Below are 113,690 nucleotides of genomic sequence, written 5' to 3'. Positions count from 1 at the left end.
CGCGATCTCGGGCGAGCAGGGGGCGGACTACCTGCTGGTCAACCCGCTGCACGCCGCCGAGCCCGCACCGCCGGTGGAGCCCTCGCCGTACCTGCCGACCAGCCGCCGCTTCTTCAACCCCCTCTACCTGCGCATCGCCGAGGTCCCCGAGTACGCCTACCTGCGCCCGGGCGACCTCGAGGTGGTCAACACGCTGGCCGCCATCCAGCGCAAGGACAACCTCGACACCAGCACCATCGACCGGGACCGGGCGTACGCGGCCAAGCTGAAGAGCCTCGAGCTGCTGTTCACCGTCCGCCGCTCCCCGCACCGCCAGCAGCAGCTGCGCCGCTTCGTGGCCGAGGGCGGGCAGGGCCTGCAGGACTTCGGCCTGTGGTGCGCGCTGCGGGAGGAGCTCGGCGAGGACGCCCCCGAGTGGGACGACGCCGCGGCGCGCCCCGACGCCCCGTACGCGGTGGAGGCGCGGACCCGGCTGTCCGACCGGATCGACTTCCACGTGTGGATGCAGTGGCTGCTGGACGAGCAGCTCGAGGCCGCCCAGCGCGCGGCGCACCTGGCCGGGATGGACATCGGTGTGATCCACGACCTCGCCGTGGGCGTGCACAAGCAGGGCGCCGACGCGTGGACGCTCCAGGACGTGCTGGCCCTGGGCGTCAGCGTGGGCGCGCCCGCGGACATGTACAACCAGAAGGGCCAGAACTGGTCCCAGCCCCCGTGGCACCCGGAGCGCCTGGCCGAGGCCGGCTACCTGCCCTGGCGGGACATGCTGCGCACGATCTTCCGGCACGCCGGCGGCATCCGGGTGGACCACGTCCTGGGCCTGTTCCGGCTGTGGTGGATCCCGGACGGCCAGGAGGCCTCGGAGGGCGCCTACGTCTACTACGACCACGAGGCGATGGTCGGCATCCTCGCGCTCGAGGCGGAGCTCGCCGGGGCGGTGGTGGTCGGGGAGGACCTGGGCACCCTCGAGCCGTGGGTGCGGGAGTACCTCGCGGAGCGCGGCGTGCTGGGCACCTCGATCCTGTGGTTCGAGGTGGACGGCGACGAGCCGCTCCCCCCGGCGCAGTACCGGGAGCTGAGCATGGCCTCGGTCAGCACCCACGACTTCCCGCCCACGGCGGGCTTCCTGGAGGGCGTGCAGGTGGACGTGCGCCAGGAGCTGGGCCTGCTGGCCCGGCCCGTGGAGGAGGAGCGGGCCGAGGCCCGCCGGCAGCTCGACACGTTCTTCGCGGCCGTCGCCGCGGACGGGCTGCTCCCCGACGGGGACGCCACGGACGAGCAGGGCCTGGTCGAGGCGCTGCACCGCTACCTCGCCCAGTCCCCGGCGCTGCTGTTCAACGTCTCCCTCGTGGACGCCGTCGGCGAGCGCCGGATGCAGAACCAGCCGGGCACGGGGGACGAGTACCCGAACTGGCGCGTGCCCCTGGCCGACTCCGCGGGCAACCCGGTGCTGATCGAGCAGCTGCCGGACAACGCGCGGGCGAACTCCCTGGTGCGCGCCGTCAACGAGGCGCTCGGCAACCGCTCCCGCCTCCGGTCCGTGGGGGAGCCGGGGCAGCCCGAGCACACCGACCGCACGGCGCCCTGACCGCGCCCCCGCGGCCCCGCCCGCAGCACCCCCCTGCCCCGAACGGAGGAAACACCGCATGACGGAGCCGACGACGCCCCGCCCGGCCGCCGTGCCGCTAGCACCGCCCATCCGCTACGTGGCCCTCGGCGACTCCATGACCGAGGGCGTGGGCGACCCCGACCCCGCCCGCCCCAACGGGGTGCGCGGCTGGGCCGACCTCGTGGCCGAGCAGCTGACCGCGGCCCACCCGGACACCCGCTACGCGAACCTCGCGGTCCGGGGGCGGCTGCTCCGCGGGATCGTCGAGGAGCAGCTCGAGGCGTGCCTGGCCCTGGAGCCGACCCTGGTGAGCCTCTACGCCGGGGGCAACGACCTGTTGCGCCCCCGCGCGGACGTGGACGCCCTCATGGGGGTCTACGAGCAGGCGGTCGCCCGGCTGCGGGGCTCCGGCGCCCAGGTGGTGCTGTTCACGGCCTTCGACCCCGGCCGGGACGCCCCCACGTCCTGGACCCGCCCCCGGCAGGCGCTCTACAACGAGCACGTCCGGGAGATCGCCGACCGGCACGGGTGCCTGGTCCTCGACTACTGGCGGATGCGCACCCTGCAGGACTGGCGCTACTGGGCGGTGGACCGGCTGCACATGTCGACCGCGGGGCACACCCGCGTGGCCGCCCGGGTGCTCGAGCTGCTGGGCGTGGAGCACGCCCTGGAGCTGCCGCCCACCGACCGGCTGCCGGTCACGGCGAGCCCGGGGGTGCTGAAGGAGGACCTCCTCTGGGCCCGCGAGTACCTGCTGCCCTGGGTCGGGCGGCGGCTGCGCGGGACCTCCTCCGGGGACGCGGTCGCCGCCCGCCACCCCGGGTACACGACGCTGCTCCCGCGCCCGGTGCTCCCCGCCGGTCCCGCGGCCCCCGCGGAGCCGTCGGCCCCCGGCCGGTGCGGCTGAGCAGGGAGTCCCCCGGTTTGCGGGGGTCCGGGGAGCCGGTAGACTGACCCGAAGCTGGTCACACCTGACGTCAGGTTGCGGGGAAGTCCGTCCGGGCCTAGACTTCAAGGCTGTCGTGTGGTGGAGTCCACCTTCCGGCACCTTGATCTTCACCGTCTTCATCGTGGCGAGGCCTTCGCCGGTTCCGGCCGCGGGCCTTACGAGAGGGCCCGGTTGGCGAACGGTGGCAATTCTGAAGGTGGCGGGACGCCCGTTGCCGCAGCTGAGTGATCAACTGCGGCACCCACTGCGTGCCGTCATTTCGTCAACATTGGAGGAGAACACTATGGCAGCGCACTGCCAGGTGACCGGAGCTCAGCCGGGCTTTGGGCACAGCATTTCGCACTCGCACCGCCGTACCAAGCGCCGGTTCGACCCGAACATCCAGAAGAAGCGGTACTGGGTGCCGTCGCTGCGCCGCAGCGTGACGCTCAACGTCAGCGCCAAGGGCATCAAGGTCATCGACGCCCGTGGCATCGATTCCGTCGTGACCGACATTCTCGCACGTGGGGAGAAGATCTAGCATGGCCAAGGACAAGGACGTTCGTCCCATCATCAAGCTGAAGTCCACCGCCGGCACCGGTTTCACCTACGTGACCCGCAAGAACCGCCGCAACGACCCGGACCGCATGGTGCTCAAGAAGTACGACCCGGTCGTCCGCAAGCACGTCGATTTCCGCGAGGAGCGCTGAATCCATGGCCAAGAAGTCCAAGATCGCCAAGAACGAGCAGCGCAAGGTCGTCGTCGAGCGCTACGCCGCGAAGCGTGCCGAGCTCAAGAAGACCCTCGTCGACGAGAACGCCACCGACGAGGCCCGCGAGGAGGCCCGCCTGGGCCTGCAGAAGCTGCCCCGGGACGCCTCCCCGGTCCGGCTGCGCAACCGGGACCAGATCGACGGCCGCCCCCGCGGCACCCTCCAGAAGTTCGGCATCTCCCGCGTCCGGTTCCGCGACATGGCTCACCGCGGCGAACTGCCCGGCATCACCAAGTCCAGCTGGTAATTTCTGACGCAGGAGCGCGATCGGTCCCCCGTGCCGCGCTTCCCCACGACCCCAAGTCCAGGAGGACATGAACATGGCTAAGAACCGCAGTGAACTCGTCGCAGAGGTCGCCGAGAAGGCCGGCACCACCAACGCCGCCGTGAACGGCGTCCTGGACGCGATGTTCCAGGTCTTCGAGGAGTCCGTCTCCGCCGGTGAGAAGATCACCATCCCGGGCTGGCTGGCCGTCGAGCGCACCGACCGTGCCGCCCGCACCGGTCGCAACCCGCAGACCGGCGAGACCATCGAGATCCCGGCCGGCCACGGCGTCAAGCTGACCGCTGGTTCCAAGCTCAAGGCGGCCGTGTCCAAGAAGTAAGGACACCCGCGGGTCCGTTCCGGACCCCGTCCCATGGCTTCGTCCGAAGGGGCGGCCCCGCACCGGGGCCGCCCCTTCGGCGTGCCCGGGCCCCGCGCCGCGGACACGACCGGCAGCGCGGCCCCCGGCACCGCAATTGGTCCGGCGCCGGGGGCGGCGCGCATAATGGGACCACCGGGCCGAGCGGCCGGCGACCAGACGGGAGGTGCGGCGTGAGCCCACGTGCACGGCGCCTCGCCCGCGGCTGGGCCGGAGCGGCCATCGCCACCTCCGCCGCCGCCCTCTCCCACGCGGCCGCCGGCGGGCAGGCCCCGCCCGTCGTGCTCGTGCTCCTCTCGCTGGCCCTGTCCGGGCCGCTGTGCATGGCCCTGGCCGGCCGGGTGCTCTCGCGGTCGTCCCTGCTGCTGGGCGTGCTGCTCAGCCAGTCCGTCCTGCACGCCCTGTTCGCGGCCTCCGGCGGCGCCGGCACGGTCGCCCACGCCGCCCACCCCTCCCTGCACCACGCCGCCCAGCACGGCGCCGCCGGTGGTGCTCCCGGCCCCGTCCTCGTGCTGGACGTCCAGTCCCACGCCGAGCACGGCGGGACCGCCATGCTCGTCTCCCACGTGCTCGCCGCACTGGCCTCCTACGTGCTCATGCGCCACGGCGAGGTCGCGGCCGTGGTCCTCCTGGAGGCGCTGCGGCTGCGCGTGCGCCGCCGGCGGCAGGTCCTGCCGGCCCCCGTGGTCGTCGGCCGCCCGCGTGCCGTGCGGGCCGGGCGCCCGCACGTGCTGACCGACCAGACGCTCCTGCGTCCCGTGCGCTCCCACCGCGGGCCGCCGCGCGCCCGCCGTCGACCCCTGCTGCCGGTCCTCCTCCCGGGACCCGCCACGCTGCCCGCCGGCTGAGCCGGACGGCCGCGGGGCGCCGCCCGGGCCACCGACCTCGGCAGGACGTCCGACGGCCCGTGCCCGCCGCCGGCCCTCCCGGCCCGGCGGCCCCGCCCACCGCCGCCCGGCCCTCCGAGGAGACCCCATGCCCACGTCCACCACCCGCCGCACCGCCGCCCTGCTGGCAGCGGGAGCCCTCACCCTCCTGCCCCTGCTGCCCGCAGCCGCGCACGACGAGCTGACCGCCGTCACGCCGGAGCCCGACTCCGTCCTGACCACCGCGCCGGAGGAGCTCGAGCTCACCTTCTCCGGCGAGATCATGGACATCGGCCACCAGATCCTGGTCACCGACTCCGAGGGACGCTCCGTGACGGAGGGCTCGCTCGAGCCGGAGGGGAACACGGTCGTCCAGCCCCTGGCCGCGGCCGGCGCGGAGGACGAGACCTACCGCGTGGTCTGGCGCGTGGTCTCCGGCGACGGGCACCCCATCGAGGGGACGTTCAGCTACGACGTCGGCTCCGGCGGCGAGCCCTCGGCGGACCCGAGCGCCGCGGTCGAGGACGCCGCCGCGAGCGCCCAGGACGCCGCGGACCGCGCCTCGTCCGGGGACGTCCCGCTCTGGCTCGTCGCGGTCGCGGGCGGGGCCGTGGCCCTCGCCGTGCTCGGCGTGGTGAGCCTCGTCTCGAGCCGGCGCCGCAAGGGCTGAGCTCCCGGGGTCCGCCCCGCTTCCGCACCGTCCGCACCTCCCGGCCGCAGCCCGCCGGGCGCCGCCGCGCCCCCGGGGGCTGCCGCCGCGCCCCGGGGGCTGCCGCCGTGCACCCTCCCGCGCGTGCCCGCCCCGCGCACCCTCGTCATCGACTCCCAGGAGCACCCATGCCCACCTCCCTGCCCACCTCACTGCCCGCCGCGCTGCTGCGCACCGGCACCGTCCTCGCCCTCGGCGCCCTCGCGCTCACGGGCTGCGCGTCCTCCGCCCAGGAGCCGGCACCGTCCGCCGCGTCCACCTCCGCCTCCGGCGTTCCCTCCCCGCACGACGCCGGGGGCGCCGCCGCGCACGAACCGCTCACCGTGGAGCAGCCCTGGGCGAAGGCGGGCCCCGCCGGAGGCATGACCGGGGTCTTCGGCACCCTCGTCAACGAGGGCGACGCCCCGGTCGTGCTCACCGGCGCGTCCGCCGAGGGCGTCGCCGGGGCGGTCGAGCTGCACGAGACCGTGCTCGACCCCGAGACCGGCAGCACGGTCATGCAGCGGATGCAGGACCCGGTCGGCATCGCGCCGGGGGAGTCCTACGCCCTCGAGCCCGGGGCGGACCACCTCATGCTCCTGGACCTGCGCTGCGGGCTCCGTGCCGGGGACGACCTCGAGCTCGTCCTGCGCTTCGAGGGCGGGACCCAGCAGACGGTCACGGCGGCCGTCCGCGACTACGCGGGCGCCCAGGAGGAGTACGCCCCGGGCCACGGCGAGGACGAGGACGCAGGCGAGGACGCCGGCGAGGACGACCACGCGGGCGACGGCGGGGGGCACGCCGGCGGGGGCCACGCGAGCGGGACGGGGTCGCCCGCCGGGGCCGCGCCGGCGGCGGACCTGCCGGGCTGCCGTGGGTGAGGCCCGCGGCCTGGACCGGCGGCGCCTGCTCGTGGCGGGCGGCGCCGCCGGCGTCGGCGCCGCCTCCGCCCTGGGCCTGGAGTCGGCCCGCCGCGCCGGGGCCCCCGCCGCGGCCCCGCAGGACACCGCCCGGGCGGCACCGCAGGGGCACGGGCAGGCCGTCGAGCCCTTCCACGGCCCCCGGCAGGCCGGGGTGGCGACCGCGCCGCAGGCGTTCGCCGCCTTCGTGGCGCTGGACCTGAACCGGGACACCACCCGGGACGCGGTGCGGCGCCTGCTGCGGGTGCTCTCCGAGGACGCCGCCGCCCTGACCCAGGGCCGGGCGCCGGTCGCCGACCAGGAGCCGTGGCTCGCCGAGCACCCCGCGCGGCTCACGGTCACCCTCGGCTTCGGGCGGCGGCTGCTCGGACTGGTCGCCCCGGACCGGGTGCCGGCCTGGCTGCGGCCCCTGCCCCCGTTCTCGATCGACCGGCTCGAGGAGCGGTGGAGCGACGGCGACCTGCTGCTGCAGATCTGCGCCGACGACCGCCTCGCGGTCTCGCACGCCCAGCGGGTGCTGCTCAAGGCCGCCCGCTCCTTCGCCGCCGTGCGCTGGGTGCAGGACGGCTTCCGGCACACCGTGGGCTCCGTCCCGGACGGGCAGAGCATGCGCAACCTCTTCGGTCAGGTGGACGGCACCGTCAACCCCCGGGGCGGCAGCGAGGAGTACGAGCGGGTGGTCCACGGCCGGGACGGCTTCGCGCCGTGGGTCCCGGACGGCACGGCCCTGGTCGTCCGCCGGATCGCCATGAACCTGGACACCTGGGACGAGGCGGACACGCCGGCGCGGGAGGACGCCGTCGGGCGGCGCCTGCGCGACGGCGCCCCGCTGACGGGCGGTGCCGAGCACGACGAGCCGGACCTCGCCGCGCGGGGGCCGCTGGGCTTCCCCGTCATCGCGGACTACGCCCACGTGCGCCGCTCCCGCTCGGAGGACCCCCTCGAGCGGATCCACCGGCGGGTCTACAACTACGACCTGCCCGTGGCGGGTGCCTCGGGCACCCGGGGCCGGGGCGCGACCACCGGAGGGGTCAGCGACGCGGGGATGGTCTTCGCGGCGTACTGCGCGGACGTCGACCGCCAGTTCGTCCCGATCCAGCGCCGGCTCGACGAGCTCGACATGCTCAACGCCTGGACCACCCCGGTCGGGTCCGCGGTCTTCGCCGTGCCCCCGGGCTGCGCGGAGGGAGGGTTCGTGGGGGACGTGCTCTTCGAGGACTGAGGACCGCCCGTGTGGGATCCGGCACACGCGCACGGGCCGGTGCGCTCGGGGAGGGACAATGGAGACGGGCCGCCCCGTCGTCGTGGGGCGGATGAAGGAGACTGACCATGAGTTCGAGGACGGCCGAGCGCGCCGACCACGGCACCGCCGCCCGGCCGGGCGACCGGGGGATCGACCCCTGGTGGCTCGCGGCCGTGCCCCTCGTGGCCCTCGCGGCGCTCATCGCGGCGATGCTGTGGACCGGCTCCGGCGCGGCCCGGCTCGCCGCCGACCCCGGGGCGCTGGTCCGCTGGGGGCTGCCCGCCGCGGAGCTCGTGCACAACGGCGCGCTGGTGGTGGTCATGGGGGCCCTGCTGTTCGCGGTGGGCGTCGTGCCGACCACCGTCGACGGGCGCCGCCGGGGCACCCGGGACCGCGCCGCGGCCCCCGAGCACCCGCTGTTCCGCCGCACCCTGCGCCTCGCCGAGGCCGCGGCCGTGGTCTGGACCGTGGCCGCCGTGGCCGTGCTCGTCCTGTCCTACTCCGACGTCGCGGGCGTGCCCGTGGGCGGGGACGGGACCTACACCCAGCAGCTGCTGCACTACACCACGGACATCCCCACCGGACAGGCCCAGGCGGCGATCGTCGTGGTGGCCGCCGTCGTGACCACCCTGGTCTTCGGCATCCGGGCGCTGCTCGGGCTGCTGCTCACCCTGGCCCTGTCCTGCGCGGCCCTCGTCGCCATGGCCCTCAACGGGCACTCCGCCGGCGGCAACGACCACATGGGCGCCGTCAACTCCCTGGGCCTGCACCTGCTGGGCGCGGGGCTGTGGACGGGAGGGCTCGTGGTGCTCGCCTGGCTCTCCCCGCAGCTGAGCGCCCCGGACGCCGGCACCGGCACGCTCCCCGAGGGCGCCGCCCGGGGCCGTCCGTCCGCCGGCCCGCGGCGGCGGGTGCCGATCGCGGCCGTGGTCCTGCGCCGCTTCTCCGCGGTCGCCCTCGGCGCCTTCCTCCTCGTCCTGCTCTCCGGGACGGTCAACGCGGCCGTGCGCATCGGCTCCTGGGAGCAGCTCCTCAGCGGCTACGGGTGGCTCGTGCTGGTCAAGTTCGTCCTCACGCTGGGCCTGGGCCTGGCGGGCCTCGCGCACCGCCGGTGGCTGGTGCCCGCGCTCGAGGCCGGCCGGCTCACGGCCCGCCGCGCCGTGTGGCAGCTCGTGCTCGGGGAGCTGCTGGTGATGGGCGCCGTCATGGGCGTCGCCGTGGCCCTGTCCCGGACCGCCCCGCCGGTGCCCGAGGAGATCGCCCCGGACGCCTCCCCGGCGCTGATCCTCACCTGGTACGAGCTGCCGCCCGAGCCCACCGCGGCCTCGTGGTTCACCACGTGGCGCGTCGACTGGCTGTGGCTCGCGGTCTGCGTGTTCCTCGCGGCCGTCTACCTGTGGGCGTTCGTGCGCGTGCGCCGGCGCCGGGACTCCTGGTCCGTGCTGCGCACCCTCTCGTGGCTCACCGGGGTCGGGGTGCTGTTCTTCATCACCTCGGGCGGGTTCGCCGTCTACGGCCGGGTCCTGTTCTCGGCGCACATGGTCGAGCACATGGCACTGACCATGGTCGTGCCGATCTTCCTGGTCCTGGGCGCGCCGGTCACCCTGCTGCTCAAGGCCCTGGAGTCCCGCCCGGACGGCACCCGCGGGCCCCGCGAGTGGATCCTGCGGCTCGTGCACTCCGGGTTCGGCAGGGTCGTGACGCACCCGATCTTCGCGGCCGTGAACTTCGCCGGCTCCATCGTGGTCTTCTACTTCACCCCGCTGTTCCACTTCACCCTGCACTACCACGTGGGCCACGTGTTCATGGTCGTGCACTTCCTGATCACCGGGTACCTGTTCATGCTGGTGCTGATCGGCACGGACCCCGTCCCGTACCGCCCCGGCCACATGATGCGCCTGGTCCTGCTGCTGGCCACGATGGTCTACCACGCCTTCGTGGGGGTCGCCCTCATGGGCTCCGACACCCTGCTGCAGGCCTCCTGGTTCGGCAACACCGGCCGGGACTGGGGCCGCACCGCGATCGAGGACCAGCAGCTCGGCGGGGCCCTCATGTGGGGGATCGGCGAGTTCCCCACCGTCGTCGTCGCCGTCGTCGTCGCGATCATGTGGGCGATCGAGGGCACCAAGGAGAACCGCCGTGCGGACCGCAAGGCCGATCGCACGGACGACGCCGAGCTCAAGGCCTACAACGAGATGATGGCCGGGCTCGCCGAGCGCGACGACCGCGCCGCCCGGCCCTGAGCACCGTCCCGCCCGTCCCGCCGCCCGTCCCGCCCTGGTCCACCCCGTCCTGCTCCGCCCCGAAAGGATCCCCCTCCATGCGCCTCACCTCCCGCGTCCGCGCCTCCGAGCTGCAGGGCCGTGCCTGGCTCAACACCGGCGGCAGGGACCTCGACCTCGCCGCGCTGCGCGGCAAGGTCGTGGTCCTGGACTTCTGGTCCTTCTGCTGCATCAACTGCCTGCACGTGCTCGACGAGCTGCGCCCCCTCGAGGAGCGCTTCTCCGACGTCCTCGTCACGGTGGGCGTGCACTCCCCGAAGTTCGAGCACGAGGCCGACCCGGACGCGCTCGCGGCCGCCGTGGACCGCTACGAGGTCCACCACCCCGTGCTCGACGACCCCGAGCTGACCACCTGGGACGCCTACACGGCCCGCGCGTGGCCCACGCTCGTGGTGGTGGACCCGGAGGGCTACATCGTGGCGCACCTCTCGGGGGAGGGCCACGTGCAGGGCCTCGTCACCCTCGTGGAGGAGCTCGTGGCCGAGCACGAGGCCCGGGGCACCCTGCACCGCGGCGACGGGCCGTACGTGCCCCGGCCGGCGCCCGAGGGGGACCTCCGCTTCCCGGGCAAGGTGCTGCCGCTGCCGGACGGCTCGTTCCTGGTCTCCGACACGGGCCACCACCGCCTGGTCCAGCTCGACAACGACCTCGAGACCGTCCGGCGGGTGATCGGCGCGGGCAAGGGTCACGCGGACGGCGACCCGGGGACCGCGCGCTTCACCGAGCCCCAGGGGCTCACGCTGCTGCCCGAGGAGGTGCGCGCGGCCGCCGGCTACGACGTGGTCGTGGCGGACTCCGTCAACCACCGGCTCCGGGGCGTGGACCTCGCCACGGGGCAGGTGCGCACGGTGGCCGGCAGCGGGGTGCAGCGGCTGCTCGACGAGGAGCGCGCGCGGGGGGCGGAGCCGAACCACATCGACCCCGAGGCCGACCCGCTGGAGGTCGCGCTGTCCTCCCCGTGGGACGTCGTGTGGTCCGCGCGGGCCGACCGGCTCGTGGTGGCCATGGCGGGCACCCACCAGCTGTTCTCGTTCGACCCCCGGACCGGCCGGCTCGCCGTGCTCGCGGGCACGGGGGACGAGGGGCTCAAGGACGGGTCCGGCGCCGAGGCGTGGTTCGCGCAGTCCTCGGGGCTCGCGGAGGACCACGAGGGCAACGTGTGGATCGCCGACTCGGAGACCTCCGCCCTGCGCGTGCTCCGGTTCGACGACGACGGGGCCGTCGCGGTCGAGACCGCCGTGGGCGAGGGGCTGTTCGACTTCGGCTTCCGCGACGGCGACGCCGGCGGGGTTTTCGAAGCGCTTTTCGCCGCGGACATNCGCCTCACCACCAAAACGGCTTCGAAAAACTGCCTCGGCGTGGCCCAGCTGCCCGACGGCTCGGTGGCCGTGGCGGACACCTACAACGGCGCCGTGCGCCACTACGACCCCCGGACCCGGCAGGTGGCCACGCTGGCCCGCGGCCTGGCCGAGCCCTCCGACGTGCTGCTGGACGTCTCGGGGGAGGAGCCGCTGCTCGTCGTCGTCGAGGCCAACGCCCACCGCCTGGTGCGCGTGCCGATCCCCGCCGCCGCCCAGCGCGTCGACGAGGGGGCGTCGCGGACCCAGCGGGCCCGCACCAGGCTCGCCGCGGGCGCGCTCGCGGTCGAGGTGCGCTTCGCGGCGCCGACCGGGCAGAAGCTCGACGACCGGTGGGGGGACCCGACGCAGCTGAGGATCTCGTCCTCCCCCGAGGAGGCGCTGGCCGAGGGCGCCGGCACGGCCCAGGGCCTGCGCCGGCAGCTCGTGCTGGCGGACGGCGTCACCGAGGGCGTGCTGCACATCACCGCGCGCGCCGCGGCGTGCGACGGCGAGCCGGGAGGGGAGATCCCCGACCACGCGGCCTGCCACCTCTACCAGCAGGACTGGGGCATCCCCTTCGTGCTGGACGCCGACGGGGAGAGCGAGCTGGTCCTGGACCTGCGCGGCGTCAACTGAGCGGGCTCAGCCGCGCGGGTCGACCCGCACCGTCGAGCCGTCGATGTCGAGGTCGGCGGCGACCTCGAACGGCACGGTGCGCTCGAGCCGTTCGACGTCCCCGGTGAACAGGTCGAGGGAGTCGAAGGCGATCCGCGCGGTGCCCTGCGCGGGCTCCAGGGCCCAGCCCCGGCCGCCCTCGGCCCCCACGACGATCTCCGGGTCCGGATAGGACTCGATCGTCCACTCCACGTCCCCCGAGACCCGGCCGTCGAACTCGAAGGAGAACGGGCAGCCGGACGGGAAGAGGCTGCCCTGCCCGGCGCAGCCGTCCAGGTGCTCCTTCAGCTGCCGGTCCACCTCCTGCTCGAGGGCCTCGGTCGGCCGGGCCTCCAGGACGATCTCCGCCTGCTGGCCCGGGTCGGTCAGCACGGTGCGCACCGGGTCGGCCGCCACGAGCTCGGACGTGTAGGAGGCCGTGTAGACGCCCGGGAAGAAGGCGGAGAACTCCGCGGAGGACTCCGGCAGGGCCACGGACATGCCGTTCATGTCGACCGAGGTGGCCCCCGGCAGACTGACCGTCACCGTGGGCAGGGGGGTCTCGTCGAACGCCCACACCGTGAAGAAGCCCCACTGGGTGTCCACGGGGTGGAGGGCGAACTCGGAGCTGTGCGGCTGGCCGTCGAGGGTGTAGTCCGCGCGGACCACGGCCCGCTCGCCGTCCTCCGAGACGGTGGAGACCTCCAGGTCCTCGAGGTCCTCGGCCGCGGCCTCGAGCGGGTCGCCGTCCAGCATCGCCGCGTTGGCCTCAGGGACGCGGGCGTTGAGCAGCCCCAGGGCCTCGCCGCCGTCCCCGTCCCGCAGGTCCTCGAGGTAGGCCCGCACGTCCGTCTCCGGACCGTACATGTACTTGTTCACCAGGGCGATGGTGACGGCGGCGGCCGCCACCCCGAGCAGCACGAGGAACAGCCAGGCCCCGAGGGCTTTCAGCACGCGGACGTTGGACTCCATCCGATCACGCTAGCCGATCGCCCCCCGGCCTGCGCGTGCACCGGGCCGGGCGGGGCCCGTCCGGGGCGCGGTCCGCCCCAGGACGGGTACGCTACGTGCCGCACCCCTTCCCCCGCCCGATCGTCCCCCGTCTGGAGCTGACTCCCCATGGCCGACTCCGTCCGCCAGGTCCCCGAGAAGTACGGACCCGTCCGCGCCGTGCTGCGTCCCCGGCTGGGCTCCTACGGCCGCCGCCTGCTCTCCTGCCTGGGCCCGCTGCTGGTGGTCGTGGTGCTCGTGCTGTTCCTCTGGGCGCGGCGGCCGGCCCCCGGCGTGGCGGTGGTGGTGCTCGTGCTCGTGCTCGCCGCCGCCGCCGCGTGCTGGCTCCGGCTGCGTCCCGTGCTGGTCGTCCGCACGGACAGCCACGTCCTGCGCTCCCGCACCGTGGGCTTCGCCGCGACGCCGCTCACGGAGGTGGAGCACGTCGTCACGATCGGGGCCCTGCACCGGGCGGCCGGCGCCCAGCGCTCGGCCGCCCGTCCCCACCTGTGGGCGGCGGGCCGCTCGGGCCGCCGGGTCCTGGGCCTCGACGGCGCGGTGTGGGACGCCCGCGCCCTCGAGGACGTCGCCGTGGCGCTGGGGGCGCCCCGCACCCATCTCGAGCGCGCGACGGCACGGGAGGCCGCGGCCCGCTGGCCCCGGCTCGTGCCCTGGGGGCTCCGGCACCCGCGGCTGCGCTCGGCCGCGTCCTCCGCGGGTCTGCTCGCCGTCCTCGCCCTCGTGGGGTGGTTCTCGCTCGGCCTGCCGGGCACCGGCTGAGTTCCCGGGCTCGCCGGCACCTGCCGCGCCCCTGGGCTCCCGTGCACCTGGCGCGCCCCGGACGCGCGGGAGCCCGCCGCCCCGGCAGCGGGCGGCGGGCTCCTCGGGCACCGGGCGGAGCGCCCTGTGCTCAGCCGGCGGCGGCCAGCTCCTGGCGGGCCCGCTCGATCTCGGCCTTGCGCTCCTCGACGGCCTCGCGGGTCAGCTCGGCGCCGGCCTCCTCGTCCCGGGTCAGGTTCGCCCCGGTCTCGGGGTCGAAGACGTGCATCCGGCGGGTGTCGACCCAGATCCTGCCCTTCGTCCCCCCGCGGATGCGGGAGGTGGCGTCGAGGGAGACGACGATCTGCGGGTGCATCTCGTCCCCGTCCAGCTCCTGCGCCAGCTCGTCGAGCTTCGCCTTGACCGAGTCGTCCTGGCGGTAGTTGATGTAGCCGTACTGCTCGTTGCCCATCCACTCGGTGTGGGTGAACTCGGTGTCGAAGACGGTGCCCCGGGAGGCGATCGCCTCGTCCACGAACTTGGCGTCGTTGAAGTGCTCGGGGCGCAGGCCGAGCAGCACGATCGACCCGTCCGCGGGCAGCTTCCCGGCGGCCTTCTCGGGGACCGGGATCTCGCCCAGCGGGGTGTCGAACACGCTGCCCTTCACGTGCGCCGGGAGGAAGTTCATCGACGGGGAGCCGATGAACCCCGCCACGAACAGGTTCGCCGGCTGCTCGTAGAGCTCACGGGGCGAGGCGATCTGCTGCAGGATGCCCTTCTTGAGCACCGCCACGCGGTCGCCGAGGGTCATGGCCTCCGTCTGGTCGTGGGTCACGTAGACCGAGGTGATGCCCATCCGGCGCTGGAGCTGGGCGATCTCGGTGCGCATCTGGCCGCGCAGCTTCGCGTCCAGGTTGGACAGGGGCTCGTCGAACAGGAACGCGTCGGCGTCCCGCACGATCGCCCGGCCCATCGCCACGCGCTGGCGCTGGCCGCCGGAGAGGTTGGCCGGCTTGCGCTCGAGGTGGTCGTCGAGGTCCAGGGTCGAGGACGCCGTGCGCACCTTGCGGTCGATCTCCTCGTCGGAGAACTTGCCCTTGGACAGCCGCAGCGGGAACGCGATGTTCTCGTACACGGTCAGGTGCGGGTAGAGCGCGTAGTTCTGGAACACCATGGACAGGTTGCGCTCGCGGGGCTCCTTCTCGTTGACCCGCTGGCCGTTGATCAGGAGGTCCCCGGAGGTGATGTCCTCGAGGCCCACGATCATCCGCAGCAGCGTGGACTTGCCGCAGCCGGAGGGCCCCACGAGGATGAGGAACTCGCCGTCGGCGATGTCGATCGACACGTCGTTGACGGCCGGGAAGCCGTCGCCGTACTTCTTGACGAGGTGGTTGAGGGTGATGGATGCCATCTGGGACTCAGTCCTTCGTTCGGTTCGGAAGATGCGGGAGGCGGCGCGGGCTCAGCCCTTGACCGCGCCCTGGGTGAGGCCGGAGACGATCTGGCGCTGGAACAGCAGCACCAGCAGCACCACCGGGATGGTGACGACGATGGCCGCCGCGGAGATCGCGCCCGCCGGGTCCTCGAACTGCGAGGCGCCGGTGAAGAACGCGAGCGCCGCCGGGACGGGCCGGGCCGCCTCGGTGGAGGTGAGGCCGATGCCGTAGACGAAGTCGTTCCACGCGATGAAGAACGCGATGATCGCCGTGGTGAAGACGCCGGGCAGGGCCAGCGGCACGATGACCTTGCGGAACGCCTGCCACGTGGTGGCGCCGTCCACCTGGGCCGCCCGCTCGAGGTCCCACGGGATCTGCTGGAAGAACGCGGTCAGCGTCCAGATGGAGATCGGCAGGGTGAGCGAGAGGTAGGGGATGATCAGGCCGGGCCAGGTGTCGTACAGCCCGATCTGGCGCCACAGGTTGAACAGCGGGGTCACGATCGAGACCACGGGGAACATGGACACCGCCAGGGCGACCGTCAGGATCATCTTCTTGCCCGGGAAGTCCAGCCGGGCGATGGCGTAGGCGCAGAGCGTGGCGAGCACCACGGCCACGGCCGTGGCGATCAGACAGATGCCGATCGAGTTGATCAGGGAGGGCACGAACAGTTCGCGGGCCTGCCCCACGAAGATCGAGGAGTAGTTCTCCCCGACCCACTGCGTGGGCAGGAACTTCCCGGAGGTCAGGTCCGCGGGCGTCTTGAAGGACGTCATGAGGATCGAGGCGACGGGGAACAGGGCGTAAATGAGGACCAGGACCGTGACGACGCCCCATCCGACCTTCTGCTTGGTGGTCATGGGTTACCTTCCCTTCCCGGCGCCGGCGAGGTCGACCTTGAACACCTTGATGGCGACGAAGGCGATCAGCAGCACGCAGACGAACAGGATCACGGAGATCGCGGAGCCGAGCCCGATCTCCAGTCGGCCGATGGAGGTGCGGTAGGCGAGCAGGGACAGGGTCTCCGTGCCGTACTGCCCCTGGGTCATGATGAAGATGTTGTCGAAGATGCGGAACGCGTCCAGGGCGCGGAACACCACGGCCACCATGATCGCGGCCTTCATGTTGGGCAGGACCACCCGGGACATCCGCTGCCACCACGTGGCGCCGTCGACCCGCGCCGCCTCGGTGTACTCGCTCGGCACCTGGGCCAGGCCGGCGAGCAGCAGGAGCGAGATGAACGGCGTGGTCTTCCAGATCTCGGAGGCCATGATCACGAACAGGGCCGGCCACTGGGACGCGAACCAGTTGAAGTCCGGGCCGATGCCCGGGACCCAGGAGAACCAGTTGTTGATGTAGCCGGTCGTGATGTCGAACGCGTAGAACCAGGCGAACGCGGAGACCACGGTGATGATGCCGTAGGGGACCAGGATCGCGGTGCGCAGCAGCCCCTTGGTGTTGCGGATCGCGTTGTTCATCACGAGCGCCAGGGCGAAGCCGAGGACGAGCTCCACGACCACGGTGACGATCGTGATGAGCACCGTGATCCACAGGTCCCGCCAGAACACCCCGTCGGTGAGGACCGTGGCGTAGTTGCCGAGGAAGACGAACTCCTTCTCCCCGGGGGCGGTGAGCCGGAACGAGAAGAAGGAGTCCCACAGCGCCTGCAGGATCGGGTACATCGTGACCAGCAGCATCACGATGAACGCCGGACCGGCGAGCATCCAGCCGAGCTTGCGCTCCGACCGGGCCCGGTCGGACATCAGCGGCTTCGCGCTGCGGCGGCCGGTCACGGGGGCCGGGGAGACCTCCCGGGGCCCGGTGCCGGGGGCGTTGGGGTTGACGACGGTGCTCATAGCAGCCGCTCTCCTCTCAGGACGGACTCGATGAACTCGGCGGTGAGCCGGGGCGTGTCCTCGGTGACGGACGCCGGCGGGGTCCACTCCTGCTGGATGGCGGTGGAGACCTCGTTGTAGAACGGCGTCTGCGGGCGCGGGGCCGCGTTGTCCAGGGACTCGCGGATCGTGGCGTACATCGGGTAGGCCTCCCGGACCTCCGGGTCCTCGTAGGCGGCCTCGGACGCCGCCGGGTTGCCGTTGCTCACGAAGTAGTAGGCCTGGTTCTCGGGCTGGACGATGCACTCGACCGCCTCCCACGCCAGCTCCTGGTGCTCGGACGTGGCGCCCACGCCGATGTTGATCCCGCCCAGCGGAGGAGCGGAGGGCTCGTCCGGGTCCACCCGCGGCCACAGGGCCCAGCCGATGTCCTCGTACACGGACCGGTCGACCGTCCCGCCCTCCACGGCGGCGGCGGTCGCCGCGTAGATGAAGGGCCAGTTGACCATGAAGGAGCCGTCGTCGGACTGGAACTGGATCATCGAGGCGTTCTCGTCGGCGGTCGGCAGGCCGGGGCCGCCGAGCCCGTCCTGGCCGATGGTCCCGACGATCTCGGCCGCCTTCCGGCCGGCGTCGGAGTCCAGGCCGATCGAGATCTCGTCGGAGGGGGCCTCCGGGTTCTCCACGATCGAGCCTCCCGCGGACGCCACGAGGGCGTTCACCCACACGGTCATCGACTCGGCCGACGTGCCCTGCACCCCGAGGTACTTGTCCTGCTCCCGCGCGGCGTCCATGATCTGGTCCCAGGTCACCGGCTCGTCCATGTTCAGACCGGCGGCCTCCGCCACGGACTCCCGGTACCACAGCAGCTGGGTGTTGGCCCAGAACGGCACCGAGACCAGCTCGTCCTTCCACTTCGCGCCCTCGAGGGGCCCCGCCAGGACGTCCTGGGTCGTGGCCTCCTCCACGTCCCCCGGCACGGGGGACAGGAAGCCCGGCTCGGCCAGTTCGGGGATGAAGGGCGGGTCCAGGCTCATGATGTCCATCGAGCTGTCCCCGGCGGCCAGGCGCCGGGCGAGCTGCTCGCGCTGCGACGCGGCGTCGCGCGGGAGCAGCGAGGTCTCGATGTTGTACCGGCCTCCGGACTCCTCGGAGCACTGCTGCGCGAGCTCCGCCTGACCGCCGGCGTCGGGGTTGATGTACCAGGTCAGGGTGGGGGTGGCGCCGGCGTCGGCGTCACCGCACCCCGTCATGAGCAGGGCACCCACGGCACCGAGGGCCGCGGCGGCGCTGAGCCGCCGCCTGCCCGGTGCTCTGTGGGGGTGTGAGGTGGTGGTCAACGGTCGTTCCTCCCCTTCGGCGATGTGGCGGTCCGCGAGGGGCGTCGAGGGGATCCTGTGGGACCCGGTCGGCGGGACGGTCGGCGGCGGGTGCTGCCGGTCGACCACCCCTGCACGGAGCCTTCAGTCTATGAGTGCGCTACCTCACAGGCCAGTAACCTGACGGTTTGCATCGGTGTGCCGCCGTGGGTCCGGGCGTGTCCCGGTGCGCCCGGCTGTTCCCGCCCGGAACGGCGCCGGGTGCGGCTCCGCGCCGGGAGGTTCGGGGGCGCGGCGGGGCGGCTCAGGAGAGCAGCAGGGCCACGACCGCCATGGTCAGCATGGCGACCACCGTGGTGACGAGCACGGTGTCCCGGCACAGCTGCTCCGCCCGGCCGTAGCGCACGGCCGCCACGTAGATGTTCTGGGCGGTCGGCAGCGCCGCCATCACCACCACGGCGTAGAGGAGGTGGCCGTCCAGGCCCAGCACGAACCGGGCGAACAGGAACGCCAGCGCCGGGTGGAGCAGCAGCTTGAGCGTGCTGGCCAGCACCACGTCCCGGCGCGGCCCGGCACCCCGCCGCAGCGGGGAGGCGCCCACCAGGGAGATGCCGAAGGCCATCAGCATCGCCGGGATGGAGGCCCCCGCCACCAGCTCCACGGGCTCGTGCACCACCTCCGGCAGCCGCCACCCGGTGACGGCGAAGAGGATGCCCAGCCCGGAGCCCACGATCATCGGGTTGGTGACCACGTTGCCCAGGACGCTGCCGAGGCTGGGGCGGCGGCCGTCGGTGAGGGTGTCCATGACGGTCAGGTAGACAGGGGTGTTGAGCGCCAGCTGGAACAGGATGACGGGGACCACCTGGGACGCGTCCCCGAGCACGAAGACGGCGATCGGGATGCCGAGGTTGGCCGAGTTCACCTGGGAGGCGGCCTGGGCTCCCATCACGGTGGTGGCCGCGTCCCGGCGCAGCACCCACCGGGCGATCCCGGCGTAGACGAGGGTCGTGGCCACGGCGGACACGGCGGCCACCAGCAGCGGCGCGGAGAGGATCTGGGCGATGTCCGCCTCGGAGATGGTGAGGAACAGCAGCGGCGGGCTGGCCACGTAGAAGGCGAACTTGCTCAGCACGAGCTGCCCCTGGGGGCCCAGCACGCCCCGCCGGCCCACGGCGTAGCCGGTCAGGATGACGGCCCAGACGATGAAGAACCCCGAGAACACTCCGGTCACGGGACCCTCCCTCGCGCTGCTGCGGGTCCGCGTCCGCGGGCCCCTACAGTTCTATCCCATCACCGGCCCGTCCGCGGTCGGGCCGGGGCGGGTCACGCGGCGGGCAGGTCGGCGCGGGCGGCGCTCAGCGTCCGGGAGTGGGGCGGGCGGGCGACGCCGTCGAGCAGGGCCTCGGCGGGATCCGACCCGAGGTCGACGATCCGGTTGTCCGCGTCCACGTGGACCACGGACGGCACGTGGGCGCGCGCCTCGGCGTCGTCCATCTGTGCGTAGCTGATGAGGATGACGAGGTCCCCGGGGTGCACGAGGTGGGCGGCGGCCCCGTTGATCCCGACGACGCCGGAGCCGCGCTCGCCGGCGATCGTGTAGGTCTCCAGCCGCGCGCCGTTGGTGACGTCCACGATGGAGACGAGCTCGCCGGGGAGGATGTCGGCGGCGTCGAGGAGGTCCTGGTCGACGGTGACCGAGCCGACGTAGTGGAGGTCGGCCTGGGTCACGACGGCACGGTGGATCTTGGCCTTGAACATGGTGCGCAACATGACGGGAGATGTGCTCCTCGTGAGCGGGGTGCGGGTGACGGGCGCAGGACCCGGGCGGTCGCCCCGGTGCGGATGCGGGGAACGGGGCGCGGGGACATCCTACCGCGCGGTCCCGGGAGACGACGAACGCCCCGGCCGGGTGGGCTCGGGGCGTTCGGTGCGAGAGCGGCTGACGGGAATCGAACCCGCGTATCAGGCTTGGGAAGCGTGCGCTCTACCATTGAGCTACAGCCGCGCATCCGTGGTCCGTCCGGCGCGAGCACCGGACGAGGACAGCACACACTCTACACCACCCGCCGGGACGGGGGTGGGCGCGGGGCGGCGGCGCAGCGCGGTCCGGCGCCCGGCCGTGCGATACCTTGGAGACCGTGCTGATCTCTGACCGCGACATCCGCCGGGAGCTCGACGGCGGCCGGGTCGTCCTCGAGCCCTACGATCCCGCCCTGATCCAGCCCGCCAGCATCGACGTGCGGCTGGACCGCTGGTTCCGGCTCTTCGACAACCACAAGTACGCGCACATCGACCCGTCCGTGGAGCAGCCGGAGCTCACCCGGCTCGTGGAGGTCGACCCCGAGGAGGCCTTCGTGCTGCACCCGGGGGAGTTCGTGCTCGGCTCCACCTACGAGAAGGTGACCCTCCCGGACGACATCGCCGCCCGTCTCGAGGGGAAGTCCTCGCTGGGGCGCCTGGGCCTGCTGACCCACTCCACGGCGGGGTTCATCGACCCGGGCTTCTCGGGGCACGTCACGCTCGAGCTGTCCAACATGGCCACGCTGCCGATCAAGCTGTGGCCGGGCTCCAAGGTGGGCCAGCTGTGCTTCTTCCGGCTGTCCTCGCCCACGGAGCACCCGTACGGCTCCGGCGCCTACGGCAACCGGTACCAGGGGCAGCGCGGACCCACGGCCTCGCGCAGCCACCTCGGGTTCTCCCGCACCCGCATCTGACCCCGCACGGCCCGGCCGCGCCCGGCGGTGTGCCGGCGCCCCGCGGCCCGTGAACCGGCGGGCCCACGAACCGGTCGGCTCACGAAGCGGCGACGCCGTGGTGGGGGGACGCCGCGGTCTTCGGGTCGCGCGCGCGCAGCAGCAGGAGCAGGCCGGCGCCGACCACCAGGAGGATCCCGAGGATCCCCCAGCGCTGCGCGCCGAGCACGGAGACGAACACCGCGAACAGGGTGGGCGCCAGGAAGCTCACGGCCCGGCCCGTGGTGGCGTAGAGGCCGAACAGGGCGCCCTCCTCTCCGGTCCGCGTGAGCCGGCCGAGGAACGTGCGGGAGGCGGACTGCGCGGGGCCCACGAACAGGCACAGCAGCAGCCCGCAGACCCAGAACGCCGCCGTGCCCTCGAGGAACAGCAGCGGGGTCCCGGCCAGCAGGATGCCGACGAGCGACGCCACGATGACGCGCTTGGGCCCCACCCGGTCGTCGAGCCGCCCGCCCACGAGGGCGCCCGCCCCGGCCGCCACGTTGCCGACGATCGCGAAGACGATGACCTCGCTCAGGGTGAAGCCGAACGTGCCGGCCGCGATGACGCCGCCGAAGGTGAACACCGCGTTGAGCCCGTCCCGGAACACGGCGGAGGAGAGCAGGAACCACAGCGTCTGCGGGGCGTCACGGTACAGCTCCCGCAGGGTCTGCCACAGCTGGCGGTAGGAGCGGGCCACGGACGGGCGCGGTCCCCGGCGGGTGGGGCGGATCTCGGGCACCACCAGCAGGACGGGGATCGAGAACAGCGCGATCCACAGCCCCGAGAACAGGGCCACGGCCCGCACGTTGAGGGCGTCCTCCTCGGGGATGCCGAGCAGGCCCGGGGTGATGAACCCGAACAGCACGATCGTCAGGGCCACGATCCCGCCGAAGTAGCCCATGGCCCAGCCCTGGCCGCTCACCCGCCCGATGTGCTCGCGGCCCGCGATCCCCGGCAGCATCGCGTTGTAGTTGACCACCGCGAACTCGTCGAAGACGTTGGCCAGCGCCAGCAGGCCCACCCCGAGGTAGAGGTACGGCTGGTCGGGGAGGACCAGGAAGCACAGGGCCGTGAGCAGCGCCGTGAGCATCGTGTTGATCCCGAGCCACAGCTTGCGCCGCCCCGCGCCGTCGCTGCGCTGGCCCACCACGGGGGCCAGCAGGGCCACCACCACGCCGGCGGCCCCGATCCCGTAGCCCAGCACCTCCGAGGCGCGGTCCTCCCCGCCGAAGGGGTCGCTCGTGAGATAGACGGTGAACACGAACGTGGTCATCACGGCGTTGAAGGCGGCGGATCCGGCGTCCCACAGGCTCCAGGCCCACACGTGCGAGCGGCGCGGCACGAACGCCGTCGCCGGGAGGGAGGGGACGGGGGCGGGAGGGCCGGGGGGCGTGGCGTCCATGGCAGTCATGCTAGGCCCGCGGTGCCCGTCGCGGAGGGCGGCCTCGCCGGAGGACCGCCCGGCAATCCGGGTTCCGCCCAGGAAACCGTCCGGGAACGTACAGGTGCTGTCAGGACATGCGAGCGGGAGCGGCAACACCCCTTTGATAGGGTGGAACACCCGGGTGCGCCCCGGCCACCCCGTGCTCGCACAGGTCGTCCGTGCCCGCGTCCGGGCCCCTCGACGCCCGCCCGCCGATCTCTTCCCCGACCCCCGGAGGCGCCTGATGACCGCTGTGCTCCTGCTCCACGCAGTGGTGGCCGCGGTCGCGCCCCTGCTGTTCGCACGGATGGGACGCAGCGCCTTCTACCTCCTGGCGGCGGTCCCGTTCGCCGGCTTCCTGTGGCTGCTGGGCTCCGGCCCGCGGGTCTACGGCCCGGAGGGCGGCTGGACCGAGGGCGGCGAGTGGATCCCGTCCCTGCGCCTGGACCTGGTGCTGCGCATGGACGCCCTCTCGTGGACGATGTCCCTGCTCGTGCTCGGCGTGGGCTCCCTGGTGCTGTTCTACTGCGCCCGCTACTTCAAGTCCGGCGCGAGCGGCATCGGCGGCTTCGGCGCGCAGCTGCTCGCCTTCGCGGGCGCCATGTTCGGCCTGGTGACCGCCGACGACATGCTGGTGCTGTTCGTCTTCTGGGAGATCACCACCGTCCTGTCGTTCCTGCTCATCAGCTACAGCCGGACCCGCCTGTCCGCCCGGCGCGCGGCGCTGCAGGCCCTCGTGCTCACCACCGCCGGCGGCCTGGCCATGCTGGTCGGCATCGTGATGCTGGGCCAGGCCGCGGGCACCTACCGGATCTCCGAGGTGCTCGCGGCGGCCCCCGAGCTGGCGCAGCGCGGGACCGTGGTGGACGTGGCGATCCTCCTGCTCCTCGTCGGCGCCGTGACGAAGTCCGCGCTGATCCCGCTGCACTTCTGGCTGCCGGCCGCGATGGCCGCGCCCACCCCGGTGTCCGCGTACCTGCACGCCGCCGCGATGGTCAAGGCCGGCATCTACCTGGTGGCCCGCTTCGCCCCGGGCTTCGCCGAGACGGCTCTGTGGCAGCCGACCATCGCGGTGCTGGGGCTGGGCACCATGCTCTTCGGCGGCTGGGCGGCCCTGAAGCAGTACGACCTGAAGCTGATCCTCGCCTACGGCACCGTCAGCCAGCTCGGCTTCCTCATGGTCATCGTGGGCCGCGGCTCCGCGGACACGGCGCAGGCGGGCATGGCCATGCTCCTCGCGCACGGGCTGTTCAAGGCCACGCTGTTCCTCGTGGTCGGGATCATCGACCACCGGGCGGGCACCCGGGACATCCGCCGCCTATCGGGGCTCGCCGGCCGCGTGCCCGTCCTGTTCGCCGTCTCGCTCGTGGCCGCGGCGTCCATGGCCGGGCTGCCCCCGCTGGCCGGCTTCGTGGCCAAGGAGGCCGTGCTGACCGCCTTCGCCCACGACGTCGAGGGCACGGCGGGGACCGTGGTGCTCGCCGGGCTCGTGGTCGGCTCCGTGCTGACCTTCGCCTACAGCGCCCGGTTCGTGTGGGGCGGGTTCGCCCACAAGTCCGCCGAGTTCTCCGAGCTCGACGCCGGGGTCGGCGGCAGGGCCGTGGTCAGCGACATGCATCGGGTCGAGCCCGCGTTCCTCGCCGCGCCGCTCGTGCTCTCCGTCCTCACGGTGGTCCTCGGCCTCTGGCCCCAGCCGGTCGACGCGATGCTGCAGCCCTACGTCGACCAGTTCCCGGCCGTGGAGCACGACTTCTACCTGGCCCTGTGGCACGGGTTCACCCCGGCCCTCGGGCTCTCCGCCCTCATCGTCGCGGGCGGGATCCTGCTCCACCGCTTCCGGAGCCAGGTCGCGGACCTCCAGCGGGCCCTGCCGTCCCTGCCCCCGGGGGAGCTCCTCTACCGGCGGGTCGTCAACGTGCTGGACTTGGCCGCCGTGTGGATCACCGGCCGCACCCAGCGCGGTTCGCTCATGTTCTACCTCTCGGTCATCCTGATCACGGCGATCGTCGTGCCGCTGGTGGCGCTGATCGCGGAGGAGACCCCGCCCCTGGGGGCGCTGCGGGTCTCCGACGGCCCCGGGCAGCTGATCGCCGGCGTGGCCATGGTCGTCGCGGCCCTGCTGGTGCCCCTGGCCCGCAAGCGCTTCCTCGCGGTGCTGCTCGTGTCGGTCACGGGCTACGGGCTGGCCCTCATCTTCGCCCTGCAGGGCGCACCGGACCTCGCCCTGACGCAGACGCTCGTCGAGACCGTCCTGCTCGTGGCGTTCGTGCTCGCCCTGCGCTCGCTGCCCGCCCCCCTGTGGCACCGCAACCCGGCCGGGCGCCGGCTGCTGCGCGGCACCATCGCGGTCACCTTCGGGCTGTTCATGATGGCGCTCGCGGCCTTCAGCATCTCCTCCCGCACGGCCGACCCGATCTCCCTGGAGCTGCCCCGCATGGCCTACGAGCTCGGCGACGGCCAGAACGTCGTCAACGTGATCCTCGTGGACATCCGCGCGTGGGACACGTTCGGGGAGATCTCCGTGCTCGTGCTCGCCGCCACCGGGGTGGCCTCCCTGATCTTCGTCACGGGTCGCGGGGACCGCATCGTCCGCTCCGGGGACGATCCCACCACCGACCAGCTGCGGGTGATCCGGCGGCGCAACGCCGCGGCCGTCTCGCCCGGCGGCGAGCCCCTGGAGGTGGGGCTGGCTCGCCGCGACGACGACCTCGAGGACCCCTACCTGCTCGCCGGGCGGACGATGGCCCCCGAGCGGCGCTCGATCGTCTTCGAGGTCGTCACCCGGCTGCTGTTCCACACGTTCATGATGGTCTCCCTCTACCTGCTGATCGCCGGGCACAACGACCCCGGCGGAGGGTTCGCGGGCGGTCTCATGGCCGGCCTCGCCCTGACCGTGCGCTACCTCGCGGGCGGGCGCTACGAGCTGGAGCTGGCCACGCCGATCAACGCGGGCACGATGCTCGGGACGGGCCTGGCGCTCGCCGCGCTCTACGCCGTCACCCCGGTGTTCTTCGGCGGGTCGGTGATGCAGAGCTACACCTTCGAGGCCGAGCTGCCACTCTTCGGGGCGGAGAAGTTCGTGACCGCCCTGATCTTCGACATCGCGGTCTATCTCATCGTGGTGGGGCTCATCCTGGACATCCTGCGCTCGCTCGGCGGCCGGATCGACCAGCGGATCGAGGAGGACGCGGTCCGCCGGCGGCGGCGCACCCCTGGACGCGGCACGCGCATCCGCGTCACGCGGCAGCGGAAGGTGTCCGCCGGCGCCCCCGCGGGAGCGACCGCGGCGGCCTCCGCGACATCGCCGACCGCGATCGCCCGGATCCGCACCGACGGAGGGAACGAGCACCGATGACCGTGAACCTGACCCTGCTGGTCGTGATGGGCGTGCTCTACGCCGTGGGCGTGTACCTGCTGCTCGAGCGCTCGCTCACCCGCGTGCTGCTCGGGCTGATGCTGCTGACCAACGGCACGAACCTGCTGATCCTGCACGCCGGCGGGGCCGCCGGGTCCGCGCCCCTGTACGAGGGGTCGATCGCCGCGGAGGACTACAGCGACCCGCTGCCCCAGGCCCTCATCCTCACCGCCATCGTGATCTCCCTCGCCGTCACCGCGTTCCTGCTGGGCATGATCTACCGGTCCTGGGTCCTCGGGCGCCGGGACGAGATCCAGGACGACGTCGAGGACCGGCGCGTGGCGCGGCAGTCCTCCTACGACATGGAGGACGACGCCGACGTCCCCGCCGACACCACGGAGTTCGACGACGCCCCGCGGCCCCAGGACCCCGGTGAGTCCCTGGAGACCCCGGGTGTGCGCGGCGTCGACGAGTGGGGAGGGAGGCGGTGACCGTCGACTTCGCCCAGCTGGCCCCCCTGGCCGTCATCATCCCGTTCCTCGGGGCGGCCCTGAGCCTCCTGCTCCTGCGGCGCAACGCCCTCCAGCGGACCGTGGCCATCGGCTCGCTCGTGCTCACCCTCGCGGTCGAGGCGCTCATCCTCGGGACCACGTGGAACCTCGGCCCGCAGGCCGTCCACCTCGGCGGCTGGGAGGCGCCCTGGGGCATCGTCATGGTCGTGGACCAGCTCTCGTCCCTGATGCTCGTGGTCTCCACGGTCGTCTCCCTCGCCGTGCTCGTCTACGCGAGCGGGCAGGGCGTGGCCGACGGCGACGAGGAGGGGCCGATCTCGATCTTCCACCCCTCCTTCCTGATCCTCGTGGCGGGGGTCTCCAACGCCTTCCTCGCCGGGGACCTGTTCAACCTCTACGTGGGGTTCGAGATCCTGCTGACCGCGTCCTACGTGCTCATGACGATGGGCGGGACCGTGCAGCGGATCCGCACCGGCGTGACCTACGTGGTGGTCTCGGTGATCTCCTCCGTGCTGTTCCTGATCACCATCGCGATGATCTACGCGGCCACGGGCACCATCAACATGGCCGATCTCTCGGTCAAGCTCGAGGGCCTGCCGGTGGGGACGCAGATGCAGCTGCACCTGATGCTGCTCATCGCGTTCGGCATCAAGGCCGCGGTCTTCCCGCTGTCCTTCTGGCTCCCGGACTCCTACCCGACCGCCTCCGCGCCCGTGACCGCCGTGTTCGCCGGCCTGCTGACCAAGGTGGGCGTGTACTCAATCATCCGCACCGAGACCGTGCTCTTCCCCGGGGAGCGGCTCGACGACCTCCTGATGTGGGTCGCGCTGCTCACCATGGTGGTCGGCATCCTGGGCGCGCTCGCGCAGATCGACATCAAGCGCATGCTGTCCTTCACCCTGATCAGCCACATCGGGTACATGATCTTCGGGGTGGCCGTGGGCACCCAGGAGGCGCTCTCCGCCACGGTCTACTACGTGGCCCACCACATCGTGATCCAGACGAGCCTGTTCCTCGTGGCCGGGCTGATCGAGCGCCGCGGGGGGTCCACCAACGTGGACCGGCTGGCCGGGATGGCCAAGATCTCGCCGCTGCTCGCGCTGCTCTACCTCGTGCCCGCGCTCAATCTCGGCGGGATTTTTCGAANCTGCATGGGGAGCAAAAGGCATGGGCAGCTCAATTGCCCTTCGGTGGAGTCACCGGCAGTAGGTCTGACCTCGCTTGGGCCCTGGCGGCAAAACAAGTTCGAAAATGGGCAAGACCGGTCTGCTGCAGGCCGGCGTGGACCAGGGCGACGGGCTGGCCTACGCCCTCGTCGCCGGCTCCGTGGCGGTGTCCCTCCTGACCCTGCTCGCCCTGATCCGGGTGTGGAACCGCGTGTTCCTGCGCGCCCCGGAGGACGCGGAGTACCCGGACCCCATCCTGCTGGCCCCGGTGCCCGCCGGCTCCCGGTTCCTGCTGACCTCGGGTGCCGTCGACGACCAGGCGGGCCGCTTCGCGGGCAAGGGCGACGTGCGCCTGATGTCCCCCTCGATGCTGGGCGGGGCCTCGGCCCTCGTCGCCGCGGGGGTGGCCCTGACCGTGTTCGCCGGGCCGCTGTTCCAGCTCGCGGACAACGCCGCGGAGAACCTCGTCCGCCCCGAGCGCTACGTCGAGGCCGTGCTGGACCCCGCGTCCGCGCCGCGGCCCGTCGTGGAGGAGGCCCCGTGACCCGCCCCAAGAATTCCCTGCTCGTCGAGCTGCCGCTGCTGGTGTGGCTCGTGGTGGTGTGGGGCGCCCTCTGGGGCGACTTCGGCCCCGGCAACCTGCTGGTCGGACTGGTCCTGGCCCTGCTCGTCACCTGGGTGCTCTACCTGCCGCCCGTCCATCTGTCCGGCCGGTTCAACCCGTTCCAGTTCGCCCTCTTCGCCGTGACGTTCGTGTGGCAGGTCGCCAAGGCGAGCTTCGAGGTGATGCTCATTGCGATCCTCGTGGGCCCGCGCGCGCGCAACGCCGTGGTCGGCGTCCAGCTGCGCACGCGCTCCGACCTGCTCCTGACGGCCACCGGCCACACCATGACCCTGATCCCGGGCTCGCTCGTGGTGGAGGTGGACCGGGCCTCCGGCACGCTGTACTTCCACGCGCTCAACGTCCGCAGCGCTCAGGAGGCCGAGGACTTCCGCCGGTCCGCCCTCCGGGTGGAGGCGGCCTGGATCCGGATCATGGGCACCCCGGAGGAGCTCGCCGCCCTGCGGGCCGAGCGGGGCGGCGGACGGGCCTCCGGCACGGACCGGCCGGACAGCGCCGCGCTCAGCTCGCCGATCACCGCGAGCCTGCAGATCGTGGGCCGCCGCCGGGACGAGGTGCCCACCGGGTCCCCGGCGGACGCCCCGGGATCCACCCCCACCGACACCCACGAGGAGGACCACCCGTGATGCAGATCGCCGTGGCCGTCGCGGCCGTGCTGCTCAGCGCGGCCGCCGCGGGCACCCTCTACCGCCTCGCCAAGGGCCCCTCCCTGCTGGACCGCGTGGTGGCCACGGACGTGCTGCTGGCCATCGTCGCGGCCGCCCTCGCCGTGGACATGGCCTACCACGGCCACCTCAACAACCTGATCCTCATGGTGATCGTCTCGCTGGTCGGGTTCATCGGCTCCGTGACGGTGGCGCGCTTCGCCACCCAGACCGCCGAGCACGGGCGGTGAGCGCCGTGCTGGACACTGTCCTGGACGCCGCCGCGGCCGTGTGCCTCGTGGTCGGCGCGCTCATGTCCCTCGCCGCAGGGATCGGCCTGGTCCGCTTCCCGGACCTCCTGACGCGCATGCACGCCGGCACCAAGCCCCAGGTCTTCGGGCTGCTCCTCATGCTCACGGCAGTCGCCCTCGAGAACCGCGAACCCGTCATGATCCCGCTCATCGCCCTCGGCTGGATCTTCCAGCTGCTCACCGTGCCCGTCTCGGCGCACATGGTGGGACGCTCGACGTACCGCACCAAGCACCTGAACCGGACCACGCTGACCCAGGACGACCTGCAGAAGGTCCTCAACCGCGCCGCGGAGGGCGGGGCGGAGGGCTCCGCGGAGGGCGTCGCCGCGGGACCGCCGGTGCCGAGCCCGGACGGCCGGCGGGCGGACGGACAGCAGACTGACGGATCGCCGGGGACGCGTTAGGCTGGGCAGGATCGACAGGGCGCACCCGCGTCCCCCTCGGACGACAAGGAGCAGCACTCCATGAACACCAAGGTCCTCGAACTCGTGGGCACCGGCCTCTCGCTCGGCGGCGTGGCGCTCTCGCACAAGGTGCTCGGCGCGGCGTGGACGCGCATCACCGGCGACCCGCCCCCCGCCAAGAACCCGGACCCGGACGAGGCCTGGACGGGCATCATCATCTGGTCGCTCGTCACCGGTCTCGTGGGCACCGTCATCAAGGTCGGCATCTCCCGCCAGATCGCGAAGATGGAGAACAGGCCGCGGACGAACCCCAAGGCCTCGAGCCAGGCCGAGGTCTGAGGCCCGGCGAGCACCTCGCTCAGGGGCCCGTCCGGCCGGACACCGCACCGGTGTCCGGCCGGACGGGCCCCTGCGTCGTTCACCGGCCGTGCGCCGGCAGTGCACGGGGCGGGCGGGGGAGAGGTAGACTCGGTGCCACTGAACGACAGGGGAGCGCCCCGCCGGTGAGACCGGCGCGGCGCTGAGAGTGCGGATCGCCGCAGACCCTCGAACCTGCTCCGGTTAGCACCGGCGAAGGGAGTCGAGCATCTCAGGGGTGCTTCCCCGGGAACGCGCCACCGGCGCGGCCCGCGGAACCCCGTCCCCTCCTGGCACCGACGGCTCGCTGAGCCCAGGAGGAATCCACCGTGAACACCACCACCCACCGCCCCGCCCGCCGCCCCGGCACGTCCCGCGCGTCGTCCTGGCGCGTCGTCGACATCGTCGTGGCCGCCGTCCTCGCCGCCGTGTGCGCGGTCGTCTTCTGGGCGTGGTCGAACCTGCTCTACCCCGTGGTCGGCACGGCCGCGGTCGCCTACCCGCCCGCCGTAGGGCTGATCGCCGGCGGCTGGCTCGTGGCCGGCGTGCTCGGCGGGCTGATCATCCGCAAGCCCGGCGCCGCGCTGTTCTGCGAGCTGCTCGCCGCCGTGATCGAGAGCTTCCTGGGCACCCACTTCGGTCTGCTGGTCGTGCTCTCCGGTCTCGTCCAGGGCATCGGTGCGGAACTGGCCTTCGCCGCCTTCCGGTACCGCCGGTTCGACGCCCTCGTGGCGGCCGTGGCGGGCGCCGTGAGCGGGATCTTCCTCGGCGTCCACGAGAACATCGTCTACAACTACGAGTGGGCGCTGAGCCACCAGGTGGTCTACGTGGTCCTGACGGCCGTCTCCGGGGCGGTGCTCGCGGGCCTGCTGATGCAGGCCGTGGTGCGGGCCCTCGCGGCCACCGGCGTGCTGCAGGGCCTCGCGTCGGGGCGGGCCGTGCGGCGATGACGGCTCCCACGACCCCGGACCCCGTGGTGCCCGCCGGCCGCGGGGCCCGGGTCGAGGCCCGCGGCTTCGGCTGGCACCACCCCGGGCGGGACGCGGCGGCGCTGCGCGGCCTGGACCTCGTGGTCGAGCCGGGGGAGCGCGTGCTCCTGCTGGGACCCAGCGGGGCGGGCAAGTCCACCCTCCTGCACGCCCTGGCGGGAGTCCTCCACGACGACGACGGGCAGTCCGCCTCCGGCGAGCTGCTGCTCGACGGCATGCCGCCGGAGCAGGCGCGCGGCCGGGCCGGGCTCGTGCAGCAGGACCCCGAGTCCCAGGTGGTGCTGTCCCGGATCGGGGACGACACCGCCTTCGGCCTCGAGAACCTCGCGGTGCCCCGGGAGCAGATCTGGCCGCGGGTGCGCGCGGGGCTCGACGACGTGGGGCTGGACCTCCCCCTCGACCACTCCACCGCGGCCCTGTCCGGCGGGCAGAAGCAGCGCCTGGCGCTCGCGGGCGCCGTGGCCATGAGCCCGGGGGTGCTGCTGCTCGACGAGCCGACCGCCAACCTGGACCCCGCCGGCGTGCGGCAGGTCCGCGACGCCGTGGTGTCCTGCCTCGACCGCAGCGGCGCCACGCTCGTGGTCGTGGAGCACCGTGTCGCCGTGTGGGCCGAGGTCGTGGACCGCGTCGTCGTGCTCGGCCGGGACGGGAGCATCACCCACGACGGCGCGCCGGGCCGGGTGCTCGGCGCCGCGGCCGACGAGCTCAGCGGCGCGGGGGTGTGGGTGCCCGGCCGGGTGCCGGCCACGCGTGCGCCCGCTCGCCCCGCCGCGGATCCCCGTGCAGGCTCCTCCGGTGCACATCCCGCCGGGGGTCCCGCCGGAACCCGGGCCGCCGGCTCCGGGGCGGACGGCGCACCGCTGCTGAGCGCCACCGGTCTGGGCGTCTCGCGCAGCCAGCCGTCGGCGCGGCAGCTGCGCGCCCGGCGGCGGGCGCGGCGTCGCGGCCGCCCGGTGGACGACGCCGCCGCGGGCCGGGACCTCCCCACGGCGGTGGCCGGCGTGGAGCTGACCCTGCGCCGCGGCCGCGCGCTCGCGCTGACCGGGCCCAACGGCGCCGGCAAGTCCACGCTCGCGCTGACGCTGGCGGGTCTGCTCGCCCCCGTGCGCGGCACCGTGCGGGCCCACCCGGTCCTCGACCGCGGCGCGGGCCCCGACCCGCTCGAGTGGAGCGGCCGGGAGCTCGTGGCCCGCGTGGGGACGGTCTTCCAGGAGCCCGAGCACCAGTTCCTGCGGGCCACCGTGCGGGCCGAGCTCGAGCTCGGCCCCCGGCTGGCCGGCACGCCGGTGGCCGAGCGGGAGCGCCGCACGGACGAACTGCTCCGCCGGCTGCGGCTCTCGCACCTGGCCGACGCCAACCCGTTCACCCTCTCCGGGGGCGAGAAGCGGCGGCTGTCCGTGGCCACGGTGCTCGCCACGGACCCGGACGTGCTGGTGCTCGACGAGCCGACGTTCGGTCAGGACGCCCTGACGTGGGCGGAGCTCGTGGACCTGCTCGTGGAGCTCGTCGACGCCGGCACGTCGGTCCTCGCCGTGACCCACGACGAGGACTTCGTGCGGGCGCTCGGCGCCGAGGTGCTGGCGCTGGGCACCCCGAGCGAGCGGGGCCGCGCCGCTCGCACGGCACCGGCGGCGGGAGGGGCGCCGGCCGTTCCTGTCGTGCGGTCCGCGTCCGCGGCGGGGAAGACCGCGGCTGCTCCTGCCGTGCGGTCCGGGGCCGCGGCAGGGAGTGCCCCGGCCGCTCCGGCGGCGCCGGGGGCCGGCGCGGTGCGGGTCGTCCCCGTCCGGCGGGAGCCCGTCCGGTGAGCGCCGCCGCGATCGCGCCGTCGGCCCGGACCTCGCTGCTGGGGCGCACGAACGCGGTGGTCAAGCTGGCCGGGGCGCTGCTGCTGACCGTGGTGCTGCTGCTCAGCGCGGACCCCGTGACGTCGGGGACCGTGCTGCTGGGCGAGGTGCTGCTGCTGGCGCTGGCCGGTCAGCGCCCGCTCGCGCTGCTGCGCCGGGCGTGGCCGGTGGTCGTGGCGGCACTCGTGAGCGGGTGGGGCACGGCCCTGCTCGCCGAGGACTCCGGGCCGGTGCTGCTCGACCTGGGGGTCACCGGGATCTCGTCCGGCTCGGTGGCCGCAGGGGCGGCGATCGCCCTGCGCGGGCTGGCGCTGGCGCTGCCCGGGCTGATGCTGGTACTCACCACGGATCCCACGGACCTCGCCGACGGCCTCGCCCAGACGCTGCGCCTGCCGGCCCGCTTCGTGCTCGCGTCCCTGGCCGCGCTGCGGCTGGTGGGGGTGATGGTCTCCGAGTGGGCCACCCTGGCGATGGCGCGGCGGGCGCGCGGGGCGGGGTCCGGGCACGGTCCGGTGGGCGCGCTGCGGGAGTTCGGCGGCCAGGCCTTCACGCTGCTGGTGCAGTCCCTGCGACGGGCCACCCGGCTGTCGGTCACCATGGAGGCCCGCGGCTTCGGTGCGGGTCCGCGCACGTGGGCCCGCGTCCCGGGGTACTCCTGGCGGGACGCGGCGGTCCTCACGGGCTGCGCTGCGGCCGCCGCGGCGGGCCCGGCGGTGTCCGTCCTGCTCGGGACGCACCGGTTCATCTGGGCCTGAGCGAAGGATCAGGCCTGCTGGACCCAGCTCGTGACGAGCTTCGTCAGGTCCGGGTCCACCGGCAGCGGCTGGTGGTCGAGCCGGCGCACCGGCACCGCGAGCCGGACGCTGGAGACCAGCCACACGGCGTCGGCCTCCATGAGGTCCGCCGGGTACAGGGGCCCGTAGCCGAGCTCCCAGCCGTCCCGGCGGGCGGCGGCGAAGATCTTGGCCTGCGTGGTGCCCGGCAGGATCCCGTGCGAGGGCTCCGGCGTCAGCAGGGTGCGGCGGCCGACGCGCACCCGGGCGCAGACCACGGAGGACGTCGCGCCCTCCAGGACCCTGCGCCCCTCCGTGGTGAAGACCGCCTCGTCCGCGCCGAGGGAGCGGGCGTGGCGCAGGGCGGCCATGTTGATCGCGTAGGAGAGCGTCTTGGCCCCCGGGAGCAGCCACGGGTACCCGGCGTCCTGGGCGGGGTCGTGGCCGCGCGGCAGCAGCACCGCGGTCACGCCGTCCCGGCGCTGCCGGAACGTCGTCTCCGGCACGGGGCTCACCACGATCCAGGACCACGGGCCGTCCGCCGGGGTGCCGCGGCTGATCACCACCTTGACGGCGTGCTCGGCCCCCAGACCGCCGTCCCCGCCGGGGGCGGCGTGAGCGAGCGCCAGCTCCACCGCCCCGCGCACGTCCCGCGCCGACGGCACGGGCAGCTGCGCCAGCCGCGCGGAGGCCGACAGCCGCTGGTGGTGGGCCTCGAACTTCTGCACGAGCCCGTCGACGGCGCGCATGGTCTCGAAGACGCCGTCCCCCCGGGTGAGCCCCTGGTCGTCGATCCGCACGAGCGGAACGGACGGATCGGCGAGGACGCCCTCCGGGTGGGCGGCGTCGAGGACGACGACGGTGCTGGTCACGGATCCTCCTGTCGGTGCGGCCGCGGGGCTCAGCAGACCGGGCCGGGGTGCAGGATGTCCACCTGTTCCCAGACGTGGTCCTCCGCCAGGTAGGCGTCCTCCTGGGCGGCCCAGCGGTCCCAGTGCTCGGCGTAGTAGGAGCCGTCACGGCTCAGCGCGCGGTCGTAGCGCAGGGCGGTGGGCAGCTCGACCCACACGGAGACGTCCAGCAGCTCCCGGGCCTCGGCGCTGCACGCGCCGACGCCCTCCAGGATCACGACCTCCGCCACACGGGTCAGCCGCGGGGTCCCCGGGGAGCCGGTGACCCAGTCCCAGGCGCTCCACTCGGCGTCCCGGCCCTGGTCGAGGGGCGTGAGGACCTCGTCCACGTAGGTGCGGCGGCCGGGGCCGAGCCCGTCCCAGCCCGGGTAGAGGTCCTCGAGGTGGAAGAGCGTCACGTCCCGCACCGGGCGCAGCACCGCGGCGAGCTGCTCGGCGAGGCTGGTCTTGCCGGCCCCCGAACGCCCGTCGATGCCGATGAGGTAGGGGCGGCGGGTGGGGGAGGGGAGCAGCCGCGCCAGGTTGGTGCCGGCGGGGTGGGCCGCCGCGAGCGCCGGATCCAGCTCGAGCTCGATGTCGATCACGCGCGCCCAGCGTCCTGAGCGGATCCCCGGTCGGCGCCGAGCTCCCGGGCGACGGCGCGGACCACGCCCGGCACGGCGGCGTCGATCATGCCCCAGGTGGACTCGAAGTCCTCGGGCCCCCCGTACCAGGGGTCGTAGATCCCCAGGTCGCCGTGCTCGAGATCTTCGACGGCGGGGTCGAACTCCCGCAGCAGCCGCACCTTGGCGGCGGCGGAGCGGTCCGGTGCGAGCGCCCGCAGGCGCTGCCAGTGCACCACGTCCAGCGCGAGTACGAGGTCCCGGTCGCCGAAGCGGACGGGGTCGAAGACCTGCGCCGCGTGCGCGGAGGCGTCGAGCCCCTCGCGGCGCAGGAGGTCGCCGGCGCGGGGGTCCACGGGGTTGCCGAGCTCCTCGTCGCTGACGCCGGCCGAGTCGATCCGCACGCGCCCGGCCAGTCCTGCGGCCTCGAAGGCGCGGCGCAGGGCGAACTCCGCCATGGGCGAGCGGCAGATGTTGCCGGTGCACACGGCCACGATCGAATACATAGCGCGCAGTCTAAGCCGTCCGGTCCCGGCACGAGAAGTGCGGCCGCCGCCCCGAGGGGCGACGGCCGCACGGCGCGGGTCCGGTCAGGGCCGGCGGACGGTCGGGTCGAGCGGTCGCTGCTCGTCCGGGTCCAGTCGTTCCTGACCGGCGTCCGGGCGCTCCGGCTCCTGGTCGGCCTGCTGGCCGGAGCTCGAACCGGTCTCCGCGGCGAGGTCGATCTCCTCGCCGTTCTCGTCGACCCGTCGGTACCAGTCCGTGACGGCCGGGTCGTGCGAGTCGAACGTCTCGCCGGCGGCACGGGCCCCGGGGGCGTGCTCCACCTGCAGGGCGAAGTCGTCGCCGTGCTCCTCGATGCCGTGGATCACGGCCTTGCGCACCGCCGTGAGGGCGAACGCGTGGCGGATCGTGGCGGGGTCGCTGCGCAGGTCCTTGTAGAAGGCGACCATGAGGAAGGCGACGATCACCGCGAACGGCAGGGCCGAGACGGTCACGAGGTTCTGCATCCCGGTCAGGGCGTCGTCGCCGCCCACGAGCATCATGACCGTTGCGATGCCGCCGAGGCACAAGCCCCAGAACACGACGATCGGCCGGTTCGGCTCCGGCTGGCCCCGCTGGGACAGCGTGCCCATGACGATGGACGCGGAGTCCGCGCTGGTCACGAAGAAGATGCCGATGACGACCATGGCGAGCACCGACGTGATCGCGCCGAAGGGTAGGGCGTCGAGCATGCCGAACAGCGCGGCCTCCTGGCCGCCCGCGGCGGCCAGGTCGGTCCCGGTGCGCTGCAGGTACATGGACGTGCCGCCGATGACCACGAACCAGAGCACGCACATGGAGGAGGGGACCACGAGCACCACGGTCACGAACTGGCGCAGCGTGCGGCCGCGGGAGATCTTGGCGATGAACATCCCGACGAACGGGGACCAGGACAGCCACCAGGCCCAGTAGAAGACGGTCCAGCCGCCGGCGAAGGTGGTGGCGTCCTCGCCCCAGCCGCCGGTCTGCCCGGTCATCCAGAGGTACTCCTGCAGGTAGGTGCTGAACACGGCGGGGACCAGGTCCAGGATCAGGACAGTGGGCCCGGCCACGAACACGAACAGGGCGAGCAGGAACGCCAGCAGCAGGTTCGTGTTGGAGAGGTAGCGGATGCCGCGGGCCACGCCGGAGACCGCGGAGACCACGAAGGCGGCGGTGAGGACGGCGATGATCGCGATGAGCCCGCCGTTGCCGAGCGGTCCCCAGCCGGCGACGATCTCGAGGCCCCGGGAGATCTGCAGCGCGCCGATCCCGAGCGAGGCGGCGGTGCCGAAGAGGGTCGCGAAGATGGCGAACACGTCGATGAGCCGGCCCAGGCCGCCCTCGGCGCGCCGCTGGCCGATCAGCGGCACGAAGATCCGGCTGATGAGCGGGGAGCGTCCGCGCCGGTAGGCGCCGTACGCGACGGCCGCGCCGACCACGGCGTACATGGCCCAGGGGTTGAGACCCCAGTGGAAGGCGGTCTGGACGAGGGCGTAGACGGTCATCTCCTCGGAGCCGGGTTCCGCCCCGAAGCCGGGGACGCCCGCGCCGAAGTGGCTCAGCGGCTCGGAGGCGCCGTAGAACATCAGGCCGATGCCCATGCCGGCGGCGAAGAGCATGGCGAGCCACGAGAAGAAGGAGTACTCGGGCTTCTCGTCGTCCATGCCCAGGGGGATCCGCCCGGTCCGGGTGAAGCCGACCACGAGCATGAACAGCACGGCGGCCGTGGACAGGGCGGTGAAGAACCACCCGGTGTTGCCGGTCACCCAGCCCAGGGCCGCGGTGGAGGCGGCCGTCAGGGACTCGGTGGAGAGCACGCCCCAGGCGATGAACCCCACGATCAGCGCGGCGGTGACGGTGAAGACCACCTTGTCCGTGCCGTAGTTCAGCTTCTGGTCCTCGACGGCGATGCCGGGGACGAGGGCGGGGTGGATGCCGTGCGGGTAGTTGATCTCGCGCAGCACCTCCCGCGGCTTCGGCCGGCGGGAGCCGTCGGCCTCACTGGACGGATGCGGCGAATGGGGTGGCGTAGTGCTCACGGTGGCTCCTGAGGTGTCGGGGTGCGTGCGGTGTCGTGTCGGTGCGTGCGGTGACGTGCGGGGCGGACCCGGGGGTGTGGCGGTGGCCCGCGGGAACGGGCACAAACACTCCACGGTATCCGACGTCCCGACCCAGCGGGAGGGAGTGCGCGGCGTCTCACATCCCCGGCACCCCGGGTTGAGTCGATGTGGCTCAACTTAAGTTGACATCAGCGGCTCACGTGGCAGACTTGAGCCAGGAAAACTCAAGAACTGAGACCTCCGGGACCCCAACGGGGCCGGTACGGCCCGCCCGGTTCAGCTCGACCCGAAGGAGAACACGTCCATGTCTCGTGCAGTAGGAATCGACCTCGGCACCACCAACTCCGTGGTGTCCGTGCTGGAGGGCGGCGAGCCCACCGTCATCGCCAACGCCGAGGGCAACCGGACCACGCCGTCCGTCGTCGCCTTCTCCAAGGACGGCGAGACCCTGGTGGGCGACATCGCCAAGCGCCAGGCCGTCACCAACGTGGACCGCACGATCGCCTCGGTGAAGCGCCACATGGGCACCGGGTGGTCCACCGACATCGACGGCAAGAAGTACACGCCGCAGGAGATCTCGGCGCGCATCCTGATGAAGCTCAAGACCGACGCCGAGTCCTACCTCGGCGACAAGGTCACCGACGCCGTGATCACCGTCCCGGCGTACTTCAACGACGCCGAGCGCCAGGCCACCAAGGAGGCCGGTGAGATCGCCGGCATGAACGTGCTGCGCATCGTCAACGAGCCCACCGCCGCGGCGCTCGCCTACGGCCTGGAGAAGGGCAAGGAGGACGAGCTCATCCTGGTCTTCGACCTCGGCGGCGGCACCTTCGACGTCTCCCTGCTGGAGGTCGGCAAGGACGAGGACGACTTCTCCACCATCCAGGTCCGCTCGACCGCCGGCGACAACCGCCTCGGCGGCGACGACTGGGACCAGCGCGTGGTCGACTGGCTGCTGGCGCAGGTGAAGTCGAAGACCGGCGCGGACCTGTCCAAGGACAAGATCGCCCTGCAGCGCCTGAAGGAGACCGCGGAGCAGGCCAAGAAGGAGCTGTCCTCCGCGACCAGCACCAGCATCTCCCTGCAGTACCTGTCCGTGACCCCCGAGGGCCCGGTGCACCTGGACGAGCGCCTCACCCGCGCCAAGTTCGAGGAGCTCACCCGGGACCTGCTCGAGCGCACCGAGAAGCCGTTCAAGGACGTCATCGCCGAGGCCGGCATCTCCGTGTCCGACATCGACCACGTGGTGCTGGTGGGCGGCTCGACCCGCATGCCCGCCGTCGCGGAGACCGTCCAGCGCCTGGCCGGCAAGGAGCCCAACAAGGGCGTGAACCCGGACGAGGTCGTCGCCGTCGGCGCCGCGATCCAGGCGGGCGTGCTCAAGGGCGACCGCAAGGACGTGCTGCTGATCGACGTGACCCCGCTGTCGCTGGGCATCGAGACCAAGGGCGGCGTGATGACCAAGCTCATCGAGCGCAACACGGCGATCCCCACCAAGCGGTCCGAGACCTTCACCACCGCCGAGGACAACCAGCCGTCCGTGTCCATCCAGGTCTTCCAGGGCGAGCGCCAGTTCACCCGGGACAACAAGAACCTGGGCACCTTCGAGCTGACCGGCATCGCCCCCGCCCCGCGCGGGATGCCGCAGATCGAGGTCACCTTCGACATCGACGCCAACGGCATCGTGCACGTCTCCGCGAAGGACAAGGGCACCGGCACCGAGCAGTCGATGACCATCACGGGCGGGTCCTCCCTCTCCAAGGAGGACATCGACCGGATGGTCAAGGACGCCGAGGCCAACGCCGAGGCGGACCGGGTGCGCCGCGAGGCGGCCGACCTGCGCAACAACGCGGAGCAGCAGGCGTACTCCGTCGACAAGCTCCTGAAGGACAACGACGAGAAGCTGCCCGCGGACGTCAAGTCCGAGGTGCAGGCGGACGTCGACGCCCTGAAGAAGGCGCTCGAGGGCGAGGACGAGGACGCCGTGAAGTCGGCCTACGACAAGCTGCAGCAGTCCCAGACCAAGCTCGGCGAGGCCCTCTACGCGCAGTCGCAGACCGAGGGCGCCGAGGGCGCCCCGGGTGCGGGCGCCACCGGTGCCACCGGTGACGAGGACATCGTCGACGCCGAGGTCGTCGACGACGAGGACGAGAAGAAGTGAGCATGCCCGACCCCACGCCAGGACCCGACGAGAACGCGGACGACCACGGCGCCGGGAGCGTTCCCGGCGACCACGCCGCGCACCCCGGCGAGCAGTCCGCGCAGGACTCCGGCGCCGGCGCCCGCGAGGAGGCCGGGCCGGAGGGCCTGACGGTGGACGACATCCTCTCGACGCCACAGTCGACGGAGGCGGAGTCCGGGGACGCCGCACCGGCGCCGGCCGCCGCGGAGGACTCCCCGGCGGCGGCCCTCGCCGAGGAGCGGCTCGAGGAGCTGCGCCGGCTGCAGGCCGAGTTCGTGAACTTCAAGCACCGCACGGCGCGCGAGAAGGAGCAGCTGCGGACCTTCGTGACGGGCGACCTCCTGCAGACGCTGCTGCCGGTGTTCGACGACATCGACGCGGCCCGGCAGGCGGGCGACCTCACCGACGGCCCGTTCGCGGCGATCGCGAACAAGCTCGAGGAGACCCTCGTGCGGCACGGGTTGGTGCGCCTCGGGGAGGTCGGGGAGAAGTTCGACCCCAACGTCCACGAGGCGGTGCTGCAGCAGCCCACGAGCGAGGTCGAGCCGGACCAGGTCTCGATGGTGCTGCGCTCCGGCTTCCGGATCGGCGAGCGCGTGGTGCGGCCGGCCCAGGTCGCCGTCGCGGTCGCCGAGTGAGGCCGGACCCGGCCTGATCCCGGCGACGTCAGGGGAGGCCCGTCCCTCGGGCCTCCCCTGACCCGTCCACCCGTCCCCGGCGCCGCGGCGCCGGGGACGACCCCCGGACCACCACCGGGTCCTGCTCCGCAGGACCCCGACCGGCCCCACAGAAAGGAGGCGTCATGGCCAGCCAGGACTGGATCGACAAGGACTTCTACAGCATTCTCGGCGTCTCCAAGGACGCGTCCGCCGCCGACGTCAAGAAGGCCTACCGCAAGCTCGCCCGCCAGTACCACCCGGACCAGAACCCGGGGGACACGGAGGCCGAGCAGCGGTTCAAGGACATCACCGAGGCGAACTCCGTGCTCTCCGACCCCGAGGAGCGCAAGCAGTACGACGCGATCCGCGCGATGGGCTCCGGGGCGCGCTTCACCGCCGGCGGCCCCGGCGGCGCCGGGGGCTCGGCCAACTTCGAGGACCTCTTCGGCGACATCTTCGGCGGAGGCGGCGGAGGACGCCGCCGCCGCACGACCTACTCCACCGGCGGCGCGGGCGGCCCCGGCGGCCCGGGCGGGTTCGAGGACCTGTTCGCCCAGTTCGGCGGTCAGACCGGGTACGGGGCGCCGGGCGGCTACGGCGGATATCAGGCCCCGCCGACGCGCGGGGAGGACATCCGGACGGAGACGACCATCCCGTTCCGCTCCTCGGTGCACGGCACCACGGTCAAGCTGCGCCGGGGCAATGGCCAGGAGACCACGGTGCGGATCCCGCGCGGCGTGCGCGACGGGCAGAAGCTCAAGCTCGCCGGCAAGGGCCACTCGGGTGCAGGCGGCGCCGGCGACCTCTACGTCACCGTCCACGTGACCCCGCACCCCTTCTTCCGGCGCGTCGAGGGCACGGACGACGTCGAGGTCACCGTGCCGATCACGTTCCCCGAGGCGGCCCTGGGCGCCACCATCGAGGTGCCCGTGCTGGACGGCGGCACCGTGCGCGTGAAGGTCCCGGCGGGCACATCCTCGGGCCGGCGCTTCCGCGTCAAGGGGCGCGGGTTCGGCACGGCCAAGGGCACGGGCAACCTGATCGTGACGGTCGAGGTGCACGTGCCGGCCGAGCTGGACGAGCAGGCGCAGGCCGCCGCCCGGGCGTTCGCCGAGGCGACCGCGGACGAGGACCCCCGGGCCCGCCTGGCCGAGAAGGCACGGGTGTGAGATGGCACTGGACGCCGACCAGCCGCTGTTCGTGATCTCCGTGGCCGCGGAGATCGCGGAGATGCACCCGCAGACGCTGCGCCAGTACGACCGGCTCGGCCTCGTCAGGCCGTCCCGGGCCCCCGGCCGCGCCCGCCGCTACTCGCAGCGCGACATCGAGAAGCTGCAGCAGATCCAGGTGCTGTCCCAGCAGGGCGTGTCCCTCGAGGGCATCCGGCGCATCCTCCAGCTGGAGAACCAGGTCGCGGCCCTGCGGTCGCGGGTGGCGGAGCTGTCCCGGGAGCTCGAGGACGCCCGGGACCGGGCCGAGGAGTCCTCGCGGATCTTCGCCGCCGGCGTCGGCGGGGACGTGGTGCGCATGGCCCGCGGCGCCCGCCCCCGGGCCCGCAAGATCTCGCAGGCCGTGGTGCTGTACCGGCCCCCGCGCCAGCAGGAGCGCTGAGCCGCACCGGCGCCCGGGCCGGGCGGTCAGCGCAGGTGCTTCTCGAAGCCCACGTCGTACACGCCGCCCGGATAGACCCGGGCGGTCCCGGGCAGCAGGACGTACCCGCTGCTGCGGTACAGGGCGGCCGCCTCCGGCTGGCGGCTGCCCGTGGTGAGGTGGATGCGCCGGTAGCCCGCCGCGGCGGCGAGCCGCTCGAGCTCGGCCAGGACCCGCCGCGAGATCCCCCGCCGGCGGTGCGCCGGGGCGGTCCACACCCGTTTGAGCTCCGCCGTGGCGTCGTCGTGCCGGCGGAACGCGCCGCCGCCCACCGTCGTGCCGCCCTCGAGGAGGAGCAGGAGCGCTCCGGCGGGGGCGGTGAAGTCGTCGACGGGGTGCTCGGCCATCTCCTCCGCCCCGATCTCGGGACCGTAGCGCTCCACGTACTCGTGGTGCAGGCCCTCGAGCAGCGGCTGCGTGCGGGGATCGCCCGGGGGCACGACGACGAAGCCGTTCCGCTCCGGGCCGGGCAGTGCGGGCACGCCGTTTCGCTCCGCGCCGGGGACGGCGCTCACGCCGTCCGGCGGTAGACGAGGTCGCGGGGGACGCGGCCCGCCTCCTGCGCCTTGCGCTCGAAGCTCGTGAGGACCCGTCCCTCCCAGCGCGGGGCCCATCCGGTGTCCGGGTGCTCGTCGTCGGCGAGCGGGCCCGGGTGGACGTTCTCGAACTGCGGGGACGCGTCGAGGACCTCGCGCATCACCAGGGCGTACTCCTGCCAGTCCGTGGCGAGCCGCCACAGCCCGCCCGGGACGAGCACCCGGGCGGCGAGCTCGGCGAACGCGGGGGAGACCAGGCGCCGCTTGTGGTGGCGGGTCTTGTGCCAGGGGTCCGGGAAGAACACCCACAGCTCGTCGACCGAGGCCGGGGCGAGCATGTGCTCCAGGACCTCGGGCGCGTTGGCCTGCGCCACGCGGACGTTGTCCACCCCGGCCTGGGCCGCCTTGAGCAGCAGATCCGCGATCCCGGGCTTGTACACCTCGACGGCGAGGTAGTTCCGCGCCGGGTCCTGGGCGGCGGCGTGCACGACCGCCTCGCCGAGCCCGGAGCCGACCTCCACGACCAGCGGCGCCTCGCGCCCGAAGGCCGCGGCCGCGTCGAACTCGTGGTCGGGGTGGACGGAGGTGTCCGTGCGCACGCGCGGGACGTCGAGCACCCGGGTGGGCGCCCAGTCGTCCCAGGCCTTCTGGCGGCGGGCGGTGAGGCGGTCGCCGCGGCGCACGAAGGAGTACGGCCGGCGGTGGTACGCCTCGGGGACGGGGCCCTGTGCGGGGCCCTCGGCGGGGGAAGGGGTGTGCTCGCTCATCGCCCTACATCCTAGGGGCTGGGCGGACGGCGGGCGCGTCGGCGCCGGGAACGGGCGGCTCGGACCAGCGCCGGCGGGGCGCCTCCCACGCCGCGAACCGGGCGAGCAGCTCGTCGGCGTCCTGGGCGACCACGGCGGCGTCCCGGTACTCGGGGCGCACGAGACCGGCCGCGGACATCGAGGCCACTGCGTCCAACAGGGGCCTCCAGTAGCCGGCCACGTCGAGGAAGCCGACCGGCTTGGCGTGCACCCCCACCTGCAGCCAGGTCCACGCCTCGAAGATCTCCTCGAGGGTGCCCAGGCCGCCCGGCAGGGCCACGAACCCGTCGGCGAGGGCGGCCATCTCCGCCTTGCGCTCGTGCATCGTCCGGACGATGCGCAGCTCGGTCAGCCCCGTGTGGGCCGTCTCGTCGTCGACGAGCGACTGCGGCATGACCCCGACCACCTCGCCCCCGGCGGCCAGGGCGGCGTCGGCGACGACGCCCATCAGCCCCACATGGCCGCCGCCGTAGACGACGCCCACGCCGCGGTGGGCGAGGGTGGTGGCGAAGGCCCGGGCGGCCTCGGGGAACAGGGGGTCGGAGCCGAGGGATGCCCCGGTGTACACGGCGAGTCTCATGAGGACATTGTCGCTGTCGCAGTCGCAGTCCCTCGTCCCCGCCCCTCGTCCTCGTCCCGCATGTCTGTCCCTCGTCCTTCGCCACGTCGCGGCGTCGATAGCATGAGGCGCGCCCCGCGCCCGCCCTGCCGACCCGTGCCGAAGGACCTCCCGTGAGCTCATCGCCGCCCGACGACCCCGTGCGCTCCCGCCTGCGCCTCTCCGGCGGCAAGGACCGGGTGGTGCTGGTGGCGGCGCTGGGGATCCTCAGCGCGGTGAGCCCGATGGCCACGGACATGTACCTGGCCTCGATGCCTGCCATGGCCGGGCACTTCGGGGCGTCGGCCTCCGCGGTGCAGCTGACGCTGACCACGTACATGGTCGGCATGGCCGTGGGGCAGTTCCTGCTCGGGCCCGTGTCCGACGTGCTGGGCCGGCACCGGCTCATGGTGGCCGGCAACGCGCTGTTCCTGCTCAGCTCCGTCGCCGTGGTCCTGGCCCCGACCATCGGGACGGTGCTGATCCTGCGCGCGGTGCAGGGACTCGCCGGGGCGGCCGGCGTCGTGATCGCCCGCGCGGTGGTCTCGGACATCGCCTCCGGCCGCGGGGCCGCGAAGCTGTTCTCGGTCCTCGCGACCATCACCTCCCTCGCCCCGGTGGTGGCCCCGCTCCTGGGCGGGGTGATCGCCACGGTGGCCCCGTGGCAGACCGTGTTCTGGGTGCTCGCGGCGTTCGGGCTGCTGATGCTGGCGTGCTCCGTGCTCGTGGTCCCCGAGACCCTGCCCCCGCACCGGCGCCACCGCGGCGGGGTCGGCGCCGTCGTCACCGGGTCCTGGCGGGTGCTGCGCACCCCGTCCTTCATGGCCTACGCCCTCGCCTTCGGACTCGCGTTCGGCGCCCTGTTCTCCTACATCTCCGCCTCCTCCTTCGTGCTGCAGAACGTGCTCGGCTACTCGGCGCTCGGCTACTCCGTGGTGTTCGCCGTCAACGCGGGCGGCTCCATCCTGGGCGCGGTCGTCAACACCCGCCTCGTCGACCGGGTCGAGCCCGGCACGATCCTCCGCACCGCGATCGTGGTCATGGCCGCCGTCAACGTGGTGGGCCTGGGCCTGGTGCTGGCCGGGATCACCGGGTGGACCACCCTGGCGCACCTCTTCGTGAGCCAGACCTGCATCGGCTTCGTCATGGGCAACGCCGTGGCCCTCGCCCAGGGCCGGGTCCCGGGCCGGGCCGGGGCCGGGTCGGCGGTGCTCGGACTGGTCCAGTTCCTCCTGGGCGGGCTCGTGAGCCCGCTGACCGGCCTGGCCGGTCAGCACACCGCCGTCCCGATGGCCGTGTCCATGGCGGTGTGCTCGCTGCTCGCCGCGGGAGCCGTGCTGCTCGCGCGCCGCCTCTCGCGGCGGGCGCCGGAGGGCCCCGCCGCCCCGTCCGGCCCGTAACCGGGCGGAAACGGGCAGGAGCCACACTGTGGCCGATCCATCGGTCCCTGACCGGGGGAGCAGCGGACCTGTGATTAGATGCCTTCTGCCGAGACCGAGGTCACAGTCCCGTTCCGGCCCGATTCCTGATCCACCCGACACCCACGGGAGAACACATGCTCCAAACCATCGAGACTGCCCTCGGCGAGCTGGGCGGCATCATCTGGGGGCCCTACGTCCTCATCCCCCTGCTGCTGCTCACCGGTCTGTACCTGACCGTCCGGCTGGGCGGGCTGCAGTTCCACAAGCTGGGCTCCGCGCTGCGACTGGCCCTGTTCGACCGCAAGGACGCGGACGCCCGCGGCGGCGACGTCTCCCAGTTCCAGGCGCTGACCACGGCGCTCGCGGCCACCGTGGGCACCGGCAACATCGTGGGCGTGGCCACCGCGATCTCGATCGGCGGGCCCGGCGCCCTGTTCTGGATGTGGGTCACCGGCCTGCTCGGCATGGCCTCCAAGTACTCCGAGGCGTTCCTGGCCGTGCGGTTCCGCACCACGGATGCCAAGGGTGAGATCTCCGGCGGCCCGCAGTACTACCTGGAGCGCGGCATCCGCAACGGGTTCGGCAAGTTCCTGGCGATCTTCTTCGCCGTCGCCGCCGCGCTGGCCGCGTTCGGCATCGGCAACATGACCCAGGGCAACTCCATCGCCTCCAACCTGGAGAGCTCGTTCAGCGTCCCCACCTGGATCACCGGTGTGGTGCTCGCCGTGCTGACGCTCGCCGTGCTCGTGGGCGGGATCAAGTCCATCGGGAAGGTCACGGCGGGCTTCGTCCCCGTCATGATCCTCTTCTACGTCCTGGGCGCCCTGTTCATCCTCGTCGTCAACGTCGCGGCCATCCCGCAGGCGGTCGTCCTGATCTTCACCGACGCCTTCTCCGGCACGGCGGCCGTCGGCGGGTTCGCCGGATCGGCGATCATGCTGGCCGTGCAGATGGGCGTGGCCCGCGGCATCTTCTCCAACGAGTCCGGCATGGGATCGGCCGCGATCGCAGCGGCCGCGGCCCAGACCACCCACCCGGTCCGCCAGGGGCTGGTCTCCATGACCCAGACCTTCATCGACACCATCATCGTGGTGACCTGCACGGGACTCGTGCTCATCACCACCGGGGTCTGGGAGCAGGGGGCGGACTTCGCCGCGACCATGACCGGCGACGCCTTCAGCCAGGGCCTGCCCGGGCAGTGGGGCCACTACGTGGTCACCATCGGGCTCGTGATGTTCGCCTACTCGACGATCCTCGGGTGGGCCTACTACGGCGAGCGGTGCATGGAGCGGCTCTTCGGCCGGCCGGCCGTGATGCCCTACCGGGTCGTGTTCTCCCTGGTCGTGTTCGTGGGCTGCACCGTGCCGCTGGCGGTGGTGTGGAACTTCGCCGACGTGATGAACGGCCTCATGGCCCTGCCCAACCTCCTCGGGCTGCTGCTCCTCTCCGGGCTGGTCGTCCGCGAGACCAGGCACTACCTGGACCACGACCCCAAGCTGCGGGCGGACCGCCGCCAGGTCGACGCGTTCATGGAGGGCCATCCCGGAGCGATCGACTCGTACGAGCGCACCGGCGTCTGACGGCTGTCGGCGCACGAGGGCCCGGCCTCCTGACGGGGACCGGGCCCTCGGTCTAGCCTGAGGGGCATGAGCGAACTCCCCGAGCCCCGCCTGTTCTCCTGCGCGGACGCCACCGGCGCCGTCCACGACCAGGGCGCGCACGTGATCGACTGGATCCCCACGGGCCACGCCCCGGTGCTGTGGCTGTCCCCGAGCGCCGCGCTCGAGACGGGCAAGCCCGTGCGCGGGGGTGTCCCGATCTGCTTCCCCTGGTTCGCGGACGGGGCGGAGGGCGGGCGCGAGCCCAAGCACGGCTTCGCCCGCACGCTCCCGTGGCACGTCGAGTCGCGCGAGTCCTCGGACCACGAGGCGATGATCGTCTACCGGCTCTCGGACGCGGACGTCACCGATCCCGCGCACCAGGAGCAGTTCCCGTACCAGTTCGAGGCCTACTGCGTGGTGCGCTTCGGCACCGAGCTGTCCCTCGAGCTGAGCGTCACCAACACCGGTGAGCGCCCGTTCGACTTCGAGGAGGCCCTGCACGCCTATCTGGTGGTGGGGGACGTGCGGAAGATCCGGGTCGAGGGGCTGGACGGCGCGTCCTACCGCGACAAGGTCCTGGACCGGGAGGACTGCGTCCAGGAGGGGGACCTCCGGTTCGACGGCGAGACCGACCGGGTGTACCGCTCGACCGGCGACGTCGCCGTGGTGGACCCCGTGCTGGGGCGGGTGCTGCGGATCCGGAAGAAGAACTCCGGCACCACCGTGGTGTGGAACCCCGGGGCGGAGACGGCGGCGGCGATGCCCGACGTGGGGCCGGACGGATGGACGGACTTCGTGTGCGTGGAGGGCGCCAACACCCACGCCGACGCCGTGCACCTCGAGCCCGAGGAGACCCACAGCATGGGCTACCGCCTGTCGGTGGAGACCACGGCGGAGGACCCGGGCCGCCCACCCGCCTGATCCTCGGGACCGTCCGGACCTCGGCACAGCGCTGTCGGAGGGCCGGTCCGCGCCCGTGTCCCGCGGCAGCACCGACCGGGAGGCCGCACGCCCAGCGCCACCCGCACCGTGCGTGCGCTCGGTCGGGCGGTCAGAAGGGGGGAGGGTCTGCGTCCTCGGGCACGGAGCTGCCCCGCTCCCCGACATCCGGGACCGGTCCGCCCGATGTGGCACCGCCCGACGTGGCACCGACCGATGTGGCACCGGCCGAGGGGTCCGGCACGGTCCGGTAGGTGCGTCCGGCCGGTGAGGTCCACTCGAGCACTCCGCCGGCGGGCGCCGGCCCCGGCTGCCGCACCGACGAGCGGCCGAGGGCACCGCGGCGGTGCTTGACGAGGTGGTGGTGGTGGCGGCACAGGTGGGCCAGGTTGTCCGCAGCCGTCCGGCCGCCGTCCTGCCACGCCACCGTGTGGTCGAGGTCGCAGCGCTCGGCCCGCCGCCGGCACCCCGGAAAACGACAGGTCCCGTCGCGCAGCCGCAGCCGGCGGCGCAGATCAGCGGGCACCGCGTAGGTGGTGCGGTCGTGGTCGAGGACGGCTCCGGTGACGGGATGGGTCAGCACGCGATGCCACGAGGAGGCACCGGCGGCCAGCTTCCGGGCGACGTCCGCGCTGATCGGGCCGTGACCCTCGAGCACCGGGGCGTCCGCGGGCACGCCGGCGGCCGGGCCGCCGGGGCGGCACCCCAGCAGCGTGAGCACGGGGACCGTCACGCAGACCCGGCCGCGCACACCGCGCGGGAACCCGGGGTCGTCGGGGAGCTCCCCCTCCAGCAGGAGATCGGTGAGGACGTCCGCCCGCAGCTGCGCGTCCGTCCGGGCAGTCCTGGCACCCGGCGCGAACCCGTCCGGGCCATCCTCCTCCGGACCGAACTGCACTGGACCGAACTGCACCGGACCGAACTGCACCGGACCGAACTGCGCCGGGCCGCACCGGTCCGGCTCTCGCTCCGTCCCCGCGCGGGCGGTCTCCTCCACGGGCTCCAGTAGCGACGCGAGCGTGTCGAGCCGGTCCTGGACCGCGAGCGCCGTGGGTGCGTCCAGCAGGGCGTGCAGCCACGCCATGCCGTCCTCACCGTGCTCGACCCACACGCGGCGTCCGGCCCGGGCCGCCCGGTGCCTCGCCTCCTGCGTCCCGGCCAGCAGCGCCGCGCGCCGGCGCCGGGCCCACGCGCGCAGCTGCGCCACCGTGCAGTGCGGAGCCCGCTCCACCAGTTCGGCGGCGAGCCGCTGCACGACGGCGGACGGTGCCTCCTGGCCCGCCGGGACGTCCTCGACCAGCTCGCGCCACTGGTCGGCGATCACCGAGGCGTGCCGGGCGCTGAAGAGGCCCGCCTCCAGCGCCTCGAGGACCTCGGGCAGGTGCAGCCCGAGCACGAGGGCCTCGCGGACGCGCCCGAGGGCCGTGCCCGCGGGCAGGCGCAGCGCCGGGCCGATCTCGTCGGCGAGATCACGCACCATCTGGTCCTCGGTCTCGAGGAGGGAGCAGACGAGCTCATCGGCCTCGTAGGGCATCAGCCCTGCCGTGGAGACCCAGTCGATCTCGTGGTCCTCCCAGGCCAGCAGCCACAGCCGGACGATGCAGCGCAGCTGGCGCCCCGCCTCCCGCGCCTGTGCGGCCGCCGAGTCCACGAGCTCCCCGACGACCGCCCGCACCTCGGCCCGGACGCCGGCGTCCAGCACCCGCTCCCCGGCGGGAGCGGCTCGGTGCGGACCCGGAGCAGGACGGGCCCGGCGGTGCGCCGTCGTCGTCATGGGCCCGTTCTCCCGGGCACCTCGGACGTTCTAGGACGCCGGAAAGGCCACCGGGAATGCAGAACGGGTGCCGCCCGTCCGTGCGGACGGGCTGCACCCGTGGGGTCCTGCGGGGCCGTGCCTACTTGGAGACGACCAGGGCCGCGGCGATCGCGGCCAGGAAGGCGTCCTTCGAGAGGCCCGTGCCGGCCTCGGACGGGCGGACGCCGTCCTCCTGGGTCATCTCGGGGTTGCGGAAGTACATCGCGAGCAGCCCGGCGGAGAACGCGCCGAGGGCCAGACCCGCGAGGCGCTTGTTGACGAACGGGGTCAGCAGGGCGGCGCCGATGCCGATCTCCGAGTACGCCACGAACTTGCCGAAGGTGTCGGCGTCCCACTCCTCGAACTGGGGGACGCCGGTGGCGGCGAACTGCTGGAGACCCGCGGCGGCCTCCGTGGGGAGGTCCTTCTTGCCGTAGCCGGACTGCAGCAGGTAGGCGCCGGAGACGCCGCGCAGGATCGCGTTGGAGAGGCTCATGGTCGGTCCTTTCAGGAGGGCGAACAGGGTCATTGAGTCGTCAACGACCCTATCAGGGGAGGGAGCGCGCCCTCCGTGCAGGAGGGGCCGGGAGCGAACACCGGCCCCGGGGGCGGCCCCCGCCGCCTAGGCTGGCCACCCGCTCGCAGGACGCCCTCCGCGTCCCGCCACCCGACGGAAGGACAGACATGGACATCGAGACCATGAAGAAGGTTCTGCTCGTTCTCACCAGCCACGACTCCCTCGGCGACACCGGGGAGCCCACCGGCTACTTCGTGGGGGAGGCCGCCCACCCGTGGAAGGTGTTCCGGGACGCCGGCTACTTCGTCGACTTCGCCTCGATCGCCGGCGGGCAGCCCCCGCAGGACGGCAAGGACGAGGAGGACGAGGTGCAGCGGCAGTACCTCGAGGACGAGACCGTGCGGGCCTCCCTCTACAACACCCCGCGGATCAGCGTGGTCGACCCGGCCCAGTACGACGCGGTCTACCTCGTGGGCGGGCACGGCACCATGTGGGACTTCGCGGGCAACGCGGACCTGCAGGCGCTCGTGGCCGCCGTGCACGACGCCGGGGGAGTCGTCGGCGCCGTCTGCCACGGACCCGCCGGGCTCGTGGACGTCGAGCTCGCCAACGGTCTGCGCATCGTCGAGGGACGCCGGGTGGCCGCGTTCACCAACGCCGAGGAGGACGAGGTCGGCAAGTCGGACGTCGTCCCGTTCCTGCTCGAGGACAAGCTCGTCGAGCAGGGCGCGGACGTGCGGACCGCGCCGAACTGGACCGAGAACGTCGTCGTGGACGACCGCCTCGTCACCGGGCAGAACCCGCAGTCCGCGGCCGGCGTGGCCAAGGAGATGACCAAGCTCCTGACCGAGGTGGTGCGCGAGCAGAAGGCCGCCCAGGAGGCGGACTCCGCCGCGCTGCGCCAGGCGCACGACGCCGAGAAGTCCGAGGACGCCGAGGGCTGAGCCTCCGTCCGGTGCGAGGGGCGGCACGGCAGGCGGCGCCCGTGCCACCCCTCGCGGGCCCCGGCGTTTCCGGACAGACTGGGAGCGTCGGGCCGTCCGGCCCGGCCCAGCGGACACACGGCAGGAGAACCACATGGCTGACCTCAAGGACAAGGTCGCGCTCGTCACCGGCGCCGCCTCCGGCATCGGCGAGGCCTGCGCGAAGGACCTCGCGGCGCAGGGCGCCAAGGTCGTCGTCACGGACATCGACACCCGGCGGATCGACGACGTCGTCCAGGCGATCATGGCCGCCGGCGGCGACGCCGCCGGCTTCCGGCAGGACGTGGCGAAGCCCGAGGACTGCGAGGCCGCGGTCGAGTTCGCCCAGCAGACCTACGGCGCCCTGCACCTGGCGGTGAACAACGCCGGGGTCGCCGGCGCGGCGGACGCGGTGGGGGAGTCGGACCTCGACGCGTGGGTGCGCACCGTGCAGATCGACCTGCACTCCGTCATGTTCGGCATGCGCTACCAGCTGCCCGCCATCGAGCAGGCCGGCGGCGGGGCGATCGTCAACATGGCCTCCGTGCACGGCACCGTGGCCGTGGCCGCGGGCAACAGCGCCTACACCGCCGCCAAGCACGGTGTGGTCGGGCTCACCAAGCAGGCCGGCGTGGAGTATGGCCGGCGCGGGGTGCGGATCAACGCCGTCGGCCCCGGCTACATCGACACCCCGCTGCTCAGGACCGCGCCGGCGTCCGTCCTCGAGGGGCTCACCGCCAAGCACCCGCTCGGCCGGCTGGGCCGCGCCGAGGAGGTCGCCGCCCTGACCACGTTCCTCCTCTCGGAGAAGGCCTCCTTCATGACGGGCGGGTACTACCTGGTCGACGGCGGCTACACCGCGCTGTAGCCCCCGCACCGCGGACCCACCGCACCGGCGCCGGATGCGTGCACGCGTCACCGCGTCCCGCACCGGCGCGGTGGGCCCGGCGCCGTCATGGCGCGGCCGTGCCCTCCGCCACATCCGGGTGGTGGCGTGCCGCCGGTGCTGTAGGGTGAGGCGTATTGCATATGGCACTGCTCCCCGTTCCCGGGTGAGCAGGCAGGCGTCGAGCACCCCGTTCTTCTTCCAGCGTGGCACCGTTCCAGACGGTCTCAGCCCGCTCGCAGGGGCTCCAGGAGTCATTCGGCGCAACCCGGCGCGCTACCCCCTTGCCGGGACATCCGATCGAAAGACGTATCCCAGTTTTGGCTACTTTCACCGACCTTGGCGTGCCCGAGGCCCTTTCCGCCGTCCTCGCCCAGCAGGGCATCGAGCAGGCGTTCCCCATCCAGGAGAAGACCCTCCCCGACTCGCTGGCCGGCCGTGACGTGCTCGGCCGCGGCAAGACCGGCTCGGGCAAGACCGTGGCGTTCGCGCTGCCGCTCGTGTCCCGTCTCGCCGGACTGACCGGCAACGGCGCCCGCGCCGCCCGGCGGGCCAACCGGCCCACCGGCCTGGTCCTGGCCCCCACCCGCGAGCTGGCCACCCAGATCGACCGCGCGATCGCCCCGCTGGCCGAGGCCGCCGGGCAGACGACCACCGTCATCTTCGGCGGGGTCTCCCAGCGCAACCAGGAGAAGGCGCTCGCCAAGGGCGCCGACATCGTCATCGCCTGCCCCGGCCGGCTCGAGGACCTGCTGAAGCAGAACGTCCTCACGCTCGACGACGTCCGCGTGACGGTCATCGACGAGGCCGACCACATGGCCGACATGGGCTTCCTGCCCGTGGTGACCCGCATCCTCAAGCGCACCCCCCAGGGCGGCCAGCGGCTGCTGTTCTCCGCGACGCTCGACGGCGGCGTGGACAAGCTCGTCAAGCAGTTCCTGTCCAACCCGGTCAAGCACTCCGTGGACGCCCCGCAGGCGTCCGTGTCCACCATGGACCACCACGTGCTCGTCGTGGACGCGGACGAGAAGCAGGAGCTCATCGAGGCCCTGGCCTCCGGCACCGGCCGCCGCGTGATGTTCACGCGCACCAAGCACCGCGCCAAGAAGATGGCCCGCAAGCTCAGCCAGATGGGCATCCCCGCCGTGGACCTGCACGGCAACCTGTCCCAGAACGCCCGCGACCGCAACCTGGCCCAGTTCTCCGCCGGTGACGTGCGCGTGCTCGTCGCCACCGACGTCGCCGCCCGCGGCGTGCACGTGGACGAGGTCGAGCTGGTCGTGCACATCGACCCGCCCACCGAGCACAAGTCCTACCTGCACCGCTCCGGGCGCACCGCCCGCGCCGGCGCCTCCGGCTCCGTGGTCACGGTGGCCACCAAGGAGGAGCGCCGCGAGGTCACGCAGCTCATGAAGGCCGCGGGCGTCACCGCGAACTTCGACACCGTGACCGTCGGCTCCCCGGCCGTCACGGCGCTCGTGGGCGAGCTCGCCGACAAGGTCGCCTACGTGGCGCCGCCCGTCCAGGCGCAGGGCCGCCCGGCGAGCGGTCAGCGCTCCGGCGCCGGCCGCTCCGGTGGCCGTGCCGGCTCCGGCGGCAACCGCGGCCGCGGCGGACAGAACCGTTCCGAGCAGCCGCGCGGCGCCTCCCGCGACCAGCGCGGCGAGACCGGCAGCCGCGGCGGCTCCCGCCCCGGCAACGGCTCGGCCTCGCGCTCGGCGGCACCGGCCCGCTCGGCCGCTCCCAGCCGTTCCGCGGCGCCCGCGTACTCGACCGAGTCCGCGCCGGACCGCTCCACCCAGGCCGCGGCCCGTCGCCGCACCCGGAGCCCGCGCCGCGCGTCCTCCCCCCAGGGCACCGCGACCCGCTGAGCCCCAGCACCTCGCACGAGGGCCCGTTCCCTGCCGTCCCGCATCGCGCGGACGGCCGGGAACGGGCCCTCGTCGTCGTGGTGGCCCTCGTCAGACGGCCGGACCCAGCCCGCGCAGGAACTCCAGGGTGACGTCCGTGTGGGCGTCCACGAGCACCAGCCCGGGAGCGGGCTCCACGGGCAGCTCCCCGGGCACCACCACCACCGGCATCCCGGCGGCCGCCGCGCTCGCCGCCCCTGTCTGCGAGTCCTCGACCGCCACGCACCGTGCCGGGTCCACGCCCAGCCGCCGCGCCGCGAGCAGGTAGGGCTCCGGGTGCGGCTTGGCGTGCTCCACGTCCTCCTGCGAGACGACCACCCGCAGCACCTCGGGCGCCCCGGACGCGGTGCCCTCCGCGACCACGGTCAGGGCGTTCGTCACCACGGCGCCGGGGATGCCGGCCCGCTCGAGCTCGGCCAGCAGGTCGCGCATGCCGGGCAGGAACGGGACCTCGCCCGTGAGCGAGGCCGCGACCTCCCGCCCGAGCTCAGCCGTGATGGCCTCGACGGTCCCCTCGGCGCCGCGCTCGACCATCAGCCGCGCCGACGCGGGCACCGTCCGGCCCAGCGTGGCGAGGTCGTCCTCGGTGCTCCAGCCGACGCCGTACCGGCCGGCCACCGCCCGCTTGGCCACGGCCCACTGCGGTTCGGAGTTCACGAGGGTGCCGTCGTGGTCGAACAGGACGGCGGCGGGGAAGTCGGGGGCGCTCACGGGCGGGTCTCCTGCACGGGGTGGAAGGGCGACGACGGGGACTGCGGGTCCAGCGAGCGCAGCAGCTCCAGGGTCAGCTCCCGGTGGGATCCCAGGTGCAGCAGCCCGGGGCCGCGCTCGACCTCCAGCTCGCCGGGGACGACCACCGTGGGGATGCCCGCCGCGACGCCCGCGGCGGCCCCGGCGGGGGAGTCCTCGACCACGACGCACCGGTGGGGGGCGACCCCGAGGCGGCGCGCCGCCGTGAGGTAGGCGTCCGGGTCCGGCTTGGGGCGGACCCCCTGCGCGTACTCGTCCGTGCCGATGACGACCTGGAACAGGTCCTCCGGGGCGGTGGCCGCGGTGTGGTGGCCCATCGCCGAGCTCGCGTTGGTGACGATCGCCGCGGGGATCCCCGCGGCCGAGAGCTCCTCGAGGAGCTCCGCGATCCCGTCGATGAAGGTCAATTCGGTGTCCTCCAGGACGCGGACGCTGTGCTCGAAGACCGCCCGGAACAGCTCGTCCGGACCGAGCGGCACGCCGACCCGCTGCAGGCGGTCGATCGTCGCGGCGACCGGCCGGCCCAGGGTCGCGAGCGAGTCCTCGGGGGTCCAGAGCCGTCCGTGCTCGGCGGCGAGGTTCTGCTTGGCGCGGTCCCAGAGCGGCTCGGTGTCGACGAGGGTCCCGTCGTGGTCGAAGAGGACGGCGTGCGGGAATCCGGGGGAGGGCATGCGCTCCAGCCTACCGGGGCGCCCGCGGGCGGGTCTCCGGCGGGAGGCCCGTCGATAGACTGGCGGGCGTGGAAACAGCCCTCGACCGCGTGCCGCACCGTCCCGCCGTCCTGCAGCGCGCCGTGCCCGTCCTCGGGATCCCCGCGGCCCTGCTGCTCGGGGTGTGGGTGGCCGTGGGCCGCGGTCTGGCCGGCGCCGCCGGTGACCTGGCGCTGCTCTACACGCTGACGCTGGCCCTGCCGCTGACCGCGCTGCTCGTGGTGGCCGGGGTCCTGCTGCGCCGGGACGCCCGCGCCCACGTCCCGCCCGGGGCGTCCCTGCGGTCCTCGCTGACGGTGCTCGCCGCGTGGGCCGTGCTCCTCGGCTTCGGCGCCGTCCTCCCGGACCGCGTGGACGGCGCCGGCGCCTCCGTGCTGACCCGGGCCACCGACCCCGTCCACCTGGGCCTGTCCGCGGGGTTCGCCAACACCCTCGGCATCCTCTCGTTCGTCCTGGCGACTGCCGCCGTGGTGCTCGCCGCGACCGACCTGCGCCGGACCCGCCGGGTCCAGCGCGGGGAGCCGCTCGACGAGGACGAGATCCTGGACCGGCAGGGGCTGTGACCCGCCCGGCCCGCCCCGTCCGCCGCGGGACCTCGCCGCGCCTGGTGGGCCCAGGTACATTGGCCGCATGACCACCGAGCGCCCCGGAACCCCCGACACCTCCCCGGTCCCTCCGGAGACCAAGGACTGGACCGTGGTGCTCGACCGGGGCTGCCCCGACTGCGGGTTCGACCCGGACTACGACGTCACGAGCACGGGGGAGCGGGCGCGGGCCACGGTCGAGCGCTGGGCGGCGGTCCTCGACCGCCTGGGCATGACGGACCGGCCCCGCCCGGGGACGTGGTCCCCGCTGGAGTACGCCTGCCACGTCCGGGACCTCTGCCGGGTCTTCCGCGAGCGGCTGCGGCTCATGCTCGACGAGCAGGACCCGGTCTTCGCGGACTGGGACCAGGACGCCGCGGCGGTCGAGGGGCAGTACAACCTGCAGGACCCCTACGAGGTCTCCGGGGAGCTCGCGCAGGAGGTCCGCGCCACCGCGGACGCCTTCGACGCCGTGACCGGGGAGCAGTGGGCCCGGACCGGCCGGCGCGGGGACGGCAAGGACTTCACCGTGGCGAGCTTCGCGGCGTACTTCCTGCACGACGTCGAGCACCACCTGCGCGTCGACGTCCGCGGCTGAGCCGGCCCCGGCCGCACCTCCCGGCGCGGACGGGCCGGGCGGGCACGTTCAGCCGAGGTGCACGGTCCCGTCGTCGTCGATCCGCCACCCCGGGTTGTGCGCGATCTCCCACACCACGCCGTTGGGATCGGCGACGTGCGCGTGGAAGACGCCCCCGAAGGCGCCCGGCCGCGGGCTCGTGAGCACGGTCCCGCCCGCGGCGCTCATCGCGTCGACGCTCGCGCGCACCGCGGCCTCGCCGTCCACGTTGTGCGCGAGCGTCACGCCCTGCGCCGGGGTGGCCGATGGGAGGCCCAGGTCCTCGGCGAACTTCCCGGCGTCGAAGAGACCCAGGACCGTCCCCGGGGCGATCTGGAAGAAGAGGATCTCGCCCGGGACGTCGAGCAGCGGCTCCCAGCCGAGACCCCGCGCGTAGAACTCGCGGGCGGCGTCGAGGTCCGGGGTGGACAGGGTGAGGAAGTGCACGCGAGGATCCACAGCGGTCCTTCGGTCGGGCCCGGCCCCGGTGAGCGGGACGGACGGGGTGGCGCGCCCGGTGTCGGGCCGAGGACGCGCACCGGGTCGGAGCTCACCGGGCGAGGGTGCACAGGGTGCGCCGGCGGAGCCGCTGCGGGCGCACCGGCGACCGGCGACGAGGCTCCCGCCCCATTCTGCCCGGGCGGCCCGAGTGCGGCCAGGGACCGTGCCGGCCCTCGCGCCGGGCGGCGTCATCTCCCGGGCCGCCCGGCGCCGACCAGATAGTCTCGAGGGCAGCACCGACGGGCGCGGACCGTTCGCCCGGGAGCGCCGGAGGACGGGACGAGGCACATGGCACAGCAGCACCAGGACGCGGTCGAGCCGGCGGAGTCGCCGTACTACGACCGGGTGCTCACGGTGCCCAACGTGGTCTCGGTGGTGCGGTTCGCGCTCATCGTCCCGGCCGTTCTGGCCGTCCTCGACATCGACGAGCAGCCGGTGCGCGCGCTGGTCCTCGTCGCCCTCTTCTCCCTGACGGACTGGGTCGACGGCGCCCTGGCCCGGGCGCTCCGGCAGCGCAGCCGGGTCGGGGAGGTCATGGACCCCATCGCCGACCGGCTGGGGACCGTGGCGATCGCCGTGGCCGCGAGCATCGTCGGGCTGTTCCCCTGGTGGGTGCTGATCGTCATCGCGGTCGTCGACGTCGTGGTGGGGATCGCCACTCTGGTCCGGCGGTCCCTCGGCACCCTGCGGGTCACGACGGTCGGCAAGGCGAAGACCGCCCTGCTCATGGTGGGGACCGTGCTCGTCCTGGCGGGGCCCGCCTGGTCCGCCCCCGAGGTGACGGACGTCGGTCGGGTCATGGTCCAGGTGGCGGCCGTCCTGCACGTCCTGGCGGGCGTGCAGTACTTCCGCCAGGCCCTCCGAGGTCAGGCCGACGCCGGCGGCACGGCGAGGTAGGCGTGCCGGGCGGCGCCGATGATGCCCGCCGCGTTGCGCAGCTCGGCCGGGACGACGCGCGTGTCCAGGCGCAGACGGGGCAGGAAGTCCTCGTGCCGGGCGGAGATCCCGCCGCCGACCACGATCAGGTCCGGGGAGAAGAGGAACTCCAGGTGCGCGAAGTACTGCTGGAGACGCTCGGCGTAGTCCGGCCAGTCCAGTCCCTCCCGCTCCCGGGCCACCGCCGAGGCCCGCACCTCGGCGTCGACCCCGCCGAGCTCCAGGTGGCCCAGTTCGACGTTGGGCACGAGCTTCCCGTCCACGAACAGCGCCGAGCCGATGCCGGTGCCCAGGGTGATGACCAGGACGGTGCCGGTGGTCCCGCGTCCGGCGCCGTAGCGGAGCTCGGCCAGGCCCGCGGCGTCGGCGTCGTTGAGGACGTGGACGGTGCGTCCCAGCCGCTCCGTGAGGAACCGGTGGACGTCCAGGCCGATCCACGCGTCGTCGATGTTCGCGGCGGAGCGGGCCACGCCGTGGCGGATGATCGCGGGGAGCGCCACTCCCACGCTGGCCTCCGGGTGCGGGGCCTGGGGGCTCGCGGCGATCTCCTGCACGATGAGCACGAGCTGCTCCGCCAGGGCATCCGGCGTGGCGGGGACGGGGGTGGGGCGCTGGAGGACCGGGGTGGTCAGCTCGCCGTCGGCCATGTCCACGGCCGCGTACTTGATCAGGGTGCCGCCGACGTCCACCCCGATGTGGTGCCGGTGCAGGGTCGACCAGCCGGTCGGCGCGGGGGCTGGGACGGGGCGGGGCGAGAGATGGGCCATCCGACATCCTAGGGTCGAGGTGGGGGCACGGGGACGACGACGGGCGCGCTGCGTCCGGCTCGCTGCGCCCGACCGGGTGCGGGCCGTCGTCGGGGCCGGCACCCCGGACCATTCTGCCACCGCGGCCGCCGGGGCCGTGGAGGTGGCGCCGCGCGCGAGGCACGGCTCGGGGGGCTCCGAGGAGGATCCGCCGCGGTGGAGGTGCCGGCTCAGGCGCGCGGCCAGAGGCCCGGCGCGCTGCCGCGGTCCTGCGGGCCGGCGTCGTCCCGGGAGCCCGCGTCGATCTCCCACGAGAACGGGACCCGGGCGACGGGCGCGTCCCGGACGAGTCCGTTGACCGCGCGGGCGAGCAGGTCGCGGTGGGCGGCCGGCAGCCTCAGGCACCCGTGCAGGTACGCGTCGACCTCCAGCATCCCGGCCTCGCCGCCGAGCTGGAAGCAGTGCCACCAGACCCGGGCCGCGTCGAGACCGGCGCGCTCGACGGCGTGCCGGGCGAGGCGTGCCTGCACGGCTCCGATCCTGTCGTCGTCCACGGTCCCCCCTCACTGCGGTGCGTCGCTCCGAGGACGGTCCCGGACCGGGCGCGACGCTGCGCAGCGGTCCGGGACCGTCCGTGGCGGCGCGGTGGCGCCGCCGCCCCCATCATGGTTCCGGGTGGGCCCTCGGGGCACCACACGGAGCCCGGGTGCGTGCGTTTTCCGGACCGTCGGTGCTTCCTCCGGACGCCCGGGGCCGGACGGCACCACCGACAGGGCCGGGCGGAGCGGGGTGCGGGGGTGCCGGCGGACGAGGCCGGCACACAGAAGCGGACGAGGCCGGCACACAGAAGGGGAGCGGGGCGGCCCCCAGCCGGCCCCGCTCCCTGCTGCTCCCGCGCCCGGACCCGATGCGGGTGACGCCCCCCGGAGTCCGGAGGCGGCGCGCTGTCGGTCGACGGTGCGGGAGCCGGGGGATGATCCTTGGCGGACCACAGAATCCCCTGGTGAGAAGCAACGATGCTCCATCCCACGGCGTACGGCAAGACCCGTCGTGTGACCCAGTTCACATGCAGACACAAAGGGTTGTGATCGCAAATGCATGGGTCGGCAGAGTGCGCCGGGGGGTGGTGCCGCGGCTCGGCCCCTCGGGTCGGGTCAGTGCTCGGAGTTGAGCATTCCGCCCAGGCGCACGCGCATCCGGCGGCTGGCCTGGTTCAGTCCGATGATCGCCACGTCCTTGCCGTAGTGGGCGTACTTGTCGGTCACGGAGTCGAGGGCGGCCACGGTGGAGGCGTCCCAGAGGTGGGAGTCGGAGAAGTCGATGACGATCTGCTGCGGGTCCCCGGCGTAGTCGAACATCGTGTACAGGTCGTTGGAGGAGGCGAAGAACAGCTCACCGTGCACGGTGTAGACCGCCGTCTCCCGGCCGTCCCGCGGCTCGAGCGCACGGTCGACGGTGACGAAGTGGGCCACCCGGCGGGCGAAGGCGACCATCGCCACGAGCACCCCCACGATCACGCCGAGGGCGAGGTTGTGCGTCCATACGGTCACGGCCACGGTGGAGAGCATCACCAGGGTCTCCGGGAGGGGCATCCGCGCCAGGGTCGCGGGGCGGACCGAGTGCCAGTCGAACGTCGCCCAGGACACGAAGATCATGATGGCCACCAGGGCGGCCATCGGGATGACCGCCACGACCTCGCCGAGGGTCACGACGAGGAGCAGCAGGAAGATCCCGGCCAGGAAGGTGGAGATGCGGGTGCGGGCCCCGGAGGCGCGCACGTTGATCATCGTCTGGCCGATCATCGCGCACCCGCCCATCCCGCCGAAGAAGCCGGTCACGGTGTTGGCCGCGCCCTGCGCCCAGGACTCGCGGGTCTTGTTCGAGCGCGTGTCGGTGATGTCGTCGACGAGCTTCGCCGTCATCAGCGACTCGAGCAGGCCCACCAGCGCCATGGTCAGGGCGAACGGGGCGATGATCCGGAAGGTCTCCAGGTCCAGCGGGACGTCGGGGAAGAACAGCGACGGCAGGGACTCGGGCAGCTCGCCCTTGTCGCCGACGCTCGGCACGTCCATGCCCATCGGCACCACGATCGCGGTGATCACCACGATGGCCACCAGCGGAGCGGGGACCACTCCGGTCAGCCGGGGGAACAGGAACACGATGGCCAGGCCCAGGGCCGTGAGCGGGTAGACGGCCCAGGGCACCCCGATCAGCTCGGGGACCTGGGAGCTGAAGATCAGGATGGCCAGGGCGTTGACGAAGCCCACCATGACCGAGCGCGGGATGAAGCGCATCAGCCGTGCCGCGCCGATCAGGGCCAGGACCACCTGGAAGACCCCGGCCAGGATCACCGCGGCGATGAAGTGGTCGATGCCGTGGGAGGCCACCAGCGGGGCGATCACCAGGGCCACCGCGCCGGTGGCCGCGGAGATCATCGCGGGCCGGCCGCCCAGCACGGCCGTGGTCACGGCCATGGTGAAGGACGCGAACAGGCCCAGGCGGGGATCCACCCCGGCGATGATCGAGAAGGCGATCGCCTCCGGGATGAGCGCCAGGGCCACCACGAGCCCGGCCAGGACCTCGGTCTTGAGGTGACGGGGGGACCGGAGGGTCAGGCGCACCGACTGGCGCTGCTCGGGCGTGAGATCGGCCGCGGGACCGGCTGTCGTGGTGGCCAAGGAGGCTCCGTTCGCAGGAGAGGAGGGCGGGGAAAGGCTGGGCGGAAGGGCTGGGGTCGTCCCGGGTGCTGCGCATGCGGGTGGACACGGCGTCGCGCGGGCGGTGCGGCGTCCGGGTGCGGAGGCGCTCCGGCGGGGACCGCGTCGTCACCCTATCCTAACGTGAGGGTAGGGTCCTCGGCCGCGTGGCGGGGGAGAGGTGGCTCACGTCCGGTCGAGGGCGGCCAGCAGGCGCTCCTCGACGTCGGGCACCAGCGTCTCGCCGTAGCTGGAGGTGACGTGGTCGAGGTCGCGGTAGACCATGATGTTGCCGACCACCCCGGGGCAGGTGGTCCCGGTGCACAGCCGGTCGGTGAGGTCGATGCTGTGCAGGTCCTCGTGCCGGGCGGCCAGCTCCTCCAGCGGGTTGACGGGGAGCAGCGACTCGGAGCGGGGGACGTTGCAGCGGTCGCGGTCGGGCCCGTAGGTCTCCACGCACTCGAACATGTCGTAGGGGAAGCGCGGGTTGTCGCGGAAGGCCAGCACCGGGATGCCGGCGTCCAGGAAGGGCCGCACGCCGGCCTCGTAGCCCTCGACGAGCTTCTCGTGCGGGGCCTCGGGCAGGCTGAGGGTGCCGATGGTCAGCACCGCGTCGGGCTCCGTCTCCAGGACCGCCTCCCGGGCCGCGGTGTTGAAGTCGTTGCACTCGGCCTGGTAGTTCTCCGACTCGCTCGTGTAGCGGCAGGCGTTGCGCAGATAGGAGACCACCGTCCAGCCCTGGGCGTCGGCGACCCGGTGGATCGGTGTGAGCAGCTGCCGGGCGTGGGAGTCCCCGAGGACCACCAGGGTCAGCCCGGGGTCGGTGCCGCGGGGATCGGTGTCACCGGCGGGGTCGGGGGTGATGATCCTGCACTCGCCCAGCTCGGCGATGCCCGCCGGGGTCCGCTCGGGGGGACAGAGGTCTCCGGTGTCGCCCCACTCCTGGTCGCGCTCGTCCTCGGTGGGGATGATCGGCACGTCCGGGACCTCGCCGATGTCCTCGCGCAGCACCGCGGCGCCGGGGTAGTTCTGCGCGGTGCGCTCCACCCCGGCGGTGGGGTCGCGCAGCACCGTGTACTGGTGAGCGCCGGTGAGCGGTACCGCCACGAGCAGGGCGGTGGCGATCAGCCGGATCCCGCTGCGGGCCCGGATCCCGGGCAGGGCCCGCCAGCCGGTCAGCAGCAGCGCGGTGACCCGGGTGAGGACCACCGAGGCGGCCAGGATCCCGAGCCCGGCCGGCACCGGCACAGTGTCCCGGGCCGTGAGCAGCAGGTAGGTGATCAGCAAAGGCCAGTGCCACAGGTAGATCCCGTAGGCCCGGTCCCCGAACCACTGCAGCGGACGCGCCGACAGGAGCCGGGCAGCGCCGGTCCGGGCGTCGGGTGCCAGCGCACCGCCGAGCAGGATCGCCGAGGCCCCCAGGGTGGGGGCCAGGGCCACGGTGCCGGGGAAGCGGGTGTCGGAGCCGATGAGGAAGGGGGTGGCGAGGATCGCGGCCAGCCCGGCCCAGCCCAGGACCACCCCGGTCACCCGGTCCGCGGCGCTCCGGCGCCGGGAGGCCGTCCCCGCGGCGCCGGAGCCGGCCAGGGCCAGGGCTGCCATCGAGCCCAGGGCGAACTCCCACAGCCGGGTCAGGGTGCTGAAGTAGGCCGCCTCAGGTCCGGCCGCGGTGGCCACCACCGACCAGGCCAGCGAGCCGGCGAACACGGCGGCGAACACGACCCAGGCCACCGGACGGAACCCGATCCCGGCCCGCCGGGCCGTCACGGCGGCCCCGGCCAGCAGCAGCGGCCACACCAGGAACACCTGGCCCTGGACCGACAGCGACCACATGTGCTGCAGCGGGGTCGTGGCCGCGGAGTTGCCGGCGTAGTAGTCCACGGCCTGGTCCGCCAGCACCCAGTTGACCACGTAGAACAGCGACCCCCAGGCCTGGGCCAGCAGCTCGGCCCACCGGCTGGGCGGGAACCAGAGGAACACCGCGGCGAGCACGGCCAGCAGCAGCACCGCCACCGGGCCCAGCAGCCGGGCGAAGGTCCGGGCCCAGTAGGCCGGCAGTGCCAGGGGCCGGCCGTGCTCGATCCGGCGGGCGAAGGAGCCGGTGAGCAGGAACGCGGAGAGCACGAAGAACACGTCCACCCCGCCGGAGACCTTCTCGGTCCACACGTGGAAGACCACCACCAGCAGCACGGCCACCCCGCGCAGACCCTGCAGATCCGGGCGGTGGACGGTCCGCGGGGACGGGCTGCGGAGGACCGCCACGGGCTCGGCGGCGCAGCTCGTCGAGCGCTCGGTCATCGCCGGAGCCGCTGCTCCAGCATCGCGATGAACTCGTCCGCCTGGGCCAGCTTCCTGGCCAGCCGGTCCCGCTCGGGGTGGGCCCGCTCGAGGTAGTCGGCGAGCCGGGCCTCTGCGGGCTCGTCGGCGCCGAGCAGCTCGAGCAGCTCGGCCATCTCCTCCAGGGAGAAGCCGAGCGGCTTCATCCGCTTGATGTGGGTGAGCCGCTCCACGTCCCGCTCCGTGTACACGCGGAAGCCGCCCTCGGTGCGCGAGGCCGGCAGCAGGCCCACCTCGTCGTAGTGGCGGATGGTGCGCAGGGACAGCTCGGTCCGATCGGCGAGCTCGCCGATCTGCATGGTGCCTCCGCGGACGCGCTGCGGCATCGAACGACCTCCAGGAATCAGGGGACCCCGAGTCTACCAACCGCCCGGTCCCGGCCCCGGGGCCGGGACCGGGCGGTCGTGCGGCTCAGGCGTCGACGACGACGACCGTCACCAGCGGGGCCCGCCGGTAGGCGCGCTCGAGGTGGCGGGAGACGGTCTCGGCGATGATCGACTCGAGCTTCTCGAGGTCGGCGACCTTGGACGTGGCCGGGCGCGCCAGGGCGTTCTTCACCTTGTCGGCGGCCCCGTCGAAGACGTGCTCGTCGTGGACGAAGCCCTTCGCCAGGAACTCCAGCGGCTCGGCGAGCGCGTTGGTGTCGGCGTCGACGATGGCCACGACCGTGACCACGCCGCCCTCCTGCAGCAGCCGGCGCTCCACCAGGGTCTCCTCGGTGACCTTGCCCACGGTGTGGCCGTCGACGTAGACCAGACCGGCCTCCACCTGCCCGGAGATCCGCGCCCGGCCGTCGACGAGGTCGATGACGGTGCCGTCCCGGCCGATCAGCACGTTCTCCGGGTCGACACCGGTGCGGACCGCCAGCTCGGCGTTGGCGTGCAGGTGCTTGGACTCCCCGTGCACGGGGAGCACGTGGGTGGGCTTGACGATGTTGTAGCAGTAGACCAGCTCCCCGGCCGAGGCGTGGCCGGAGACGTGGACCTTGGCGTTGCCCTTGTGCACGACCTTCACGCCGAGGTCGGTGAGCTTGTTGATGATCCCGTAGATCGCGTTCTCGTTGCCCGGGATCAGCGAGCTCGCCATGAGCACCGTGTCCCCGGCGTTGAGCTGGATCTGGTGCGTCTCGTTGGCCATGCGCGAGAGCGCGGCCAGGGGCTCGCCCTGGGAGCCGGTGCACACCAGGGTGACCTTGGCGTCCGGCATGGACTGGAGCTTCTTGAAGTCGACCACCAGCCCGCGGGGGATCTTCAGGTAGCCCAGGTCGCGGGCGATGCCCATGTTCTTGACCATGGACCGGCCCACGAAGGCCACCTTGCGCCCGTGGGCGTGGGCGGCGTCGAGGACCTGCTGGATGCGGTGGACGTGGCTGGCGAAGCTGGAGACGATGATCCGCTTCGGGGCGGTGGCGAAGACCTGGTTGATCGCCGGCGTCAGCTCCTGCTCCGAGGTGGTGAAACCGGGGACCTCGGCGTTGGTGGAGTCGGTGAGGAACAGGTCCACGCCCTCGTCGCCCAGGCGGGCGAAGTGGCGCAGGTCGGTGATCCGGTCGTCCAGCGGGAACTGGTCCATCCGGAAGTCCCCGGTGTGCAGCACCAGCCCGGCGTCCGTGCGGATCGCCACGGCCAGGCTGTCCGGGATCGAGTGGTTGACCGCGACGAACTCGCACTCGAACGGGCCCGCCCTGTGGGTGTCCCCGGCCTCGACGTGGACCGCCTTCGGGGTGATCCGGTGCTCCTTGAGCTTGGACGTGATGAACGCCAGGGTCAGCTCGGAGCCGATGACCGGGATGTCCGGGCGCTCCTTGAGCAGGTACGGCACGCCCCCGATGTGGTCCTCGTGGCCGTGGGTGAGCACGATGCCGACGATGTCGCCCAACCGGTGCCGGATGGAGGTGAAGTCGGGCAGGATCACGTCGATGCCCGGCTGGTGCTCCTCGGGGAACAGCACCCCGCAGTCGACGACGAGCAGCTTGCCGGCGTGCTCGAAGACGGTCATGTTGCGTCCGATCTCGCCCAGACCGCCCAGCGGGGTGATCCGCAGGCCCCCGGAGGGCAGCGGGGGCGGGGACTTGAGCTTGCGGGAGGAAATGGTCAAAGGATTCCGCTTTCATCGTGGGTTCAACGTGGGGTGGAGCAAGGTCGTGCGGGCGGCTCGCGTCGAGCCGGGGCCGCGTCCGGGACCTGACGGCCCCGAGAAGTCTGGGACAACTCTAACGTCGGGTCAGGGTCGCGGCGGACCGCCGGGCGGCGCGGACGGGGAACGGACCGCCCCGGCGGGGGCCCGCAGGAGGCGGTGACCGGTCGTCGGCCGGGCGGGAAGGGGCTCGGCGCGGGTCTTCCGCGCGCTCGCGGCGGGACAGCGGGAGGGCCTCAGTCCAGCGGGACGTCGAGGCACTGCTCGTCGTCGCGCCACGTGCACCGCGTGCCGAGCGCGGCGCTGAGCCGCTCCATCCGCCGTGCGATGCCCCGGGCCTCGGCGGTGGCCGTCCTCGCCCGGAGGGCCTCGATCACCGTGGGGTGCAGGCGCAGGCGGCGGGGCAGGCCGTCCCGGACGTCGAGCAGGAAGACGAAGGACTGGTCGTTGCGCTCGTCGGGACGGACGGCGTAGTCGTCGACGAAGTCCCCGGCGCCGTAGACCACCGGCCGGCCGCGGTGCACCTCGACGCCGCGGAAGACGTGCGGGGAGTGGCCGAAGACCACGTCCGCCCCGGCCTCCACCAGCGCGTGGGCGAACGCGCGGTGCTCCGGCGGCACCTGCGCGCCCCAGTTGGGCCCCCAGTGGGCGGAGACGACGAGGAGGCCGGTGCGCTCCCGGGTCCGCCGGACGAGCTGCAGGAGGTCCTGCGCGCGGTCGTCGGCGAGGTCGACGGGCACGTGGTGGACGCCGGGGGACGCGGGGCCCGCGGCCCAGCCCGGCTCGTTGTCCGTGAAGGCGAGGAAGCCCACCGCGGTCCCGGCCCGGGTGCAGACCGCGGGGCGTCGTGCCGCCTCCGCGTCCGGGCCCGCCCCGGTGTGCAGGATGCCGTGCTCGTCCAGCAGGGGGAGCATCTCCCGCATGGCCTCCACGCCGTGGTCGAGCACGTGGTTGTTCGCCAGCGAGACGACGTCGACGCCGGCGGCCTCCAGGCTCGCGACGTTCTTGCGGTCCGAGCGGAAGTGGAACCTCTTGCCGGGCCAGGGCGGGCCGTCGTCGGCGAGCACGCACTCGAGGTTCGCGAACCGCAGGTCCGCCTGCGCGAGCAGGGGGAGGGCGTCCCCCCACGGATGGGCCGGGCCCTCGTGGCGCAGCCGCTCGTCGACCAGCCGGCCGAGCATGACATCGCCGACGAGTGCGATCCGCATGAGCCGCCTCCTGTCCGGACGCTCCCATCGTGACCCCTGGCCCGCGGGCGGACAAGAGCGGCCGGTGGTGGCCGTCCCGGTCACGGGGACCACGCGGCTCCGCCGGCGCCGCCCGCCCGGGAGGCAGGAGGCGCCGGCGGCCACCGGTCACCGGCCCAGATCGGCCCAGTCGGTCATCCGGGCGCTGTTCGCCGCGGCCGGGCGCAGCTGCGCTGGCTCCGGCAGGAGCACGGACAGGTCGGAGACGGCCTGGTAGGCCCAGGAGGGCCCGGTGCGCACGGGCGAGGAGGCGGGGACGCCCCCCGTGCGGTGCAGGCGGGTCGCGTAGCCCAGGATGAGCAGGCCGGCCACGGCCAGGCCGACGCCCACCCAGGCGGGGGAGCGGTAGCCCCAGCCGGCGGTGATGACGGCGCCGCCGAGGAACGCGCCCATGGCGTTGGCCAGGTTGAACGCCGCGTGGTTCATGGCGGCGGTCAGGGACGGGGCGTCCTTGGCCTCGCGCAGCAGGCGCATCTGCAGCGCGGTGCTGAAGAGGGCGCCCATGGCGCCGATCCACAGCACGCCGAGCACGGCCGCGACCGCGGAGTGGGCGAACAGGCCGAAGAAGGCCAGGGCCACGCCGGAGACGGCCCCCGCGCCCAGGGCGGTCTTCTCGATGGACCGGTCCAGCAGCGGGCCCGCCAGCAGGGAGCCCGCGGTCATGCCCACGCCGTACACGGCCAGCACCCACGGCACCATGGAGATGTCGAGGCCGCTGAGCTCGGTCAGGATCGGGGAGACGAACGTGTAGACCGCGAACATGCCGCCGAAGCCGACCGCCCCGGCCAGCAGGGTCAGGGCCACCTGGGGCCGGCCCAGGGCACGGACCTCCTGGGCCACGGAGACGCCGCCGCCCTTGCGGGTGCGGGGGATCCAGAGGGCGAGGGCCGCGACGGTGAGCAGGCCGATGACCACCACGAGCCCGTACCCGGCCCGCCAGCCCAGGCTCCCGCCGAGCACGGCGGCCAGGGGGACGCCCACGATGTTGGCGACCGTCAGGCCGAGCGCCACGCGGGCCACGGCGGTGCCGCGCCGCTCGCGCGGCACCAGGGAGGAGGCCACCACCGCGGCGACCCCGAAGTAGGCGCCGTGGGGCAGGCCGGAGAGGAAGCGCGCCACGTACAGCCACTCGAGGGACGGCGCGGCCGCGGACAGGACGTTGCCGGCGGTGAAGGCGACCATCAGCCCGAGCAGGAGCCTCTTGCGCTCCACCCGGGCGGTCAGGGACGTGATGAGGGGTGCGCCGACGACCACGCCCAGGGCGTAGAGGGAGATGGCGTGCCCGAGGGAGGGGATCGAGGCGTCGAGGTCCTCGGCGATGAAGGGGAGCAGGCCCATCGAGGCGAACTCGGTGGTGCCCACGCCGAAGCCGCCGAGGGCGAGGGCGAAGAGGGCGAAGCGGGTGCCGGTGCGGTCCGGGGCGTTGATCACCTGGAGCACGGCAGTGCGAGGTGCGGACATGGCGGATCCTTCCGTGCGGAGCATGGGGGTGCGGGTGGAAGGCGCGTCGTCGGGCCGAACGGGTGGAAACCTCGATGCTACGGAGGATGTCGAGGGCATCCAACGGTTCGGGCCTGTGATCTTGGACAAATCGGGTATCCGTGTGATATGTGTCGCGCTCGGGTTCCAGGGCCTCGTCATGCCGCCCACGGAACCGGGAACCACGACTTCAAGGAGGCGCGTCCCATGACCGACACCCACGCTGCGGGTCCGGACACCGATGTCATCGACATCCTCACCACCGACCACCGGGAGATGCTCGAACTGCTCGGCCAGATCGAGGGCGCCCCGGACGCCGCCCGGCGCAGGGACCTGGCCGACACCGTGATCGCGGAGGAGATGCACGTCTACCCGGTGATGGAGAAGCACCTGCCCGGCGGCGCCGAGGAGGTCGAGCACGACAAGAAGGAGCACGACGATCTCGTCCGGGTCATGAAGCAGGTGGAGGGCGTCGACGCCTCCGAGCCGGCGTTCATGGAGCTGATCCGCGAGATGCAGTCGCAGCTGCGCCACCACATCGAGGACGAGGAGTCCGACCAGTTCCCGAAGCTGCGGGCGCACATCCCGGCCGAGGACCTCGTGGAGCTGGGCCGGAAGGTGCAGAACGCCAAGAAGGTGGCGCCGACCCGGCCGCACCCCTCCGCGCCGCACTCGGAGCTGTTCCACAAGATCGTCGGGCCCGGCGTCGGCATGGTCGACCGGCTCCGGGACCGGCTGACGGGCCGGAGCACCGGCTAGCCGGGCGACGGTCCCCCGCGGACAGCACAGCACGGACCCCTGCTGGACGAGCGCCTCGCGAGGCTCGCCCGGCGGGGGTCCGTGCTGTTCTACGGAACCACGGCGGGTCGCCGGCGCCGAGCTGGCGCAGACCCCTGTTGCCCGGGAGTTGAGTGCGCTAGACTCAAGTTAGCTGAACTGCCCGGCCGCATCCACTGGTGAGCGGTGCCGGGCCGGTTCGTCCCCGATCCGTTCCAGAACGTCCCTCGCCAAGGAGCCGCAGTGGAGACCAAGTTCACCACCAAGTCCCAGGAGGCGCTCTCCGCCGCCTCCACCAACGCCTCGACCGCGGGCAATCCGCAGGTCGAGCCCGCCCACCTCCTCAAGGCCCTCATGGACCAGCGGGAGGGTGTGGCCGTCGCCGTCCTGAAGGCCACCGGGGCCGACGTCGACGCCGTCTCCGCGCAGGCCAGCGCCGCCATCAAGGCCCTGCCCTCCGCGTCCGGCTCCTCCACGGCCCAGGCCCAGTTCAACCGGGGCGCGCTGCAGGTCATCCAGGCCGCGGAGCAGTTCGCCCAGTCCCTCGGCGACGAGTACATCTCCACCGAGCACCTCCTGTACGGCCTCGCCCAGCAGGAGGGGAAGGTCGGGGAGATCCTGCGGGGCGCGGGCGCCGGACCCGACCAGCTGAGGACCGCCGTCCCGTCCGTGAGAGGAGACCGCCGCGTGACCACACCCAACCCCGAGGGCACCTTCCAGGCGCTCGAGAAGTTCGGCGCCGACCTGACCGCCATGGCCCGCGAGGGCAAGCTGGACCCCGTCATCGGGCGGGACTCCGAGATCCGGCGCGTGGTGCAGGTGCTGTCCCGCCGCACCAAGAACAACCCCGTTCTGATCGGCGAGCCCGGCGTCGGCAAGACCGCCGTCGTCGAGGGCCTCGCCCAGCGCATGGTCGCCGGGGACGTCCCCGAGTCGCTGCGCGGCAAGACGCTGATCTCCCTGGACCTCGGGTCCATGGTGGCCGGCGCCAAGTACCGCGGCGAGTTCGAGGAGCGGCTCAAGGCCGTGCTCGAGGAGATCAAGGACTCGGAGGGGCAGATCGTCACCTTCATCGACGAGATCCACACCGTGGTCGGCGCCGGCGCCGCCGAGGGCTCGATGGACGCCGGGAACATGCTCAAGCCCATGCTGGCCCGCGGCGAGCTTCGCCTGATCGGCGCGACCACCCTGGACGAGTACCGCGAGAACATCGAGAAGGACGCCGCCCTGGAGCGCCGCTTCCAGCAGGTCTACGTCGGCGAGCCCTCCGTGGAGGACACCGTGGCGATCCTGCGCGGGCTCAAGGAGCGCTACGAGGCCCACCACAAGGTGCAGATCGCGGACGCCGCGCTCGTCGCGGCGGCCACGCTGTCCAACCGGTACATCCCGGGCCGGCAGCTGCCGGACAAGGCCATCGACCTGGTCGACGAGGCCGCCTCGCGGCTGCGCATGGAGATCGACTCCGCGCCGGAGGAGATCGACCAGCTGCGCCGCGCCGTCGACCGCCTGACCATGGAGGAGCTGGCGCTGGAGCGCGAGACCGACCCCGCGTCCGTCGAGCGCCTCGCCGCGCTGCGCCAGGAGCTGGCCGACAAGAAGGCGGACCTGGACGCCCTCAACGCCCGGTGGGAGGCCGAGAAGGCCGGCCTGAACCGCGTCGGAGACCTCAAGGAGCGGATCGACAACCTGCGCTCGCAGGCGGAGATGGCCCAGCGCCAGGGCGACCTCGCGGAGGCCTCCCGGCTGCTCTACGGCGAGATCCCGGCGCTGCAGAAGGAGCTCGACGCCGCCCAGGAGCAGGAGGACACCTCCGCCCCGCACGACACCATGGTCTCCGAGGAGGTCACGGCCGACGACGTCGCCGAGGTGATCTCGGCCTGGACCGGCATCCCCGCCGGGCGCATGCTCCAGGGCGAGACCGAGAAGCTGCTGCACATGGAGGAGGTGCTCGGGAAGCGGCTCATCGGCCAGCACCGGGCCGTGCAGGCCGTCGCCGACGCCGTGCGCCGCTCTCGCGCCGGCATCTCCGACCCGAACCGGCCGATCGGCTCCTTCCTGTTCCTGGGTCCCACCGGCGTGGGCAAGACCGAGCTCGCGAAGTCCCTCGCGGAGTTCCAGTTCGACGACGAGCGCGCGCTGGTGCGGATCGACATGTCCGAGTACGGGGAGAAGCACACGGTCTCCCGGCTGGTCGGCGCCCCTCCGGGCTACGTCGGCTACGAGGAGGGCGGCCAGCTCACCGAGTCGGTGCGGCGCCGCCCGTACTCGGTGGTCCTGCTGGACGAGATCGAGAAGGCCCACCCGGACGTCTTCGACATCCTGCTGCAGGTGCTCGACGACGGCCGGCTCACCGACGGGCAGGGACGCACGGTGGACTTCCGCAACGTGATCCTGATCCTCACCTCCAACCTGGGCAGCCAGTTCCTGGTGGACCAGACCATCGAGCCGGAGGCGAAGAAGCAGGCGGTGATGAACGTGGTCAACGCCTCGTTCAAGCCCGAGTTCCTGAACCGGCTCGACGACGTGATCCTGTTCGACCCGCTGTCCACGTCCGACCTGTCGAAGATCGTGGACATCCAGGTCGCCCAGCTCGCCGAGCGCCTGGGCCAGCGCCGCCTGCGCCTGGAGGTCACGCCCGCGGCCACCGAGTGGCTGGGCCTCACCGGCTACGACCCGGCCTACGGTGCCCGGCCGCTGCGCCGGCTGGTGCAGCGGGAGATCGGGGACAAGCTCGCCAGGGCGATCCTCTCCGGGGCGGTCGTGGACGGGGACGCGGTCCGGGTGGACGTCGACGCCGACGTCGTGGCGGACGGGCTCACCGTCACCGCCGTGTCCGAGCGGGCGCACGCCGCGGACTGAGCTGCGGGGCGCGCCGTCGGCCGGCGGGTCGCCGTCGGGGAGTCCCGGCGACGGCCCGCCGTCGGGGCTCCCGGACCGCGTTCCGCCCGCCTCCCGTGAGGTTGCCGACAGTCCACCGCGCCGGTCCCGGGCCGGGCGCAACGGGCTGACAAACCATGTACCCTGGTCTCACGAACCATTCATACGACATTTCCGGGGCCGTACTCTGTGCCAGAGTGCCGCCGTCCGGACCAAGAGACAGAGGGGGTCACGCCATGGGGCGCGGCCGTCAAAAGGCGAAGGCGACACGGCAGGCGCGGGAGATGAAGTACTTCAGCCCGCAGACCGACCTCACGGCACTCCAGCGGGAACTGCGCGGCAGCGAGCAGATGCCCCCGCTGCGGGAGCCGGTCCAGGAGACCGTCGAGGAGGACGAGGACGACTACTCGGCCTACGTCGACAAGTACGCCGACGACTACGACGAGGACTTCCGCCGGTAGCCACCGGGAACTCCGCTCGTCTCCACCGCACGACGCAACAAGGTGCCCGTCCAGGACGAGCACCTTCTTCGCGTCCCCGCGAACAGCGAACGCCCCGCCGGCCGGCGGGGCGTTCGCTGTTCCTCCGGGGCTCTCCGGCCCGGATCAGCCCGTGTAGGCGTTGACCATGCGCACCGCGCCGCCGTCCACGCCCTTGGCGCCCTGCACCCAGTCGGGCCCGCCGTGGTCCGCGTCCGGGTCGATCCTGTCCACGGTGCCCATGACCCACGAGGGCAGGCCCCGGGCCGTGAGGTGGGCCACGGCGGCGTCGGCCGCCGACGGGTCGACGATCGCGACCATGCCCACGCCCAGGTTGAGGGTCCGCTCGAGATCGGGCAGGGGGACGTTGCCGAGCTGGCTGATCAGCTGGAAGATCGCGGGCAGCGCCCAGGTGCTGCGGTCCACCGTGGCCTCGAGCCCGGCGGGGAGCACCCGGGCGAGGTTCGCGGCGAGGCCGCCGCCGGTCACGTGGCTGAAGCCGCGGACACCGCGGCCCGTGGTCCGGTCCGCGCCGTTGACGGGGAAGGCGGCGGCGAGGTCGAGGACGTCGGCGGCGTAGACGCGCGTGGGCTCCAGCAGCTCCTCGCCCAGGGTGCGGCCGAGCTCCGAGACCTGCCGGTCCAGCGACCACCCGGCCACGTTGATGACCTTGCGGACCAGGGAGTACCCGTTGGAGTGCAGGCCGGAGGAGGCCATGCCGATGACCACGTCGCCGGCGCGCACGCGGTCCGGGCCCAGCAGCTCGTCGGCCTCGACCACACCGGTGGCGGCCCCCGCCACGTCGTACTCGTCCGGGGCCAGCAGACCCGGGTGCTCGGCGGTCTCGCCGCCGACCAGGGCGGTGCCGGCCTGCTCGCAGGCCGCGGCGATGCCGCGCACGATGTCCGCGATCCGCTCGGGCACCACGCGGCCCGTGGCGATGTAGTCGGTCATGAACAGGGGCTTGGCGCCGACCACCACGATGTCGTCCACCACCATGCCCACGAGGTCGAAGCCGATCGTGTCGTGCACGTCGAGGGTCTGGGCGATCGCCACCTTGGTACCCACCCCGTCGGTCGAGGTGGCGAGGTAGGGCTTGCGGTAGGCGAGCAGCTCCGAGACGTCGAACAGTCCCGCGAACCCGCCGACCCCGCCGATCACGTTGGGGGTGTGCGTGGCCTTGACCGCGCTCTTCATGAGTTCGACGGCGCGGTCTCCCGCCTCGACGTCCACGCCCGCGCTGGCGTAGGTGACGGTGCGGTTCGTGGAGGAGGGGGGCTGGGCCATGTCAGGCGTCCTTCGCGGTCTCGGGCTGGGCGGCGTGCTGGGATCCGGGCCCGGCGGGCCCCGTGGTCGTGCGGGCGGCGGGGACCCGGTCCTCCGGCAGGATGAGGTCCTCGAGGTCGGCGTCGGGCCCGGGGTCGCACCCGGTGGAGGTCTCCTGGACGCCGGGGTCCTCGTCGGAGATGCTGGTGCGCTCGGCGGGCCGGCGGGAGACGCCGTCCGCGGCCGAGGGGCGGGTGTCGATGGACACGGCGGAGGCGTGCTCCGGCCGCTGCGCCACGGCCGGTGCGCCCGGGGCGCGGCGGGGCGAGGAGTCCACGGGCGTGCGGGCCTCGAAGACGTTCTTGCCCAGCTTGTCGGCGTCAGGCAGCCGGGTGGGGTACGTCCCGGAGAAGCACGCGGTGCACAGCTCCCCGCGCTCCTGCAGGGTGGCCGCGATCATCCCGTCCTCGGAGATGTAGCCGAGGGAGTCGGCGCCCAGGGACGCCCTGATCTCCTCGACCCCGAGCCCGTTGGCGATCAGCTCCGCGCGGGAGGCGAAGTCGATGCCGTAGAAGCACGGCCACTTGATGGGCGGGGAGGAGATCCGCACGTGGATCTCGGCGGCCCCGGCCTCCCGCAGCATCCGGATGAGGGCCCGCTGGGTGTTCCCGCGCACGATCGAGTCGTCGATGACCACGAGCCGCTTGCCTGCCACCACGGACTTCAGGGGGTTGAGCTTGAGCCGGATGCCCAGCTGGCGGATGGTGTCCGAGGGCTGGATGAACGTTCGTCCCACATAGGCGTTCTTGACCAGGCCGTTGCCGAACGGGATGCCGGACTCCTCGGCGTAGCCGATGGCGGCGGGGGTCCCGGACTCCGGGGTGGGCATGACCAGGTCCGCGTCGATGCGGTGCTCCCGGGCCAGCCGGCGGCCCATCTCCACGCGGGACTCGTACACGGAGCGGCCGTTGATGGTGGTGTCCGGGCGGGCCAGGTAGACGTACTCGAACACGCACGCGGCGCGGCGGGTCTCGGCGAAGCGCTGGGAGCGCAGGCCGTGCTCGTCGATCACCACGAACTCGCCGGGCTCGATCTCCCGGACCAGGGACGCGCCCACGATGTCCAGCGCCGCGGTCTCGGAGGCCACCACCCAGCCGCGCTCGAGCCGGCCGAGGACCAGCGGCCGGATGCCCTGCGGGTCCCGGGCGGCGTAGAGGGCGTTCTCGTCCATGAACGCCAGGCAGAAGGAGCCCACGAGCTGGGGGAGCAGGTGCATGGCCGCGTCCTCCAGGGAGCCGTGCGGGTGCTCGGCCAGCAGCGCGGTGACCAGCGCGGTGTCCGTGGTGTTGCCCTGCGCCATCTCCCCCTGGGAGGGGAAGCCGGACTTGTCGATCAGCTTCTCGTAGAGCTCCGCCGAGTTGGTGAGGTTGCCGTTGTGCGCGAGCGCCACGGTCCCGTGCGGGGTGGCGCCCAGCGTGGGCTGGGCGTTGGCCCAGTGGGACCCGCCCGTGGTGGAGTACCGGCAGTGGCCCACGGCCAGGTGACCGGTCAGGGTGGTGAGGGTTGCCTCGTCGAAGACCTGCGAGACGAGGCCCATGTCCTTGTACACCGCGATGCGGTTGCCGTCGCTCGCGGCGATGCCGGCCGACTCCTGGCCGCGGTGCTGCAGGGCGTAGAGGCCGTAGTAGGCCAGTTTCGCGACCTCCTCGCCGGGGGCCCACACGCCGAACACGCCGCACGCGTCCTGGGGGCCCTTCTCTCCGGGGAGCAGGTCGTGGCTGAGTTGTCCATCAGGGCGAACCACGTCGATCAGCCTTCTCTCGAGCTTCGGGGGTCGGTGGGCCGGGGCGCGTCGCCCGGCGCCCCGGACGGGGCGTCGTCGTCCCCGTCCACGACCTCGGTGGTGACGGCCCGCGCCCGGGCCACGGAGACCCGGTCCAGCACGAGGGCCAGGACGGCGCCGGCCGCCAGGCCCAGGACCGTGCAGACGGAGACCATGAACAGGGTCACGGCCCCCTGGGTGAACTCCGCGCTTCCTCCGCCGGACAGCCCCACGAGCACGCCCACCACGGCGCCGAGGACGCCGCCGAGCAGGACGAACGCCCAGATGTTCGGGGCGCGGCGCAGGGTCATCTGCTGGCTGCCGGAGGCGGCCAGCGGCACGGCCGTCCGCACCCGGCGGCGCCGGCGCGGGAGCTTCCGCGGGGACGGGCGCGCGGAGGGGGAGGAGGGAGTGGAGCTCATGCCCTCAAGGCTACCGGGGAAACAGGGGGAGGGCGTCCGCGAGATCGGTCCTTGTGCCCGAGGCCACAGCGGCGCCCGAGGCGACGGCCTCCGGCCAGGTCACGGCCCCCGTCACCAGGCCGAGCCACGTGCGGGCGTCGGTCTCGACGACGTTGGGCGGGGTCCCGCGGGTGTGCCGGGGACCGGCCACGCACTGGGTCACGCCGAAGGGCGGGACGCGCACCTCCACGCTGTTGCCGGGCACCCGCTCGGCGAGCTCCTCGAGGGTGTAGCGCACGGCGGTGGCCACGGTCCGGCGCGGGGTGCCGTCCGGGTCCGCGCGCCAGGCGCTCAGGGCCAGGGTCCCGTCCGCGGGGTCGACGCGGCGGCGGGCCACGGCCTAGTCCTGCCCGAGCGCCCGGACCAGCTCCGGGCCGAGCAGCTCCAGGAGGGGGTCCGCCAGGCGGAGCCGGCCCACGGGGCGGGACCCGCCCATGACCGGGCGCACCACCTGCCCGATCACCGCGGCGGCCGCCGCGGCGGGCACGGCCCCGGCGTGGGCGAGCAGGGCGAGGCCGATGAGGGCGTTGGCGCGGGACCCGCCGTCGAGGACCTTGAGCGCCACGGACCACCCGGTGCGGGTGCCGAGCGCGAGCACGCCCTCCGCGCCGAGCTTCGCCACGACGTCCAGCTCCTCCATGACCACGGTGTTGTACCTGCCCCGCCCGTGCACGAGCTCCGGGTAGTCGAGCATGCACTGGGAGACCGTGGCGGCGCGGGCGTCGGCGTCGAGGTTGCCCGCGGCCCGGCCCAGCGTCGAGTACGCCCGGGCGAGGCCGGTCAGGGAGATCGCCGCGAGGGGGGCGCCGCACCCGTCCACGCCCACGTGGGCCACGCGCTCGCCGGAGAACTCCTCGACGGTCTCCAGCACGGTCCGCTGCAGGGGGTGCTCGGGGTCCAGGTAGCTGTCCGTGGGCCAGTCGTTCTCGGTGCAGGCCCACAGGAACGCGGCGTGCTTGCCGGAGCAGTTCATGCAGATCCGGCTCTTGCCGCGGCCGGCCCGCACGAGCTCCGTGCGGACCTCCTCGTCCTCGGGCCAGTCCGGCGGGCACTGCAGCGCGTCCTCGGTCAGGCCGGCGGCCGTCAGGATCGAGCTCACGGCGTCGAGCTGCTCGAAGGAGCCGATGTGGGACGCGGAGGCGATGGCCACCTGGGCCCCGCGCAGCGGGACGCCGGCCTTCATGGCGGCGATGGTCTGGAACGGCTTGAGCGTGGAGCGGGGGAAGATCGGGGTGCCGATGTCGCCCAGTTCGACGGCCACGGCCCCGTCCGGGTCCAGGACCACGGCGGAGCCGCGGTGGCGGGACTCGACGAAGCCGCTGCGCTCGAGCACGGCGAGGTCCACGGCACGGTCCGAGGTGAAGGTCTGCATCGCCCCAGTATGTCAGCGGGGCCGGCATTTCCCGGCGGGGCCGGGGCCGTGCCCGCATGCCGGGAACGATGTGCCACTTCCCGGTGCCGCCAACTAGCCTGAGGGCGTGAAGGTTCTGGTACTGGGCCCCGGAGGCCGCGAACACGCAATCATCCGCGCACTGCTGGCAGATCCCGAGGTCGAGCAGNCCGCATGCCGGGAACGATGTGCCACTTCCCGGTGCCGCCAACTAGCCTGAGGGCGTGAAGGTTCTGGTACTGGGCCCCGGAGGCCGCGAACACGCAATCATCCGCGCACTGCTGGCAGATCCCGAGGTCGAGCAGGTGCACTGCGCGCCGGGCAACGCCGGGATCGCGCAGCTCGTCCCGGTGCACGCCGTGGACGCCGACGACCCCGCCGCGGCCACCGCGCTGGCGCGCGAGCTCGCGGTGGACCTCGTCGTCGTCGGCCCCGAGGCCCCGCTGGTGGCCGGGGTGGCCGACGCCCTGCGCGAGGCCGGCTTCCTCGTCTTCGGTCCCTCGCGGGCCGCGGCGCGGCTCGAGGGCTCCAAGGCGTTCGCCAAGGAGGTCATGGCCTCCGCGGGGGTGCCCACCGCGATGGCGCGGGTCGCGACCACGGAGGAGGAGGCCGCCGACGCCCTCGACACCTTCGGGGCCCCCTACGTGGTCAAGGACGACGGGCTCGCCGCCGGCAAGGGCGTGGTCGTCACTGCCGACCGCGCGGAGGCGCTCGAGCACGCGGCCGCCTGTTTCGCCGCGGGTGGGAGCGTGGTGATCGAGGAGTTCCTGGACGGGCCCGAGGTGTCCCTGTTCGTGCTGACCGACGGCTCCCGCGTGATCCCCCTGAGCCCCGCGCAGGACTTCAAGCGGATCCACGACGACGACGAGGGCCCCAACACCGGCGGGATGGGCGCCTACACGCCGCTGCCGTGGCTGCCGCAGGGCTTCGTGGAGGAGGTCGTGGAGCGGGTGGCCCGCCCCACGGTCGACGAGATGCGCCGCCGCGGCACCCCGTTCGTGGGCGTGCTGTACTGCGGGCTGGCCGTGACGACCCGCGGTCTGCGGGTCATCGAGTTCAACGCCCGGTTCGGGGACCCCGAGACCCAGGCCGTGCTGGCCCGGCTCACCACCCCGCTCGGGCGGCTGCTGCACGACGCCGCCGCCGGGCGCCTCGACGAGGCCGAGCGGCTGCGCTGGCGGCCCGAGACGGCCGTCGCGGTGGTCGTCGCCGCGCAGGACTACCCGGACAGCCCCCGGAAGGGCGACCCGATCGGCGGGCTGGAGGACGCCGAGGCGCTCGAGGGCGTGCACGTGGTCCACGCCGGCACCGCGGTGGCTCCGGAGGGCGAGCACGCCGGGCGGATCGTCTCCGCCGGCGGGCGGGTGCTCGCCGTCGTCGCCCTCGGCGCGGACCTCGACGACGCCCGCGAGCGCGCCTACCGGGGCGTGGGGCTCGTGGCGCTCGAGGGCTCGCAGCACCGCACCGACATCGCGCTGAAGGCCGCCCGGGGGCTGGTCACCGTTCCCGGCGCCTCCGCCCCCCGTCCCCGTCAGGAGCAGGCATGAGCGAGCAGGGCACCGTCACCACCCCACCCGAGATCCCCGGGTGGAGGCACATCTACTCGGGCAAGGTCCGGGAGCTCTACGTCCCCGACGAGTCGCGGCTGCGGGCCACGGGCGTGGCCATCTACGACGACGCCGAGTACCGGGCCGGCTCGGTCCTGGTGCTGGCCACCGACCGGATCAGCGCCTTCGACGAGATCCTCCCCACGGAGATCCCGGACAAGGGCAAGATCCTGACCCAGCTGTCCCTGTGGTGGTTCGAGCAGCTCGCGGCCGTGCCCAACCACGTCCTGTCGACCGACGTGCACGAGTCCGTCCGGGGGCGGGCCGTCGTCTGCAAGAACCTGTCGATGTTCCCCGTGGAGTGCATCGCGCGCGGCTACCTGACCGGATCCGGGCTCAAGGACTACCAGGAGACCGGTGAGGTCTGCGGGATCGAGCTGCCCCCGGGGCTCGTGGACGGCTCCCGGCTCGCCGAGCCGATCTTCACCCCGACCGGCAAGGCGGAGGTGGGCGAGCACGACCTCCCCATCACCTTCCAGGAGATGGCCGACGGCGTGGGCCACGCGGTGGCGGACCGGCTGCGCGAGCTGACCCTGGAGATCTACACCGCCGCCGAGCGGATCGCCCGCGAGCGGGGGATCATCGTGGCGGACACCAAGGTGGAGTTCGGCCTGGACTCCTACCGCGGGGCGATCACCCTCGGGGACGAGGTCCTCACCCCGGACTCCTCCCGCTTCTGGGACGCCGAGACGTACGAGCCCGGCAAGGCCCAGCCCTCGTTCGACAAGCAGTACGTGCGGGACTGGCTGCGCTCGGACGAGTCCGGCTGGAACGAGACCGGCCCCGTGCCCCCGCTGCCGGAGCAGGTGGTGGAGCGGACCCGCGCGCGCTACGTCGAGGCGTTCGAGCGGCTCACCGGACGCACCTTCGACCCGGACGGCAGCTTCTTCGAGGTGGCCGGCCCGCTCGAGTACTGACGGCGGGGGCGGCGTCAGGCGCCGGGGGAGTCGGGCGTCCACAGGGCGCGGCCCATGTCCACGCGCACGAGGTGCCGGTCGTCCTCCCGCAGGGGAGTGCCCTCCTCGCGGTACCGGTCCCGGGCCTCGGCCTGCAGGTGGTCCGCGAGGGTGCCCTGCACGGTGACCACCCGCCACCACGGGAGGTCCTCGCCGGTGGGGTTGCGGGCCATGAGCGTGCCCACGAGGCGTGCGGAGCGGCACTCCGCGAGCTCCGCGACGTCCCGGTAGGACAGCACCCGGCCCGGGGGGATGGCGGCCACGACGTCCCCCACGCGCCGTGCCAGGCCGGGGTCCGGCTCGGCGCGCTCGGTCACAGGGCTTCCCTGCGGTCCACCGGCAGGCACACGTCGAGGACCCACTGGCCGTCCGCGGCACCGCTCTCGGCGTGGCCGCCCAGCAGGGAGACGCGTTCCGTGATGCCCCGCAGGCCGAGCCCCGAGGACATCTCCGAGGAGTGGTCGCCCGTGCGCTGGGTGCTGCGCGGCAGGGGGTTCGCCACGCGCAGGCACAGCTCGTGCTCGTCCGCCGTCACCTCGATCCGGCAGCGGGACCCGGCCGGGGCGTACTTGATGATGTTGGTGACCGCCTCCTGCAGGATGCGGGCGGCCGTACCGCGCACGGTGGTGGGCATGGCCTCGAGGTCGCCCGTGATGACCACCTCAGGCTCGAAGCGCAGGTCCCGCAGGCTCGCCGCGAGGGACGTGACCACGTGCTCCAGGCTGCCGATGGACAGGCCGGCGCCCGTGACGTCCCGCGGGTGCTCGCCCTCGTTCTCGTTGCGCAGCAGACGGAGCATGACCCGCAGCTCGTGCAGGGCCGAGCGCGCGGCGCCCTCCACGGTCTCGAGGACCTGGTGCAGCTCGCCGACGTCCCCGGAGCGGCGCCGGCTCATGGTCTGCATCGTGATGAGGGTGAGCTCGTGGGCGACGACGTCGTGCAGGTCGCGGGCCAGGGCCTGCCGCTCGTCCTCCCGAAGCCGCTCGTTGAGGATCTCGAGGTCCCGCACTCGCTGCTCGCTGCGGCGGCGCTGCTGGGCGAAGTAGCGCACGGCCCCTCCGACGAGGGTCACGACGAGCAGAGGAATGAGCAGATTCCAGAAGACGCTGCCGTCGAACCCTCCCTCGCGGAACGACGCGGCCGCCACGATCCAGGCGAAGTAGACGGAAAGGTGGACTTTGATGAAGCGGTCCGTCGCCGTGGCCAGGACCGACACCGTCACCACGGCCGCCGCGATGATCGCCGCCCCGTAGTCGTGCAATATCAGCGACGACACCAAGCACGCCATCGATGCCAGGGATGCCCAGGTGGATCTCCACGCGACCAGGCCGATGACGGCGTAGGACAGGATGCTGTCCACGGCGAACATGATCTCCAGCGGCGCGGAACCCTGAAAGTTGCTGAGCAGATGCCGCAGATCGTCCATCATGGTCACGAGCGCAAAAAGAACGAGCACCGCGGACAGCCACCAGGCCAGGGGCTCGGCGTGGAAGAACGAGGTCTTCCCGGCTGTGCGCGGTGCGCGTTCCAGAGATGCAGTTACATTAGCCACACCTGAAGTGATACATCATCGGCAGATCGCGGGCCACCAACCGCACACAACGTAGCGCGGCGCGGCGTTCGCGGGAGCGATGGGAACGGCCACGAGGGTGGCGGCGACAAGCGTGGCAGCGATGGCGCTGTGGATCTTCTTCTTCATGGGGGGCTCCTCGGATCACGAGAGCAGCACCGGATCGGGGGGTCACGGCCGGGGTGGGGGAGAGATCTCCCAGCCGCGAGGGGGGTGTGCTGCTCTGGTAGTTACCATTTTGCCAACGTTAACCGGACTGACCTATCGACCTTTGTCCAGACCATTTGTGACTTTTGTCGAATATGACGTGTTGCACTTTGGGGGACATCGAAAAATAGACTGTGCGAGTGACTGATTGCAGAGTGCTTGTCGTGGACGACCAGCCGTTGATGCTGGAGGCCCTGAAGTCCTTCTTCTCGGCCGAGCCCGGTTTCGAGGTGATCGGGACCGCCGCCAACGGACGCGAGGCCGTGGACCGATGTCTGGCCATCGACCCGGACGTGGTGCTGATGGACATGAAGATGCCCGTGATGGACGGGATCGAGGCCACCCGGGAGATCACCTCGCGCAGTCCCCGCTCCAAGGTGCTGGCCCTCACCACGTTCTCCACGCTGGAGTTCGTGGTGCCCGCCCTCCGGGCCGGCGCGGCCGGCTATCTCGTCAAGGACGCCCGTCCGGACGAGATCATCGACGCCGTGAACCAGGTGCTCAACGACGAGATCGCCCTCTCTCCGGCGATCGCCCGCGCGCTCGCGGACAACGTCATCTCCGTGCCGGACCAGCAGCAGCCGGCGCGGTCGGCGGACAGCGGCCTGCGCTCCCTGCTGACCGACCGGGAGATGGAGACCGTGACGCTCCTGGCGCAAGGGCTGAGCAACCGGGAGATCGCCGAGCAGATGCACGTCTCCGAGGGCAGCGTGAAGGCCTACCTCGGGCGGGTCTGTGAGAAGTTCGGCGTCCGCGACCGGGTGCAGGCGCTGATCAAGGCGTACCAGAGCGGGCTCGTGGATCCGCAGCTGCGCGATCTCTGAGCCACTGGCCCCCTCGGCGGTCCCGGGTCCGGACGGAAGTCCAGGGAAGTTGTAGACGAAAGTGCATTCATCTGCATTAGCAAACCCGGCATAGTGATCAGTGCGAGCAGAGAAGAAAAGTCGGTGGATGAGTGAGAGACATCCCCACGGCGCACGGCCCAACCCCCCATGAGGCCGAGCCCCGGACCGGATGGTCCACCGACCTGCTCACGGTAGGGGGCCGCCCCGGGACAGTCCCCCCTGGACCCGGGATGTGGCCGCGCAAGGCCTGGATCACCTTGCACCCCCCTCGGCCGATGGCCCCCTACCGTGCAACATCTGCTCCGCAGACCTCGCAGACGAGAACGGCCCCACCGGAACCGGTGGGGCCGTTCTCGTGCGTCCGGCGCCTCTGCCGGATCGTCCGGCCGGGCCCGGGGCCCGAGCCCTCAGGGGCGTCCGGTCACGCCCGCCGGTCCTGCCCCTCCTGAGCGGCGGCGCTGTGGCCGAAGAACCAGGTGATGTGCTCCCGCAGTGCGGCGGCGGCGTCCTCGCCCCGGCGCTCCTGGAAGGCGCGCAGGATCTCGCGGTGCTGCTCCTGCAGGGTGCGGCGCACCTGCGGCCAGTCGTCCAGGCCGGCGACGGTCTCCTGCACGTACCCGATGGTGGCCTGGCGCAGCGAGGCCATGATCGTCTCGACCACCACGTTGCCGGCCAGGGAGGCGAGCAGGATGTGGAACTGCGCGTCGTGGGCGTGGAAGCGCTCGTCCGGCAGGTCCGGGTCCTCCATGGCGGCCACGAGCTCCGCGGCGCGCCCGAGCACCGCCGCCCGCCCCGGGGTCTCCGCCGCGGCGGCCGCCTCGCGGGCGGACTGGGTCTCGAGCAGCAGCCGGGTCTGCACGAGGTCCCGCACCGGCAGCGACCGGTTGGCCACGTGCATCCGCAGCGCCCACCCGAGCGCGGCCGAGGGCTCCGCGATGACGATCGCCCCCGCGTTCGGCCCGGACCCGGTCGACGAGCGGACCAGTCCCATGGCGTCGAGGATCCGGATCGCCTCCCGCACCGAGGCGCGGGAGATGCCGAACTCCTCGGCCAGGTGGCGTTCCCCGGGCAGCTTGTCGCCCACCGAGATCTCGCCCGTGCGCAGGCGCTCCTCGAGCCAGTCGAGGACGACGGTGTACATGCGTGCGGCTGCGGGCACGGGGGGCTCCTCAGAGGGTGGGCGGGACGCGGACCAGTCTAGGGAGGCGGCGGGGCCCCGCCGGACCGATCGGTCCAGCGGGGCCCCGGGGCGTTGTGCTCAGGAGGTCGGGAGCATCCAGGCCAGCACGTTGGACTGCAGGAACACCAGGGTGCACAGCAGCAGGAGCAGGCCGAGGGACCACCAGATGACCGAGCGGAAGATGGCGGACTCCTTGCCCTCCATGCCCACCGCGGTCGCGGCGATGGCCAGGGACTGCGGCGAGATCATCTTGCCCACCACGCCGCCGGAGGTGTTCGCCGCCGTCATGAGGTGCGGATCGAGGCCGGTGCCCTCGGCGGCGGTCTTCTGGAGGTTGGAGAACAGCGCGTTGGCGGAGGTGTCGGAGCCGGTGACCGCGGTGCCCAGCCAGCCGAGCACGGGGGAGAGGAACGCGAAGGCCGCGCCCAGACCGGCCACCCAGGTGCCGATCGAGATGGTCTGGCCGGACGTGTTCATGACGTAGGCCAGGGAGAGCACGCTCATGATGGTCAGGGCGGAGAAGCGCATCTTCCAGAACGAGCGCCCGATCTCCGCCACGGCGTTGCCCACCGAGAGCCGGAAGCGGCCGTTGCCGTGGAACACCGAGTAGATGACGGCGACGAGCAGGCCTGTGATCAGCAGCAGCGTGCCCGGGCTGGAGAGCCACTGGAACTTGTAGATGGTGCTCGTGACCGGCTCGCCGGCTGCGTTGAGGAGGTGTCCGTGCAGGCCCGGCCAGGGGATGGAGATGTCGGTGGCGGCCAGGGCCCCCGGGATGCTCACGCCGAGGGTCCACAGCTTGGCCAGACCGAAGACCGCGACCACCAGGACGTAGGGCAGCACGGCCATCCACACGCGTGCCGGGGTCAGCCCCTCGGGTGCGGGAGGCTTCTCCACGCCGAGGCGGGTGCGGACGGCGTCGGCGCCCTTGGGGCGCCAGAAGCGCAGGAGGATCACCGCGGCGGCCAGGCCGGTGAGGGAGGCAACCACGTCGGTGAGCTCGTAGGAGAAGTACGTGGCGCACCACCACTGGGCGACCGCGAAGGAGACGCCGATGACCAGCGCGGCCAGCCACGCCTCCTTGAGCCCGCGCACGCCGTCGATGATGAACAGCAGGATGAACGGCACCATGACCGCGAAGAACGGCGCCTGGTGGCCGACGACCGCGCCGATCCGCGCGGGGTCCAGACCGGTCAGCACGCCGGCGGTGGTGATCGGGATGGCGATCGCGCCGAACGCCACGGGCGCGGTGTTGGCGATGAGCACCACGGTGGCCGTCTTCAGGGGCTTGAGCCCCAGCGCCAGGATCATGGTCGCGGTGATCGCGACGGGCGCGCCGAAGCCGGCGAGGGCCTCGAGCAGGCCGCCGAAGCAGAACGCGATGAGCACGGCCTGGATGCGCAGGTCCCCGCCGCCGATGGTGTCGAAGATGGTCCGCAGGTCCTCGAAGCGGCCGCTGAGGACGGTCACCTGGTAGAACCACAGCGCCATGACCACGATCCACACGATGGGGAACAGGCCGTAGACCGCGCCCTGGGTGGCGGAGAGCAGTGTGAGGGAGAGCGGCATGCCGAAGGCCAGGACGGCGACGACGATCGCCGCCAGCAGCGCGGTGGCGCCCGAGACGTGGGCGCGGGCCTTGACGCCCAGCAGCATGACGAAGAACGTGAGCAGAGGGATGGTGCCGACGAGGGCGGAGAGCGCGACGCTCCCGCCGACGGCATCGGTCATCGCGGTAAAGGTGGTCACTCGGACTCCCAGGGACGGGGACGGACGGAACGGTGCGTGGCCGACGGGGAACGCGTCACGGCTATGGTCGGACCACAATGGTCTGACCACGAAGAGTACATGAGCCACGTCACACGGCCAACCGCTCTCCCGAGGTAGCGCGATCGTTGCGCCGGTCGATTGTGTGACGGGGTTCACCGGTCTAGCATGGTCAGACCACAGGCGGCCCGGCGTCGTCGTCCCGTCTTCCCGCTCCCGACTCCGGAGGTCGCATGAGAATCGCCCTGTTCGCCACGTGCATCGTGGACGCGATGTATCCGCGGGTCGCGCTGGCCACCGTGCGGGTGCTCGAGCGGCTCGGCCACGAGGTGGTGTTCCCGCCCGGCCAGGGCTGCTGCTCCCAGATGCACGTCAACAGCGGCTACTTCGACGACGCCCTGCCCGTGGTCCGCAACCACGTGCAGGCCTTCTCCGCCGCGGACTACGACGTCGCCGTGGCGCCCTCGGGCTCCTGCGTCGCCTCCCTGGGCCACCAGCAGCCGATGATCGCCCGCGCCGGCGGCGACGAGGCCCTCGCCCAGGAGGCCGCCGCCGTCGCCGCCACCACCTACGAGCTCTCGCAGCTGCTGACCGACGTGCTCGGCGTCCACGACGCGGCCGCGCAGCTCGGCTCCTGGTTCCCCCACCGGGTGACCTACCACCCGTCCTGCCACGGGATGCGGCTGCTGCGCCTGGGGGACCGGCAGAAGGACCTGGTCGCCTCGATCGGGGACATCGACTTCGTCGAGCTGCCCGACGCCGAGGAGTGCTGCGGCTTCGGCGGGACCTTCTCCTTCAAGAACCCGGACGTCTCCGCCGCGATGGCCGAGGAGAAGATCGACAACATCGTCTCGACCGGGGCCGAGCTGTGCACCGGGGGAGACGCCTCCTGCCTGATGCACCTGGGCGGGGCCATGGCCCGCCGGGGAACGGGTGCGGGCACCGTCCACTTCGCCGAGATCCTCGCGTCCACCCGCGAGAACCCGCTCGAAGTCTCCGGGCCGGTCGAGCTGTCCATCCCGGGGCCGGGGGCGCGCCGCACGGCGCCGTCCTCGGCCCCCCGCACGACCGGAGGAGCTCGATGAGCCGCACGGCCCTGGGCATGCCCGCCGTCCGCCCCGTCCACGGCCAGGGGAACCTGCACGCGCAGACCGCGTTCCCCGCCGCGGCGAAGGCCGAGATGGGCAACACGCAGATGCGCGCCAACATCCGCCACGCCACCCACACCATCCGCGGCAAGCGCGCCGCGGTGACGGGGGAGCTGCCCGACTGGGAGGAGCTGCGCTCCGCCGGCTCCGCGATCAAGGAGCAGGTCATGGCGAACCTGCCGCACCTGCTCGAAGAGTTCGAGCGCAACCTCACGGCCCGCGGCGGCACCGTGCACTGGGCACGCGACGCCGAGGAGGCCAACCGGATCGTCACCGAGCTCGTGCAGGCCACCGGGTCCACCGACGTCATCAAGATCAAGTCCATGGCGACCCAGGAGATCGGCCTCGAGGCCCACCTCGAGGAGCACGGGATCACCGCCACGGAGACGGACCTGGCCGAGCTGATCGTCCAATTGGGCCACGACAAGCCGTCCCACATCCTGGTCCCGGCGATCCACAAGAACCGGCACGAGATCCGCGACATCTTCCTCGCCGAGATGGCCGAGACCGACGAGACGCTCACGTCCGAGCCCCGGGACCTCGCCGAGGCCGCCCGCACCCACCTGCGGGAGAAGTTCCTCTCCACCTCCGTGGCGGTCTCCGGGGCGAACTTCGGCGTGGCCTCCACCGGGACGCTGACCGTGGTGGAGTCCGAGGGCAACGGCCGCATGTGCCTGACCCTGCCCGAGACCCTGATCACCGTGATGGGCATCGAGAAGATCGTGCCCACCTTCCAGGACCTCGAGGTGTTCCTGCAGCTGCTCCCGCGCTCCTCCACCGGGGAGCGGATGAACCCCTACACCTCGATGTGGACCGGCGTGACACCGGGGGACGGCCCCCAGAACGTGCACGTGGTGCTCCTGGACAACGGCCGCACCGCGGTGCTCGACGACCCCGCCGGGCGCTCGGCGCTGCACTGCATCCGCTGCTCGGCGTGCCTGAACGTCTGCCCCGTCTACGAGCAGGCCGGCGGTCACGCCTACGGCTCCACCTACCCGGGGCCCATCGGGGCGATCCTCTCCCCGCAGCTGACCGGCATCACCTCCGAGCAGAACGCCTCCCTGCCCTACGCCTCCTCGCTGTGCGGGGCCTGCTACGACGTGTGCCCGGTGAAGATCAACATCCCCGAGATCCTCGTGCACCTGCGCGACGAGGACGTGCGCACCCAGCACGGCGAACGCTCCGACGACGGCGCCGCCGCGGCACCGGCCCGCACCCGGCGCCTGCCGCAGGCCCCGTCCGAGATGGACCTCATGATGAAGGGGGCGTCCTTCGTGATGTCCTCCGGCAAGCGCATGGCGCTCGCCGAGAAGGCCCTCCCGCTGGGCCGGGCCGTGGCGGGCAAGGACCGGGCGATCAGCTGGCTGCCCGGCACGGCCGGCGGCTGGACCGACGAGCGGGACATCCCCGCCCCGCCGAAGGAGTCCTTCCGCAACTGGTGGGCCAAGCACGCCGACGAGACGCAGCAGCGGGTGGCCGCCGACGGCGGCCCCGTCACCGACGGTGCGGACGCCGCGACCGGTGCTGCCGGCAGCACGGGCGCCGCCGGCGGCCCGCTGGACGGATCCGCGGACGACACCCAGCACGACGGGGGAGAGCGATGACCGACGCCAGGACCGAGATCCTCAACCGGATCCGCGGGGCGCTGCACGACACGCCCGCTCCCGCACCGGCGGAGCGCACCTACCGCCGCACCTCGGACCGGCCGCACGAGGAGGTCGTCGAGATGCTCGAGGACCGGCTGGTCGACTACAAGGCCTCGGTGCACCACGAGACCCCCGCCACCCTGCCGGGACGGATCGCCGAGCTGCTGGGGGCCTCCGCCCGCTACGTGGTGCCCGAGGGCCTGGACCGCGCCTGGCTGCCCGAGGAGTCCGGCATGCGGCGGGTCATCGTGGACCCCAACGACGCCCGGGCGGCCTCCGCGCTCGGGGTGCGGGAGCTCAACGCCGTGGACGCCGTGGTGACGTCCTCGACCGTCTCCTGCGCCGAGACCGGCACCATCTTCCTCACCGGCCGCCCCGACGAGGGCCGCCGGGCGATCAGCCTGGTCCCCGACCACCACATCTGCGTGGTGCCCCTGGACTCGGTGGTCGAGCTGATCCCCGAGGCCCTCGCCCTGGTGAAGCCCACGGCCCCGGTCACCATGATCTCCGGGCCGTCCGCGACCTCGGACATCGAGCTCGAGCGCGTGGAGGGCGTGCACGGGCCCCGGACGCTGGACGTGATCCTGCTCGGCTGAGCTCCCGCCCACCGCACGGTGGTCTCCCGCCGCGCAGCTGCGGCTCCGTACAGTGGACGTCGTCGGAAGTCACGAGCGGCCGGTCCGGGTCCTCCCGCGGGAGGACCCGGACCGGCCGCGGCACGGGAGGGGCAGCGGTGAGACGGGTTCTGGGACGTCCTGTCGACGAGCAGACGCGGTGCGTGCACTACCGCACGCCGCTGGACGTGATCGCGATCAAGTTCTGGTGCTGCCGGGCGTACTACCCTTGTCATCTGTGCCATGAGGAGACCGCCGGCCATCCGGCGGCGCAGTGGCCGGTCGAGGAGCAGGACGCCGAGGCCGTGCTCTGCGGGGTCTGCGGCCACGAGCTCTCCGTGCGGGAGTACCTGGCCGCGGACGGCTGTCCGCGGTGCGCGGCCCGGTTCAACCCGGGCTGCGCCCTGCACGCCGATCTGTACTTCGAGCCGGCACCCCGGGACTGAGACGCCCCGGGACTCAGCCATCCCGGGGCAGCGGCAGCGCCTTCTGGACGCACCGGGGCGCGGCAGCGGCCGCCCGCCGCTGACCAGGACGAGGAGAGGACGGCTTCCACGGTGTCGATCAAGCATCCGCTGCGGGACCGGTCCCGCCGGGCGGAGTCCTCCGTCCCGACGGGGCCGCCGGGGACCCGGTCCTCGGCGATCCGGCTGACCGGGGTCACGGTCACCCGGGAGGGCCAGGACGTCCTGCGCGACGTCGACCTGTGCCTGGACGAACAGCGCATCGCGGTGATCGGGCTCAACGGATCGGGCAAGTCCACCCTGGTGCGCCTGCTCAACGGGCTGCTGCTGCCCACCCGGGGCACCGTGCAGATCGGTGGGCTGTCCACCGCGTCCGACGCCAAGCGCATCCGGCGCCAGGTGGGCTTCGTGTTCCAGAACCCGGAGAACCAGATCGTGATGCCGCTGGTGGCCGAGGACCTCGCCTTCGGGGCGAAGAACCTGGGCCTGCGCGGGGCCGAGCTCTCGGCCCGGGTGGACGGGGTCCTGGAGCGGCTGGGCATCGGGCACCTGGCCGAGCGGGAGTCCTACGCCCTGTCCGGGGGCGAGAAGCAGCTGGTGGCCCTGGCCTCGGTGCTGGTGATGGAGCCGTCCACGATCGTCTTCGACGAGCCGACCACCATGCTCGACCGGCGCAACCGGCGCCGGCTGCAGGCCACCATCGACGAGCTCGACCAGCGAGCCGTCGTGGTGACCCACGACCTGGAGCTGATCGGCGGCTACGACCGGGTGCTGGTGGTGCACGAGGGCCGGATCGCCTTCGACGGCGCCCCCGGACCGGCGGTGGAGTTCTACTGCGGGATCAGCGACTGATGGGCGCCGCCCGGCAGCAGGACGCCCGCAACAGCGCCGCTCGCCCCCACGGTGCCCGGCCCCACGGTGCCGGTGGGTTCCACCGTGCCGGGCCCACCGGTGTGCTGGCCCGGATCCCGGCCGGTCACAAGTTCGCGTTCCTGTTCGCCGCCAGTCTCGGCATCTACGCCGTGACGCACCTGGGCGTCCAGCTCGCGGTCTTCGGCCTGGCCGTGGCCGCCGCCTGGGCGACCCGCACTCCGGCCGCCCGCCTGGCACAGCTGTTGGCCGGGCTGCTGCTCATCGTCGGCGTCGTCTTCCTCACGCTGGGGTTCACCACAACCTGGGAGGCGGCGGCGGTGGCGGCGCTGCGGCTGCTGAGCCTGTGCCTGCTCGCCTGGGCGGTGAGCCTGTCCACCACCTTCGCCCAGATGCTGGCCCTCTTCGAGCGGCTGCTGGCCCCGACCCGGCACCTGGGGCTGAACCCGGCCCAGATGAGCCTGGCCCTGTCGATGACGATCCGGTTCATCCCGCAGATCCGCACCCAGTACCTCGAGGTCCGCGAGGCCCAGTTCGCCCGCGGTCTGCACAACAGCCCGGTGGCCGTGCTGGTGCCCCTGCTGGTGCGGACCCTGGAGTCGGCCCAGGAGATCGCCTCCGCCCTCGACGCCCGCTGCTACGACTCCGCGCCCCCACCACGGGCCGCTCCCCGGACCACCGCCGACTGACCCCTGGCCCACCCGGACGGATCCAGCCCGTTCGTTCCAGCCCGCCCGTCACCGCCCCGACCGTTCCAGTAGTCTCCGTCCCGCCTGCTCGAGCCCAGCCGCTCGTCCCCGATCGAAGGACCCCATGACCACCATGACCTCCCGGACCGCCGACAGTTCCCAGACCACCCAGAACACCGTCCTGGTGGCCGTGTTCGCCGCCCTCATCGCCGCCCTGGGCCTGGTGCCCCCGATCACGGTCGGCATCATCCCCGTGCCCATCACGCTGCAGACCCTCGGAGTGATGCTCGCCGGTGCGCTGCTCGGGCCGGTGCGCGGGATGCTCTCCGTCGTCGTCCTCCACGCCCTGGTGCTGGCCGGGCTGCCGCTGCTGGCCGGGGGCCGGGGCGGGCTCGGGGTGTTCCTGGGCCCGACCGGCGGCTACCTGGTGGGGTGGATCCCCGCGGCCCTGGTCATCGGGGCGCTGGTGCAGTACTGGGCGATCCGGCGCACCGGGCGCGCGGCCCGCTTCGCCGCGGTGCTGCTGAGCGTGGTCGTGGGCGGCATCGCGGTGATCTACGCCTTCGGGATCCCGTGGACGGCCGTGGTCACCGGGCTGTCGCTGTCCACCTCCGCGCTGGGCGCGCTCGTGTTCGTTCCCGGGGACCTGCTCAAGGCGGTCGTGGCGACCCTGGCCGCGATCAACGTCCACCGCAGCTACCGCCGGCTCCTGGGCGGGACGCCCACCGCCCGCTGACCACGGGGAGCACCGCCCGCCGGCAGCCGTCATCCATGACTCACGGCCGCACCCGCAGCGCGAGACCATCACCGAGGACGAGGACATGCCCTTTCTGGACCGCGTGACCCGCTGGGCCGAGGAACGCCCCCAGGAGCTCGCCGTCGCCTGCGGAAACGACCGGCTGACCTGGGGTGATCTGCGCGCCGGGGCCGCGGCCCTGGCCGCCTCGGGCGAGCGCACGGGGATCCTGCGGCAGGCCAACGGCACGGACTTCGCCGTCCGGTGGGCCGCCGGAGTGGCCGAGGAACGCGTGTGCGCCGTCCTGGACCCGTCCTGGCCGGAGGACATGACCGCGCAGGTGCGGGAGCGCTGCGCCGCGCGCCTCCCCGCCGATCCCGCCCCGGCGGCACTGCGCGACGGCGACCCCGCCTCGGCGTTCCTGATCGGCCTGACCTCGGGCACCACGGCCCTGCCCAAGGGCTTCCAGCGCAGCCGCGCCTCCTGGCGTCGCTCGTTCGGGGCCTCCGCGGAGCACTTCGGTCTGGGCCCCGAGGACCGCGTGCTGGCACCCGGCCCCCTGGCGGCGAGCCTGAACCTCTACGCCCTCTCCGAGTGCCTCTACGCCGGGGCAGGCTTCGTGACCCTGCCGGGCTTCGACGTCGCCGCCGCCCACGCCGCGATCACCGCGCACGGCGTCACCCGCCTGGTGCTCGTGCCCACCGTGCTGCGCGTCCTCGCCGAGCGCGGCCTGGCGGGCGGTGCCGACGCGAGCGGTGTCACGGCGATCGTGTGCGCCGGGCAGAAGCTGGACCCCACCACGTTCGCGGCGGCCCGGCGCTGGGCCCCGCAGGCCACGATCTGGGAGTACTACGGTGCCGCCGAGCTCGGCTTCGTCGCCGCGCGCTGTCACCGCCCGGGCGAGCCCGCCGAGATGCCGGCCGAGGACCCCGGCACCGCGGTGGGGGCGGCGTTCCCCGGCGTGGACGTGGCTGTTCTGGACGAGTCCGGTCACTCCGTGCCGGAGGGGCAGGCCGGCACGATCTGCGTGCGCTCGGACCTGGTCTGCGACGGCTGCCTCTGGGGCGACGACGGCCAGGGCCTCGGCCGGCTCGGCGGCCTGCACACGGTGCGGGACCAGGGCTTCCTCCGCAACGGGCAGCTGCACGTGCTGGGGCGGGCGGCCGAGATGATCAACACCGGCGGGCTCAACGTCTATCCGCACGAGGTCGAGGCAGCCCTGGCCCTGGCGCCCGGAGTGGCCGACGTCGTCGTCGCCGGCCTTCCCGACGACGCCCGCGGCCAGCGGATCGTGGCCGGGATCGTGCCCACGGCCGACCGGCCGGACCGTGCTCGGATCCGGGCCGGACTGGAGGAACGGCTGGCCCCGGCCAAGCGCCCGCAACAGTACTGGGAGCTCCGGGAGCTGCCGGTGACCGCGAACGGCAAGCTCAGCCGCACGGTGTTCCGCGACTGGATCCGCGAAGGAGACGCCCGTGTCCGACCGCTCGGCTGAGGCCCCCGTGCTGGTGCTGGGCCGGCGCACGCCCCTGACGCGCGCCGGAACCCTGCTCGAGGGCGTGCCCGTCCACCGGCTGCTGGCCCCGGTGCTCCGCTCCCTGCTGGCGGACTCGGGCCTGGACCCCGCCCGCGTCGCGGACGTGGTGGTGGGCAACGCCGTGGGCGCCGGCGGCAATCTCGCTCGACTGGCCGCCCTGGAGGCCGGGCTGCCGGTCTCGGTGCCGGGCCTGACCGTGGACCGACAGTGCGGGTCGGGGCTGGACGCGGTGGTGCTGGCCTGTCGGCTCGCCCAGGCCGGGGCCGGCCGGGTCTTCCTCGCCGGCGGGGCGGAGAGCATCAGCACCGCACCGCTGCGCGGACGACGACGCGAGGACGGAGAGGTCGAGTTCTACCGCCGCGCCCAGTTCGCCCCGGAGCACCTGGGCGATCCCGACATGGGCGAGGCCGCCGAGACGGTCGCCCGCGAGCACGGGATCGGCCGGGAACGCCAGGACGGCTACGCCCTGCGCAGCCACCGGCGGGCGCTGGCCGCCGCGGAGGCGGGGGCCTTCGCGGACGAGCTGGTGCCGGTCACCGGACCCCGTGGTGAGGTGCGGTCCGACAACGGCCCGCGCCGGGCGCTGAACGCCAAGCTGCTGGCACGCTTCCCGGCCGTGTTCGCGGCCGGCGGGACGGTCACGGCCGGGAACTCCTGCGGGGACGCCGACGGCGCGGCCGCCGTGCTCGTCACCGACCCGGCCACGGCACGCGCTCTGGGCCGGCGGGACGGGCTCGCCTTCCGCGGTGCGGTGACGGTCGGGGTGGACCCGGCGCGGCTGGGCATCGGCGCCGCCGTGGCCGCCCGGCAGCTGCTGGCGGAGCAGGGCGTGGCCGTGGCGGAGCTGGCGGCGGCCGAGTTCAACGAGGCCTTCGCCGGACAGGTGCTGGCCTGCACGGACCTGCTCGGCCTCGACGAGGAGGTGCTCAACGCCGAGGGCGGCGCCCTGGCCCTGGGCCACGCCTACGGCGCCTCCGGGGCGATGTCCGTGGTGCGCCTGCTGTCCCGGTCACGGGCCCTGCCCACCGGGAGCCTGCTGCTGGCGATGATCAGTTCGGCCGGGGGCATCGGCACGGCGGCCCTGTTCGAGAAGGTCGCGCTCTGACCGGAGCGGGTGCGCCCTGGACGACAACCCGTGCCCCGGCCGAGGTCGTGCATCCCGGCCGGGACCGGTGGTCCCTGCCGGCCGCGTGCCGCTCAGCGCGAGCGCTGCGCCGCCGCGAGCTCCTCGTCGTCCAGGGCGGGGTAGGACGGCCCGTGCTCGCCGAGCACGGTCACGCCGCGCCGCACGTTGTAGTAGACGTCCCGCAACGTCCAGCTGCGCAGGGCCGTGCGCTCGCGCCGCGGGACGGACTGCCGGCCCACGGTGGCGAACACGAAGAGCAGCGCCAGGAGGTAGAGTCCGCCGACCATGAGGAGCTCCTTCTCGCGACCATCGTCGCGTAAGGGTCTAAACTATTGATGACACTCACGCTAGCCGTGGAAGGGATAAGTAGTCAAGTGCATTTTGCCTATGACACTGAAGACGTGCTCGAGTCCGACGTGGCGCTGATGAACACCGCGCCGGGGGCCTCCCGCTCCGGGGAGGACGAGCTGGTGACCACCGCGCAGCTGCGGGCCCTCCTCGAGGAGCACGGCTGGTCGGGGCGCTTCGACCGTGACGAGCACGAGCTGGCCGAGGTGCGCGAGGTCCGCGGCGAGCTGCGGAGGGTCTGGGCCCTGGACCGGGACGCCATGGTGGACGCGGTCAACGCCGTGCTCGACACCACCGAGCTCGCCCCGCACCTGGCCCGGCACGACGGGAAGGACTGGCACCTGCACGCCTCGCCCTCGGACGCGCCCCTGGCCGCCCGGCTGCGCCTGGAGACGGCGTTCGCCCTCGTGGACGTGATCCGCGCCGACGAGACGGACCGGCTGCGGGAGTGCGGGGCCGAGGACTGCGACGGGGTGCTCCTGGACCTCTCCCGCAACCGGTCCAAGCGCTTCTGCAGTCAGCGGTGCGCCAACCGCACCAACATGACCGCCTACCGCCGTCGGCAGGCCTCCGACACGGACACGGACGACCGCCCGGACTCCGGCGCCGGGGCGTGAGCCGGCCCGGCAGACGGGCCGGCGCGGCGGGTGGAGCGTCGTCGTCGTTCGTCACGAACCGCGCCGCTGGACGCCCATTTCCATGATTTTCTATCGAGTGCTTCCTAGGCTGACCGGGTGAAGGAATCCTCGCTCGTCGCCGTCGTGTTCGTCGCCGCCCTCGCCCTGGGTGGCGGCACCCTCGCCGCCCAGATCGCCTCCCAGCCCGACGAGGAGGTCCAGGCCGCGCCGCTGCCGGTGTGCACCGTCCTCGACCGGTCCGAGCTGGTCCCCCGGACCGGCGCCCTCTACGGCGTGAACCTCGACTGGGAGGACAAGCCGCTGGCCGACTACGCCGACCGGCTGGGGCACCGGCCCGCCGTGTCCGTGTCCTTCACGGGGTTCCCCTACGACGAGCGCGGACACGACTACCTGCGGATGGCCGCCGACCAGATCCGGTCCGACGGCCAGATGATGCTGCTGACCCTCGAGCCCGAGGGTGGGCTCGCCGAGGTCACCGACGACGCCGTGCGGCAGCTGACCGCCGACCTCGCGGCGATCAACGACTCCGGGGTGCCGGTGGTCGTGCGCTTCGCCCACGAGATGAACGGCTCCTGGTACGCCTGGGGCCACCAGCCGACCGCCTACGTGGAGGCCTATCGGCGGGTGGCGGACGCGGTGCACGAGCACGCCCCCGGCTCGGCGATGATGTGGGCCCCGAACTACGGGGGCGGCTACCCCTTTGCCGGCGGGCAGCACGAGGCCGAGCCCGGCAGCGCCGACTTCGCGGCCCTCGACACCGACGGGGACGGCGCGCTGACCATGGCCGACGACCCGTACGCCCCCTACTACCCGGGGGACGACGCCGTGGACTGGGTGGGCATGTCCCTGTACCACTGGGGTGACCAGCACCCCTGGGGCGAGAACGAGCTGCCCGAGCCCGGCAAGTTCGCCGCCCAGCTCACCGGTGCCTACTCCGGCGCCGGCGGCGACGACCGCGCCGTCCCCGACTTCTACGCCGAGTACGGGCAGCGGCGCGGCAAGCCCGTGGCCATCCCGGAGACCGCCGCCCTGTACAACCCGGCGCAGGGCGGTGCCGACGAGCTGGCGATCAAGCAGGCGTGGTGGGGCCAGGTCTTCGACGAGTCGATTCCCCGGGACTTCCCGCAGCTGAAGATGATCAGCTGGTTCGAGTGGGACAAGCACGAGGTCGAGATCGACGGGCCGGTGGACTGGACGACCACCAACACCGCCGCCGTCCGGGACGCCTTCACCGCGGATCTGCCCGAGTGGCTGCACTGGGGTCCCGAGAAGAGCTGCACCCCGGCCGGCTCCTGACCCCTGCGGTCGGGGCGCGGCAGGAGCACACTGGATCCATGAGGATGATGCTGCTGACCGCGGGCACCCGCGGCGACGTGGAGCCGTTCGCCGCCCTCGCCCGTTTCGCCGCCGGCCACGGCCACGAGGTCCGCCTGGGCCTCCCCGACTCCTCCGGCGTGGACCTGTCCGGGCTGGACACCGTCAGCCTGGAGGTGGACTTCCACCGGCTGGTCCAGGAGCACGGGATCTCGCCGTGGACGGCCGTGCGGCACTTCCGCACCGAGGTGGGCCCCGGCATGCGCCGGATGCTGGCCGCCGCCGTGCGGGAGACGCTCGCGTTCGCGCCGGACGTGGTGGTCCACCACCCCAAGGTGCTCACCGCGCCGGCAGTGGCGCAGGCGCTCGGCGTCCCGCACGTGGTGGTGGAGGCGGTGCCCGTGCTCACCCCCACCCGGCAGTTCCCGGCGCCCGGCGTGGTGAACCGGGACCTCGGCCGGTTCAACCGGGCCACCTACGCGGTGGCCCGCGGTGCCGAGCGGATGTTCCGCCGGGACATCGACCGGGCCTGCGCCCAGCTGCCCGGCGGCCGGCCGGCCGCCGTTCCCGCCCCGGCGGCCACCCTGCTGCCCATCAGCCCGCGGCTCCTGCCGCGCCCGGACGACTGGCCGGCCTCGGTGCATCTCACCGGGTCCTGGCACTCCGACGCCCCGGTGCCGGAGCCCGATTCCGCCGTGCGCGAGTTCCTCCGGGGCGGGCCCTACCTCGTGGCGACCTTCGGCTCCATGGCCTCCGGGGATCCACTGGGCCGGGGGAGGGCTGTGCTGGAGAGCGCCCGCGCCCACGGTCTGCGGACGCTGCTGCTCACCGGGTGGGGCGGACTCGCGCTGCCGGACGACCTCCGGGACGACGTGCTCGCTGTGCCGACCCTGTCGCTCGACGCGGTGCTGCCGGGGGCGGAACTGGCCATCCACCACGGCGGGGCCGGGACCGTCCACACCGTCGCCCGCGCCGGCGTTCCGCACGTGGTGGTCCCGTTCCTGGCCGACCAGCCGTTCTGGGGCCGGCAGCTCCACAGCATCGGCCTCGCCGCAGCGCCCATCCCGCAAAAGAAGCTGACGGCCGAGCGGCTCACCGCGGCGATCGGCGACGCCCTCGGGTGCCGTGCCGCCGCCGAGCGGGTGGGCCGCGAGGTGCGGAAAGAGCGCGGATTGGAGGCCGCGCTGACCGTGCTCACCTCCTGCTGAGCTTCGGAAGCCGCCCACCCGGTGTAGTTTGCTTTTGAGAATGCACAGCTGCCCGGCACCGAGCCCGGTGCACCGAGGGGCAAGGACACGCATGGACGCCGACGAGCGGGCGGAACGCACCGCAGCAGTGGAGCAGCTGCGCGCCATGGCCCGCACCCAGGTGCGGGACGGAGCGGAGGGGGCTCAGGAGCTGGAGCATGCCCTGGCCTTCCTCGGGGAGCTCGACCTCCGGACGCTGCGGGAGATCGAACGGGAGCTCGCCCGCCCTGACAGCATCATCACCAGGCCGGACACGGGAGCCCGCGGGGGTCTCGCGACTTTCCTGGGCGCCCGGTACGCTGCGGCGTTCCCCGCGTCCCGATACCACCCGAGCACACCGGTCCCGCAGATCCGGGCCCGCCTGCTGGACACCCTGGTGTTCCGGGAGATCCGGACAGCCCACGGAAGCACGATGTTCGACCGTTCCGTGCGAGGGGTCCAGGGCGCTCTGGGCCTGTCTCCGCGCGACAGTCTCGCGGAGACGGGCTTCCCCGAGTACGGGGCGGCGGTCGTGTTCCTGCTGCTCGACGTCGCGGCGTCCTTCGCGACCGTGCAGCTCAGCAAGACGTCCGCCCACATCACCGCGTCCATGGGCTACTCCGGCATGGACGCCTACGCGGACGCCCTCGACGCCTGCCACTTCATGACCGCCGCCTTCGCCAAGCACCTCCTGCGGTCCCCACCGGATCCCGACAAGCTGGTGACCATGGCGGCACGCGGGCGGCTGGATGGCCTTGGGATCTCGCCCACGGATCTCGACGGCGACCGTCTGCTCGCTGAGCTCTCGAAGCTGCGGGACCTTCTGCCTCAGCTGAGTGCCCCGTACTCCTCGTGGGGGCCGGCCGGGGACGCCGTCCGCCGTCGTCCCCCGGACACCGCCGGGCGGGAGGACGACGCGCGGCAGTCCTTCAGCGTCTCCCGGCGCCCGGGGCGGCCCCGGACTGCCGGCGAGGCCGAGCAGCACCACCTGTCCCGCAAGGACTGGTCCTGGTGGGTGCGCGAGCACCGGGCTCAGCTGGCGCCGGTGCTGGCGATTGCCGCGCTCGGCATCTTCTGGTGGTCGGGGCGGGCGTCCGCACTGGAGCTCTCGGGCAGGCTCATCGTGCTCGCGGGCCTGATGGGGGCCATCGCCGGCGCCGCACTGGCCGCTCTCCTCGGCTCCCGGGCGCAGGCCTTCTTCCGGGCGGCCGAGGGGCTCAGCAGGTACACGGTGCTGCAGGGTCGGCGCGACGCGCAGTTCCTGCGCGCCTTGCGGACGCTGCGCCCGGACCTTTTCGCCGGTGCCCGGCACGCCGGCCTTCCCCGGCTCGTCACCGTGGTGGTCGAGCGCAACGGGGTGCTGTTCCTGGGCCGTGGCGCGCGTCCTCCTGTGGTCGCGGCGTTCCACTGGTTGCACGTCCCGCGGATCACTGTCCCCGAGGACCCACCCGGGGCACCCCGCCGACGAGTGCACCGGGTGGCCTTCGAGATCCGCAGAGAAGGGGCCGACGTGGTGCTCGGCCTCCCGCTCGAGCGGGCGAAGGTGGCCTGGACGCAGCGCAGCTACCTCGAGAGCAAGCCACTGGAAGCGGTGCTCGCGCTCGTGCAGGGCCTGCGGCACACCTGGGCACTGCCCCCGCTCGGCGCACGCAATCACGGTGACAACGAGGACACCTCCGAGCGTCTGCGCCTGCTGAGCGGCGCCGACGAGCTGGCCGGCACCCGTTGGGAACAGGAGGCCCTCGACTGGGAGTTCGGCCCCCGCCCGCCGCTGGAGCTCGCCGGTGCCGCCGCGGCACGCCGGGAACAGGCCGTGCTGGCAATGGTCGTCGTGCTCATGGCACTCGGGTGCGTCCTCGTCCCGCCGGTGCTTTCCTGGCTCGTCAAGTGATCTCAGAAGCCCACCGGCCGATTCGCTCAGCCATCTCGGACCGAGGTTTGCCCTGTCGCCACGAGAGAGAGAACAAACCGGTGCTCCTGGGCGCTGTATTTCTCGAGAATTCCGGTCGGGGCTTTTCGAACTGAGATCCGTGAATTCCGCAATGGCCGATTGACGTGCCACAACACCGAGAGAATCGATTGCTCGGTTAGTCTCGGTCCCGTACACGACCCCTGATTGGGGGACAACTGCACACCCGGGCGTCAGCCGAAGCGCCCACGGACCGGAGGAGCGCCTTCGTGGAGCCCATGCTCGGAACAGCACCGCTCTGGTTGGTGCTCACCGCCGGTCTCGTCGGCGCTGTGGTGGGGTGGTTCCTGCCCCGAGTGGTTCTCCAATACAGCCCTGTCACGGACGAGCCCGCCTCTGTGCCCTCTCGTCCACTGCTGGCTGTCGCCACGGCGGCGCTCTTCGTCATGGTGGCCTCGTTCTTCGGGCTCAGCTGGGAACTTCCGGCCTATCTCTTCTTCGCGGCGGTCGCCGTGGTACTGACGGTGATCGATCTGCGCCACCACCTCCTGCCCAATGCCGTGGTGCTGCCGGCGTTGGGCATCGGGTTCGTGCTGCTCGCGCTCGCCGCCACAGGGGCGAACGCTTGGGGCTCGCTGCTGCGCGCCGTGCTGGGTGCCCTCGCGCTCTTCGTCCTCTACCTCGTGCTGGCACTCGTTTCGCCGGCCGGGCTCGGCATGGGCGATGTCAAGCTCGCCGCCGTGCTGGGCCTGTTCTTGGGTTTCCAGGGCTGGGGCGCCCTGTTCGTCGGGGCCGTGCTGGCCTCCGTCGCCGGCATGGTGGTGGGGCTCACCGTCCTCGCATCCCGCCGCGGTGGACTGCGCAGCGACGTGCCGTTCGGTCCGTCAATGCTGACTGGCGCCCTGGTGGCCGTCTTCTGGGGCGAGCGGCTGGCGCGGGAGTACCTGTTGCCAGGTCTGTACTGACGCCGTTCGGGGGACAAACGCGCTGAAGTTGAAGTAGATGCAGATCGATACACTCCACCACTAGGCATTACGTCCGTTTTTGACGTCCCCCAAAGTGCATGCACCTGAATGCTTGTGTATTTGCTGGAGCAAAGTCTAATCTTCTTACAGGTCAGTAGCCCGGTACGGGGAGAAGCCGCAAGGCATATACCGACAGAGCTGACGACCCTTTCCCACCACCCCCCTTTCATCAAAGGATCCTGCCATGCTGCCTCTGCTCATCACCATCCAGAACGTGTTCTTCGACGCCACCGACCGCCTCAAGAAGGACGAGAAGGGCGCGACCGCCGTCGAGTACGGCCTGATCGTCGGTCTCATTGCGGTGGCCATTATTGCAGCCATCACCCTCCTGGGCGGCCAGCTCGATACGCTCTTCGACAACATCACCGGCCGTATTCCCGCCGGCGCCGCCTGATCCGCTAACGCTCAGCGATTGCAAGCGCCGCGGCGTCCCGCACCGGGGCACCGCGGCGCTTCTCGTGAGGGCTAAAGGCGTTGGCGACCCGCTGCCTATTAGCTCCATGTCTCTACTCTTATGCGGAAAGGCTTGACCATGATCCCGTGGCGCTCGGAGCGCGGCGCAGCCGCCGTAGAGTTCGCGCTGGTGGTTCCGGTGCTCCTCCTGCTGCTGCTGGGCATCATCGAGTTTGGCAGGGCCTACAACGCACAGATCAGCTTGACGCACGCAGCCCGGGAGACTGCTCGTCACATGGTGATCCACGACAACGGGACGGCCTCCGCCACAACGTGGACCGCCGCAGCGTCCGCCGGCCGGAACGCCGCTCCGTCCTTAAAGGGCACGGAGATGACCTTCTCCGCCGTCCCTGCGAAGTGTGCCGCCGGCACCACGCTCGCCGTCACCGTCTCTTACCCGTTGAAGACCGTCACCGGGATCGCCAAGGACATGACCTTGACCGGAAAGGCGGCCATGCAATGCGGCGGCTGATCGACCACCTGATGCACGCACGCACGGCGCACCGGGATAACGGTGAACGGGGCGCGGTGGCCGTCGTCACCGCCCTGTGCTTGGTGGTGCTCCTCGGCTTCGCGGCCCTCGCGATCGACGTCGGCATGCTGTACGAGGAACGAGCGCAGCTGCAGAACGGCGCCGATGCCGCAGTCCTGGGCGTTGCCCAGGACTGCGCGAAGAACGCCAACTGCGTGGACGCCGCTGCAGTCCTGCCGCGGGCGCAGCAGCTGGCCGACTCGAATGCTCGTGATGCCCGATCAAAGGCCGCGGTCCTCGAGCTCGACAAGACCGTACAGAAGGTGCGGGTGCAGACCACCACGGTGGACGGCAAGAGCGGTGCCGGTTCGTTGGCACTCTCCTTCGCCCCCGTGCTCGGCGTCGACAAAGCTACGGTGAGCGCGACCGCCACCGCGTTCTGGGGAGCGCCGCAGGCGGGGCCGGCCATGTTCCCGATCGCCTTCGCCAAGTGCGAGTTCAACCTCACGGGTGCCCCTCAGGTGCTGGTCCTCGGCGGCAAGGGGCCGACCAAGTGCCCCAAGACCGGGGGCAGCACCGGCCATGTGGACGATCTGCCGGGTGGTTTCGGCTGGATCGGGGAGAACTCCTCCACGACGTGCGGGGTTTTCGTCGCCGTTGGTGACCAGGTCAAGAGCTCGACCGGAGCGAGCATCCCTTCGGGTTGCTCGACCACTGCCACAGAGGCAGCGCTCAGGAACAAGACGGTTCTCCTCCCCGTGTACGACCAAGTGAGCGGCACCGGCAACAACGGAAAGTACCGCATCGCGGCATGGGCCGCGTTCGAGGTCCACGGCTATACCTTCACCGGCAACGTCGCCTGGAACCCCGGACTGGTCACCGGCGCCTGTGGCACCAACTGCGACGGCATCTACGGGAAGTTCGTGCGCTTCGTGACCCTGGACGCCGACTTCGTGATGGGTCCTCCGACCTCCTATGGCACCACGGTCGTGGAGCTGCGCGAGTGACCTCCGTCTTGCTCCGACACCCCGCTACTGTCCCTCCTCCTGAGCACATGGAAGTACGACTGTGAAAACTCGCATTCTCGCCGGCTTCGTGATGGCGGTCCTCGCCATCGCCGGACTCGTCATCGTCAGCACCTATGTCGGCACCGCGGACGCCCGCGCTCTGGACCAGCAGGAACCGCGGGAGGTCTATTTGATCACCGCGCCGATCCTGAAGGGCACACCGGTGGAGGAGTTCGGGGAGTCCTTGACCCTGCACACGGTGCCCGCCGCCGTCGTGCCCGCCGGTGCGCTCTCCTCCCTAGACGCGCAGAGCGGAAAGGTCGCCGGGGTCGACCTGCAACCGGGGGAGCAGCTGCTCGACTCCCGCGTGGTTGACCCCCAGGCGCTCGAAGCGCCCGGGACGGTACCGGTGCCCAAGGGGCTGCAGGAAGTCACGATCCAGCTCGAGGCGCCTCGCGTGCTCGGCGGTCAGCTCACGGCGGGGGACACGGTGGGCGTCTTCGTCTCCTTCGAGGGCGAGGAGGGCCGGGAGTCCAAGACGGCCAAGGACCTGGACAAGATCCTCGTCACCTCCGTGCAGGGGGCACCCAGTACGACCGAACCCGCCGAGGGCGAGGCGGCACCCGAGGCAGGGGCCCCGGCCGTTCCTGAGAGCTCCCTGCTCGTCACCTTCGCGGTCAACGCCGACACGGCCGAGAAGATCGTCTACGCCTCCGAGTTCGGCCGGATCTGGCTGTCCCTGGAGCCCGAGGACGCCGAGCAGAACGCCAACGGCGCCACGAGGAGTGATTTCGAGTGAGCCGCATCCTGCTGGTCACCAAGGACCCGTCCTACGACGTCCAGTTCCGCAAGGGCATCGACGGGCGTCTGCCCGGCGAGATGCAGACCGTCTTCAGCGCAGCACTGCCGGCCACGCCGGACGAGCTGCTGGGCCGCTCGATCGGCGAACTCCCCACGGTCGTGGTCCTGGGACCCGGGCTGGACTTCCACGACGCGCTGCGGCTCGGCGGACTGTTCGACATCCAGCGACCCGAGGTCTCCCTGGTGCTCGTGGCTCCCGCCGACATGTCCCTGGCCATGGCAGCCATGCGGGCCGGCTTCCGCGACGTGCTCGACGTGGACGCCGATGCCGACGGCATTCTCAGCACGATGTCGAGGGTCCTGGACGCAGCGGAGTCGCGCCGACGGGTCTCGCTCCAGGGTTGGTCCGCCGGTGAATCCGGTGCCGCTCTCGCTCACGACGACACCCGCGTCATCGTCGTCACGTCGCCCAAGGGCGGGGTCGGCAAGACCACCGTCGCGGCCAATCTGGCCGTGGGCCTCGGCCGGACTGCGCCGATGAACACGGTGATCGTGGACCTGGACGTCCAGTTCGGGGACGTCGCCGCCGCCTTGCGCCTGGCTCCCGAGCACTCGCTGACCGATGCCGTCACCGGCCCCTCCGTCGACGACTCCCTGGTGCTCAAGACCTTCCTCACCGTCCACCCTGCGTCCGTCTACGCTCTGTGTACCCCGGCCAATCCGGCCGAGGGCGAGTTGGTGGGCGCGGCGCAGATTACCCATCTGCTCGACCAGCTGGCGGGTCAGTTCCGGTACGTCGTCGTCGACACCGCTCCCGGTCTGGGGGAGCATGCGCTGGCCGCCCTTGAGGCCGCCACCGACGTCGTGTTCGTCACCGGCATGGACGTTCCCGGGGTTCGCGGCCTGCGCAAACAGATGGACCTGCTGGGCGAGCTCTCACTGCTGCCCGAGAGTGCTTCGGTCGTGCTCAACGCCGCCGACCGCAACACCGGGCTCTCGGTGCAGGACATCGAGGCCACCATCCGGACGCCCGTCGACCATGTGGTCCCTCGCTCCCGGATGGCCGTGTACGCCACCAACCGCGGCGAGCCGCTAATCCTGCACGCGCCGAAGGACAAGGCCGCCCGGCAATTGCAGGCGCTCGTGGACTCCTTCACCCCCGCCCGTCCTGCCTCGAAGCGAGGCCTCCACCGGAAGGCCATGGTCTGACCATGAAGCTCGCAGATCGCCTCGCCGCCGCCCGCGGCGAGAGCGTCCCCCCGCTGCACGCCGACACCGATGCGCGCACTCCGGAGCAAGATTCCGGCGACCCTACCGTGCTGACCGCAGAGTCACCGGCCGAAACGTCCGATCCTCGGTCGTCGGAAGGCGCCGCGGAGCCCGGCTGGAACGAGCCGGGGGGCTCCATGTCCTTCTCCGAACCGGCTGCCGCGACAGCGGCCGAGCTGACCCCGCGGACCCAGGTCGGCCGGTTCGACGCGCTGGCCGGGCTCAAGCAGCGGGTGAAGCAGGAGCTGCTGGACCGCATCGGCTCCCGCCAGTCCGACACGAGCCTCAGCGACGGCGACCTCAAGGACTTCGCCACCCGGGAGCTAACCCGCATCGTCGCGGCGGAACAGGTGCCGATGTCCTCGGAGGAGCGGTCCCGGCTGATCCGCTCCGTCAGCGACGACGTTCTCGGCTACGGGCCGCTCCAGGAGCTGCTCGACGACGACTCGGTCACCGAGATCATGGTCAACGGACCGAACCAGGTGTTCGTCGAGCAGAAGGGCAAGGTCAGTCTCTCGGAGGCAACTTTCGCCTCCGAACAGGACCTGCGGCACGTGATCGAAAAGATCGTCACCCAGGTGGGCCGGCGCATCGACGAGTCCTCCCCCCTGGTGGACGCGCGCCTGCCCGACGGCTCACGCGTCAACGCGGTGATTCCTCCGCTCGCGGTGAAGGGGTCCTCCTTGACCATCCGAAAATTCGCCAAGGACCCACTGACTATTGAGGACCTCATCCGCTTCGGATCGGTGTCCCCGCAGATGGCCGATCTGCTGCGGGCCTGTGTGGAGGCACACCTCAACATCCTGGTGGCCGGTGGTACTGGCACGGGCAAGACCACGATGCTCAACGTGGTCTCCTCCTTCATCCCGCACGGCGAGCGCATCGTGACGATCGAGGATGCCGTGGAGCTGCAGCTGCAGCAGGAGCACGTGGTCCAGCTCGAGTCCCGTCCGGCGAACATCGAAGGCAAGGGAGAGATCTCCATCCGGGATCTGCTCAAGAACTCCCTGCGCATGCGCCCCGACCGGATCGTGGTGGGGGAGTGCCGTGGCGGCGAGGCCCTGGACATGCTCCAGGCCATGAACACTGGTCACGACGGCTCGCTCTCGACCATCCACGCCAACTCCCCGCGCGACACCATCTCCCGTCTCGAGACCCTGGTCATGATGGCCGGCATGGACCTGCCGCAGCGGGCGATCCGGGAGCAGATCGCCTCGGCCATCCACGTGGTCGTCCAGCTCTCGCGCCTGCGCGACGGCACCCGCCGCGTCACCCACATCACCGAGATCCAGGGCATGGAGGGTGAGACCGTCACCCTGCAGGACGCCTTCCTCTTCGACTGGGACGCCGGCGTGGACCCTCGCACCGGTCGTTTCCGGGGCACGACCCGCTCCACCGGGGTGCGCCCGCGGTTCGTGGACAAGTTCGAGGACTACGGCATCAAGCTGCACCCCTCCGTCTTCGACCCCGGGAGGAAGTGATGCTCCCGCTCCTGATCGGTTTCGGCTTCCTGACGCTCGCGGGCGCGCTGGGGCTCTTCGTCGTCTTCCGTTCCCGGACGCCCCGTCTGCCCATGGACCGGCGCCGCCCGCTGCGGACGGCCCGGGAGCAGACCCCGTCGCAACTGACCCGCCTCACAGGAGTCACCACGGAGGCCGTCAGCGAGTTCTTGGAGGAGCGCGGGTGGACGCGGCGCATCGCCGCAGCCCTCGAGAACGCCGGGATCAAGGCCTCACCCGCTGACTTCCTCGTGCTGGTGGCGGCCGGAACGGCAGCCGCCATGGCGGTCGGCACGATCGCCGGGGGCTTCCTGCTGGGGGTCCTCTTCCTGCTGGCGGCTCCGGTGATGGCGAAGGTGGCGGTCGGCTTCCTCACCGCTCGCCGCAAACGGGCCTTCGCCGACCAGCTCGACGACACCCTGCAGCTCTTCGCCGGCTCGCTGCGTGCGGGTCACTCCCTGTTGCGGGCCGTGGACGCGGTGGCCCGGGAGTCCCAGTCCCCGACCTCCGAAGAGCTCACCCGCGTGGTCAACGAGACACGGCTCGGCATGGGCCTCGACACGTCGCTCGACCTGACCGCCCAGCGGATGGAGTCCGAGGACTTCTCGTGGGTGGCCCAGGCCATCGGCATCCACCGTGAGGTCGGCGGCGACCTCGCCGAGGTGCTCGATCGCGTCGCCGGGACCATCCGGGAGCGCAACCAGATCCGGCGCCAGGTCAAGACACTCTCGGCCGAGGGGAAGATGTCCGCCTACATCCTCATGGCCCTGCCGGTGCTGATCGCCGCCGTCCTCGCAGTGATCTCCACCGAGTACATCGCCCAGTTCCTCACGAGCGGGATCCTCGGCTACGCGATGATCGTCGTCGCGCTGCTGATGTTCGCCATCGGCGGGTTCTGGATGTCCAGGATCGTCAAGATCCAGTTTTGAGCTCCTCCACCCCGTTCCTCGAAGGACCTCTCATGACACCGCTGTTCCTCGGTCTCCTCCTCCTCGCCGGTGCGGCCGCGACGGCCATCTGGCTCGCCGTCGGCGTGCGCTGGGGCGGCGACCGGCTGGTGCGCCAGAACCTCGGCATCGGTTTCGGCGCGATCGAGACCGAGACGATCCGCAACGCCCCGGACTTCGGCTGGGCCCGCCGATTCACCACGGAGAATGGGCGGGACCGGCTCGAGCGCTTGCACGCCAAAGCAGGACGCCCCGCGGACTGGCCGGTGGCCCGGCTGATGGCCTACAAGGTCTACGCCGTGGCCAGCGCGGTTCTTCTCGATCTGCTTCTCCTCCTGCTGGCAGGGGACAACGGCATGATCGTGCTGATGGTCGCGGTCATCGTGCCGGTGGCTTACTTCGTGCCGGAGCTGCTGCTGTACTCTCGCGGCACCGAGCGGCAGAAAGCGATCGGTTTGGAGCTCGCCGACACCCTGGACCAGATGATGATCGCGGTGGAGGCCGGTCTGGGCTTCGAGTCGGCCATGGCACGCGCCGGCCAGAACGGCAAGGGCCCGCTCGCTGAGGAGTTGATGCGCACATTGCAGGAGATGCGCGTGGGCATTCCACGCCGTGACGCCTATCTGGCGCTGGAGCAGCGCACCGACGTCCCCGATCTGCGCGCATTCACCCGCGCGGTGATCCAGGCGGACGCGTACGGGATCTCCATCTCCACGGTGCTGCGCACCCAGGCCAACGAGATGCGCGTCAAGCGGCGGCAGCGGGCCGAGGAAGCGGCGCAGAAGATTCCTACGAAAATTCTCATCCCGCTGATGCTGTTCATCCTCCCGGTGCTGTTCCTCACCGTGCTCGGACCCACGGTCCTCAACTTCCTGAAGATGTAGCCCGATGCCGTCCGTCAGATCCTCATCACGCTCCACGACGACTGGCACGGGCCGCACCGCGCTGGCAGCAGCTCTTGCCGTGGTGTCGCTGTCCGCCGTTGGCCTCCTGGTCCTGCCCTGGCTGGCCGGCACCCCGGCCGCCGGTTTCGGCGGGGACGTCCAGCACAGCGACCCTGCCGCGGTGAGCGCTCCCGAACCGGTGTACGCCTCGTCGCTCGCGGCGGACGACGCCCGGGCCGTCGGTGACCCGGGGTCCCACTCCGCAGTGCCGGGCCCGGAGACCTGCGGTGACCTGTCCGTCCGCGCCCGGATCTGCTCCCCGTCCATCGGAATCGACGCGGCGCTCGAATCCATGGGGACAGACGCGGCCGGGAACATGGCGGTTCCCACCCATGCGGACCGTGCGGCAATCGGCTGGTACTCGGCCTCCGCTCCGATCGGCGGCGAGCAGGGCAATGCGGTGCTGGCCGGCCACGTGGACTATCCCTACGACGCTCCTGCACTGGCCACCCTCTACACGGCGCAGCCCGGGCAGAAGCTGTGGGTCTCCGACGGGACTGGGGGAGTGTTCTCCTACACCGTGACCACGGTGCGGGAGCCGACCCCGCGGGACGCGCCGCCGCGGGACATCTTCGAGTTGACCGGAGATCCAGGACTGTCCCTGGTCACCTGCTCAGGCGACTACGTCCAGCCGGACGGAGCGCCGTCCTGGTCGTACACGAACAACCTCATCGTCGACCTGGCCCTTGATCCCGAGACGGCCCCCGTCCCGTGACGCAGTCGGGCCGCCCGTCCCCTCTTGTGCGCACACCCGGCGTCGCACAGTGACTTCCCCGGACAGCACCTCCTCCATGCAATTACATTAGTAAAGATCGGTCGGCCGCCCACCGGCCTGCCGATCCCCACACGATCCCCAGGAGTTCCCATGCCCTCCCCCCTCCCCGCCCGCCGCGCGCAGCTCCTCGCGGTGGCGGCTCTTGCCGGCACCACCGCGGTGACCGGGACGCTGGTCGCTGCGGCGCCGGCCGTCGCCGTGCCCGTGGCGATCGCGGAGTACCTCGTCGAGGTCCCTGAGGAGAGCCCGAGCACCGGCGCGGAGTCGTTCTACACCCCGGTGACGCTGACCAACACCGACACCGCCTACGGCATCGACGAGGACCAGCCCCTGGCCCCCGTCGGAGAGCTCGTGCTGGACGACGAGGGCTACGGCGTGGCCGAGCCCTTCGACGACCCGGCCGCCGGGTGGGAGGACGTGGTGGGCGAGAAGGTCGGCGAGACCCCGGTCTACTGGGAGCCGGGGAACGCCGCCCTCGCCGGATACATCCTCTCGGTCTTCGGTCCCACCGCGGATCCTGACGAGGCGCTGGCGGTGCAGTGGGCCGTGCGCTCCCTGTCGACCGCGGAGTTGCCGCAGCCGGCCGGCATCGAGCAGTCGCACCTGGACCGGGCCGAGTTCCTCATCCAGGACGCGCGCAACAACGTCCCGGCGCTCGCCCCGCAGGACGGCTACCGGGCCTCCGTGTCCTTCGCGCCGGACGGTCGGCCCGACACGCTGCTCGTCACCATGCCGGAGGCCTACTACACCACGACCGTCACCCTGTCCGGGCCCGTCACCTTCACCGACGGGACGAGGACGCAGAGCTTCACCGGCGGGGACCGGGACAAGTACCTCGAACTGGCCGTGCCCGCCGGGGTCACCGAGGGCGAGCTCACTGCCGACCTGACGGCGACCATGCCCTCGACCGAGATCACCGTCCTGGCCGACGACCAGTACCGCGACCTGCTCATCGCGGGTCAGGAGCGCACGGTGGACTGGACCGCGAGCGCCGGGTTCAAGATCGACGCACCGACCGCGCCGGAGGACGAGGTCTCCGACGAGGAGACCACGCCCCCGGATGGCGACGGAACCGGCGACGCGCCGGTCGATCAGGACACGCCCACCGGCAACGACACTGACGACGATAAAGACGTCGACAGCGTCGGCGGCCCCGGCAGCGACACGGACTCCGGTGACGGCTCGGCCGGACCGGACGCCGAGCCGGCGGTCCGGGATGGCGGTGCCCCTGTCCTCGAGGTCGTGACGGACGCCGACGCCGAACAGCGACTCACGGCGACCCTCGAGGCCTTCGTCCTGTTCGACGAGCAGACCACCACCTCCACGGAGGTCGTCACGGAGACCACCATGACGGCCGGGGGAGCGGCGTACGCGGAGTCGGCCATGGCCAACACCGGCATGGGCGCAGCCCCTGCGGCCGGTGAGCGCAGCGCGATGACCTCGGTGATCCTCGTCGTGGTCGCCGTCGGCGCCGGCCTCGGCGCCTGGCTGCTGCGCCGACACCCGGCGACCACCTCGGATCGGTCCGCCTGATGTTCACCTCCGTCCCAGTTCTCCGGGAGATCTCGATGAGCCGCACCACTCGCACCGTCGTCGTCGCGTCCCTCGCGCTCGCCGCCCTCACCGGCTGCGGCGGTGCCGCGGCCGAGGCGAAGGGCGCGCACACCTACGAACCCCTGCCGCCGCTCAGCACCGCGACGCCGACCACCAGCCCGGCGCCACAGCCGACGTCCCCGGCGGCGCCCAAGTCCTCTCCCGCCCCGACGGCAGAGGCACCTGCAGACCCTGCCGCCCCTGCCGCAGGGACGGCCCAGGCGGCCGCCCCGGTCGGCGGCACGGCAGGCACGAGCATCACCGGGCAGACGCCCGTTGCCGGGTCCTCATTCGCCCTCGGACAGGCACCTGCCGCTGTGGCGGGGCCGGTGGGTGGTGGCATGCCGGTCCAGGCGACGGAGCGGAGGTCGACCAGCACCACGACGACCACGTCGACGACGATCGAGGCCGGTCTCAAGCTCGTGGTCACCTGCGAGGGGCTGTGCATGCTGGCTGACCTCGCCGCGCCGGAGCTGACCGGGCAGGACGGAGCGTTCTCCGAGGACCTCCTGCGGCAGGCACTCGAGAAGGAGCTGCGTGGGCAAGGCGGCGACCAGCAGCAGCTGACCGACGACCTGCTCGAGCAGCTCATGCAGGATCAGTGGGCTCTGGCCGAGCGGGATCTCGAGGGCGGGGACGAGAAGCTGGTCTTCTCCTCGGCCCAGAAGTAGGTTCGCGCCGTCCGGAGCGCAGTCATCCGGCGGGACGGCGCGGTCCGCGTTGCCACAGCACACGACGACGCACCCGGCCCTTGACGAGGGCCGGGTGCGTCAATGTGACTCAGGCGGGCACGGCCGCCCAGTGCACGGCGAAGCACGCCGTGGCGGCCATCGAGTACAGCCACACGGAGGCTTCGCGGGTCCACGGCACCTTCTTGGTCATGGCAGAGCTGATGACCGCGGTGATGATCAGTCCGATGCCCAGCCACAGGGACCAGTCGGTGAACAGCTGCAGGACGGCGCCCAGCACGCCGGTGCCGGCGTCGTCGAGGACACGATCGATGTCGAGATTCATGGTGAGAACTCCCCCCGGAGCAGACGAACGTTCCGGGCGCCCCCATGACGCCCGCGACGACAGGGTGCGACACCGGCGGCGGGGAAGCGGAGGATCAGCCGGTCCCCGGGCCGCCGGGGCGGGCACGCCCTGACAGTGCCGAGCCTATTCGATGAATTTGCAAATGCATCGGCGGATGGCGTCGCTTCTTGCGGGGACAGCCTGCCCAGCGCGGTGTGCGGAGCAGGATATGCAAAAGGCCCCGGACCGACTGGTCCGGGGCCTTTCGCTGGTGGTCGGGATGACAGTGTGCTGGTTCAGGACATAGGCAAGGCATGTCTCGGGACATCGGCAACATGAGGTCGCACATCCGCGGCAGGGTGCATCCGGGGTGGATNTGTGCTGGTTCAGGACATAGGCAAGGCATGTCTCGGGACATCGGCAACATGAGGTCGCACATCCGCGGCAGGGTGCATCCGGGGTGGATGCTTCCCCGTGTCGAGAGCAGAACTGGTCATCACCGCCATCACCACCGAAGGCCTCTCCCAGGCCGAGGCCGCCCGCCGCTACGGTCTGTCCGAGGCCTGGGTCAGCCGCCTCATGGCCCGCTACCGCGCCGAGGGCACCGACGCGTTCCAGCCTCGCTCGCGAAGACCGCACACTCACCCCAATGCCGTGGACCCCGCCGTGGTGGAGCTCATCGTCGAACTGCGCACCCGACTGGCCGCCGCCGGCCACGACGCCGGCCCGGACACCATTGCCTGGCACCTGCACCACCACCACGGCCACCAGGTCTCCCGCGCCACGATCAGCCGCTACCTCACCCGGACCGGGCTGATCACCCCGGAACCGAAGAAGCGACCCAAGACCTCCCTGCACCGCTTCCAGGCCACCATGCCCAACGAGACCTGGCAGTCGGACTTCACCCACTACCGGCTGGCCGGCGGCCAGGAGGTGGAGATCATCACCTGGCTCGACGACTGCACCCGCTACGCCCTGCACCTTTCCGCTCACCGGGCGATCACCACCCCGATCGTGGTCACCACCTTCCGCGCCACCACCAGCCGCTACGGCATCCCCGCCTCGACCCTGACCGACAACGGCATGGTCTACACCGTCCGCCACGCAGGCCTCGGCCGCCGGGGCGGGCGCAACGGCTTCGAGCAGCAGCTGCGCGACTGGCATGTGGAGCAGAAAAACTCCCGACCCGGCCATCCCACCACCTGCGGGAAGGTCGAACGCTTCCAACAGACCCTCAAGAACTGGCTGCGCGGCCAACCCGACCAGCCCGAGACCCTGCTCGACTTGCAGGGCCTCCTGAACCGGTTCCGCACCGAGTACAACCAGCACCGGCCGCACCGCTCCCTGCCCCACCGGGCGACCCCGGCCACGGTCTACGACGCGATGCCCAAAGCCCTGCCCGGGCCCAGCCGCGATCCCGACACCCACGACCGTGTCCGCCACGACCGGGTGGCCAGCAGCGGCACCGTCACCCTGCGCGTGGCCGGAGCCCTGCGCCACATCGGCATCGGCCGAACCCACGCCGGAACCCACGTCATCCTGCTCATCCAGGACCTTCAGGTACGTGTGGTCAACGCCACCACCGGCGAGCTGCTGCGCGAACTCACCATCGACCCCACCCGCGACTACCAGCCCCAGGCATGACAAAAGGCCCGAACCCACATCCGTGGGTTCGGGCCTTGCCGATGTCCTGAGACATCACA

General features: G+C 72.6%; 109 protein-coding genes, 1 tRNA gene, 1 pseudogene and 1 riboswitch (1 of these 112 running past the window's edge). Of the genes and pseudogenes, 70 read left to right on the top strand and 41 right to left on the bottom strand.

The genetic code is table 11. The annotated features are described in order from the left end of the window. From malQ to H488_RS23815, 12 genes are all read left to right on the top strand, one after another. Positions 1 to 1,588, top strand: the 3' portion of a protein-coding gene (gene malQ / locus H488_RS23870; RefSeq protein WP_017832645.1) for a 4-alpha-glucanotransferase. It extends 623 nt beyond the left edge of the window; 1,588 of the gene's 2,211 nt are visible here — the last part of the coding sequence; the start codon falls outside the window, past its left edge; its stop codon occupies positions 1,586 to 1,588. Positions 1,589 to 1,646: 58 nt separating this feature from the next. Next, positions 1,647 to 2,516: an SGNH/GDSL hydrolase family protein gene (locus H488_RS23865; protein WP_017832644.1), complete on the top strand. Its 870-nt coding sequence runs from the start codon at positions 1,647 to 1,649 to the stop codon at positions 2,514 to 2,516. Positions 2,517 to 2,841: 325 nt separating this feature from the next. Further along, the gene (gene rpmB / locus H488_RS23860) at positions 2,842 to 3,078 is read left to right on the top strand and encodes a 50S ribosomal protein L28 (protein ID WP_017832643.1); all 237 of its coding nucleotides are present in this window, start codon (positions 2,842 to 2,844) and stop codon (positions 3,076 to 3,078) included. Position 3,079: 1 nt separating this feature from the next. Next, complete coding sequence (gene rpmG / locus H488_RS23855; protein ID WP_017832642.1) at positions 3,080 to 3,247, top strand: 50S ribosomal protein L33; 168 nt, start codon at positions 3,080 to 3,082, stop codon at positions 3,245 to 3,247. A 4-nt stretch (positions 3,248 to 3,251) separates the two neighbouring features. Then, positions 3,252 to 3,557 carry a 30S ribosomal protein S14 gene (gene rpsN, locus H488_RS23850; protein WP_017832641.1) on the top strand — a complete coding sequence of 102 codons (306 nt, stop codon included), beginning with the start codon at positions 3,252 to 3,254 and terminating at the stop codon, positions 3,555 to 3,557. A gap of 73 nt (positions 3,558 to 3,630) precedes the next feature. Then, positions 3,631 to 3,915, top strand: coding sequence for an HU family DNA-binding protein (locus H488_RS23845; protein ID WP_031282576.1), 285 nt, complete (start codon positions 3,631 to 3,633; stop codon positions 3,913 to 3,915). A 212-nt stretch (positions 3,916 to 4,127) separates the two neighbouring features. Then, positions 4,128 to 4,802, top strand: a complete 675-nt coding sequence (locus tag H488_RS23840) for a hypothetical protein (RefSeq protein WP_017832639.1) — start codon at positions 4,128 to 4,130, stop codon at positions 4,800 to 4,802. 127 nt (positions 4,803 to 4,929) lie between these two features. Then, complete coding sequence (locus H488_RS23835; RefSeq protein ID WP_017832638.1) at positions 4,930 to 5,490, top strand: copper resistance CopC family protein; 561 nt, start codon at positions 4,930 to 4,932, stop codon at positions 5,488 to 5,490. A 167-nt stretch (positions 5,491 to 5,657) separates the two neighbouring features. Beyond that, complete coding sequence (locus H488_RS23830) at positions 5,658 to 6,389, top strand: copper chaperone PCu(A)C (RefSeq protein ID WP_017832637.1); 732 nt, start codon at positions 5,658 to 5,660, stop codon at positions 6,387 to 6,389. Then, complete coding sequence (locus H488_RS23825; protein WP_017832636.1) at positions 6,382 to 7,650, top strand: Dyp-type peroxidase; 1,269 nt, start codon at positions 6,382 to 6,384, stop codon at positions 7,648 to 7,650. Before H488_RS23830 ends, H488_RS23825 begins: the two co-directional genes overlap by 8 nt. Before the next feature lie 107 nt (positions 7,651 to 7,757). Further along, positions 7,758 to 9,914 carry a cytochrome c oxidase assembly protein gene (locus tag H488_RS23820; RefSeq protein ID WP_017832635.1) on the top strand — a complete coding sequence of 719 codons (2,157 nt, stop codon included), beginning with the start codon at positions 7,758 to 7,760 and terminating at the stop codon, positions 9,912 to 9,914. A gap of 77 nt (positions 9,915 to 9,991) precedes the next feature. After that, a complete protein-coding gene (locus H488_RS23815) occupies positions 9,992 to 11,929 on the top strand; it encodes an NHL domain-containing thioredoxin family protein (protein ID WP_017832634.1) in 1,938 nt (645 codons plus the stop codon). Positions 11,930 to 11,935: 6 nt separating this feature from the next. Here the strand turns inward: H488_RS23815 and H488_RS23810 are convergent, their stop codons facing one another. Further along, positions 11,936 to 12,919 (bottom strand): hypothetical protein, encoded by a 984-nt coding sequence (locus H488_RS23810; protein WP_017832633.1) that lies wholly within the window; start codon positions 12,917 to 12,919, stop codon positions 11,936 to 11,938. Positions 12,920 to 13,066: 147 nt separating this feature from the next. Between H488_RS23810 and H488_RS23805 the strand changes: the two genes are divergently transcribed. Continuing rightward, positions 13,067 to 13,717, top strand: a complete 651-nt coding sequence (locus tag H488_RS23805; RefSeq protein ID WP_017832632.1) for a hypothetical protein — start codon at positions 13,067 to 13,069, stop codon at positions 13,715 to 13,717. 130 nt (positions 13,718 to 13,847) lie between these two features. On the opposite strand, the gene H488_RS23800 is transcribed toward H488_RS23805, so the two are convergent. The 7 genes from H488_RS23800 to H488_RS23770 form a co-directional block, all read right to left on the bottom strand. Next, a complete protein-coding gene (locus H488_RS23800) occupies positions 13,848 to 15,107 on the bottom strand; it encodes an ABC transporter ATP-binding protein (protein WP_017832631.1) in 1,260 nt (419 codons plus the stop codon). Positions 15,108 to 15,158: 51 nt separating this feature from the next. After that, positions 15,159 to 15,992: a carbohydrate ABC transporter permease gene (locus H488_RS23795; protein WP_017832630.1), complete on the bottom strand. Its 834-nt coding sequence runs from the start codon at positions 15,990 to 15,992 to the stop codon at positions 15,159 to 15,161. A gap of 3 nt (positions 15,993 to 15,995) precedes the next feature. Beyond that, positions 15,996 to 16,988, bottom strand: coding sequence for a carbohydrate ABC transporter permease (locus H488_RS23790; protein ID WP_017832629.1), 993 nt, complete (start codon positions 16,986 to 16,988; stop codon positions 15,996 to 15,998). Continuing rightward, on the bottom strand, positions 16,985 to 18,307 hold the full coding sequence (locus H488_RS23785; RefSeq protein WP_017832628.1) for an extracellular solute-binding protein: 1,323 nt from the start codon (positions 18,305 to 18,307) through the stop codon (positions 16,985 to 16,987). Before H488_RS23785 ends, H488_RS23790 begins: the two co-directional genes overlap by 4 nt. Positions 18,308 to 18,590: 283 nt before the next feature. Continuing rightward, entirely contained in the window at positions 18,591 to 19,517 is a 927-nt protein-coding gene (locus H488_RS23780) for an AEC family transporter (protein WP_017832627.1), read from the bottom strand. Between the two features lie 92 nt (positions 19,518 to 19,609). Continuing rightward, positions 19,610 to 20,056, bottom strand: coding sequence for an aspartate 1-decarboxylase (gene panD / locus H488_RS23775; protein WP_017832626.1), 447 nt, complete (start codon positions 20,054 to 20,056; stop codon positions 19,610 to 19,612). 164 nt (positions 20,057 to 20,220) lie between these two features. Then, a tRNA-Gly gene (locus tag H488_RS23770) sits at positions 20,221 to 20,291 on the bottom strand. Between the two features lie 133 nt (positions 20,292 to 20,424). On the opposite strand from H488_RS23770, the gene dcd reads away from it, so the two are divergent. Then, positions 20,425 to 21,000 carry a dCTP deaminase gene (gene dcd, locus H488_RS23765; protein WP_017832625.1) on the top strand — a complete coding sequence of 192 codons (576 nt, stop codon included), beginning with the start codon at positions 20,425 to 20,427 and terminating at the stop codon, positions 20,998 to 21,000. Positions 21,001 to 21,079: 79 nt separating this feature from the next. Here dcd and H488_RS23760 read toward each other — a convergent pair whose 3' ends face one another. Further along, positions 21,080 to 22,423: an MFS transporter gene (locus H488_RS23760; protein ID WP_017832624.1), complete on the bottom strand. Its 1,344-nt coding sequence runs from the start codon at positions 22,421 to 22,423 to the stop codon at positions 21,080 to 21,082. A gap of 265 nt (positions 22,424 to 22,688) precedes the next feature. Between H488_RS23760 and H488_RS23755 the strand changes: the two genes are divergently transcribed. The 10 genes and pseudogenes from H488_RS23755 to H488_RS23715 all read left to right on the top strand — a co-directional run bounded on the left by H488_RS23755 (position 22,689) and on the right by H488_RS23715 (position 33,403). Continuing rightward, on the top strand, positions 22,689 to 25,799 hold the full coding sequence (locus H488_RS23755) for a Na+/H+ antiporter subunit A (RefSeq protein ID WP_017832623.1): 3,111 nt from the start codon (positions 22,689 to 22,691) through the stop codon (positions 25,797 to 25,799). After that, positions 25,796 to 26,290 carry a Na(+)/H(+) antiporter subunit C gene (locus H488_RS23750; protein ID WP_017832622.1) on the top strand — a complete coding sequence of 165 codons (495 nt, stop codon included), beginning with the start codon at positions 25,796 to 25,798 and terminating at the stop codon, positions 26,288 to 26,290. Before H488_RS23755 ends, H488_RS23750 begins: the two co-directional genes overlap by 4 nt. Further along, positions 26,287 to 28,021 (top strand): annotated as a pseudogene (locus tag H488_RS0118085) (Na+/H+ antiporter subunit D). The gene H488_RS23750 and the pseudogene H488_RS0118085 overlap by 4 nt, the downstream one beginning before the upstream one ends. Next, a complete protein-coding gene (locus H488_RS38500) occupies positions 28,018 to 28,725 on the top strand; it encodes a Na+/H+ antiporter subunit E (protein ID WP_017832617.1) in 708 nt (235 codons plus the stop codon). The pseudogene H488_RS0118085 and the gene H488_RS38500 overlap by 4 nt, the downstream one beginning before the upstream one ends. Then, positions 28,725 to 28,994, top strand: coding sequence for a monovalent cation/H+ antiporter complex subunit F (locus tag H488_RS23740; protein WP_172604427.1), 270 nt, complete (start codon positions 28,725 to 28,727; stop codon positions 28,992 to 28,994). The genes H488_RS38500 and H488_RS23740 overlap by 1 nt, the downstream gene beginning before the upstream one ends. Positions 28,995 to 28,999: 5 nt before the next feature. Next, the gene (gene mnhG, locus H488_RS37840; protein ID WP_109221894.1) at positions 29,000 to 29,458 is read left to right on the top strand and encodes a monovalent cation/H(+) antiporter subunit G; all 459 of its coding nucleotides are present in this window, start codon (positions 29,000 to 29,002) and stop codon (positions 29,456 to 29,458) included. Positions 29,459 to 29,518: 60 nt separating this feature from the next. Beyond that, positions 29,519 to 29,797, top strand: coding sequence for a DUF4235 domain-containing protein (locus H488_RS23730; protein WP_017832614.1), 279 nt, complete (start codon positions 29,519 to 29,521; stop codon positions 29,795 to 29,797). Positions 29,798 to 29,934: 137 nt separating this feature from the next. Beyond that, positions 29,935 to 30,054, top strand: a riboswitch (TPP riboswitch). Positions 30,055 to 30,144: 90 nt separating this feature from the next. After that, on the top strand, positions 30,145 to 30,765 hold the full coding sequence (locus H488_RS23725; RefSeq protein WP_017832613.1) for an ECF transporter S component: 621 nt from the start codon (positions 30,145 to 30,147) through the stop codon (positions 30,763 to 30,765). Then, entirely contained in the window at positions 30,762 to 32,609 is a 1,848-nt protein-coding gene (locus tag H488_RS23720; protein ID WP_081615718.1) for an ABC transporter ATP-binding protein, read from the top strand. The genes H488_RS23725 and H488_RS23720 overlap by 4 nt, the downstream gene beginning before the upstream one ends. Then, a complete protein-coding gene (locus H488_RS23715) occupies positions 32,606 to 33,403 on the top strand; it encodes an energy-coupling factor transporter transmembrane component T family protein (protein WP_017832611.1) in 798 nt (265 codons plus the stop codon). Before H488_RS23720 ends, H488_RS23715 begins: the two co-directional genes overlap by 4 nt. Positions 33,404 to 33,411: 8 nt before the next feature. Here H488_RS23715 and H488_RS23710 read toward each other — a convergent pair whose 3' ends face one another. The 4 genes from H488_RS23710 to H488_RS23695 form a co-directional block, all read right to left on the bottom strand. Continuing rightward, positions 33,412 to 34,293: an aminotransferase class IV gene (locus H488_RS23710; RefSeq protein ID WP_017832610.1), complete on the bottom strand. Its 882-nt coding sequence runs from the start codon at positions 34,291 to 34,293 to the stop codon at positions 33,412 to 33,414. Between the two features lie 29 nt (positions 34,294 to 34,322). Next, positions 34,323 to 34,916: a uridine kinase family protein gene (locus H488_RS23705; protein WP_017832609.1), complete on the bottom strand. Its 594-nt coding sequence runs from the start codon at positions 34,914 to 34,916 to the stop codon at positions 34,323 to 34,325. Continuing rightward, positions 34,913 to 35,440, bottom strand: coding sequence for a low molecular weight protein-tyrosine-phosphatase (locus H488_RS23700; RefSeq protein ID WP_017832608.1), 528 nt, complete (start codon positions 35,438 to 35,440; stop codon positions 34,913 to 34,915). The genes H488_RS23705 and H488_RS23700 overlap by 4 nt, the downstream gene beginning before the upstream one ends. An 84-nt stretch (positions 35,441 to 35,524) precedes the next feature. Next, positions 35,525 to 37,498: a BCCT family transporter gene (locus H488_RS23695; protein ID WP_150110302.1), complete on the bottom strand. Its 1,974-nt coding sequence runs from the start codon at positions 37,496 to 37,498 to the stop codon at positions 35,525 to 35,527. A 325-nt stretch (positions 37,499 to 37,823) separates the two neighbouring features. On the opposite strand from H488_RS23695, the gene dnaK reads away from it, so the two are divergent. The 4 genes from dnaK to H488_RS23675 all read left to right on the top strand — a co-directional run bounded on the left by dnaK (position 37,824) and on the right by H488_RS23675 (position 41,971). Next, positions 37,824 to 39,680, top strand: a complete 1,857-nt coding sequence (gene dnaK / locus H488_RS23690) for a molecular chaperone DnaK (protein ID WP_031282565.1) — start codon at positions 37,824 to 37,826, stop codon at positions 39,678 to 39,680. Beyond that, positions 39,677 to 40,339: a nucleotide exchange factor GrpE gene (locus tag H488_RS23685; RefSeq protein WP_017832605.1), complete on the top strand. Its 663-nt coding sequence runs from the start codon at positions 39,677 to 39,679 to the stop codon at positions 40,337 to 40,339. Before dnaK ends, H488_RS23685 begins: the two co-directional genes overlap by 4 nt. Positions 40,340 to 40,503: 164 nt before the next feature. Beyond that, positions 40,504 to 41,529 (top strand): DnaJ C-terminal domain-containing protein, encoded by a 1,026-nt coding sequence (locus H488_RS23680; RefSeq protein WP_017832604.1) that lies wholly within the window; start codon positions 40,504 to 40,506, stop codon positions 41,527 to 41,529. A gap of 1 nt (position 41,530) precedes the next feature. Next, complete coding sequence (locus tag H488_RS23675) at positions 41,531 to 41,971, top strand: heat shock protein transcriptional repressor HspR (protein WP_017832603.1); 441 nt, start codon at positions 41,531 to 41,533, stop codon at positions 41,969 to 41,971. Positions 41,972 to 41,997: 26 nt separating this feature from the next. On the opposite strand, the gene H488_RS23670 is transcribed toward H488_RS23675, so the two are convergent. Genes H488_RS23670 through H488_RS23660 form a run of 3 tightly spaced genes read right to left on the bottom strand, consistent with a single transcriptional unit; the run spans position 41,998 to position 43,932 of the window. Then, positions 41,998 to 42,492, bottom strand: a complete 495-nt coding sequence (locus tag H488_RS23670) for a GNAT family N-acetyltransferase (RefSeq protein WP_237740419.1) — start codon at positions 42,490 to 42,492, stop codon at positions 41,998 to 42,000. Between the two features lie 29 nt (positions 42,493 to 42,521). Continuing rightward, the gene (trmB, locus tag H488_RS23665) at positions 42,522 to 43,313 is read right to left on the bottom strand and encodes a tRNA (guanosine(46)-N7)-methyltransferase TrmB (RefSeq protein ID WP_017832601.1); all 792 of its coding nucleotides are present in this window, start codon (positions 43,311 to 43,313) and stop codon (positions 42,522 to 42,524) included. Between the two features lie 4 nt (positions 43,314 to 43,317). Further along, entirely contained in the window at positions 43,318 to 43,932 is a 615-nt protein-coding gene (locus H488_RS23660; protein ID WP_051063730.1) for a TIGR00730 family Rossman fold protein, read from the bottom strand. 152 nt (positions 43,933 to 44,084) lie between these two features. Here H488_RS23660 and H488_RS23655 point away from each other — a divergent pair, with 152 nt between their 5' ends. The 3 genes from H488_RS23655 (at position 44,085) to H488_RS23645 (ending at position 47,893) form a co-directional block, all read left to right on the top strand. Continuing rightward, positions 44,085 to 45,350, top strand: coding sequence for a multidrug effflux MFS transporter (locus H488_RS23655; protein ID WP_109244089.1), 1,266 nt, complete (start codon positions 44,085 to 44,087; stop codon positions 45,348 to 45,350). 155 nt (positions 45,351 to 45,505) lie between these two features. After that, positions 45,506 to 46,951, top strand: a complete 1,446-nt coding sequence (locus tag H488_RS23650; protein WP_017832598.1) for an alanine/glycine:cation symporter family protein — start codon at positions 45,506 to 45,508, stop codon at positions 46,949 to 46,951. 66 nt (positions 46,952 to 47,017) lie between these two features. After that, positions 47,018 to 47,893 (top strand): D-hexose-6-phosphate mutarotase, encoded by an 876-nt coding sequence (locus H488_RS23645; protein WP_017832597.1) that lies wholly within the window; start codon positions 47,018 to 47,020, stop codon positions 47,891 to 47,893. A 130-nt stretch (positions 47,894 to 48,023) separates the two neighbouring features. On the opposite strand, the gene H488_RS35985 is transcribed toward H488_RS23645, so the two are convergent. Continuing rightward, the gene (locus tag H488_RS35985; protein ID WP_150110301.1) at positions 48,024 to 49,685 is read right to left on the bottom strand and encodes an HNH endonuclease signature motif containing protein; all 1,662 of its coding nucleotides are present in this window, start codon (positions 49,683 to 49,685) and stop codon (positions 48,024 to 48,026) included. A 121-nt stretch (positions 49,686 to 49,806) separates the two neighbouring features. Further along, positions 49,807 to 50,202 (bottom strand): hypothetical protein, encoded by a 396-nt coding sequence (locus tag H488_RS23635; RefSeq protein WP_017832595.1) that lies wholly within the window; start codon positions 50,200 to 50,202, stop codon positions 49,807 to 49,809. Positions 50,203 to 50,390: 188 nt separating this feature from the next. Between H488_RS23635 and H488_RS23630 the strand changes: the two genes are divergently transcribed. The 3 genes from H488_RS23630 to H488_RS23620 all read left to right on the top strand — a co-directional run bounded on the left by H488_RS23630 (position 50,391) and on the right by H488_RS23620 (position 53,942). After that, positions 50,391 to 51,167: a type 1 glutamine amidotransferase domain-containing protein gene (locus H488_RS23630; RefSeq protein WP_017832594.1), complete on the top strand. Its 777-nt coding sequence runs from the start codon at positions 50,391 to 50,393 to the stop codon at positions 51,165 to 51,167. A 133-nt stretch (positions 51,168 to 51,300) separates the two neighbouring features. Continuing rightward, on the top strand, positions 51,301 to 52,053 hold the full coding sequence (locus H488_RS23625; protein ID WP_017832593.1) for an SDR family NAD(P)-dependent oxidoreductase: 753 nt from the start codon (positions 51,301 to 51,303) through the stop codon (positions 52,051 to 52,053). A gap of 362 nt (positions 52,054 to 52,415) precedes the next feature. Continuing rightward, on the top strand, positions 52,416 to 53,942 hold the full coding sequence (locus tag H488_RS23620) for a DEAD/DEAH box helicase (protein ID WP_017832592.1): 1,527 nt from the start codon (positions 52,416 to 52,418) through the stop codon (positions 53,940 to 53,942). Between the two features lie 90 nt (positions 53,943 to 54,032). On the opposite strand, the gene H488_RS23615 is transcribed toward H488_RS23620, so the two are convergent. Further along, positions 54,033 to 54,692 carry an HAD family hydrolase gene (locus H488_RS23615; protein ID WP_017832591.1) on the bottom strand — a complete coding sequence of 220 codons (660 nt, stop codon included), beginning with the start codon at positions 54,690 to 54,692 and terminating at the stop codon, positions 54,033 to 54,035. After that, entirely contained in the window at positions 54,689 to 55,402 is a 714-nt protein-coding gene (locus H488_RS23610) for an HAD family hydrolase (RefSeq protein ID WP_017832590.1), read from the bottom strand. Before H488_RS23610 ends, H488_RS23615 begins: the two co-directional genes overlap by 4 nt. Positions 55,403 to 55,470: 68 nt before the next feature. On the opposite strand from H488_RS23610, the gene H488_RS23605 reads away from it, so the two are divergent. Then, complete coding sequence (locus H488_RS23605; protein ID WP_051063729.1) at positions 55,471 to 56,004, top strand: hypothetical protein; 534 nt, start codon at positions 55,471 to 55,473, stop codon at positions 56,002 to 56,004. 67 nt (positions 56,005 to 56,071) lie between these two features. After that, positions 56,072 to 56,623 (top strand): DinB family protein, encoded by a 552-nt coding sequence (locus H488_RS23600; protein WP_017832588.1) that lies wholly within the window; start codon positions 56,072 to 56,074, stop codon positions 56,621 to 56,623. 48 nt (positions 56,624 to 56,671) lie between these two features. Here H488_RS23600 and H488_RS37055 read toward each other — a convergent pair whose 3' ends face one another. Further along, on the bottom strand, positions 56,672 to 57,088 hold the full coding sequence (locus H488_RS37055) for a VOC family protein (protein WP_017832587.1): 417 nt from the start codon (positions 57,086 to 57,088) through the stop codon (positions 56,672 to 56,674). 342 nt (positions 57,089 to 57,430) lie between these two features. Here H488_RS37055 and H488_RS23590 point away from each other — a divergent pair, with 342 nt between their 5' ends. Next, the gene (locus H488_RS23590; RefSeq protein ID WP_017832586.1) at positions 57,431 to 58,039 is read left to right on the top strand and encodes a CDP-alcohol phosphatidyltransferase family protein; all 609 of its coding nucleotides are present in this window, start codon (positions 57,431 to 57,433) and stop codon (positions 58,037 to 58,039) included. Here the strand turns inward: H488_RS23590 and ppgK are convergent. The 8 genes from ppgK to H488_RS23550 form a co-directional block, all read right to left on the bottom strand. Continuing rightward, entirely contained in the window at positions 58,009 to 58,845 is an 837-nt protein-coding gene (gene ppgK, locus H488_RS23585) for a polyphosphate--glucose phosphotransferase (RefSeq protein WP_017832585.1), read from the bottom strand. The two genes, H488_RS23590 and ppgK, sit on opposite strands and share 31 nt — an antisense overlap. A 209-nt stretch (positions 58,846 to 59,054) precedes the next feature. Then, positions 59,055 to 59,378, bottom strand: coding sequence for a hypothetical protein (locus tag H488_RS23580; protein WP_051063728.1), 324 nt, complete (start codon positions 59,376 to 59,378; stop codon positions 59,055 to 59,057). A 600-nt stretch (positions 59,379 to 59,978) separates the two neighbouring features. Further along, positions 59,979 to 61,502, bottom strand: a complete 1,524-nt coding sequence (locus H488_RS23575; protein WP_017832583.1) for a SulP family inorganic anion transporter — start codon at positions 61,500 to 61,502, stop codon at positions 59,979 to 59,981. Between the two features lie 204 nt (positions 61,503 to 61,706). Next, on the bottom strand, positions 61,707 to 63,818 hold the full coding sequence (locus H488_RS23570) for an acyltransferase family protein (RefSeq protein ID WP_017832582.1): 2,112 nt from the start codon (positions 63,816 to 63,818) through the stop codon (positions 61,707 to 61,709). Next, the gene (locus H488_RS23565; RefSeq protein ID WP_017832581.1) at positions 63,815 to 64,183 is read right to left on the bottom strand and encodes a MerR family transcriptional regulator; all 369 of its coding nucleotides are present in this window, start codon (positions 64,181 to 64,183) and stop codon (positions 63,815 to 63,817) included. Before H488_RS23565 ends, H488_RS23570 begins: the two co-directional genes overlap by 4 nt. An 85-nt stretch (positions 64,184 to 64,268) precedes the next feature. Further along, positions 64,269 to 65,954, bottom strand: coding sequence for a ribonuclease J (locus H488_RS23560; protein ID WP_017832580.1), 1,686 nt, complete (start codon positions 65,952 to 65,954; stop codon positions 64,269 to 64,271). A 275-nt stretch (positions 65,955 to 66,229) separates the two neighbouring features. Beyond that, a complete protein-coding gene (locus H488_RS23555) occupies positions 66,230 to 67,201 on the bottom strand; it encodes a CapA family protein (protein WP_017832579.1) in 972 nt (323 codons plus the stop codon). 147 nt (positions 67,202 to 67,348) lie between these two features. Further along, complete coding sequence (locus H488_RS23550; RefSeq protein ID WP_043738673.1) at positions 67,349 to 68,701, bottom strand: MFS transporter; 1,353 nt, start codon at positions 68,699 to 68,701, stop codon at positions 67,349 to 67,351. A gap of 225 nt (positions 68,702 to 68,926) precedes the next feature. On the opposite strand from H488_RS23550, the gene H488_RS23545 reads away from it, so the two are divergent. The 3 genes from H488_RS23545 to H488_RS23535 all read left to right on the top strand — a co-directional run bounded on the left by H488_RS23545 (position 68,927) and on the right by H488_RS23535 (position 72,834). Beyond that, positions 68,927 to 69,478 carry a hemerythrin domain-containing protein gene (locus H488_RS23545; RefSeq protein WP_017832577.1) on the top strand — a complete coding sequence of 184 codons (552 nt, stop codon included), beginning with the start codon at positions 68,927 to 68,929 and terminating at the stop codon, positions 69,476 to 69,478. 261 nt (positions 69,479 to 69,739) lie between these two features. Next, positions 69,740 to 72,355 (top strand): ATP-dependent chaperone ClpB, encoded by a 2,616-nt coding sequence (gene clpB / locus H488_RS23540; protein WP_017832576.1) that lies wholly within the window; start codon positions 69,740 to 69,742, stop codon positions 72,353 to 72,355. Positions 72,356 to 72,609: 254 nt separating this feature from the next. Beyond that, positions 72,610 to 72,834 carry a DUF3073 domain-containing protein gene (locus tag H488_RS23535; RefSeq protein ID WP_031282554.1) on the top strand — a complete coding sequence of 75 codons (225 nt, stop codon included), beginning with the start codon at positions 72,610 to 72,612 and terminating at the stop codon, positions 72,832 to 72,834. 144 nt (positions 72,835 to 72,978) lie between these two features. Here H488_RS23535 and purM read toward each other — a convergent pair whose 3' ends face one another. Genes purM through H488_RS23515 form a run of 5 tightly spaced genes read right to left on the bottom strand, consistent with a single transcriptional unit; the run spans position 72,979 to position 77,773 of the window. Next, positions 72,979 to 74,139 (bottom strand): phosphoribosylformylglycinamidine cyclo-ligase, encoded by a 1,161-nt coding sequence (gene purM, locus H488_RS23530; RefSeq protein ID WP_017832574.1) that lies wholly within the window; start codon positions 74,137 to 74,139, stop codon positions 72,979 to 72,981. A gap of 1 nt (position 74,140) precedes the next feature. Continuing rightward, positions 74,141 to 75,922: an amidophosphoribosyltransferase gene (purF, locus tag H488_RS23525; protein WP_051063727.1), complete on the bottom strand. Its 1,782-nt coding sequence runs from the start codon at positions 75,920 to 75,922 to the stop codon at positions 74,141 to 74,143. 5 nt (positions 75,923 to 75,927) lie between these two features. Then, positions 75,928 to 76,362, bottom strand: a complete 435-nt coding sequence (locus H488_RS0118075; protein ID WP_017832572.1) for a hypothetical protein — start codon at positions 76,360 to 76,362, stop codon at positions 75,928 to 75,930. Between the two features lie 10 nt (positions 76,363 to 76,372). Beyond that, positions 76,373 to 76,738 (bottom strand): sterol carrier family protein, encoded by a 366-nt coding sequence (locus H488_RS23520; RefSeq protein WP_017832571.1) that lies wholly within the window; start codon positions 76,736 to 76,738, stop codon positions 76,373 to 76,375. 3 nt (positions 76,739 to 76,741) lie between these two features. Continuing rightward, entirely contained in the window at positions 76,742 to 77,773 is a 1,032-nt protein-coding gene (locus H488_RS23515) for an asparaginase (RefSeq protein ID WP_017832570.1), read from the bottom strand. Positions 77,774 to 77,879: 106 nt separating this feature from the next. On the opposite strand from H488_RS23515, the gene H488_RS38495 reads away from it, so the two are divergent. Genes H488_RS38495 through H488_RS23505 form a run of 3 tightly spaced genes read left to right on the top strand, consistent with a single transcriptional unit; the run spans position 77,880 to position 80,315 of the window. Next, a complete protein-coding gene (locus H488_RS38495) occupies positions 77,880 to 78,011 on the top strand; it encodes a hypothetical protein (RefSeq protein ID WP_150110300.1) in 132 nt (43 codons plus the stop codon). A gap of 4 nt (positions 78,012 to 78,015) precedes the next feature. Next, positions 78,016 to 79,338 (top strand): phosphoribosylamine--glycine ligase, encoded by a 1,323-nt coding sequence (gene purD / locus H488_RS23510; RefSeq protein ID WP_031282547.1) that lies wholly within the window; start codon positions 78,016 to 78,018, stop codon positions 79,336 to 79,338. Further along, positions 79,335 to 80,315, top strand: a complete 981-nt coding sequence (locus tag H488_RS23505; RefSeq protein ID WP_017832568.1) for a phosphoribosylaminoimidazolesuccinocarboxamide synthase — start codon at positions 79,335 to 79,337, stop codon at positions 80,313 to 80,315. The genes purD and H488_RS23505 overlap by 4 nt, the downstream gene beginning before the upstream one ends. Before the next feature lie 14 nt (positions 80,316 to 80,329). Here the strand turns inward: H488_RS23505 and H488_RS23500 are convergent, their stop codons facing one another. Genes H488_RS23500 through H488_RS38200 form a run of 3 tightly spaced genes read right to left on the bottom strand, consistent with a single transcriptional unit; the run spans position 80,330 to position 82,053 of the window. After that, positions 80,330 to 80,671 carry an MGMT family protein gene (locus H488_RS23500; protein WP_017832567.1) on the bottom strand — a complete coding sequence of 114 codons (342 nt, stop codon included), beginning with the start codon at positions 80,669 to 80,671 and terminating at the stop codon, positions 80,330 to 80,332. Beyond that, on the bottom strand, positions 80,668 to 81,906 hold the full coding sequence (locus H488_RS23495; RefSeq protein WP_150110299.1) for a sensor histidine kinase: 1,239 nt from the start codon (positions 81,904 to 81,906) through the stop codon (positions 80,668 to 80,670). Before H488_RS23495 ends, H488_RS23500 begins: the two co-directional genes overlap by 4 nt. 15 nt (positions 81,907 to 81,921) lie before the next feature. Then, a complete protein-coding gene (locus tag H488_RS38200; protein ID WP_017832565.1) occupies positions 81,922 to 82,053 on the bottom strand; it encodes a hypothetical protein in 132 nt (43 codons plus the stop codon). Between the two features lie 218 nt (positions 82,054 to 82,271). Between H488_RS38200 and H488_RS23490 the strand changes: the two genes are divergently transcribed. After that, entirely contained in the window at positions 82,272 to 82,955 is a 684-nt protein-coding gene (locus H488_RS23490; protein WP_031282545.1) for a response regulator transcription factor, read from the top strand. A gap of 442 nt (positions 82,956 to 83,397) precedes the next feature. Here the strand turns inward: H488_RS23490 and H488_RS23485 are convergent, their stop codons facing one another. Then, positions 83,398 to 84,117, bottom strand: coding sequence for a FadR/GntR family transcriptional regulator (locus H488_RS23485; RefSeq protein WP_017832563.1), 720 nt, complete (start codon positions 84,115 to 84,117; stop codon positions 83,398 to 83,400). A gap of 117 nt (positions 84,118 to 84,234) precedes the next feature. After that, the gene (locus tag H488_RS23480; RefSeq protein WP_031282543.1) at positions 84,235 to 85,905 is read right to left on the bottom strand and encodes an L-lactate permease; all 1,671 of its coding nucleotides are present in this window, start codon (positions 85,903 to 85,905) and stop codon (positions 84,235 to 84,237) included. Between the two features lie 251 nt (positions 85,906 to 86,156). Between H488_RS23480 and H488_RS23475 the strand changes: the two genes are divergently transcribed. The 9 genes from H488_RS23475 (at position 86,157) to H488_RS23440 (ending at position 94,732) form a co-directional block, all read left to right on the top strand. Beyond that, positions 86,157 to 87,008, top strand: coding sequence for a (Fe-S)-binding protein (locus tag H488_RS23475; RefSeq protein WP_017832561.1), 852 nt, complete (start codon positions 86,157 to 86,159; stop codon positions 87,006 to 87,008). After that, positions 87,005 to 88,675 (top strand): lactate utilization protein B, encoded by a 1,671-nt coding sequence (locus H488_RS23470; protein ID WP_017832560.1) that lies wholly within the window; start codon positions 87,005 to 87,007, stop codon positions 88,673 to 88,675. Before H488_RS23475 ends, H488_RS23470 begins: the two co-directional genes overlap by 4 nt. Continuing rightward, positions 88,672 to 89,313, top strand: coding sequence for a LutC/YkgG family protein (locus tag H488_RS23465; protein WP_017832559.1), 642 nt, complete (start codon positions 88,672 to 88,674; stop codon positions 89,311 to 89,313). The genes H488_RS23470 and H488_RS23465 overlap by 4 nt, the downstream gene beginning before the upstream one ends. Before the next feature lie 182 nt (positions 89,314 to 89,495). Continuing rightward, positions 89,496 to 89,777 (top strand): CHY zinc finger protein, encoded by a 282-nt coding sequence (locus tag H488_RS23460; RefSeq protein ID WP_017832558.1) that lies wholly within the window; start codon positions 89,496 to 89,498, stop codon positions 89,775 to 89,777. A 111-nt stretch (positions 89,778 to 89,888) separates the two neighbouring features. Beyond that, on the top strand, positions 89,889 to 90,647 hold the full coding sequence (locus tag H488_RS23455) for an energy-coupling factor ABC transporter ATP-binding protein (RefSeq protein WP_017832557.1): 759 nt from the start codon (positions 89,889 to 89,891) through the stop codon (positions 90,645 to 90,647). Then, positions 90,647 to 91,354 carry an energy-coupling factor transporter transmembrane component T family protein gene (locus tag H488_RS0118065; protein WP_017832556.1) on the top strand — a complete coding sequence of 236 codons (708 nt, stop codon included), beginning with the start codon at positions 90,647 to 90,649 and terminating at the stop codon, positions 91,352 to 91,354. Before H488_RS23455 ends, H488_RS0118065 begins: the two co-directional genes overlap by 1 nt. A 124-nt stretch (positions 91,355 to 91,478) precedes the next feature. Continuing rightward, a complete protein-coding gene (locus H488_RS23450; protein ID WP_017832555.1) occupies positions 91,479 to 92,090 on the top strand; it encodes a biotin transporter BioY in 612 nt (203 codons plus the stop codon). A gap of 85 nt (positions 92,091 to 92,175) precedes the next feature. Next, on the top strand, positions 92,176 to 93,585 hold the full coding sequence (locus H488_RS23445; protein WP_017832554.1) for a class I adenylate-forming enzyme family protein: 1,410 nt from the start codon (positions 92,176 to 92,178) through the stop codon (positions 93,583 to 93,585). Beyond that, positions 93,566 to 94,732 (top strand): thiolase family protein, encoded by a 1,167-nt coding sequence (locus tag H488_RS23440; protein ID WP_017832553.1) that lies wholly within the window; start codon positions 93,566 to 93,568, stop codon positions 94,730 to 94,732. The genes H488_RS23445 and H488_RS23440 overlap by 20 nt, the downstream gene beginning before the upstream one ends. Positions 94,733 to 94,824: 92 nt before the next feature. Here H488_RS23440 and H488_RS23435 read toward each other — a convergent pair whose 3' ends face one another. Next, a complete protein-coding gene (locus H488_RS23435; RefSeq protein WP_017832552.1) occupies positions 94,825 to 95,040 on the bottom strand; it encodes a hypothetical protein in 216 nt (71 codons plus the stop codon). A gap of 114 nt (positions 95,041 to 95,154) precedes the next feature. On the opposite strand from H488_RS23435, the gene H488_RS23430 reads away from it, so the two are divergent. The 16 genes from H488_RS23430 (at position 95,155) to H488_RS37390 (ending at position 111,644) form a co-directional block, all read left to right on the top strand. Beyond that, positions 95,155 to 95,718, top strand: a complete 564-nt coding sequence (locus H488_RS23430; protein ID WP_017832551.1) for a CGNR zinc finger domain-containing protein — start codon at positions 95,155 to 95,157, stop codon at positions 95,716 to 95,718. Between the two features lie 117 nt (positions 95,719 to 95,835). Further along, on the top strand, positions 95,836 to 97,035 hold the full coding sequence (locus H488_RS23425; RefSeq protein WP_017832550.1) for a glycoside hydrolase family 26 protein: 1,200 nt from the start codon (positions 95,836 to 95,838) through the stop codon (positions 97,033 to 97,035). A 38-nt stretch (positions 97,036 to 97,073) separates the two neighbouring features. Then, positions 97,074 to 98,261, top strand: coding sequence for a glycosyltransferase (locus tag H488_RS23420; protein ID WP_043738670.1), 1,188 nt, complete (start codon positions 97,074 to 97,076; stop codon positions 98,259 to 98,261). A 91-nt stretch (positions 98,262 to 98,352) separates the two neighbouring features. After that, the gene (locus H488_RS23415; RefSeq protein WP_017832548.1) at positions 98,353 to 100,170 is read left to right on the top strand and encodes a hypothetical protein; all 1,818 of its coding nucleotides are present in this window, start codon (positions 98,353 to 98,355) and stop codon (positions 100,168 to 100,170) included. Positions 100,171 to 100,466: 296 nt separating this feature from the next. Further along, positions 100,467 to 101,153 carry a prepilin peptidase gene (locus H488_RS23410; RefSeq protein WP_031282535.1) on the top strand — a complete coding sequence of 229 codons (687 nt, stop codon included), beginning with the start codon at positions 100,467 to 100,469 and terminating at the stop codon, positions 101,151 to 101,153. Positions 101,154 to 101,397: 244 nt separating this feature from the next. After that, positions 101,398 to 101,607, top strand: a complete 210-nt coding sequence (locus tag H488_RS23405; protein WP_017832546.1) for a Flp family type IVb pilin — start codon at positions 101,398 to 101,400, stop codon at positions 101,605 to 101,607. Positions 101,608 to 101,745: 138 nt separating this feature from the next. Beyond that, the gene (locus H488_RS23400; RefSeq protein ID WP_017832545.1) at positions 101,746 to 102,138 is read left to right on the top strand and encodes a TadE/TadG family type IV pilus assembly protein; all 393 of its coding nucleotides are present in this window, start codon (positions 101,746 to 101,748) and stop codon (positions 102,136 to 102,138) included. Next, a complete protein-coding gene (locus tag H488_RS23395; RefSeq protein WP_017832544.1) occupies positions 102,126 to 103,145 on the top strand; it encodes a TadE/TadG family type IV pilus assembly protein in 1,020 nt (339 codons plus the stop codon). The genes H488_RS23400 and H488_RS23395 overlap by 13 nt, the downstream gene beginning before the upstream one ends. Positions 103,146 to 103,206: 61 nt before the next feature. Further along, positions 103,207 to 103,944, top strand: coding sequence for a Flp pilus assembly protein CpaB (cpaB, locus tag H488_RS23390; protein ID WP_017832543.1), 738 nt, complete (start codon positions 103,207 to 103,209; stop codon positions 103,942 to 103,944). Then, a complete protein-coding gene (locus tag H488_RS23385; RefSeq protein ID WP_017832542.1) occupies positions 103,941 to 105,155 on the top strand; it encodes an AAA family ATPase in 1,215 nt (404 codons plus the stop codon). Before cpaB ends, H488_RS23385 begins: the two co-directional genes overlap by 4 nt. A 2-nt stretch (positions 105,156 to 105,157) precedes the next feature. After that, on the top strand, positions 105,158 to 106,696 hold the full coding sequence (locus H488_RS23380; protein ID WP_043738667.1) for a CpaF family protein: 1,539 nt from the start codon (positions 105,158 to 105,160) through the stop codon (positions 106,694 to 106,696). Beyond that, complete coding sequence (locus H488_RS23375; RefSeq protein WP_017832540.1) at positions 106,696 to 107,643, top strand: type II secretion system F family protein; 948 nt, start codon at positions 106,696 to 106,698, stop codon at positions 107,641 to 107,643. The genes H488_RS23380 and H488_RS23375 overlap by 1 nt, the downstream gene beginning before the upstream one ends. 32 nt (positions 107,644 to 107,675) lie before the next feature. Next, positions 107,676 to 108,545, top strand: a complete 870-nt coding sequence (locus tag H488_RS23370) for a type II secretion system F family protein (protein ID WP_017832539.1) — start codon at positions 107,676 to 107,678, stop codon at positions 108,543 to 108,545. 79 nt (positions 108,546 to 108,624) lie between these two features. Continuing rightward, a complete protein-coding gene (locus H488_RS23365; protein WP_017832538.1) occupies positions 108,625 to 109,320 on the top strand; it encodes a class F sortase in 696 nt (231 codons plus the stop codon). Positions 109,321 to 109,470: 150 nt separating this feature from the next. Then, positions 109,471 to 110,913, top strand: coding sequence for a hypothetical protein (locus H488_RS23360; protein WP_017832537.1), 1,443 nt, complete (start codon positions 109,471 to 109,473; stop codon positions 110,911 to 110,913). Positions 110,914 to 110,948: 35 nt separating this feature from the next. Continuing rightward, complete coding sequence (locus H488_RS37390; protein ID WP_190274498.1) at positions 110,949 to 111,644, top strand: hypothetical protein; 696 nt, start codon at positions 110,949 to 110,951, stop codon at positions 111,642 to 111,644. 109 nt (positions 111,645 to 111,753) lie between these two features. Here H488_RS37390 and H488_RS23350 read toward each other — a convergent pair whose 3' ends face one another. After that, positions 111,754 to 111,987, bottom strand: a complete 234-nt coding sequence (locus H488_RS23350; protein WP_017832536.1) for a hypothetical protein — start codon at positions 111,985 to 111,987, stop codon at positions 111,754 to 111,756. A gap of 474 nt (positions 111,988 to 112,461) precedes the next feature. Here H488_RS23350 and H488_RS23345 point away from each other — a divergent pair, with 474 nt between their 5' ends. Continuing rightward, entirely contained in the window at positions 112,462 to 113,631 is a 1,170-nt protein-coding gene (locus tag H488_RS23345) for an IS481 family transposase (RefSeq protein WP_017832535.1), read from the top strand. Positions 113,632 to 113,690 lie beyond the last annotated feature (59 nt).

It is taken from the genome of Kocuria sp. UCD-OTCP, from assembly GCF_000349605.1.
GTDB lineage: Bacteria > Actinomycetota > Actinomycetes > Actinomycetales > Micrococcaceae > Kocuria > Kocuria rosea.
This window is presented reverse-complemented; position numbering and strand designations above follow the sequence as displayed.

Excerpts from the sequence above, each read along its gene's own strand:
- H488_RS23865 (WP_017832644.1), top strand. The coding sequence starts at position 1,647 with ATGACGGAGCCGACGACGCCCCGCCCGGCCGCCGTGCCGCTAGCACCG.
- rpmB (WP_017832643.1), top strand. The coding sequence starts at position 2,842 with ATGGCAGCGCACTGCCAGGTGACCGGAGCTCAGCCGGGCTTTGGGCAC.
- rpmG (WP_017832642.1), top strand. The coding sequence starts at position 3,080 with ATGGCCAAGGACAAGGACGTTCGTCCCATCATCAAGCTGAAGTCCACC.
- rpsN (WP_017832641.1), top strand. The coding sequence starts at position 3,252 with ATGGCCAAGAAGTCCAAGATCGCCAAGAACGAGCAGCGCAAGGTCGTC.
- H488_RS23845 (WP_031282576.1), top strand. The coding sequence starts at position 3,631 with ATGGCTAAGAACCGCAGTGAACTCGTCGCAGAGGTCGCCGAGAAGGCC.
- H488_RS23835 (WP_017832638.1), top strand. The coding sequence starts at position 4,930 with ATGCCCACGTCCACCACCCGCCGCACCGCCGCCCTGCTGGCAGCGGGA.
- H488_RS23830 (WP_017832637.1), top strand. The coding sequence starts at position 5,658 with ATGCCCACCTCCCTGCCCACCTCACTGCCCGCCGCGCTGCTGCGCACC.
- H488_RS23820 (WP_017832635.1), top strand. The coding sequence starts at position 7,758 with ATGAGTTCGAGGACGGCCGAGCGCGCCGACCACGGCACCGCCGCCCGG.
- H488_RS23810 (WP_017832633.1), bottom strand. The coding sequence starts at position 12,919 with ATGGAGTCCAACGTCCGCGTGCTGAAAGCCCTCGGGGCCTGGCTGTTC.
- H488_RS23805 (WP_017832632.1), top strand. The coding sequence starts at position 13,067 with ATGGCCGACTCCGTCCGCCAGGTCCCCGAGAAGTACGGACCCGTCCGC.
- H488_RS23800 (WP_017832631.1), bottom strand. The coding sequence starts at position 15,107 with ATGGCATCCATCACCCTCAACCACCTCGTCAAGAAGTACGGCGACGGC.
- H488_RS23795 (WP_017832630.1), bottom strand. The coding sequence starts at position 15,992 with ATGACCACCAAGCAGAAGGTCGGATGGGGCGTCGTCACGGTCCTGGTC.
- H488_RS23790 (WP_017832629.1), bottom strand. The coding sequence starts at position 16,988 with ATGAGCACCGTCGTCAACCCCAACGCCCCCGGCACCGGGCCCCGGGAG.
- panD (WP_017832626.1), bottom strand. The coding sequence starts at position 20,056 with ATGTTGCGCACCATGTTCAAGGCCAAGATCCACCGTGCCGTCGTGACC.
- H488_RS23760 (WP_017832624.1), bottom strand. The coding sequence starts at position 22,423 with ATGGACGCCACGCCCCCCGGCCCTCCCGCCCCCGTCCCCTCCCTCCCG.
- H488_RS23755 (WP_017832623.1), top strand. The coding sequence starts at position 22,689 with ATGACCGCTGTGCTCCTGCTCCACGCAGTGGTGGCCGCGGTCGCGCCC.
- H488_RS23750 (WP_017832622.1), top strand. The coding sequence starts at position 25,796 with ATGACCGTGAACCTGACCCTGCTGGTCGTGATGGGCGTGCTCTACGCC.
- H488_RS23740 (WP_172604427.1), top strand. The coding sequence starts at position 28,725 with ATGCAGATCGCCGTGGCCGTCGCGGCCGTGCTGCTCAGCGCGGCCGCC.
- H488_RS23730 (WP_017832614.1), top strand. The coding sequence starts at position 29,519 with ATGAACACCAAGGTCCTCGAACTCGTGGGCACCGGCCTCTCGCTCGGC.
- H488_RS23720 (WP_081615718.1), top strand. The coding sequence starts at position 30,762 with ATGACGGCTCCCACGACCCCGGACCCCGTGGTGCCCGCCGGCCGCGGG.
- H488_RS23700 (WP_017832608.1), bottom strand. The coding sequence starts at position 35,440 with ATGTATTCGATCGTGGCCGTGTGCACCGGCAACATCTGCCGCTCGCCC.
- dnaK (WP_031282565.1), top strand. The coding sequence starts at position 37,824 with ATGTCTCGTGCAGTAGGAATCGACCTCGGCACCACCAACTCCGTGGTG.
- H488_RS23680 (WP_017832604.1), top strand. The coding sequence starts at position 40,504 with ATGGCCAGCCAGGACTGGATCGACAAGGACTTCTACAGCATTCTCGGC.
- H488_RS23675 (WP_017832603.1), top strand. The coding sequence starts at position 41,531 with ATGGCACTGGACGCCGACCAGCCGCTGTTCGTGATCTCCGTGGCCGCG.
- trmB (WP_017832601.1), bottom strand. The coding sequence starts at position 43,313 with ATGAGCGAGCACACCCCTTCCCCCGCCGAGGGCCCCGCACAGGGCCCC.
- H488_RS23660 (WP_051063730.1), bottom strand. The coding sequence starts at position 43,932 with ATGAGACTCGCCGTGTACACCGGGGCATCCCTCGGCTCCGACCCCCTG.
- H488_RS23650 (WP_017832598.1), top strand. The coding sequence starts at position 45,506 with ATGCTCCAAACCATCGAGACTGCCCTCGGCGAGCTGGGCGGCATCATC.
- H488_RS23645 (WP_017832597.1), top strand. The coding sequence starts at position 47,018 with ATGAGCGAACTCCCCGAGCCCCGCCTGTTCTCCTGCGCGGACGCCACC.
- H488_RS35985 (WP_150110301.1), bottom strand. The coding sequence starts at position 49,685 with ATGACGACGACGGCGCACCGCCGGGCCCGTCCTGCTCCGGGTCCGCAC.
- H488_RS23635 (WP_017832595.1), bottom strand. The coding sequence starts at position 50,202 with ATGAGCCTCTCCAACGCGATCCTGCGCGGCGTCTCCGGCGCCTACCTG.
- H488_RS23630 (WP_017832594.1), top strand. The coding sequence starts at position 50,391 with ATGGACATCGAGACCATGAAGAAGGTTCTGCTCGTTCTCACCAGCCAC.
- H488_RS23625 (WP_017832593.1), top strand. The coding sequence starts at position 51,301 with ATGGCTGACCTCAAGGACAAGGTCGCGCTCGTCACCGGCGCCGCCTCC.
- H488_RS23610 (WP_017832590.1), bottom strand. The coding sequence starts at position 55,402 with ATGCCCTCCCCCGGATTCCCGCACGCCGTCCTCTTCGACCACGACGGG.
- H488_RS23600 (WP_017832588.1), top strand. The coding sequence starts at position 56,072 with ATGACCACCGAGCGCCCCGGAACCCCCGACACCTCCCCGGTCCCTCCG.
- H488_RS23590 (WP_017832586.1), top strand. The coding sequence starts at position 57,431 with ATGGCACAGCAGCACCAGGACGCGGTCGAGCCGGCGGAGTCGCCGTAC.
- ppgK (WP_017832585.1), bottom strand. The coding sequence starts at position 58,845 with ATGGCCCATCTCTCGCCCCGCCCCGTCCCAGCCCCCGCGCCGACCGGC.
- H488_RS23570 (WP_017832582.1), bottom strand. The coding sequence starts at position 63,818 with ATGACCGAGCGCTCGACGAGCTGCGCCGCCGAGCCCGTGGCGGTCCTC.
- H488_RS23565 (WP_017832581.1), bottom strand. The coding sequence starts at position 64,183 with ATGCCGCAGCGCGTCCGCGGAGGCACCATGCAGATCGGCGAGCTCGCC.
- H488_RS23555 (WP_017832579.1), bottom strand. The coding sequence starts at position 67,201 with ATGCGGATCGCACTCGTCGGCGATGTCATGCTCGGCCGGCTGGTCGAC.
- H488_RS23550 (WP_043738673.1), bottom strand. The coding sequence starts at position 68,701 with ATGTCCGCACCTCGCACTGCCGTGCTCCAGGTGATCAACGCCCCGGAC.
- H488_RS23545 (WP_017832577.1), top strand. The coding sequence starts at position 68,927 with ATGACCGACACCCACGCTGCGGGTCCGGACACCGATGTCATCGACATC.
- H488_RS23535 (WP_031282554.1), top strand. The coding sequence starts at position 72,610 with ATGGGGCGCGGCCGTCAAAAGGCGAAGGCGACACGGCAGGCGCGGGAG.
- purM (WP_017832574.1), bottom strand. The coding sequence starts at position 74,139 with ATGGCCCAGCCCCCCTCCTCCACGAACCGCACCGTCACCTACGCCAGC.
- H488_RS0118075 (WP_017832572.1), bottom strand. The coding sequence starts at position 76,362 with ATGAGCTCCACTCCCTCCTCCCCCTCCGCGCGCCCGTCCCCGCGGAAG.
- H488_RS23515 (WP_017832570.1), bottom strand. The coding sequence starts at position 77,773 with ATGCAGACCTTCACCTCGGACCGTGCCGTGGACCTCGCCGTGCTCGAG.
- H488_RS23505 (WP_017832568.1), top strand. The coding sequence starts at position 79,335 with ATGAGCGAGCAGGGCACCGTCACCACCCCACCCGAGATCCCCGGGTGG.
- H488_RS38200 (WP_017832565.1), bottom strand. The coding sequence starts at position 82,053 with ATGAAGAAGAAGATCCACAGCGCCATCGCTGCCACGCTTGTCGCCGCC.
- H488_RS23485 (WP_017832563.1), bottom strand. The coding sequence starts at position 84,117 with ATGTACACCGTCGTCCTCGACTGGCTCGAGGAGCGCCTGCGCACGGGC.
- H488_RS23475 (WP_017832561.1), top strand. The coding sequence starts at position 86,157 with ATGAGAATCGCCCTGTTCGCCACGTGCATCGTGGACGCGATGTATCCG.
- H488_RS23470 (WP_017832560.1), top strand. The coding sequence starts at position 87,005 with ATGAGCCGCACGGCCCTGGGCATGCCCGCCGTCCGCCCCGTCCACGGC.
- H488_RS23465 (WP_017832559.1), top strand. The coding sequence starts at position 88,672 with ATGACCGACGCCAGGACCGAGATCCTCAACCGGATCCGCGGGGCGCTG.
- H488_RS0118065 (WP_017832556.1), top strand. The coding sequence starts at position 90,647 with ATGGGCGCCGCCCGGCAGCAGGACGCCCGCAACAGCGCCGCTCGCCCC.
- H488_RS23450 (WP_017832555.1), top strand. The coding sequence starts at position 91,479 with ATGACCACCATGACCTCCCGGACCGCCGACAGTTCCCAGACCACCCAG.
- H488_RS23445 (WP_017832554.1), top strand. The coding sequence starts at position 92,176 with ATGCCCTTTCTGGACCGCGTGACCCGCTGGGCCGAGGAACGCCCCCAG.
- H488_RS23435 (WP_017832552.1), bottom strand. The coding sequence starts at position 95,040 with ATGGTCGGCGGACTCTACCTCCTGGCGCTGCTCTTCGTGTTCGCCACC.
- H488_RS23420 (WP_043738670.1), top strand. The coding sequence starts at position 97,074 with ATGAGGATGATGCTGCTGACCGCGGGCACCCGCGGCGACGTGGAGCCG.
- H488_RS23415 (WP_017832548.1), top strand. The coding sequence starts at position 98,353 with ATGGACGCCGACGAGCGGGCGGAACGCACCGCAGCAGTGGAGCAGCTG.
- H488_RS23410 (WP_031282535.1), top strand. The coding sequence starts at position 100,467 with ATGCTCGGAACAGCACCGCTCTGGTTGGTGCTCACCGCCGGTCTCGTC.
- H488_RS23405 (WP_017832546.1), top strand. The coding sequence starts at position 101,398 with ATGCTGCCTCTGCTCATCACCATCCAGAACGTGTTCTTCGACGCCACC.
- H488_RS23400 (WP_017832545.1), top strand. The coding sequence starts at position 101,746 with ATGATCCCGTGGCGCTCGGAGCGCGGCGCAGCCGCCGTAGAGTTCGCG.
- H488_RS23395 (WP_017832544.1), top strand. The coding sequence starts at position 102,126 with ATGCGGCGGCTGATCGACCACCTGATGCACGCACGCACGGCGCACCGG.
- H488_RS23380 (WP_043738667.1), top strand. The coding sequence starts at position 105,158 with ATGAAGCTCGCAGATCGCCTCGCCGCCGCCCGCGGCGAGAGCGTCCCC.
- H488_RS23375 (WP_017832540.1), top strand. The coding sequence starts at position 106,696 with ATGCTCCCGCTCCTGATCGGTTTCGGCTTCCTGACGCTCGCGGGCGCG.
- H488_RS23370 (WP_017832539.1), top strand. The coding sequence starts at position 107,676 with ATGACACCGCTGTTCCTCGGTCTCCTCCTCCTCGCCGGTGCGGCCGCG.
- H488_RS23360 (WP_017832537.1), top strand. The coding sequence starts at position 109,471 with ATGCCCTCCCCCCTCCCCGCCCGCCGCGCGCAGCTCCTCGCGGTGGCG.
- H488_RS37390 (WP_190274498.1), top strand. The coding sequence starts at position 110,949 with ATGAGCCGCACCACTCGCACCGTCGTCGTCGCGTCCCTCGCGCTCGCC.
- H488_RS23350 (WP_017832536.1), bottom strand. The coding sequence starts at position 111,987 with ATGAATCTCGACATCGATCGTGTCCTCGACGACGCCGGCACCGGCGTG.